General features: G+C 67.8%; 112 protein-coding genes and 3 tRNA genes (1 of these 115 running past the window's edge). 62 read left to right on the top strand and 53 right to left on the bottom strand.

Annotation, left to right across the window (positions count from 1 at the left end):
- Window positions 1-188 precede the first annotated feature (188 nt).
- Window positions 189-992: an isoprenyl transferase gene (locus NC7_RS16690; RefSeq protein WP_067984088.1), complete on the top strand. Its 804-nt coding sequence runs from the start codon at window positions 189-191 to the stop codon at window positions 990-992.
- Window positions 993-1,066: 74 nt separating this feature from the next.
- Window positions 1,067-1,420: a hypothetical protein gene (locus NC7_RS16685; protein WP_236573576.1), complete on the top strand. Its 354-nt coding sequence runs from the start codon at window positions 1,067-1,069 to the stop codon at window positions 1,418-1,420.
- 3 nt (window positions 1,421-1,423) lie between these two features.
- Here the strand turns inward: NC7_RS16685 and NC7_RS16680 are convergent, their stop codons facing one another.
- Window positions 1,424-2,167 carry an LGFP repeat-containing protein gene (locus tag NC7_RS16680; RefSeq protein ID WP_067984085.1) on the bottom strand — a complete coding sequence of 248 codons (744 nt, stop codon included), beginning with the start codon at window positions 2,165-2,167 and terminating at the stop codon, window positions 1,424-1,426.
- A gap of 117 nt (window positions 2,168-2,284) precedes the next feature.
- Window positions 2,285-2,887, bottom strand: coding sequence for a TetR/AcrR family transcriptional regulator (locus NC7_RS16675; protein WP_067984083.1), 603 nt, complete (start codon window positions 2,885-2,887; stop codon window positions 2,285-2,287).
- A 101-nt stretch (window positions 2,888-2,988) separates the two neighbouring features.
- On the opposite strand from NC7_RS16675, the gene NC7_RS16670 reads away from it, so the two are divergent.
- Window positions 2,989-3,954 (top strand): hypothetical protein, encoded by a 966-nt coding sequence (locus NC7_RS16670; protein ID WP_067984081.1) that lies wholly within the window; start codon window positions 2,989-2,991, stop codon window positions 3,952-3,954.
- A 74-nt stretch (window positions 3,955-4,028) separates the two neighbouring features.
- On the opposite strand, the gene NC7_RS16665 is transcribed toward NC7_RS16670, so the two are convergent.
- Window positions 4,029-5,135: a Fic family protein gene (locus tag NC7_RS16665; protein ID WP_067984079.1), complete on the bottom strand. Its 1,107-nt coding sequence runs from the start codon at window positions 5,133-5,135 to the stop codon at window positions 4,029-4,031.
- A gap of 452 nt (window positions 5,136-5,587) precedes the next feature.
- Between NC7_RS16665 and NC7_RS16660 the strand changes: the two genes are divergently transcribed.
- Window positions 5,588-5,881 (top strand): hypothetical protein, encoded by a 294-nt coding sequence (locus tag NC7_RS16660; RefSeq protein WP_067984077.1) that lies wholly within the window; start codon window positions 5,588-5,590, stop codon window positions 5,879-5,881.
- Window positions 5,882-5,885: 4 nt separating this feature from the next.
- On the opposite strand, the gene NC7_RS16655 is transcribed toward NC7_RS16660, so the two are convergent.
- The 9 genes from NC7_RS16655 to NC7_RS16615 all read right to left on the bottom strand — a co-directional run bounded on the left by NC7_RS16655 (window position 5,886) and on the right by NC7_RS16615 (window position 12,445).
- Window positions 5,886-6,638 carry an ESX secretion-associated protein EspG gene (locus NC7_RS16655; RefSeq protein WP_067984075.1) on the bottom strand — a complete coding sequence of 251 codons (753 nt, stop codon included), beginning with the start codon at window positions 6,636-6,638 and terminating at the stop codon, window positions 5,886-5,888.
- The gene (locus tag NC7_RS16650) at window positions 6,625-7,920 is read right to left on the bottom strand and encodes a hypothetical protein (protein WP_067984073.1); all 1,296 of its coding nucleotides are present in this window, start codon (window positions 7,918-7,920) and stop codon (window positions 6,625-6,627) included. Before NC7_RS16650 ends, NC7_RS16655 begins: the two co-directional genes overlap by 14 nt.
- Window positions 7,917-8,297: a hypothetical protein gene (locus NC7_RS16645; RefSeq protein WP_067984071.1), complete on the bottom strand. Its 381-nt coding sequence runs from the start codon at window positions 8,295-8,297 to the stop codon at window positions 7,917-7,919. Before NC7_RS16645 ends, NC7_RS16650 begins: the two co-directional genes overlap by 4 nt.
- Before the next feature lie 13 nt (window positions 8,298-8,310).
- Window positions 8,311-8,856 (bottom strand): DUF3558 domain-containing protein, encoded by a 546-nt coding sequence (locus NC7_RS16640; protein ID WP_067984069.1) that lies wholly within the window; start codon window positions 8,854-8,856, stop codon window positions 8,311-8,313.
- A gap of 111 nt (window positions 8,857-8,967) precedes the next feature.
- Complete coding sequence (locus NC7_RS16635) at window positions 8,968-9,468, bottom strand: hypothetical protein (protein ID WP_157102038.1); 501 nt, start codon at window positions 9,466-9,468, stop codon at window positions 8,968-8,970.
- The gene (locus NC7_RS16630; RefSeq protein WP_067984065.1) at window positions 9,465-11,267 is read right to left on the bottom strand and encodes an alpha/beta hydrolase; all 1,803 of its coding nucleotides are present in this window, start codon (window positions 11,265-11,267) and stop codon (window positions 9,465-9,467) included. The genes NC7_RS16635 and NC7_RS16630 overlap by 4 nt, the downstream gene beginning before the upstream one ends.
- Window positions 11,267-11,560, bottom strand: a complete 294-nt coding sequence (locus NC7_RS16625) for a hypothetical protein (protein ID WP_067984063.1) — start codon at window positions 11,558-11,560, stop codon at window positions 11,267-11,269. The genes NC7_RS16630 and NC7_RS16625 overlap by 1 nt, the downstream gene beginning before the upstream one ends.
- 86 nt (window positions 11,561-11,646) lie before the next feature.
- Window positions 11,647-12,090, bottom strand: a complete 444-nt coding sequence (locus NC7_RS16620; RefSeq protein WP_444979998.1) for a Fur family transcriptional regulator — start codon at window positions 12,088-12,090, stop codon at window positions 11,647-11,649.
- A gap of 4 nt (window positions 12,091-12,094) precedes the next feature.
- Window positions 12,095-12,445, bottom strand: a complete 351-nt coding sequence (locus NC7_RS16615) for an ArsR/SmtB family transcription factor (RefSeq protein WP_067486782.1) — start codon at window positions 12,443-12,445, stop codon at window positions 12,095-12,097.
- A 188-nt stretch (window positions 12,446-12,633) separates the two neighbouring features.
- Here NC7_RS16615 and NC7_RS16610 point away from each other — a divergent pair, with 188 nt between their 5' ends.
- Both NC7_RS16610 and NC7_RS16605 read left to right on the top strand, forming a co-directional pair.
- Entirely contained in the window at window positions 12,634-14,034 is a 1,401-nt protein-coding gene (locus tag NC7_RS16610; protein ID WP_174550233.1) for a glycine--tRNA ligase, read from the top strand.
- Window positions 14,035-14,147: 113 nt separating this feature from the next.
- On the top strand, window positions 14,148-15,404 hold the full coding sequence (locus NC7_RS16605; protein WP_084458539.1) for a phthiocerol/phthiodiolone dimycocerosyl transferase family protein: 1,257 nt from the start codon (window positions 14,148-14,150) through the stop codon (window positions 15,402-15,404).
- Between the two features lie 27 nt (window positions 15,405-15,431).
- Here NC7_RS16605 and NC7_RS16600 read toward each other — a convergent pair whose 3' ends face one another.
- Both NC7_RS16600 and NC7_RS16595 read right to left on the bottom strand, forming a co-directional pair.
- The gene (locus tag NC7_RS16600; protein WP_067984057.1) at window positions 15,432-16,250 is read right to left on the bottom strand and encodes a MerR family transcriptional regulator; all 819 of its coding nucleotides are present in this window, start codon (window positions 16,248-16,250) and stop codon (window positions 15,432-15,434) included.
- Window positions 16,251-16,294: 44 nt separating this feature from the next.
- On the bottom strand, window positions 16,295-18,292 hold the full coding sequence (locus NC7_RS16595) for a TPM domain-containing protein (protein ID WP_067984056.1): 1,998 nt from the start codon (window positions 18,290-18,292) through the stop codon (window positions 16,295-16,297).
- Window positions 18,293-18,417: 125 nt separating this feature from the next.
- Between NC7_RS16595 and NC7_RS16590 the strand changes: the two genes are divergently transcribed.
- A complete protein-coding gene (locus NC7_RS16590; protein WP_067984053.1) occupies window positions 18,418-19,095 on the top strand; it encodes an MBL fold metallo-hydrolase in 678 nt (225 codons plus the stop codon).
- On the opposite strand, the gene NC7_RS16585 is transcribed toward NC7_RS16590, so the two are convergent.
- Entirely contained in the window at window positions 19,096-19,377 is a 282-nt protein-coding gene (locus tag NC7_RS16585; protein ID WP_067984051.1) for an MGMT family protein, read from the bottom strand.
- On the bottom strand, window positions 19,374-19,586 hold the full coding sequence (locus tag NC7_RS16580; protein ID WP_067984049.1) for a hypervirulence associated TUDOR domain-containing protein: 213 nt from the start codon (window positions 19,584-19,586) through the stop codon (window positions 19,374-19,376). The genes NC7_RS16585 and NC7_RS16580 overlap by 4 nt, the downstream gene beginning before the upstream one ends.
- A gap of 211 nt (window positions 19,587-19,797) precedes the next feature.
- Between NC7_RS16580 and NC7_RS16575 the strand changes: the two genes are divergently transcribed.
- Genes NC7_RS16575 through dnaG form a run of 3 tightly spaced genes read left to right on the top strand, consistent with a single transcriptional unit; the run spans window position 19,798 to window position 23,592 of the window.
- On the top strand, window positions 19,798-20,412 hold the full coding sequence (locus tag NC7_RS16575; protein ID WP_084458538.1) for a YdcF family protein: 615 nt from the start codon (window positions 19,798-19,800) through the stop codon (window positions 20,410-20,412).
- A gap of 1 nt (window position 20,413) precedes the next feature.
- Window positions 20,414-21,667 carry a deoxyguanosinetriphosphate triphosphohydrolase gene (locus NC7_RS16570; RefSeq protein WP_067984047.1) on the top strand — a complete coding sequence of 418 codons (1,254 nt, stop codon included), beginning with the start codon at window positions 20,414-20,416 and terminating at the stop codon, window positions 21,665-21,667.
- Window positions 21,668-21,690: 23 nt separating this feature from the next.
- Complete coding sequence (gene dnaG, locus NC7_RS16565; RefSeq protein ID WP_067984045.1) at window positions 21,691-23,592, top strand: DNA primase; 1,902 nt, start codon at window positions 21,691-21,693, stop codon at window positions 23,590-23,592.
- Between the two features lies 1 nt (window position 23,593).
- Here the strand turns inward: dnaG and NC7_RS16560 are convergent, their stop codons facing one another.
- On the bottom strand, window positions 23,594-23,839 hold the full coding sequence (locus NC7_RS16560; RefSeq protein WP_067984114.1) for a hypothetical protein: 246 nt from the start codon (window positions 23,837-23,839) through the stop codon (window positions 23,594-23,596).
- Window positions 23,840-24,036: 197 nt separating this feature from the next.
- Here NC7_RS16560 and NC7_RS16555 point away from each other — a divergent pair.
- A tRNA-Asn gene (locus NC7_RS16555) sits at window positions 24,037-24,109 on the top strand.
- Between the two features lie 349 nt (window positions 24,110-24,458).
- On the opposite strand, the gene NC7_RS16550 is transcribed toward NC7_RS16555, so the two are convergent.
- The 3 genes from NC7_RS16550 to NC7_RS16540 form a co-directional block, all read right to left on the bottom strand.
- Window positions 24,459-25,478, bottom strand: a complete 1,020-nt coding sequence (locus NC7_RS16550; protein ID WP_157102037.1) for an AF_0692 family protein — start codon at window positions 25,476-25,478, stop codon at window positions 24,459-24,461.
- A complete protein-coding gene (locus NC7_RS16545; RefSeq protein ID WP_159372887.1) occupies window positions 25,465-26,085 on the bottom strand; it encodes a TetR/AcrR family transcriptional regulator in 621 nt (206 codons plus the stop codon). Before NC7_RS16545 ends, NC7_RS16550 begins: the two co-directional genes overlap by 14 nt.
- Before the next feature lie 208 nt (window positions 26,086-26,293).
- Window positions 26,294-27,022 (bottom strand): PaaX family transcriptional regulator C-terminal domain-containing protein, encoded by a 729-nt coding sequence (locus NC7_RS16540; protein WP_067984039.1) that lies wholly within the window; start codon window positions 27,020-27,022, stop codon window positions 26,294-26,296.
- A 136-nt stretch (window positions 27,023-27,158) separates the two neighbouring features.
- Between NC7_RS16540 and NC7_RS16535 the strand changes: the two genes are divergently transcribed.
- The 10 genes from NC7_RS16535 (at window position 27,159) to NC7_RS16490 (ending at window position 34,519) form a co-directional block, all read left to right on the top strand.
- On the top strand, window positions 27,159-28,790 hold the full coding sequence (locus NC7_RS16535) for an acyl-CoA dehydrogenase family protein (protein ID WP_067984037.1): 1,632 nt from the start codon (window positions 27,159-27,161) through the stop codon (window positions 28,788-28,790).
- Between the two features lie 22 nt (window positions 28,791-28,812).
- A complete protein-coding gene (locus tag NC7_RS16530; protein ID WP_067984034.1) occupies window positions 28,813-29,043 on the top strand; it encodes a hypothetical protein in 231 nt (76 codons plus the stop codon).
- Between the two features lie 11 nt (window positions 29,044-29,054).
- Window positions 29,055-30,074, top strand: coding sequence for a crotonase/enoyl-CoA hydratase family protein (locus tag NC7_RS16525; RefSeq protein ID WP_067984033.1), 1,020 nt, complete (start codon window positions 29,055-29,057; stop codon window positions 30,072-30,074).
- A 158-nt stretch (window positions 30,075-30,232) separates the two neighbouring features.
- Complete coding sequence (locus NC7_RS16520) at window positions 30,233-31,054, top strand: crotonase/enoyl-CoA hydratase family protein (protein WP_067984031.1); 822 nt, start codon at window positions 30,233-30,235, stop codon at window positions 31,052-31,054.
- Window positions 31,051-31,284 (top strand): hypothetical protein, encoded by a 234-nt coding sequence (locus NC7_RS16515; RefSeq protein WP_067984029.1) that lies wholly within the window; start codon window positions 31,051-31,053, stop codon window positions 31,282-31,284. The genes NC7_RS16520 and NC7_RS16515 overlap by 4 nt, the downstream gene beginning before the upstream one ends.
- The gene (locus NC7_RS16510) at window positions 31,281-31,937 is read left to right on the top strand and encodes an RNA polymerase sigma factor (RefSeq protein WP_067984026.1); all 657 of its coding nucleotides are present in this window, start codon (window positions 31,281-31,283) and stop codon (window positions 31,935-31,937) included. The genes NC7_RS16515 and NC7_RS16510 overlap by 4 nt, the downstream gene beginning before the upstream one ends.
- Window positions 31,934-32,161, top strand: a complete 228-nt coding sequence (locus NC7_RS16505) for a hypothetical protein (protein WP_067984025.1) — start codon at window positions 31,934-31,936, stop codon at window positions 32,159-32,161. The genes NC7_RS16510 and NC7_RS16505 overlap by 4 nt, the downstream gene beginning before the upstream one ends.
- Window positions 32,162-32,447: 286 nt before the next feature.
- On the top strand, window positions 32,448-32,675 hold the full coding sequence (locus tag NC7_RS30420; protein WP_307613598.1) for a hypothetical protein: 228 nt from the start codon (window positions 32,448-32,450) through the stop codon (window positions 32,673-32,675).
- Window positions 32,676-32,745: 70 nt separating this feature from the next.
- The gene (locus NC7_RS16495; protein WP_067984022.1) at window positions 32,746-33,144 is read left to right on the top strand and encodes a DUF4870 domain-containing protein; all 399 of its coding nucleotides are present in this window, start codon (window positions 32,746-32,748) and stop codon (window positions 33,142-33,144) included.
- Window positions 33,145-33,241: 97 nt separating this feature from the next.
- Window positions 33,242-34,519 (top strand): hypothetical protein, encoded by a 1,278-nt coding sequence (locus NC7_RS16490; protein ID WP_067984020.1) that lies wholly within the window; start codon window positions 33,242-33,244, stop codon window positions 34,517-34,519.
- Window positions 34,520-34,584: 65 nt separating this feature from the next.
- Here NC7_RS16490 and NC7_RS16485 read toward each other — a convergent pair whose 3' ends face one another.
- On the bottom strand, window positions 34,585-35,247 hold the full coding sequence (locus NC7_RS16485) for a response regulator (protein ID WP_067984018.1): 663 nt from the start codon (window positions 35,245-35,247) through the stop codon (window positions 34,585-34,587).
- On the bottom strand, window positions 35,244-37,097 hold the full coding sequence (locus NC7_RS16480; protein WP_067984016.1) for a sensor histidine kinase: 1,854 nt from the start codon (window positions 37,095-37,097) through the stop codon (window positions 35,244-35,246). Before NC7_RS16480 ends, NC7_RS16485 begins: the two co-directional genes overlap by 4 nt.
- A gap of 321 nt (window positions 37,098-37,418) precedes the next feature.
- Between NC7_RS16480 and NC7_RS16475 the strand changes: the two genes are divergently transcribed.
- The 4 genes from NC7_RS16475 to NC7_RS16460 all read left to right on the top strand — a co-directional run bounded on the left by NC7_RS16475 (window position 37,419) and on the right by NC7_RS16460 (window position 40,396).
- Window positions 37,419-38,084: a sigma factor-like helix-turn-helix DNA-binding protein gene (locus NC7_RS16475; protein ID WP_067984014.1), complete on the top strand. Its 666-nt coding sequence runs from the start codon at window positions 37,419-37,421 to the stop codon at window positions 38,082-38,084.
- Window positions 38,085-38,173: 89 nt separating this feature from the next.
- Window positions 38,174-38,410: a hypothetical protein gene (locus NC7_RS16470; protein ID WP_067984011.1), complete on the top strand. Its 237-nt coding sequence runs from the start codon at window positions 38,174-38,176 to the stop codon at window positions 38,408-38,410.
- Window positions 38,411-38,792: 382 nt separating this feature from the next.
- A complete protein-coding gene (locus NC7_RS16465) occupies window positions 38,793-40,034 on the top strand; it encodes an oxygenase MpaB family protein (protein ID WP_067984010.1) in 1,242 nt (413 codons plus the stop codon).
- 26 nt (window positions 40,035-40,060) lie between these two features.
- On the top strand, window positions 40,061-40,396 hold the full coding sequence (locus NC7_RS16460; RefSeq protein ID WP_067984008.1) for a hypothetical protein: 336 nt from the start codon (window positions 40,061-40,063) through the stop codon (window positions 40,394-40,396).
- 57 nt (window positions 40,397-40,453) lie between these two features.
- Here the strand turns inward: NC7_RS16460 and NC7_RS30535 are convergent, their stop codons facing one another.
- Both NC7_RS30535 and NC7_RS16450 read right to left on the bottom strand, forming a co-directional pair.
- The gene (locus NC7_RS30535) at window positions 40,454-40,675 is read right to left on the bottom strand and encodes a response regulator transcription factor (protein WP_067984006.1); all 222 of its coding nucleotides are present in this window, start codon (window positions 40,673-40,675) and stop codon (window positions 40,454-40,456) included.
- 130 nt (window positions 40,676-40,805) lie between these two features.
- Entirely contained in the window at window positions 40,806-41,894 is a 1,089-nt protein-coding gene (locus tag NC7_RS16450; RefSeq protein ID WP_067984004.1) for a sensor histidine kinase, read from the bottom strand.
- 209 nt (window positions 41,895-42,103) lie between these two features.
- Between NC7_RS16450 and NC7_RS16445 the strand changes: the two genes are divergently transcribed.
- A complete protein-coding gene (locus NC7_RS16445; protein WP_067984111.1) occupies window positions 42,104-42,493 on the top strand; it encodes a DUF6223 family protein in 390 nt (129 codons plus the stop codon).
- Window positions 42,494-42,508: 15 nt separating this feature from the next.
- On the opposite strand, the gene NC7_RS16440 is transcribed toward NC7_RS16445, so the two are convergent.
- Genes NC7_RS16440 through NC7_RS16425 form a run of 4 tightly spaced genes read right to left on the bottom strand, consistent with a single transcriptional unit; the run spans window position 42,509 to window position 45,174 of the window.
- Entirely contained in the window at window positions 42,509-43,135 is a 627-nt protein-coding gene (locus tag NC7_RS16440; protein ID WP_067984110.1) for an MBL fold metallo-hydrolase, read from the bottom strand.
- Window positions 43,132-44,217 carry an S-(hydroxymethyl)mycothiol dehydrogenase gene (locus NC7_RS16435; RefSeq protein WP_067984002.1) on the bottom strand — a complete coding sequence of 362 codons (1,086 nt, stop codon included), beginning with the start codon at window positions 44,215-44,217 and terminating at the stop codon, window positions 43,132-43,134. The genes NC7_RS16440 and NC7_RS16435 overlap by 4 nt, the downstream gene beginning before the upstream one ends.
- Before the next feature lie 57 nt (window positions 44,218-44,274).
- Window positions 44,275-44,493 (bottom strand): three-helix bundle dimerization domain-containing protein, encoded by a 219-nt coding sequence (locus tag NC7_RS16430; RefSeq protein ID WP_067984000.1) that lies wholly within the window; start codon window positions 44,491-44,493, stop codon window positions 44,275-44,277.
- Window positions 44,494-44,529: 36 nt separating this feature from the next.
- On the bottom strand, window positions 44,530-45,174 hold the full coding sequence (locus tag NC7_RS16425) for a TetR/AcrR family transcriptional regulator (protein WP_067983999.1): 645 nt from the start codon (window positions 45,172-45,174) through the stop codon (window positions 44,530-44,532).
- 145 nt (window positions 45,175-45,319) lie between these two features.
- On the opposite strand from NC7_RS16425, the gene NC7_RS16420 reads away from it, so the two are divergent.
- Window positions 45,320-47,353 carry a CocE/NonD family hydrolase gene (locus NC7_RS16420; RefSeq protein ID WP_067983997.1) on the top strand — a complete coding sequence of 678 codons (2,034 nt, stop codon included), beginning with the start codon at window positions 45,320-45,322 and terminating at the stop codon, window positions 47,351-47,353.
- Here the strand turns inward: NC7_RS16420 and NC7_RS16415 are convergent, their stop codons facing one another.
- From NC7_RS16415 to NC7_RS16400, 4 genes are read right to left on the bottom strand one after another with little or no spacing between them, the layout of a single operon-like run.
- Complete coding sequence (locus NC7_RS16415) at window positions 47,354-47,971, bottom strand: UdgX family uracil-DNA binding protein (protein ID WP_067983995.1); 618 nt, start codon at window positions 47,969-47,971, stop codon at window positions 47,354-47,356. It lies immediately after the preceding gene.
- Complete coding sequence (locus NC7_RS16410; protein ID WP_067983993.1) at window positions 47,968-48,747, bottom strand: DUF72 domain-containing protein; 780 nt, start codon at window positions 48,745-48,747, stop codon at window positions 47,968-47,970. The genes NC7_RS16415 and NC7_RS16410 overlap by 4 nt, the downstream gene beginning before the upstream one ends.
- A 7-nt stretch (window positions 48,748-48,754) precedes the next feature.
- Complete coding sequence (locus NC7_RS16405) at window positions 48,755-49,714, bottom strand: TIGR03557 family F420-dependent LLM class oxidoreductase (protein ID WP_067983991.1); 960 nt, start codon at window positions 49,712-49,714, stop codon at window positions 48,755-48,757.
- Between the two features lie 17 nt (window positions 49,715-49,731).
- Window positions 49,732-50,055 carry a plasmid stabilization protein gene (locus tag NC7_RS16400; protein WP_067983989.1) on the bottom strand — a complete coding sequence of 108 codons (324 nt, stop codon included), beginning with the start codon at window positions 50,053-50,055 and terminating at the stop codon, window positions 49,732-49,734.
- Between the two features lie 477 nt (window positions 50,056-50,532).
- Here NC7_RS16400 and NC7_RS16395 point away from each other — a divergent pair, with 477 nt between their 5' ends.
- From NC7_RS16395 to NC7_RS16385, 3 genes are read left to right on the top strand one after another with little or no spacing between them, the layout of a single operon-like run.
- Complete coding sequence (locus tag NC7_RS16395) at window positions 50,533-51,432, top strand: metal-dependent hydrolase (protein WP_067983987.1); 900 nt, start codon at window positions 50,533-50,535, stop codon at window positions 51,430-51,432.
- On the top strand, window positions 51,429-52,523 hold the full coding sequence (locus tag NC7_RS16390; protein ID WP_067983984.1) for a PDR/VanB family oxidoreductase: 1,095 nt from the start codon (window positions 51,429-51,431) through the stop codon (window positions 52,521-52,523). Before NC7_RS16395 ends, NC7_RS16390 begins: the two co-directional genes overlap by 4 nt.
- Before the next feature lie 40 nt (window positions 52,524-52,563).
- On the top strand, window positions 52,564-54,330 hold the full coding sequence (locus NC7_RS16385; protein WP_067983982.1) for an SDR family oxidoreductase: 1,767 nt from the start codon (window positions 52,564-52,566) through the stop codon (window positions 54,328-54,330).
- A 3-nt stretch (window positions 54,331-54,333) separates the two neighbouring features.
- Here NC7_RS16385 and NC7_RS16380 read toward each other — a convergent pair whose 3' ends face one another.
- Window positions 54,334-54,840, bottom strand: a complete 507-nt coding sequence (locus NC7_RS16380; protein ID WP_067983980.1) for a UCP032817 domain-containing protein — start codon at window positions 54,838-54,840, stop codon at window positions 54,334-54,336.
- A 525-nt stretch (window positions 54,841-55,365) separates the two neighbouring features.
- Here NC7_RS16380 and NC7_RS16375 point away from each other — a divergent pair.
- Together NC7_RS16375 and NC7_RS16370 are read left to right on the top strand one after the other, a co-directional pair.
- Window positions 55,366-56,370, top strand: coding sequence for a zinc-binding dehydrogenase (locus tag NC7_RS16375; protein WP_067983978.1), 1,005 nt, complete (start codon window positions 55,366-55,368; stop codon window positions 56,368-56,370).
- A 281-nt stretch (window positions 56,371-56,651) separates the two neighbouring features.
- A tRNA-Ile gene (locus NC7_RS16370) sits at window positions 56,652-56,725 on the top strand.
- Window positions 56,726-56,760: 35 nt separating this feature from the next.
- Here NC7_RS16370 and NC7_RS16365 read toward each other — a convergent pair.
- Together NC7_RS16365 and NC7_RS16360 are read right to left on the bottom strand one after the other, a co-directional pair.
- Window positions 56,761-57,234 (bottom strand): hypothetical protein, encoded by a 474-nt coding sequence (locus NC7_RS16365; RefSeq protein WP_067983976.1) that lies wholly within the window; start codon window positions 57,232-57,234, stop codon window positions 56,761-56,763.
- Window positions 57,235-57,237: 3 nt separating this feature from the next.
- Complete coding sequence (locus tag NC7_RS16360; RefSeq protein ID WP_067983974.1) at window positions 57,238-57,993, bottom strand: ATP-grasp domain-containing protein; 756 nt, start codon at window positions 57,991-57,993, stop codon at window positions 57,238-57,240.
- A gap of 118 nt (window positions 57,994-58,111) precedes the next feature.
- Here NC7_RS16360 and NC7_RS16355 point away from each other — a divergent pair, with 118 nt between their 5' ends.
- Window positions 58,112-59,338, top strand: a complete 1,227-nt coding sequence (locus tag NC7_RS16355; protein ID WP_067983971.1) for a vWA domain-containing protein — start codon at window positions 58,112-58,114, stop codon at window positions 59,336-59,338.
- 5 nt (window positions 59,339-59,343) lie between these two features.
- Here the strand turns inward: NC7_RS16355 and NC7_RS16350 are convergent, their stop codons facing one another.
- Complete coding sequence (locus NC7_RS16350) at window positions 59,344-59,721, bottom strand: MerR family transcriptional regulator (RefSeq protein ID WP_067983969.1); 378 nt, start codon at window positions 59,719-59,721, stop codon at window positions 59,344-59,346.
- 65 nt (window positions 59,722-59,786) lie between these two features.
- Between NC7_RS16350 and NC7_RS16345 the strand changes: the two genes are divergently transcribed.
- Both NC7_RS16345 and NC7_RS16340 read left to right on the top strand, forming a co-directional pair.
- On the top strand, window positions 59,787-60,887 hold the full coding sequence (locus NC7_RS16345; protein WP_067983967.1) for an alkene reductase: 1,101 nt from the start codon (window positions 59,787-59,789) through the stop codon (window positions 60,885-60,887).
- 134 nt (window positions 60,888-61,021) lie between these two features.
- Window positions 61,022-61,510, top strand: a complete 489-nt coding sequence (locus tag NC7_RS16340; RefSeq protein ID WP_067983965.1) for an FBP domain-containing protein — start codon at window positions 61,022-61,024, stop codon at window positions 61,508-61,510.
- 163 nt (window positions 61,511-61,673) lie between these two features.
- On the opposite strand, the gene NC7_RS16335 is transcribed toward NC7_RS16340, so the two are convergent.
- Window positions 61,674-61,964 (bottom strand): hypothetical protein, encoded by a 291-nt coding sequence (locus NC7_RS16335; protein WP_067983963.1) that lies wholly within the window; start codon window positions 61,962-61,964, stop codon window positions 61,674-61,676.
- 204 nt (window positions 61,965-62,168) lie between these two features.
- On the opposite strand from NC7_RS16335, the gene NC7_RS16330 reads away from it, so the two are divergent.
- Window positions 62,169-62,462, top strand: coding sequence for a hypothetical protein (locus tag NC7_RS16330; protein ID WP_067983960.1), 294 nt, complete (start codon window positions 62,169-62,171; stop codon window positions 62,460-62,462).
- On the opposite strand, the gene NC7_RS16325 is transcribed toward NC7_RS16330, so the two are convergent.
- The gene (locus tag NC7_RS16325) at window positions 62,459-64,132 is read right to left on the bottom strand and encodes a TerD family protein (protein ID WP_067983958.1); all 1,674 of its coding nucleotides are present in this window, start codon (window positions 64,130-64,132) and stop codon (window positions 62,459-62,461) included. The genes NC7_RS16330 and NC7_RS16325 overlap by 4 nt on opposite strands.
- 242 nt (window positions 64,133-64,374) lie before the next feature.
- Between NC7_RS16325 and NC7_RS16320 the strand changes: the two genes are divergently transcribed.
- Both NC7_RS16320 and NC7_RS16315 read left to right on the top strand, forming a co-directional pair.
- Window positions 64,375-65,160, top strand: coding sequence for a carbonic anhydrase (locus NC7_RS16320; protein WP_067983956.1), 786 nt, complete (start codon window positions 64,375-64,377; stop codon window positions 65,158-65,160).
- A gap of 54 nt (window positions 65,161-65,214) precedes the next feature.
- Window positions 65,215-65,697 (top strand): hypothetical protein, encoded by a 483-nt coding sequence (locus NC7_RS16315; RefSeq protein ID WP_157102036.1) that lies wholly within the window; start codon window positions 65,215-65,217, stop codon window positions 65,695-65,697.
- Here NC7_RS16315 and pabB read toward each other — a convergent pair.
- Entirely contained in the window at window positions 65,694-67,745 is a 2,052-nt protein-coding gene (pabB, locus tag NC7_RS16310; RefSeq protein ID WP_067983953.1) for an aminodeoxychorismate synthase component I, read from the bottom strand. The genes NC7_RS16315 and pabB overlap by 4 nt on opposite strands.
- Before the next feature lie 39 nt (window positions 67,746-67,784).
- On the opposite strand from pabB, the gene NC7_RS16305 reads away from it, so the two are divergent.
- The 3 genes from NC7_RS16305 to NC7_RS16295 all read left to right on the top strand — a co-directional run bounded on the left by NC7_RS16305 (window position 67,785) and on the right by NC7_RS16295 (window position 70,655).
- Window positions 67,785-68,825, top strand: a complete 1,041-nt coding sequence (locus tag NC7_RS16305) for a phosphotransferase family protein (protein ID WP_067983951.1) — start codon at window positions 67,785-67,787, stop codon at window positions 68,823-68,825.
- A gap of 71 nt (window positions 68,826-68,896) precedes the next feature.
- On the top strand, window positions 68,897-69,421 hold the full coding sequence (locus tag NC7_RS16300; protein ID WP_067983950.1) for a DinB family protein: 525 nt from the start codon (window positions 68,897-68,899) through the stop codon (window positions 69,419-69,421).
- Window positions 69,422-69,524: 103 nt separating this feature from the next.
- Complete coding sequence (locus NC7_RS16295) at window positions 69,525-70,655, top strand: NDMA-dependent alcohol dehydrogenase (RefSeq protein WP_067983948.1); 1,131 nt, start codon at window positions 69,525-69,527, stop codon at window positions 70,653-70,655.
- Here NC7_RS16295 and aztA read toward each other — a convergent pair.
- The gene (gene aztA / locus NC7_RS16290) at window positions 70,634-71,332 is read right to left on the bottom strand and encodes a zinc ABC transporter ATP-binding protein AztA (protein WP_067983946.1); all 699 of its coding nucleotides are present in this window, start codon (window positions 71,330-71,332) and stop codon (window positions 70,634-70,636) included. The genes NC7_RS16295 and aztA overlap by 22 nt on opposite strands.
- A 48-nt stretch (window positions 71,333-71,380) precedes the next feature.
- Here aztA and aztB point away from each other — a divergent pair, with 48 nt between their 5' ends.
- The 3 genes from aztB to aztD are packed head-to-tail and all read left to right on the top strand — an operon-like array spanning window position 71,381 to window position 75,560.
- Entirely contained in the window at window positions 71,381-73,357 is a 1,977-nt protein-coding gene (aztB, locus tag NC7_RS16285; RefSeq protein WP_067983944.1) for a zinc ABC transporter permease AztB, read from the top strand.
- Window positions 73,354-74,373 carry a zinc ABC transporter substrate-binding protein AztC gene (gene aztC, locus NC7_RS16280; protein ID WP_373861255.1) on the top strand — a complete coding sequence of 340 codons (1,020 nt, stop codon included), beginning with the start codon at window positions 73,354-73,356 and terminating at the stop codon, window positions 74,371-74,373. The genes aztB and aztC overlap by 4 nt, the downstream gene beginning before the upstream one ends.
- A 26-nt stretch (window positions 74,374-74,399) precedes the next feature.
- Complete coding sequence (gene aztD / locus NC7_RS16275; RefSeq protein ID WP_067984109.1) at window positions 74,400-75,560, top strand: zinc metallochaperone AztD; 1,161 nt, start codon at window positions 74,400-74,402, stop codon at window positions 75,558-75,560.
- 80 nt (window positions 75,561-75,640) lie between these two features.
- On the opposite strand, the gene NC7_RS16270 is transcribed toward aztD, so the two are convergent.
- Window positions 75,641-76,843, bottom strand: a complete 1,203-nt coding sequence (locus tag NC7_RS16270) for a serine hydrolase domain-containing protein (protein WP_067983941.1) — start codon at window positions 76,841-76,843, stop codon at window positions 75,641-75,643.
- 31 nt (window positions 76,844-76,874) lie between these two features.
- On the opposite strand from NC7_RS16270, the gene NC7_RS16265 reads away from it, so the two are divergent.
- Together NC7_RS16265 and NC7_RS16260 are read left to right on the top strand one after the other, a co-directional pair.
- The gene (locus NC7_RS16265) at window positions 76,875-77,690 is read left to right on the top strand and encodes a serine hydrolase domain-containing protein (RefSeq protein WP_067983939.1); all 816 of its coding nucleotides are present in this window, start codon (window positions 76,875-76,877) and stop codon (window positions 77,688-77,690) included.
- A gap of 101 nt (window positions 77,691-77,791) precedes the next feature.
- Complete coding sequence (locus tag NC7_RS16260; RefSeq protein WP_067983937.1) at window positions 77,792-78,319, top strand: DUF3145 domain-containing protein; 528 nt, start codon at window positions 77,792-77,794, stop codon at window positions 78,317-78,319.
- 373 nt (window positions 78,320-78,692) lie between these two features.
- Here the strand turns inward: NC7_RS16260 and NC7_RS16255 are convergent, their stop codons facing one another.
- On the bottom strand, window positions 78,693-79,334 hold the full coding sequence (locus NC7_RS16255) for a TetR/AcrR family transcriptional regulator (protein ID WP_067983935.1): 642 nt from the start codon (window positions 79,332-79,334) through the stop codon (window positions 78,693-78,695).
- 70 nt (window positions 79,335-79,404) lie between these two features.
- Here NC7_RS16255 and NC7_RS16250 point away from each other — a divergent pair, with 70 nt between their 5' ends.
- Together NC7_RS16250 and NC7_RS16245 are read left to right on the top strand one after the other, a co-directional pair.
- Window positions 79,405-80,064, top strand: coding sequence for a hypothetical protein (locus NC7_RS16250; protein WP_067983933.1), 660 nt, complete (start codon window positions 79,405-79,407; stop codon window positions 80,062-80,064).
- Window positions 80,065-80,162: 98 nt separating this feature from the next.
- Complete coding sequence (locus tag NC7_RS16245) at window positions 80,163-80,567, top strand: hypothetical protein (protein ID WP_157102035.1); 405 nt, start codon at window positions 80,163-80,165, stop codon at window positions 80,565-80,567.
- Window positions 80,568-80,592: 25 nt separating this feature from the next.
- Here the strand turns inward: NC7_RS16245 and NC7_RS16240 are convergent, their stop codons facing one another.
- Window positions 80,593-81,480 carry a ribonuclease Z gene (locus NC7_RS16240; RefSeq protein WP_067984103.1) on the bottom strand — a complete coding sequence of 296 codons (888 nt, stop codon included), beginning with the start codon at window positions 81,478-81,480 and terminating at the stop codon, window positions 80,593-80,595.
- 138 nt (window positions 81,481-81,618) lie between these two features.
- On the opposite strand from NC7_RS16240, the gene NC7_RS16235 reads away from it, so the two are divergent.
- From NC7_RS16235 to NC7_RS16225, 3 genes are all read left to right on the top strand, one after another.
- Complete coding sequence (locus NC7_RS16235; protein ID WP_067983929.1) at window positions 81,619-82,386, top strand: class I SAM-dependent methyltransferase; 768 nt, start codon at window positions 81,619-81,621, stop codon at window positions 82,384-82,386.
- A 150-nt stretch (window positions 82,387-82,536) separates the two neighbouring features.
- On the top strand, window positions 82,537-83,091 hold the full coding sequence (locus NC7_RS16230; RefSeq protein WP_067983926.1) for an RNA polymerase sigma factor: 555 nt from the start codon (window positions 82,537-82,539) through the stop codon (window positions 83,089-83,091).
- Complete coding sequence (locus NC7_RS16225) at window positions 83,084-83,353, top strand: hypothetical protein (protein ID WP_157102034.1); 270 nt, start codon at window positions 83,084-83,086, stop codon at window positions 83,351-83,353. Before NC7_RS16230 ends, NC7_RS16225 begins: the two co-directional genes overlap by 8 nt.
- Window positions 83,354-83,368: 15 nt before the next feature.
- Here NC7_RS16225 and NC7_RS16220 read toward each other — a convergent pair whose 3' ends face one another.
- Window positions 83,369-84,271, bottom strand: a complete 903-nt coding sequence (locus tag NC7_RS16220) for an aminoglycoside phosphotransferase family protein (protein ID WP_067983923.1) — start codon at window positions 84,269-84,271, stop codon at window positions 83,369-83,371.
- Between the two features lie 61 nt (window positions 84,272-84,332).
- On the opposite strand from NC7_RS16220, the gene NC7_RS16215 reads away from it, so the two are divergent.
- Together NC7_RS16215 and NC7_RS16210 are read left to right on the top strand one after the other, a co-directional pair.
- Entirely contained in the window at window positions 84,333-84,875 is a 543-nt protein-coding gene (locus NC7_RS16215) for a hypothetical protein (protein ID WP_157102033.1), read from the top strand.
- Window positions 84,876-84,981: 106 nt separating this feature from the next.
- Window positions 84,982-85,971 carry an IS481 family transposase gene (locus NC7_RS16210; protein WP_067983918.1) on the top strand — a complete coding sequence of 330 codons (990 nt, stop codon included), beginning with the start codon at window positions 84,982-84,984 and terminating at the stop codon, window positions 85,969-85,971.
- Here NC7_RS16210 and NC7_RS16205 read toward each other — a convergent pair.
- The 5 genes from NC7_RS16205 to NC7_RS16185 form a co-directional block, all read right to left on the bottom strand.
- On the bottom strand, window positions 85,968-86,573 hold the full coding sequence (locus NC7_RS16205) for a hypothetical protein (RefSeq protein WP_067983916.1): 606 nt from the start codon (window positions 86,571-86,573) through the stop codon (window positions 85,968-85,970). The genes NC7_RS16210 and NC7_RS16205 overlap by 4 nt on opposite strands.
- 166 nt (window positions 86,574-86,739) lie before the next feature.
- Window positions 86,740-86,811, bottom strand: a tRNA-Val gene (locus NC7_RS16200).
- Between the two features lie 31 nt (window positions 86,812-86,842).
- Window positions 86,843-87,307 (bottom strand): peroxiredoxin, encoded by a 465-nt coding sequence (locus NC7_RS16195; RefSeq protein WP_067983914.1) that lies wholly within the window; start codon window positions 87,305-87,307, stop codon window positions 86,843-86,845.
- A 73-nt stretch (window positions 87,308-87,380) separates the two neighbouring features.
- Complete coding sequence (locus tag NC7_RS16190; RefSeq protein ID WP_067487242.1) at window positions 87,381-87,803, bottom strand: DUF3052 domain-containing protein; 423 nt, start codon at window positions 87,801-87,803, stop codon at window positions 87,381-87,383.
- A 118-nt stretch (window positions 87,804-87,921) separates the two neighbouring features.
- On the bottom strand, window positions 87,922-88,479 hold the full coding sequence (locus NC7_RS16185) for an Rv2240c family protein (RefSeq protein WP_067983912.1): 558 nt from the start codon (window positions 88,477-88,479) through the stop codon (window positions 87,922-87,924).
- Between the two features lie 207 nt (window positions 88,480-88,686).
- On the opposite strand from NC7_RS16185, the gene aceE reads away from it, so the two are divergent.
- The 7 genes from aceE to NC7_RS16150 all read left to right on the top strand — a co-directional run bounded on the left by aceE (window position 88,687) and on the right by NC7_RS16150 (window position 97,692).
- Complete coding sequence (gene aceE / locus NC7_RS16180) at window positions 88,687-91,560, top strand: pyruvate dehydrogenase (acetyl-transferring), homodimeric type (RefSeq protein WP_067983911.1); 2,874 nt, start codon at window positions 88,687-88,689, stop codon at window positions 91,558-91,560.
- A 44-nt stretch (window positions 91,561-91,604) separates the two neighbouring features.
- Window positions 91,605-92,906: a PucR family transcriptional regulator gene (locus NC7_RS16175; RefSeq protein WP_174550234.1), complete on the top strand. Its 1,302-nt coding sequence runs from the start codon at window positions 91,605-91,607 to the stop codon at window positions 92,904-92,906.
- Window positions 92,907-93,033: 127 nt separating this feature from the next.
- Window positions 93,034-93,948, top strand: coding sequence for an ACP S-malonyltransferase (locus NC7_RS16170; protein ID WP_067983906.1), 915 nt, complete (start codon window positions 93,034-93,036; stop codon window positions 93,946-93,948).
- Between the two features lie 82 nt (window positions 93,949-94,030).
- Window positions 94,031-94,330, top strand: a complete 300-nt coding sequence (acpM, locus tag NC7_RS16165) for a meromycolate extension acyl carrier protein AcpM (protein ID WP_019046010.1) — start codon at window positions 94,031-94,033, stop codon at window positions 94,328-94,330.
- 11 nt (window positions 94,331-94,341) lie between these two features.
- Window positions 94,342-95,592, top strand: a complete 1,251-nt coding sequence (locus tag NC7_RS16160) for a KasA/KasB family beta-ketoacyl-ACP synthase (protein ID WP_067983904.1) — start codon at window positions 94,342-94,344, stop codon at window positions 95,590-95,592.
- 107 nt (window positions 95,593-95,699) lie between these two features.
- Entirely contained in the window at window positions 95,700-97,145 is a 1,446-nt protein-coding gene (locus NC7_RS16155) for an acyl-CoA carboxylase subunit beta (RefSeq protein ID WP_067984102.1), read from the top strand.
- 91 nt (window positions 97,146-97,236) lie between these two features.
- On the top strand, window positions 97,237-97,692 hold the full coding sequence (locus NC7_RS16150) for a winged helix-turn-helix transcriptional regulator (RefSeq protein WP_067983901.1): 456 nt from the start codon (window positions 97,237-97,239) through the stop codon (window positions 97,690-97,692).
- Window positions 97,693-97,705: 13 nt separating this feature from the next.
- Here the strand turns inward: NC7_RS16150 and NC7_RS16145 are convergent, their stop codons facing one another.
- Complete coding sequence (locus NC7_RS16145; RefSeq protein ID WP_067983899.1) at window positions 97,706-98,395, bottom strand: nitroreductase; 690 nt, start codon at window positions 98,393-98,395, stop codon at window positions 97,706-97,708.
- Window positions 98,396-98,555: 160 nt separating this feature from the next.
- Between NC7_RS16145 and NC7_RS16140 the strand changes: the two genes are divergently transcribed.
- On the top strand, window positions 98,556-100,286 hold the full coding sequence (locus tag NC7_RS16140) for an Eco57I restriction-modification methylase domain-containing protein (RefSeq protein WP_067983897.1): 1,731 nt from the start codon (window positions 98,556-98,558) through the stop codon (window positions 100,284-100,286).
- Here the strand turns inward: NC7_RS16140 and NC7_RS16135 are convergent.
- Both NC7_RS16135 and NC7_RS16125 read right to left on the bottom strand, forming a co-directional pair.
- Window positions 100,280-100,897: a TetR/AcrR family transcriptional regulator gene (locus NC7_RS16135; protein ID WP_067983895.1), complete on the bottom strand. Its 618-nt coding sequence runs from the start codon at window positions 100,895-100,897 to the stop codon at window positions 100,280-100,282. The two genes, NC7_RS16140 and NC7_RS16135, sit on opposite strands and share 7 nt — an antisense overlap.
- 312 nt (window positions 100,898-101,209) lie before the next feature.
- Complete coding sequence (locus NC7_RS16125) at window positions 101,210-101,725, bottom strand: gamma carbonic anhydrase family protein (RefSeq protein ID WP_067983891.1); 516 nt, start codon at window positions 101,723-101,725, stop codon at window positions 101,210-101,212.
- 112 nt (window positions 101,726-101,837) lie between these two features.
- Here NC7_RS16125 and ald point away from each other — a divergent pair, with 112 nt between their 5' ends.
- Window positions 101,838-102,950 carry an alanine dehydrogenase gene (gene ald, locus NC7_RS16120; RefSeq protein ID WP_067983889.1) on the top strand — a complete coding sequence of 371 codons (1,113 nt, stop codon included), beginning with the start codon at window positions 101,838-101,840 and terminating at the stop codon, window positions 102,948-102,950.
- Here the strand turns inward: ald and sigJ are convergent.
- Window positions 102,947-103,170, bottom strand: the 3' portion of a protein-coding gene (gene sigJ / locus NC7_RS16115) for an RNA polymerase sigma factor SigJ (protein WP_067983887.1). It continues 715 nt past the right edge of the window; 224 of the gene's 939 nt are visible here — the last part of the coding sequence; the start codon falls outside the window, past its right edge; the stop codon is at window positions 102,947-102,949. The genes ald and sigJ overlap by 4 nt on opposite strands.

Below are 103,170 nucleotides of genomic sequence, written 5' to 3'. Positions count from 1 at the left end.
GGCTCGGTGGGGGATCAGGCAGCGACAGTGGAGCCCGTGTTGCGATGCGGTCGGACCGCGCCGCCGGATCCCGTGTGAGGCTCGGTGGGGGATCAGGCAGCGACAGTGGAGCCCGTGTTGCGATGCGGTCGGACCGCGCCGCCGGAGCCCGTGTGAGGCTCGGTCGGGGATCAGGCAGGATAGAGGCCGTGATCCTCCGTCGTGACCCCGCCGCTGGGAACAGCTCGACCCGCACCGTCCGTCCGCCGTCGCAGCACCCCTCCGGTGCGCGTCCGCCCGCGATTCCGCCGGAGCTGGTGCCCAACCACGTCGCGCTGGTGATGGACGGCAACGGACGCTGGGCCCAGGAGCGTGGTCTGCCGCGCACCGCCGGCCACGAACGCGGCGAGGCCGTGCTCATGGACGCCGTCGAGGGTTCCATCGAGATCGGCGTGAAGTGGCTGTCGGCGTATGCCTTCTCCACCGAGAACTGGCGTCGCAGTCCCGACGAGGTGCGTTTCCTGATGGGCTTCAACCGCGACGTGATCCGCCGTCGCCGCGACGAGATGCACGAGATGGGTGTGCGGGTGCGCTGGGCCGGGCGCCGACCGCGCCTGTGGCGCAGCGTCATCAAGGAACTCGAGGTGGCCGAGGAGCTCACCAAGGACAACGACGTGATGACGCTGACCATGTGCGTCAACTACGGCGGTCGCGCCGAAATCGCCGATGCCGCACGCGAAATCGCGCGCCGGGTAGCGGCGGGGGAGATCGACCCGGAGAAGGTCGACGAGTCGACCGTCGCCCGCTACCTCGACGAGCCGGACATGCCCGACGTGGACCTGTTCCTGCGTCCGTCGGGTGAGTTTCGCAGCTCCAACTTCCTCATCTGGCAGGCCGCCTACGCCGAATTCGTCTACCAGGACACGCTTTTCCCCGACTTCGACCGGCGTAATCTGTGGGCCGCGTGCCTGGAATACGCCAAGCGCGACCGCCGTTTCGGTGGAACCAAATGAGCGACGGAGCCGACATGGACGCCACGGTCACCCCCGAACTGGACCTGCAGGCGCGCACCGGCGCCTGTCTGCAGATGCAGGAGGTCGACGTGCGGGTCGACCCCGACGGTTCGCTCGGTTTCGAGTACGACGGCGCGCTGTCCTCGATTCGCGCCGTCACCCTGGCACCCGGCCTCACCGTACTGTCGATGACCTGCGTGCTGGCCTGGGACCGGCCGCTGAAACCGCAGCTGCACAAGCGGGTCGCCGAGCGCAACGCCGAGATCCAGTTCGGTTCGGTCACGCTGATATCGCGCGGCAAACTCGCCGACATCATCCTGCGTTACACGTTCCCCGCCGAAGGTCTCGACGACCAGGCCCTCACCACCATGCTCCTGCTGACGCTGTCCGGCGCGAGCAAAGCCCGCCAGGGCCTGCTCGCGCCGTAGCGGCTAGCTGCTCGGCTTCCAGGTGATCTTGCCGCCCTGGAAGTCCTGGGCCTTGCCACCCTGGTAGTCGTATTCGTCGCTGGTCGGGTAGCCGTAGCGGCCGTTCTCGGCGCCCGCGCGGATCCAGTCGGCCTGGATGCTGCCCCACACCGCGTGCGCGCCGGTGGTCGAGGACCAGTAGATGGCGCCGGTGGGGAACATGGTGAACTGGCCGTCGGCCTTGCCCGCCTTCGCCACGTCGGTCAGTGGGAAACCGAGCGGGCTCGACTCCCAGCCAAGGGCCGCCCACTTGTCCTTGATCGGACCGCTGATCTGGTGCGCGCCGGTGCCGACGGACCAGTAGATCGAGCCGCGCTGGAAGTGGTTGAACCGGCCGTTGCCACCCGGAGTGGACAGTTCGCGGGTGACCGGGTAGCCCAGCGTCCCCGACTCGTTGCCGAGGCCCGCGTATTTGTCGCGGATCTGCCCGGCGACGGTGTTGGCATCGGTGTCAGGGTGCCAGTAGATGGCCGCGTTGTTGGCGAAGGTCTGGTACTTGCCGCCCGCCGCCGCGTCGGCCTCCGGTCCGGTGGGGTCGCCGAGCGCGGCCCCACCCACCTGGTCGTATTCGGTTTCGATCGCACCGCCGACCTCGAATGCGCCGATCATCCTCGCCTGTGCCGTCCCGGCGGCGGCAGCGGCCGCCACGGTGACGGCGGCCAGGACGGTCAGGCCGCGTGTGTGAAGCGTTCGTCGGTGTAGTGCCACAGGAAACTCCCTGGTCGGATCGATATCGGCGATGTCCGGCGCACGGGACCCCCTCCGGTGCCGCCCCCGAACCTACCCCGAATGCGCCGGTCCCAACAGTGAGGTTCCCGACAACAGCTACGGCCGTCTCCCGGGAAGCATCACGTCGACACCGCGCGCGAAATCCTCCGGCGTCACGTCGTCGAGCAGGAGATGCTGGAGGATGAAACCCGGTAGGAGACCGATCAAGGTCTTGGCGAGGGCATCGACATCGGTATCGGCCGGGACCCAGCCGAGTTCACGCATCCTGGTCGCGTACTCGACCCACAATTCCCGCATCCCCGCGATCGACTCGCGCACCGGGATCGCGGCGGCATCAGGCTGAACCATCGCCAGCGCCCACACCTGCGGTGCGAGCCGCAACGGTCCGTCCGGGCCGCTGCGCGCGATGATCTCGCCGGTGAGCAGGCGGACCACCTCGGCCGGTGTCGGCGGCTGTTCCGTCCTGATCTTGTCGGCGAGTAGCTCGCGCAGGGGTCCGAGGGTGCGGGCGACGAGCGCCCAGATGATCTGGTCCTTGCTCGCGAAATACCGGTAGACGGCGCCCGCCGACATCCCCGATTCCGTGAAGACGTCCTGCATGGATGTCTCGTGGAAGCCCTTGCGGGCGAAGCACAGTTGCGCGGCGTCGAGGATCTGCTGCCTGCGGCGTTCCAGGTGTTCTTCGCTGACTCGAGGCATGCCTAAAAGTAAAACGAATACTCGTTCTTGACAAGCGAGAAGGCCGGTGCGATGGTTGAGCCATCAAAAAGAACGAACATTCGCTTTAAGGGAGAAACGCCATGACGATCACCCGCCGAGCGGTCGGACTCGGGCTCGCGGCCACCCTGCTGCAGGCCCTGATGCTGATCGCGTTCGCCTGGCCTGCCGTCAATCTCGCCCCCCGCGACCTGCCGATCGCCGTCGCCGGTCCGCAGGCCGCGCAGGTCGGTCAGCAACTACAGCAGCGCAGTCCCGACGCCTTCGCGATCACGACCCTCGCCGATGCGGACGCCGCCCGCACCGCGCTCGCCGACCGCGAGGTCTACGGGGCGATCGTCACCGGCGGCGGCGCTCCCCAGGTCCTCGTCGCCTCCGCGGCGTCACCGGCTGTCGCTCAGCAGCTCACCGCGCTGGCCCAGCAGCTCGGCGGCGTAGCCACGGTCCCCGTGCAAGACGTCATCGCCGCCGACCCCGACGACCCGCGCGGCGCGGGCTTCGGTGCCATGGTGCTCCCGCTGGTCATGTCCGGCATCGCCGCGGGCATCCTGCTCACCCTGGTGATCCCCACCCTCGGCGCTCGCCTGGCGGGCCTGGTCACCTTCGGTGTCGTCGGCGGCCTGCTCAGCACCCTGGTCTTCCACACCTGGCTCTCGATCGTCCCCGGCTCCTACTTCACCCTCGCCGCCATCGCCGCCCTGGCCTCCTTCGCCGTAGCCGCGACCATCGTCGGCCTCGCCGCCACCATCGGCCGCGCGGGCATCGGCCTCGGCGCCCTCCTCATGCTCCTCATCGGCAACCCCTTCTCCGCCGCCACCTCCGCCCCCGAACTCCTCCCGCAGCCGTGGGGCACCCTCGGCCAACTCCTGCCACCCGGCGCCGCCGCCACCCTCCTCCGCTCGATCGCCTACTTCGACGGCGCGGGCGCGGCCCTACCCCTCACCATCCTCCTCACCTGGTCCGTCGCCGGACTCGCCCTCCTCGGCCTCGGCGCCCTGCGCACCCCCCGACCCGACCCGATCGAAGCCCCCGAACCCGTCCCCGCCTGACCACCCACCAAAACGCTCCACGCGACCCCACTCGCGTGGAGCGTCTTGCTGTGCGTGGGCAGAGTCGATTCCGACTATGCGAGTTCATATGCGGTACTTCGGCCGCTCGACGCCGAGCGGCGCAGGATTCCGTGGTCGATCAGTTCGTTGATGTCGCGGAGGGCGGAAGCCTGGGAGGTTTTGGTGATGATCGCCCATTTGCGAGAGGTGAGTTTCCCGTCGAAGCCGTCGAGAATGCGATTGAGCATGGTGATCTGGCGTGCGTTGAGCGCGGTGTCGTGCCACCTGCGCCAGAACGTGGCCTTCGCGAGAGCGTCGTCGACGGTGTTGTCTGCCTGAGCGATCGACTGGTGCAGGGCGTCCAGGAACCACAGGAGCCATGCCGTGACGTCGAGGCCGCCACGCTGGGTGTTTTCGAGGACGGAGTAATAGTTCTTGCGGTCGCGCTGGATCTGGGCCGACAGGCTGTAGAAACGACGAGGACTGGATTCGGAGCGGGCCAGCGCCAAGTCGCCCAGGGCGCGGGCGATTCGACCGTTTCCATCGTCGAACGGGTGGATCGTCACGAACCACAGGTGTGCGAGGCCGGCCTTCAGGATCGCGGGTTCAGCGGTGTCCGCGTCGAGCCACGCCAAGAATCGGCGCATGTCGGCGTCGACGCGGGCCGCGGGTGGTGCTTCGAAGTGGACGCGTTGTTTGCCGTACGGGCCGGAGATCACCTCCATCGGGCCGGTTTCGTCGGTGCGCCAGCCGCCGACGCGGATCCGTGAGATGCCTGACCAGCCGGTGGGGAAGAGCCCCGCGTGCCACCCGAACAATCGCTGCGCGGTCACGGGTCGTTCGTAGTGTCGGGTGGCGTCGAGAACCATGTCGACGACGCCGTCGACCCTGCGATCCGCCGCAGCCGCGGCGCCGATGTCCACACCGAGCCTGCGCGCGATGGACGACCGAACCGACACCGCATCGAGCAACTCGCCCTCGATGGCACTCGACTTCACCACATCGGCGGTCAGGGCCTCCAACCCGGCGCGCTCCTGTGTGACCTCATCGGTCTCCGCGAGACGACCGTGCAGGCGCCCCTGAGCAAGTGCGACCGCTGCGGTGGGCTTGGCCAGCAACGCCGCGTCGTACGTGAGGTGAGGCCAATCCGTCGCCTCCCAGATGTACCTGCTGCCCGTCATGCAGCGATAGTACCGCTCATTCGCTGCAAGAAATGCAGTGAATAGGCGGTGCTATCGCTGCACGGCCCATCCGGACCTGCGGGTAGATGGCTCGCAGCGGCCGGACCGTTTGCTGTGTGGCAATGGATCAATGTCCGCAGAGGAGGGTGAGGTAGCGCGGTCGGTATCTTCGCAGGCTAGCCTCAGGGCCGCGCGGTTGCGGCGATCGAAGGGCTGAGCGGTGCAGGCTCTCGCGGTCGAGACTCGATCGTCAGGACGGATTTCGCCTCACATATCAATTGCTGGAGTCAGGTCCGCGATATGTCGGTCGACGGTCACAAATCGTGAAGAGAAAACGCTCTGCGGTACCCGATCTGATGGCTTCGCATGCGGCGCGTTGAAATCCGAATCTGGCTTGTGTGAAAGATTTTCGTGCGTTGGAGCATCACATTCGAGTGTGAGAGGATGCGGGCATGTTCGAAGCTCTTGGTAGTTTGTTCGCGTTCGTGCTGGTTTTCGGGGGCATAATTCTGGTGATCGTGAAAGCGGCGTCGGGGTCTCGGCGGCCGCCGGTAGGTCGGCCGGGGATGGGGGCGCCGCCGTACTACCCCGGACAGGTTCCGCCGGTGGGACAGCAGTTCCCCCAGCAGGGGATGTATCCGCCTCAGCCCGGGTACCAGCAGTACCCGGGGAATCCGCATCCCGCGCAGCAGGGATACCCGCAGCAGCCCGGATACGCGCCGCAGGGGATGCCGCCTCAGCGGTGACCTGCTAGGGGCCGAATTCCTGGTGGTAGCGCTGGGCTCGGGTGAGCATGCGGTGAATGCCCGCGATCATGCGGGAAGTGGGGAGAGGTTCGGCGACGATGGGGTCGCCGGTTTTCACGTAGTAGCGGCCGTCGGGGTAGTCCATCCACCAGAAGCTGCGGGCGGGGGCGGGGCGGGAGTCGAGGGCGGGCCCGGAGAGGGCGGAGATCTCACCGACAGCACGGCGGGGGCGGCGGAAGATGCGGTTGAGTTGTTCGACGGAACTCAGGCGGCCCGCGCGGTATTCGAAATGTTCTTCTTCCTCGGCGAGGCGGTCGCGGGGGATCTCGATCGGTGGTTTGGTGCCGGGTTTGGTGCGCGGCAGGGCCGCGACGGTCAGGGCGGCGACCTGGTCGGCGGTGCACCAGGTGAGTACGACATCGCTGCCGGTGTCCTCCGCCGTGCCCGGAGCCTGGGCGAGGGTGGCGCCCGACCGGCCGCGGATGGCGCCGTGGAAACGGATGATGTTCGAGGTGTCGCGGCCGACGAAACCCTTCGACTCGACCCGGGCATCGGGTGCAAGCAGCACATCGATGGCCTGTTCGATCACCGGATCGTACTTGGCGAGCAGCTTCTCCACGGCCGCTTCCCGGTGACTTTTCAGTTCGTCGAAATCGGCGATGTCGGTGCGGTATTGGAGGGGGTAGGGGAGGCGGTCGCGACCGTAGCCGGACCACAGGATCTCGAATTCGATGCCGGTGAACTCAACTCGGTGCACTGTCGTGGTCTCCGCCGATCACTGGGGGCACGGTTTTGATTCCGTCGGTTCCGATCAGCAGGTCGCCGTTGTCCTGGGTGATCAGGTAATCGGGAACGCCATTGGTCCGCTCCTCCTCCGAACCGCCCCTGGCGCCGGGCGCCCCCATGGCGCCCATCCCCGCTCCGCCGCGACCACCACTCCCCGCCGCACCGCTCCTCGGACCGGTGCCAGCGGCCGCGGCGGGCGACGGGCTACCCGGGCTGGACTTGCCCGGTGACGCGGAACCGCCGGATGCCGCTCCGCCGCGACTCGCGCTGTCGGCGCCACCTCGGGCACCGTTGCTCCCGCTCCCTCCGGGAGCGGTCACACCGGGGCCGGTCGTCGACGGAGAACCGGTGGGCGGCGCCGAGGTCGAGGGTGTGGATGTCTGCGGTGAGGATGTCGGACTGTGCGTGGTGGTCGAGCTGGGATCGGTGGATTGCGTTGTGGTGGAGGAGGGTTCGGATTCGGGGCTCTCGGAGGCCGCCGGATCGTCATCGGCGCTCAGGTTTTCGGGGGAGCCGTCGGAGGCTGAATCACCTGGTGTATCACCGGAATTCGAACCGGCATCGGCGGGGCCACCGGGACTGCCGGAGTCGCCCGCGATGACCGGCGCCGTCGGCAGGAACGGCACGCCGACGTCGGCCTGCCCGGCCACCTGGCTGTAGACGGTGCGCAGAATCCGACGCGCCTCCTGCGTCGCTTCTTCCCGATTGTGATCGTCGACCTTCATCACCCCCTCGGCGGGCAGCGTCTTACCGGTGACATTCTCGCGCTCGGTGAGCCCCGGCATCAATGCCTGCGTCTGCTCGATCCCGGTGCGCATCTCGGTGAGCTTCCAACTGATCGCCGTCGCCGCCTGCGACAGGGGAATCGACCGTTGCGAGTAGTTGTTCACCGCCGCGACCGCCGCCGAGGCCGCCGCGCCCGTCCACCCGCCGTGCCCGTTGCCGCCGGTGACAGTGCGGGAGAACTCCTGATTGAACTTCAGGAAGGTGCCCATCAGGTTCATCCCGATGTTCGCCCAGGCGGTGACGGCGTCGTCGACCAGGCGCGGTTTCATCGCGGCGACCGCGGCCTGCATCTGATCGAGCGACATGTTGTCGTAATTGTCGGGGGTGGTGATGTGCGGCGGTTGGAAGTCACCGTCGAAAATGGTGGCGTAGTTGCCGTCCGCGTAGTGGGCGTAGATCTTGGACCGCTCCACGTTCCACTGTTCCTGCGCCGCGATCACTCTGCTCTTGTACTCCTCGTACGTCACAGGTGTTCTCCTGTCGCGGAGATCTGATCGCCCGCCGCCTGATCCTGTGCGACGAAGTTCGCGATCGCCTTGGCGACAACCTCTTTCGCTGTTTGTACGACTTCGATGTGCTTCTTGAGCACTTCGTCGAGTGGGCGGTCGCCGCCGGAAGCGGTCATCGAGAACTTCCGCTCCAACGTCTGGCTCGAGTTGAACGAACCGAAACCCGTGATGTTGCGAATCTGGTCGACCTGCGCATAGATCTCCTCGAGTCGATCCAGGTGGTAGTCGCAGGCCTGATCGAGGCCTTTGCCGATTTCGGGATCGAGTGACAGCTGACCGGATTCGGCCTGAGCCAGTAGTTGATTCCATTCGTTGGGGTCGATACTCAGCAGCATGGCGCGCTCCCGGTCAGCTCGGCGGAAGGTACTGAACCAGCGAATCCGCCAGCCGACCCACCTCCGGGCACGGGGACGGCGGGGCGGACGCGCTGACTCGGTTGAGCACCCTGAACATCACGGAGCCGTCGGGGACTTCCACGACGATGCTGCAGCCACTGTCCTGAGTGGAGCCGGTGGTTCGAAGCTGTAGAGCGTTGCGAGAGCCGACGGTCAGCGGACTGAAGTCGGTGAAGTCGGTTCTCGCCCGCGAATCCGCGAGAGTGTGCGCAGACGACATCACGGAAAACGTGTACTGCTTGGCGGAATCATTCCAACTGCACACCTTCCACCCCGAAAAATCCACCCCCGCAACATCTTTCTTCTTACTCCCCACATTCAACCCCACCCCACCGACCGCCGAATCCGACAGCGAACACGGATCCCACACCTTCGCCTCGGCATCCACCGAGGTAGGACTCGCCGCCACACTCACCTGGCTCGGCTGCGGACCGGCTGCCCCCTGCTCACCCCCGCACCCCACGAGGGCGAACCCCACCGCCACCACTACGCCGACCATGCCCGTACCCCGTCGAACTGCCATGTCTCCATCCCTCCCGCAGAACCGGTACCGTGCACGACGTTCCCGCGATCGTAGTCACTGTTGTCCGCACCGCGACACCCCGAAACCTCACTCCGCCGCGCACGGCGAGGTGGAGGCCATGGTGAAGCGCACCTGCTGTTTGTCGGGCCCGACCCGGCTCCGCGACGACGACACCGAGAACCCGCGCGCGTCCCGGTAGTACCTGCTCACCGGGTCCTGGCCGGGATTCTGACTGGGCACGAGGGTGAATCCGCGCGCGGTCATCGCCTCGAGATTGGCCATCGCCCGGTCGAGGAACTCCTGGGTCGGGTTGATCTGCTCGCGTTGATAGCTCGGTCGCCAGGGCGGGCCGTCCATGGTGATCGAGTCCATCCTGCTGCGGCATCCGGTGCTCGTGTCCACCATCGCCGGGTCGACCGACAACCCCTCCGGCCAGATCAGTTCGAAGTTGTCGGCGACGATCGGCGTGCTCTTGGCGACGGTCAGGCCCGAGCGCCGCATGATGTCCTCGTTGGTCGGGCCGTGTTCGTCGACCAGGGCACAGCCTGTCAGGACCAGCGAGAACGCCAGCACGGCAATGCTCCTCATCGGATGTCGATCCGGGCGCCGAGCTGCGGATTGTCGGTGACTCGCGGGTCGGCGTACGGGTTCTCGACATCGAGGAGTGCCTGTGCGGCGGCGGCCCGCCCGGCGTCGAACGCCTCTTTGCCGCCGTTGCCGTTGTCGCCGAGACCCACATCCACCCAGGGGGTTTCGATCCCACGCTCCACATAGGCGGTCGCCTCGGTGCCCGCGATCACGCCGACGATGTTGTCGAAGGCGGTGGATCCCGGGTCGTCCCAGTACTTTCCGTGCCCGTCGGTACCGAATACGACCTCACCCGCACGCGAGGAGCTGTCGCCGTAGTAGCCGGTGTCGAGGCGGATCACCCCGGGAACCTCGTCGGGGTCGCCGCCGAGGACATCGGAGGCGTGCGGGTTGCCGGGCAGCCGCACACCGGGCAAGCTCAGACCGGCATCCGGATAGGACTGGACCACGCCGATCAGATCACCGGGCGCGGTCATCGAATAACGCTGGACATCGGGATTCGGATTGTTCCAACCGCCTTCGAACACACCGGTTCCCGCCGACGAGGCGTGCAGGATCCGGTCGGCCCGCAGCCCGAGCTGCTCGGCCGAACCGACCACCGAACCGCCATAGGAATGACCGACATACGTCACAGGGGTGCCCGGTGCGTGGCTGCTCACCTCCCGGTCGACTTCCCGGCCGAACTCGACCAGTTTCGGTGCCATCTCCGAGGCGAACGACGGGCTCGGCGCACCGTCGGACAGGCTGGTGAGGCTCTGCGGAAAGTCGCCCTCCATGTAGAGGAAGAGGGGGCCGCCGGTCCGGTCCGCCAGGTTCCACGCGGCCACGTGGTTGGAACCGGAGGAATTGAGGTTGGTGCTGGTGCCCGGCACGTAGACACCGACACCGGGCACCCCGGAACGCACACTGCCGAGTATCTCGATCATCCGCCCGTTGCCCTCGGTGCTGAACATGACGAACCGGCGGTCGACCATGCCGAGCGCCGCGGCCGACACGCTCGCCTCGGGATCGGGGATCGGCGCCAGCATCGCCTCGAGCTGTGCGACTCGGGAAGCATCCGGTGTCGGCGCGGCTTTCGCCCTGGTCAGTGCGTTGCGAATGCTGATCTCGTTCGCCTCGATCCGCATCGCGAACGGCACCCCGTTGAGGTTGCCCAATACCTCCGGTGCGGCGATCACCAGCTGACGCTGTGCCTCGGAGCTCAACCCGGCCAGCAACGCGGCCCGCTCGTCGGGCGACAACGCCGCCAACCGCGTGACGACCGCGTCGGGGTCGTGCATCGATCCGTCGGCGAGGGCAACGTCGGGTTGACCGTCGCGTATCGCGGTCAGATCACCGACCGCTTCGCGCAGTCGACTCCCGAACAGTGTGTCGAGCCGCTCGATCTCGTCCAGCCCGCCGCGCAGGTTGAGCTGGAAAACCCCGGCGGCGCCGTCCTTCTCGGGATCACCGTGGCTCACGGCGCCGTCGGGCGAGACGCTGAACCCCTGTGACACCGCGAGGGTGCGCTGGTCCAGCACATACCTTCTCGCGTGCTGTAGGCCGAGGAACACCTCGGCGGCGTCGTCGGCGATACGCAGCAGTGCCGCGCGCACCTCGTACCCGTGATCGACTTCCGCGTCGATGCGTTGTGTCGCGGCCTCTTTCGTCCGTCCGTGCCAGCTCTGCGCCGCCGACAGCGCGCGCGAGCAGTCCTCCACCGAGGTGGACAGTGTGTCGGCGTTCGCGCGGGCGACCTCGGCCGCGCGCCGTACGGCGTCCAGCTTCCACGTGTCGAGCTGGGGGATCGTCGGCCGCATCAGCGCGGCTCCAGCTTCGTGATCTCGGCGGCGGTCGCGCCGTCGGCGGCGGCGACGTCGAGGGAGAACTTGTCGAGCAGCTCGGCCAGTGCCGAATACCGGGTGGCGATCGAGGCCATCGCCTGGCGCGCCGGATCGGGTACGCCGCGCAGCACCGCGAGCACGTCACTGCCGTCGCCGGTCGCCTCGTCCAGCACCGTCCAACTCAATGCTTCGACGGCCTCGGCCTCCTGTCGCCAGGTGGTCGCCACCGTCGCCAGTTGACCGGGCTCCACCCCCAAGGATCCGCTCACGAAATCCCCCTCCTCCGATACCGCGCCTCGTCGTTGTGATGGTTGGACGGGGCGCGCGGAGCATGGGTTCCGTTATGTGAGGTGAGTCACACCGAGGCGGACTCGCTGTTCTCGGCCGCGGCGTGCACGCAGTCGCGGCAGGTGCCGAAGATCTCCAGCGTGTGGCTCACCTGGGTGAAGCCGTGCTCGCCTGCGATCGCCTCGGCCCACGCCTCGACGGTCGGGCCCTCCACCTCGACGGTGCTGCCGCACTGCCTGCACACCAGGTGGTGGTGATGACCGCTCGAGCACTGGCGGTACACCGACTCCCCGGAATCGGTGCGCAACACGTCGACCATGCCCGCGTCGGCCAGGGACTGCAGCGTGCGATACACCGTGGTCAGGCCGATGCCTTCGCCGCGTTTGCGCAGTTCGTCGTGCAATTCCTGCGCCGAACGGAACTCGTCGATATCGCCGAGCAGCGCCGAGATGGCGCTGCGCTGACGGGTGCTGCGGACGCCGACCTGCTTGCCGGAATGAGTGTCTGCCAACGGATTACCCTTCCTCGGCATGGGCGACGGCATCGACGACGATGTGTGCCAGATGATCGTCGACGAGTTCGTAGAGCACCTCGCGACCCGAGCGTTCCCCGTGCACGACGCCCGCCGATTTGAGAATGCGCAGATGCTGGCTGACCAGAGGCTGGGTGACCCCGAGCGCGTCGACCAGCTCGTGCACGCAGCGCGGCGACTCGCGCAACTGCAGCACGATCGCGATCCGCACCGGGGCGGCCAGGGCGCGCAGCAGCTCACCCGCGTCCTCCAGCACGGTGCGCGCGGGGACCGGCGCGGGCGGCAGGGACTGATACGGGCTGTGCTGGTGCGCTGGCGCGGCATCGGTGGTCATCAACCAACTCCTTAATGGAAACCGATACCATTTTGGCATGCAGAAGTGCGCATGTCGAATGTGGCACGCGTGGGCATGGGTCGGCTGCTGCAATCTCGCTGGACTCGGCCGGATACGCTGGACCAAATGTGTTCAGTAAGCCATACATGACGCAAAGTAAGGTTTACCGAACAACCGACTCGCAGTGGATGGAGAAATCTCGCGTGGCACCCAAGTCGAAGGTGGACACCGTTGCCAACCTCGCCAAGCGCCGGGGTCTGGTCTACCCGTGCGGTGAGATCTACGGAGGCACCAAGTCGGCATGGGACTACGGTCCGCTCGGCGTGGAGCTGAAGGAGAACATCAAGCGGCAGTGGTGGCGGACCATGGTCACCAGCCGCGAAGACGTTGTCGGCCTGGACTCCTCGGTGATCCTGCCCCGCCAGGTCTGGGAGGCCTCGGGCCACGTCGAGACCTTCTCCGACCCGCTGGTCGAGTCCCTGCACACGCACAAGCGCTACCGCGCCGATCACCTCCTGGAAGCCTACGAGGAGAAGCACGGCCGCCCGCCCGCCAACGGCCTGGCCGATATCAACGACCCCGAGACCGGTCAGCCGGGCAAGTGGACCGAGCCCAAGAACTTCTCCGGTCTGCTCAAGACCTTCCTCGGCCCGGTCGACGACGAAGAGGGCCTGCACTACCTGCGTCCCGAGACCGCGCAGGGCATCTTCGTCAACTACAAGAACGTCGAGACCACCGCGCGCAAGAAGCCGCCGTTCGGCATCGCCCAGATCGGCAAGAGCTTCCGCAACGAGATCACCCCCGGCAACTTCATCTTCCGGACCCGCGAGTTCGAGCAGATGGAGATGGAGTTCTTCGTCAAGCCCGGTGAAGACGCCGAGTGGCACAAGTACTGGATCGACACCCGCCTGGCCTGGTACACCGACCTCGGCATCGACCCCGACAACCTGCGCCTCTACGACCACCCCAAGGAAAAGCTGTCGCACTACTCGGCGGGCACCACCGACATCGAGTACCGCTTCCGCTTCCAGGGCAGCGAGTGGGGCGAGCTCGAGGGCATCGCCAACCGCACCGACTACGACCTCAAGACGCACTCGGAGCACTCCGGCACCGATCTGAGCTTCTTCGATCAGGCCTCCGGTGAGCGCTACATCCCGTACGTCATCGAGCCCGCGGCCGGTCTGACCCGCTCGCTGATGGCGTTCCTGGTCGACGCCTACACGGTGGATCAGGTACCCACCGCCAAGGGCACCACCGAGGAGCGGATCAGTCTGCGTCTCGACCCGCGCCTGTCGCCGGTGAAGGCCGCTGTGCTGCCGCTCTCGCGCAACGCCGACCTCACCCCCAAAGCCAAGGACCTCGCCGCCCAGTTGCGTCGGCATTGGAACGTCGACTTCGACGACGCGGGCGCCATCGGCCGCCGCTACCGCCGTCAGGACGAGATCGGCACCCCGTTCTGCATCACCGTCGACTTCGACACCCTCGACGACCAGGCGGTCACGGTGCGCGAGCGCGACTCGATGGCCCAGGAACGCATCGCCCTGGACCAGGTCGAGTCCTACCTCGCCACCCGCCTCATCGGCGCCTGACCCAGGCGAAAGCCCGCGCCCGCCGCGGGCTTTCGCCTCTGCGTCTAGCCGCGTTGATCACACTGCGTAGCTGACGGTTTGCGTCGGATGGGTGGGTAGTTCACGATTTCGGTGTGCTGTGGGAACCGGAAGACGTGGTGCGGGTGCTCGACCCGTCGGAACAACGATTCGTCAGGCACGGCACGTTCACGGGGCGCTCGGTGACAGTGCGGGGTGAGCTCGATTCCGCCGCGCTCGGGGCGGCGTTCGCGGCCTTGCAGCGCGCGTTCCCGATTCTGGTCTGCCGGATCGTCGAGGACGACGACGGGCGCGGAATCCTCCTGCGGCCCGGCGATATCGATGCCGTCGGCGCGTGGGTGAGCTTCGGCGATCCCGACGAGGTGCGGGTGCCCGCCGAGACCGTCGACCCGGCCGATCAGCTCGGATACCTCGATGTCGTTCTCGCCGAGGAGGATCGGGCCCGGGTCACGTTGTTCGTGCATCATGCCGTGGCCGACGCCGGGTACTGCGTCGAACTGTTCGCCCGGTTGTGGGGGTACTACACCGATCACGTGGAGACCGGCAGGATCACGGTGGGGACGCGGGAGCTGCCGGTTTCGCTGGAGACGATGTTGGGGCGGCGGGGGATCGGACGCGGTGCCAGGTCGGGCCTGGAAGCGGTGACGCGCCCGCTCGTCGTGGCCGAGGCCGGTGGGTCGCAGCGCGCCGAGCCCGCCGCTCTCGCCAGACCCGCTCGCGTCCAACTGGATCCGGCCGAGACCGCGCGGGTGCTCGAGCTGGCTCGCGCGCACGCGGTGAGCGTCAACGGGTTGGTCACCGCCGCCGTGCTGCGGGCATACCGGCGGGTGTACGGCGGTGAGCGGGTCGGCTGCGTCTACCCGGTGGATCTGCGCAGGCGTCTCGATCCGCCGGTGGCGGCGGAAGCGGGGACGAACGTGTCCGGGCTCGCGGCGTTCGCGACCGACGACACCGACGACGTCGTCGATCTGGCCCGCCGCATCGGCACCAGCCTGCACAACGACCTGGCCGAAGGCGTCGTCGAACAATCGGTGCTGCATTTCCCGGACTACTACGGCTCGAACCGGATCCATTCGACAGCGGGCCACATCGCCGTCACCAACACCGGCACGGTTCCGCTGTTCCGCGCACCCAACGGGCTGATCCTCGACGACTACGAGATCGTCTACCTCTCCGCCCACCCCCGCCCGTCCACCGGTGCGGCCGCGGCGGTCACCTTCCTCGTCTACACCTACCTCGGCAGGCTGACGATCGGGCGCCTCGGCGGCGGTGTGCGCGCCGCCGAACTGCTGACGGCCGTTGTCGCGGAACTGGCGTGGGCCTGCTCCCGCGAAACCGCCGCGTCCGCCTGACACCGCTCGGGCAGCGCGGACTCGCCACTACCGCCCGGCCAGGGGTTCCTGCAGTTCGGTGACCCACCCGTTCGGATCGGGTGTCCACTCGAGGGTGACCTCACGGACCGGGGCGGCCGTGCGGTATCCGTTGTCCTCCACCCAGCGACCCAGTTCCTGCCATGCGGCCCCGATCCCGCCGATGTCGCCGTGGTGGACCGTCGTCGCCACCCGGTCGTGGGCGGGCAGGTCGACGATCGAGATATCCGGTACCGCACCGGGTTCGGCGTTCACCGGCACACAGGCGTGTACGCGCACGGTGCCGTCGTCGGCGGGCTCGTAGTAGGCGATGGCCGGTCCGGCGATCGCGATGACCGCCTGCGCGAGCCGGTCGCTGAGCCCCTCGAACAGCGGCTGGATCACCGGGCTGATGCGAGCGGGTTCGAAACCAGCCGCCACCCCGCTCGACCTGGCCACCCGCACCGCGGGCACCGACTTGATCACCACATCCTGCTCGGGCATGACGCCCTCCTTCTCGATGATGCGGAGTCTCGCTTCGACCTCGGTCAGCCGCGCGCGGTCGGCCGCCAGCCGCTGTTCCAGCTCCGCCCGGCGCAACGCGAGCATGCCGCGCAGTTCCCCGGGTCGCGGACCCGGTTCGAGCATCCGGCCCACCTGCTCGAGACTGAACCCGAGCTCTTTGAGCGCGACGATCCGGTTGAGCCTGGCCAGCTGCCCGGCCGAATAGAACCGATAGCCGGTGGCCGGGTCGACCCGGGCGGGCGGCAGCAGTCCGACGGCGTCGTAGTGGCGCAACATACGCACCGACACCTGACCGTGTCTGGCGAAATCTCCGATACTGAACATGACGCCCTCCGGTGTACGGCCTCACACAGTGTGAGAGTCAACGCTCAGAATCTGCCGCCTCGGCTCACCCTTCGAGATCCCGACGACCCACCGAACGATCCCGGTCGGTACCCGCCTCCGCGCGAGCCGTACCCGCCACCCCGCGAGCCGCTGATCGCCCCGCGCAGCAGGCCGTCGAGCAGGATCCCGCCGAGTACCGCGCCTGTCTGCCCGCCGCCCGACACGGGTTGCCTCGTCTCCCACGCCCGCACGCTCGCCTCCGCCTGTCGCAGCGCCCGCCCGCCCAGCTCGGCGGCGGTCTGCGCGCTCGGCAGTGCCCGTTCCGGATCGGTGCCCGCCCGCTCCCGTGCCTGCCCGAGATGACGTTGGGCCTCCGCCAGCCGGGTACGGGCCTCGGCGTCGACACCGCCGCGTCGGGTGGTGATGAACGCGGACGCGGCGTCGATACGGCTGGTCGCGTCGAGCAGTGTGCGGTCGAGCCTGCGCCGCACGTCTTCGACCGCGAGCTTGCGGTCAGAGGCCGCGGCGACGGCGCGATCCAGGTCGGCATCGGCGGTGACCGCCTCGTGGAAGGCGCCGAGCGGATCCGATTCGTCGACCGTGTTCAGTGTGGTGGTCGCGGTGGCCATCGCGGCACTGAGCTGGGTGCCGCCGAACTCGGTCAGCGCGGACGCGGCGGCGAGGTCGGCGCGCAATTCCGCCAGCGCGGCGGGCAGTCCGTCGCGAGCCTGTTGGATGTCGGCGGCGGCGTGCTCCACGGTGTCGAGCAGCGTGCGGGCCTGACCGAGGGCCGCTTCGGCTGCCCGGATCGCCCCGACCGCACCTCCCTGCTGCCCGGCCGGTTTCGTCAGTGTGTCGCGGGCGGTGTCGATATTGGTCTGGGCGAAGGTGATTCGCTCCCGTGCCAGGCGCGCGTTGTCGCGCACGGAGGTGAGCATCGCCGGGGGATGGGTGGCGTCGAGCCGGGCCAACTCGGCGTCGGCGGCGGGCAGGCGGGCGGTGAGTTCGACGACGCCTCGGGTGAGGGCGTCGAGGCGCGCGGGCGCGTCGATGAGCAGGTCGCGCATGGCGTCGAAGTCGGCGACCTGGGCGTCGAGTTCGTGATCGGCCTTGCCGGTGGTCGTCAGCAGATCGAGTAGGAGAGCGCGCTGTTGATCGGGGGTTTCGGGGATCGCGTCGTCGAGTTGCTGACGCAGGGTGAACGCCTTCGCGGTCGCCGCGCGGGCCGCGTCGAGGGCGTTGCGGAAGGGGGTCACCGCGGTGTCGCCGAATTCGCCTGTCGCCAACGCCAATTCCTCTTCGCTGGTCCGCAGCGCGTCATCGATCTCGACCAGACGTTCCTTCGACAGCGCATGCAGCGTCGGTAGCGAGAGACGGGACAGCGCGGCCGAATCGGTGGGATCCATGGTGCGTGCCGTCGCCAGCTCGGCCCGGTTCGCGGCGTGGCGGCGCCTGCGCATGACGAGAACGAGCAGCCCCGCCGCTACCACCACGGCGACCGCGATCAACACCAGCACACCCCACGACGCGCCGCCACCGCGTGCCGCCGCCCCGAGGCCGTCGGCGGTGTCGATGCCCGCCCGCGCCCACTGCTGGTCGCGCAGATCGGGTTCCACCGTGTCGGCCAGCAGCGATTCCACCTCGGCATCGGTGATGCTCGCGGGCGGTGCGCCGTCGAACCAGTAGCCGCGATCGTCGACTGCCACCGCGAGCAGCAGATCCCGATCGCCGAAATCGGAGAGTTGGGCCGTACGCGTCGCCCAGTCGCGGGCCGTCATCGACCCGAAATCGCGCACGTAGACGATCCAGAGTTTCACCTGGTGATCGCGGTAGAGGGTGTCGATAGCGCCGAGTACCCGCTGTTCGTCGGCCGGGCTGAGTACGTCAGCGGAGTCGACCAGTTGCGGACCCATTCGCATCGGCGGCTCCGCGCCCGCGACCGGGGCGCACACGAGAAGAAGCCCGGCCAACGCGCCGAGGAGAGGTGCGGCGAACCGGCCACCGAGCGGTGCGGGTCGACGGTGCGGCTTCGCTCGCTCCATCTCTCCCGTGCTCGCCGGTCGAATGCGCGGACTCTTCCTCGGCAACGACATGTGTCGAATCTAACGGCCCGACCGGGGTGACGCGGGTACGAGCGCCCGGCGCGTGCCTTCTACCATCGGGACGCATGGTCACAGTCGATCGTCGCTACACCGGTCAGGTCACCCCCGGCGGCGACGCCCAGCAGCGCGACGTGCCCGGCGCCCACCTCGTGAAGATGGCCGTCGGCGCGATGAACAACAACACCTACCTGGTGCAATGCGCGGCCACCGACGCCACCCTCCTGATCGACGCCGCCAACGAGGCGGACCGCATCCTCGAACTGGTGAACCAGGAGGCCGAGGGCCGGGTCGAGCTCATCGTCACCACCCACCAGCACCCTGACCACTGGTGGGCGCTGGCGGACGTGGCGGGCGCCCTCGCCGTCCCGTCGGCCGCGCACCCCCTCGACGCCGAACCGCTGCCCGTCACCCCCGACCGCCTCCTCGCCGACGGCGAAACCATCGACCTGGGTGAACTCACCCTCACCATCATCCACCTGCGCGGCCACACCCCCGGCTCGGTCGCCTTGGCTCTGGTCGACGGCGCGGGCCGCACCCACCTGTTCACCGGCGACTCCCTGTTCCCCGGCGGCGTGGGCAAAACCCACAGCGCCGAGGATTTCGACTCCCTGTTCACCGATGTGAGCACCAAACTGTTCGACCGCTACCCCGACGACACCGTCGTCTACCCCGGCCACGGCGACGACACCACCCTCGGCGCCGAGCGACCCCAATTGCCCGAGTGGCGGGCTCGCGGCTGGTAGTCAGTCCAGTTCCGCCCTGGCCCGCGCCAGGTCGACCTTGCCGCCGCGCAGCGGGGTGCCTTCGGCGGCGAGCCGCGCGCCCGCCCCACCGTCGTGGCAGGTGGCGAGGCGGCCGTCGGCGTAGGTGACGCGCCACCACGGGATGTCGTCGCCGAGCAGGCTCATCGCCCGCCCCACCTGACGTGGGCCGACCCCGAGTTGCCGACCGATATCGCCGTAGGTGGCGACCTGCCCGGCCGGAATGGTGACGACCACCGCCCGCACCTGGTCGACGAGGCTCACGGAGCCTTGGTCAGCGCGCCGCCCTTGTGCAGGGCGATGTGGTCGGTCTTGTCGCTCTTGATCGCGTATTGCGGGTCGTCGGGCGAACAGTGGTGGGTGTAGCCGTGATAGTCGACGTCTTCGGTGTACTTCTCGATGATCACCCCGCTCACGTGCCCGACCTCGGAATTCCAGCGCACGTGATCGCCGACCTCGAATTGCTCTGCCATGTCGCCCTCTTCGACGTACGGACTCGCAAGGGCCAACCAGTGTAGTCCCGGCGACGAGCCGTTCACCGGACCGGAATCCGGCGGTGACCGCTGACCACGCGATCTGTCGGTCGCACCTGGCAGACTGAGCAAGGTGAAATCGGGTTCTTCGCGCACGACGCTGCCCGCTCCGGATGCCCGGCACCGGCGCGGCTTGCTCTCGACGGTCTCGATGTGGATCACCAGGTTGGTCGCCGGGGCGATCGTGATGGGCTTGGTACTCGTCGGTGGGATGGCGTTCCGGGTGTGGCAGGTCGCGCGGATCGACGACTACACCCGGGCCGACGCGATCGTGGTGCTCGGCGCGGCCCAGTATTCGGGTACGCCGTCGTCGGTGTTCGAGGCCAGGCTGTATCAGGCCTGGCGGCTCTACGAGAACGGCGTCGCACCGCGCGTGATCACCGTCGGTGGCAAACAAGAAGGCGACCTGTACACCGAGGCCGCCTCCGGCAAGCTCTATCTCGAGGAGAAAGGCGTGCCGAGCGCCGACATCCTCGCCGTCGAAACCGGCTCCGACACCCTGCGCAGTATCGAAGCCGTCGCCGCGACCATGCACGAGAGCGGGTTGTCATCGGCCGTACTCGTGAGCGACCCGTGGCATTCACTGCGAACCAGGACGATGGCCCGAGACGCCGGTCTGCACGCCTGGACCGCACCGACTCGCACCGGCCCGGCCGTCTACACGAGGGAGTCGCAATTCCACGGCATCGCCCGCGAGACCGGTGCGCTGCTGTGGTACCAGCTCACTCATTTCTCGGCAGATTTCCCTTACGAGGCGGGACAGTGAGATGACCGATACCTACACCCCGCACGACCGCGAACGCATGGTCACCGAACCGGGCAAAACCGCCTGGCCTGGTGCGGCAGGCAAGGGCCACCGCAGCGAATTCTCCCGGGACCGGGCGCGTGTGCTGCACTCGGCCGCGCTGCGCCGCCTCGCCGACAAAACCCAGGTCATGGGCCCGCGCGAAGGTGACACCCCGCGTACCCGGCTCACCCATTCGCTCGAGGTCGCCCAGATCGGGCGCAGCATCGCCGACGGCATCGGCGCCGACCCCGACCTAGCCGACCTGGCCGGACTCGCCCACGACATCGGTCACCCGCCCTACGGTCACAACGGCGAACGCGCCCTCGACGAATTCGCCGACGCCTACGGCGGTTTCGAGGGCAACGCCCAGAATCTGCGTATCCTCACGCGCCTCGAACCCAAGGTCCTCGACGCCGTCGGCGTGAGCGCAGGACTCGACCTCACCCGTGCCGCGCTCGACGCCACCCTCAAATACCCGTGGGGCAGAAGCGGTTCCGGCACCAAGTTCGGCGCCTACGTCGACGACCTGGAGCGCCTGGCATGGGTGCGCAAGGACGCCCCCGAGCGCAAGCAGAGCCTGGAATGCCAGATCATGGACTGGTCCGACGACGTGGCCTACTCGGTGCACGATGTGGAAGACGGCGTGATCGTCGGCCGCATCGATCTGCGTGCCCTCGCCGACCCCGCCGAACAGGCCGCGCTGGCGCAGCAGGGCCACGGCGAACACCCCGACCAGTCGATCGACGCCCTGGCCGCCGCCGCGCAGCGGCTCTCCGAACTCGACGTGGTCGCCGAGGCCGCGGGCTACGACGGCACCTTCGCCGCCTCGGTCGCGCTGAAACGGCTCACCAGCGAACTGGTCGGGCGCTTCGCCACCGCCGCCATCGTCGCCACCCAGGAGCAGGCCGGGCCGGGCCCGCTGAAGCGCTACGAGGCCGACCTGATCGTGCCGCCCGTGGTGGCCGCCGAGGTCGCCGTGCTCAAGACCGTCGCGCTGCGGTACGTGCGTTCCGATCGCGGCCACCTGGCCCGCCAGCAGACCCAGCGCGACCGGGTGCAAGCCGTCGCCGACCGCCTGCTCACCACCGCCCCCGCCCACCTCGACGACCAGATGCTGCCCTGGTGGAACGCCGCCACCGACGACAATGCCCGGGTGCGCGTGGTCATCGACCAGATCGCCTCCTACACCGAAAGCCGGTTCGAGCGGGTCGCCACCGCGCTGGACTGCCGCTGACCCGGACCAACTAGACTTGCCGCGTGGCCGGACGAATCCCAGATCGCGATATCGCGGCGATCCGTGAACGAGTCCGGATCGAAGACGTAGTCGGTGAGTACGTGGCGCTCAAACGCGCCGGTGCCGACTCGATCAAAGGCCTGTGCCCGTTCCACGACGAGAAGTCCCCGTCGTTCCACGTGCGGCCCAATCACGGCCTGTTCCACTGCTTCGGCTGCGGCGAGGGCGGCGACGTCTACAAGTTCCTGCAGCAGATCGAGCACATCGGGTTCGTCGAGGCCGTCGAGCAGATGGCCGACCGCGTCGGCTACCAGATCAACTACGAGGGCGGCGGCACCTCGGTGCAGCGCGACCGGGGCACCCGCTCCCGGCTGGTCGCCGCCAACGCCGCCGCGCAGGAGTTCTACGCGGCGCGGCTGCTCGAGCCCGACGCCGAGACGGCCCGCGGATACCTGACCGACCGCAATTTCGACCAGGCCGCCTGGCAGCAGTTCGGCTGCGGTTACGCCCCCGCGGGCTGGGACACCCTCACCAAACACCTGCAGCGACTCGGCTTCGAGTTCAAGGAACTGGAAGCTGCCGGGTTGTCCAAACAGGGCAAACGCGGCCCGATCGACCGTTTCCATCGCCGGTTGCTGTGGCCCATCCGCAACCTCGGCGGTGAAGTGATCGGTTTCGGCGCCCGCAAACTCTTCGACGACGACACCATGCCCGGCAAATACGTCAATACGCCGGAAACGTTGCTGTACAAGAAATCCCAGGTGCTGTTCGGTCTCGACCACGCCAAGCGGGAGATCGCCAAGGGCCACCAGGCCGTCGTCGTCGAGGGGTACACCGACGTGATGGCGATGCACCTGGCCGGAGTGAAAACCGCCGTCGCCTCCTGCGGAACGGCCTTCGGCGAGGAACACCTGCAGGTGCTGCGCAGGCTGCTGATGGACGACAACTTCTGGCGCGGCGAGATCATCTACACCTTCGACGGCGACGCGGCAGGCCAAGCGGCCGCGCTGAAGGCGTTCAGCGGAGACCAGCGGCTGGCCGGGCAGACCTATATCGCGGTGGCGCCCGACGGGCAGGACCCGTGCGAGCTGCGTCAGCGCTCCGGCGACGCCGCCGTGCGCGACCTCGTCGCCCGCCGAACCCCGCTCTACGAGTTCGTGATTCGCGGTCTGCTCGCCGAACACAACCTCGACGACGTGGAAGGCCGCGTGGAGGCGTTGCGCCGCACCGTGCCCGTCGTCGCCCAGATCAAGGACAACGCCACCCGCAAAGGGTACGCCACCAAACTGGCCGGGTGGGTCGGCTGGGACGACATCCAGCTCGTCGTGCGCCGGGTCGGTGAGGAAGCCAAGAAGAACCGGATGGGCGGCCCCAAACCCGCCGAGATCAGTGCCCCACGGACCGAGGAGAGCTCCTCGGTACGACCCGCCCCCAACGACCCCGTGCTCTACGCACAGCGTCAAAGCCTCAGTGCCGCACTGCAATACCCCGGCATCGCAGGCATGGCGTTCGACGCCATCGACGCCGCCGCCTTCACCCACCCCGCCTACGTCGCGGTGCGCATCATGATCGCCAAGGCAGGTGGCACCGCGGCCGGGCTCAGCGGTGCCGAATGGGTCGCCGCCGTCGCCGACCACACCGACGACCTGATGATCCGGGCGCTGGTCTCCGAACTGGCCAACGAACAACTACCCGTGCGCTCGCAGAACGACATCCCGCGCTTCATCACCGGCATCCTGGCACGCACCCAGGAAGCATGGGTCGGCCGCCAGATCGCCGAACTCAAATCCAAGCTGCAGCGCCTGTCGGCCAGCGAGGAACCCGACGCCTACATGACCCTGTTCGGCGACCTCGTCGCACTCGAGCAGTACCGCAAGAGCCTCGCCGCCCAGGCAATGGGCAGCGAGGGTTACGCGGGCGTCTGACTCAGCGGCGCAGCTGGTTGTGCGGCACCATCACCGTGGTCCGCTCGTCCAGCGGCTCCATCGGCTCCAGCTTCGGCTGAGTACTCAGCTTGTCCGACAGCTTCTGCCTGCCCACCGACACCAGCTTCCTCGTCACGGGACTCCCCGTCACCGCCCGTGTCGCCGCACTGATCTGCTCATAGCGCGCCCGCCCGGCCTTCGTACCGAGCACATACCCGGCCGCCACGCCGATGATCAACCGCAGCATCTCCTGGAGCTCCTCCCACGTCTGTGTGCGCGCCCCATCCTGCCCGACCCACCCCACCCCTGTCGATCCGGCACCCCACCCCGACGTCGCCGCATGTCCGCAGGTAGCGGCCCGATTTGGGAACCCACGACCCCATACGCTAAAGTTTCATCTCGTTCAGCCAGCCAAGCTGACACCTGAGCAACAGCCCAGGATAATCCCCTATAGCTCAATTGGCAGAGCAGCCGACTGTTAATCGGCAGGTTTCTGGTTCGAGTCCAGATGGGGGAGCGCAATATCCAGGTCAGGCCTTATTATCAGGCCTGGCCTGACTTCGTATTCGGGTATCGACAAAATCCGACAAGCAGTTCGGGTCGAGCGCGACAGCGTCGGCTGGGCCGACGTGTATGTCATCACGAACCCGCTCAGAACTATGCGGCCGCAGGGTGGAAGTTCGCGCAGGGCGGTCTCGCGCTCATGCCGCGCATGTGGCGGTTCGTCGTGATCGCCTCGGCAGGCTTCGACGAGGACGTCCGGGACTCGGCGGGTTCTTGCAGCTCGACGGCAGTATCTGGGGCAGTGCCGATGCCTCGGTGATGGGCACCTGATTGCCCGGACCGCCGGACAGGGCCGAGGCGGCCTACGACGCCACCACGGGCCGGGTCCGCCCGCGCAGCCACAGATAGCCGACGATTACGGCGGCGAGAACGACGAAGTGGAAGACGACGTCGTCGATCCGTCCACCATTGGCGACGAGGAACAGGCCGAACAGCCACAGGGCCAGCACCGCGCCGAAGCAGCCGTCGAGTTGATGCCGTCCATTCCAGCCTGGTCGCGCCACCCATCGGCGCACCATCGCGGCGAGGGCCGCGGCGAATACCAGTGCGGCCAGCGTCCACACCGCGAACGGGGCCGGGGTGCCGATGAAGGCGACCAGATACAGCATCAGCCACGCCAGTCCCGCACCGAATCCGACCCAGCCGACGGTCGCGGGTCGGGGGCATCGCTTCGTCGGCGTGGTGGTCCACGGTCGGCGGCACCTGCCTGCCAGCCACACCGGGAGGATCACCGCTGCGGTACCGCCGATGATCTGCGCGGCGGACAGGCGGAAATCGGACCGAATGAGCGAGACGAACACGAACACCGCGAACCCGAGGGCGAACACACCCGCGAAGACGTTCAGCGTCGACCGTGACAGCCAGGCGGTGTGTCGTTGGGCGGGAAAGATCAGATGCGTCAACACGATCGGTATGACGATGCTCCACACCGCGTGGTATCCGGTGACCACGACCGCCCACAGCCAGTTCACCTCGAAGGCGCGCCCGTAGACGGTTTCACCGTCCATGCCTTGCGGATTGAAGATCGTCTGTAGTCCGAGCCCTTCCTCGAGGACGGCGAAGGCGACGGCGAGCAACAACAGACCCCACCCGTTCAAGCCAAGGCGTTGCACTACTTCCCGGATCAGCAGCACGCCCGCACCGTAGAAGCAGAGGATCGCAACGGCCCGCAACGGTTGAGCGAGATAGCTGAATCGAAAAGCCGCCCCGACGATTTCGCCGATCAGGGGTGACAGCACGAACAGTACCGCGACCGGCAGCGCGCTCCTGGAACGCTGGGGGCGCACGCGCGGGCCTGCGAAGCGGCGACTACCTGGCATCATGATCGGTTCCCCTCACTGTCACGGCGATGGCGTCGACGAACAGCAACGGCCAATCGCGTTCGAACACCGCGCGGTCGACCTCGCCGCGCTCACGGATCTCCCGTGGCAGGTCCGTCATCGCGTTCATCAGTACCGAGGCGACGAGTTGGGCGTCTGTCGGCCGGAACTGGCCGCAGTCCTGTCCCTCGGTGATGAATGAGCGCAATTCGGTCAAGCCCTTGACCCGCTCCGCGTCCTCGGTCATCCCACCCGCCTGGTCGTGGCGTGTGAACTGGGTCAACACGAGCATGGCAGGCAAGTTGTCGAGGCAGTACGTGGCGAACCGCCGAAGCATCCCCTCCAGTGCCGAGACGTAGCTGTCGTCCACCTCGCCGGGCTGCATCGCGTCATCTACTCGCTGCTGGATCGTCGCGCGCATCTGATCGATCAGGCCCTGTCGGGACCCGAAGTGGTAGTTGATCAGCCCCGGGCTCACCTGCGCGCGCGCCGCTATCGCGGCGTTCGACGCCTTCGCCAGTCCTACCTCCGCGATCGTCTCGATCGCGGCATCCACGAGTTGCCGCCGCCGTGCCAGCTCGATGAAGCTCGCCACCTCTTTTGATGCCACAGTCAGAATTTTAATCGATGAGTCAAATTATCGGCGATGAACGGTCGGATGGCACCCGTCGACAGCTGCGCGGTCGTCGGTTCCACGATCAACCAGCGGGTGGAATCAGGACTTTCGCGAGCAAGTCAGAAGCTGGATCGGCAATGTGCTCTCACGCGGTCGACGCCGGTTCCTCCGTTTCGGGGCGGTCGCCGACAGCGGGTCTGCTTCATGGCACGTGCGCGGTGGCGAAAGCGGTGAATTCGGTGCGGAAGGTGCGGTAGGCCTGGCGTAGGTCGGCGCCGGGCCACGGGGTGGGTAGGAACTCCGGGGGGAGGATCGGGTCGTGGAGGATGTGGCGGACGACGGCTGCCGCTACTTCGAGGCGGTCGCGCATGGTGGCGGCGGTGGCGAGGGCGGCCAGTAGCTTCGTCGCGGTGTCGGCCCAGTCGGTGGGGTGGAAGAGGCGGGTGGCCAACTCGGTGGCGTCGTCGGGGCGGGCGGTCATGTACGTCAGGCGGTGGCTGTCCGTGATCTCGGCCGAGCCCAGGTTGGCCGGGCGGCCCCAGACGCCTTCGCGGATCTCGCCGAACTTGTTGGCCTGCAACGATTCACGGAGCAGGGTGCGGTCGGCCGCGGCCTCGGCGCCGGTGGTGACGATCGCCAGGCGCCAGTCGCCGTCGTAGGGGCGCAGGATGGGGTCGAGGGCGAGGTCCTGCAGTTTCTGGCGGTTCAGCAGTCGGGGGGTGAGTCGGTAGGTCGCGTCGTCACGTTCGAGGTCGCCCGCCGACACCATGCGGGTCAGGGCCGCGCGCACCGTCGACTCCTGCAGGCCGAGTTCGGTTGCCATGTGCACGATCGTCGCTGCCGACGCCTGTGCCGGGTGTGCGCCGAGCAGGACGCTCAGGATCGCCGATCGCGCCGTGAGCCTGCGCAGCGGCAGCGAGTTCCGCACCATCGGTCGATGGTAGCCAGTGGGCGGTGCGCGTCCGAGCAAGGATCGTCGAGCAGGCATTGCAAAATTTCGTCATGCGATGCAAACTTGCAATATCGGTCGAGAGTGAGCCACGACACGGACTGCCGGAAGGATCAGCATGGCAACCCACGAGGTGACGAATCAGGTACCGCCGCTGGTCGACTACGACCCGGCCGAGTACCCGGTGGTGCTGGAAGCGCTGCACCGCGCCGATGCCGGTCACGCGCTCGACGAGTTGCACGAGGTCGGCAGGCTGGCGGGCAGTGCGCAGGCGCAGGAGTGGGGTGACCTCGCCGAGGCGCATCCGCCGGTGCTGAAGACCCATGATCGCTACGGTCATCGGGTCGACGAGGTCGTCTACGACCCCAGCTACCACCAGCTGATGACCAAGGCCATCGGCTTCGGCCTGCACGCCGCGCCGTGGGCCGACGACCGCCCGGCGCCGCACCTCGTTCGGGCCGCCAAGATGAGCATCTGGGCGCAGGTGGACGCGGGCCACGGGTGCCCGATGTCGATGACCTACGCGGTGGTGCCCGCGCTGCGGGCGAATCCCGAACTCGCCGCGCGGTACGAGCCGCTGCTCACCAGTGCGGTCTACGCCCCCGAATTGCGGGTGCCCGCGACCAAGCTCGGCCTCACGGCAGGAATGTCGATGACCGAGAAGCAGGGTGGCTCCGACGTCCGCGCCAACACCACCACGGCCGCGCCCCAACCCGACGGCTCGTACCGGATCACCGGCCACAAGTGGTTCACCTCGGCGCCGATGTCGGACTTCTTCCTGGTGCTCGCGCAGGCGGCAGGCGGACTGTCCTGCTTCTTCGTGCCCCGGGTGCTGCCCGACGGCACCCGCAACCCGTTCCGGCTGCAGCGGCTGAAGGACAAGCTGGGCAACCACTCCAACGCCAGCAGCGAGGTCGAATACGACGACACCGTCGGCTGGCTGGTCGGCGCCGAGGGCCGGGGCGTGCCGACCATCGTCGAGATGGTGAACCTCACCCGCCTCGACTGCATTCTCGGCAGTGCCGCGGGCATGCGCGTCGGGGTCACCAACGCGGCCCATCACGCCGCGCACCGCAGCGCCTTCGGCGCGACCCTCATCGACCAGCCGTTGATGCGCAACGTGCTCACCGATCTGGCCGTGGAGGCCGAGGCCGCGACACTGGCGGGACTGTGGCTGGCCGAGCTCACCGACCGCGCGGTGGCTGGGGACGAGCAGGCCTCGACGCTGCGCCGGATCTCGCTGGCGGTGACCAAGTACCACGTCTGCAAGCGGGGCCCGATCCACGCCGCGGAGGCGCTGGAATGCCTGGGCGGCAACGGATATGTCGAGGAGTCGCGAATGCCGCGGCTGTACCGGGAGGCGCCGCTGATGTCGGTGTGGGAGGGGTCGGGCAATGTCGCGGCTCTGGACACCCTGCGCGCCATGGCCAAGCAGCCCGAGACCCTCGGCGTCTTCTTGGACGAGGTCAAGTCGACGGTAGGCTCCTCGGCCGAGCTCGACGCCGCGATCGCTCGGCTGGAGGGGGAATTCGGCGACTTCGAGACCATGCAGTACCGAGCTCGCCGGGTCGTCGGGCAGATGGCGCAGGTGCTGCAGGGGGCGCTGCTGGTCCGCTACGGACACCCGGCCGTCGCCGACGGGTACCTGCGGACCCGGCTCGCGGGTGACCGCGGCGACGTCTTCGGCACTCTCCCGCTCGGCATCGACACCGCGGCGATTCTCGAACGATCCACACCGAAGCTCGCCTGAGCCCGGACAAGGAGCGCGATCAATGACGATCACACCCGAACGCGATGCCGCCGGTGAAGCCGTCGACTACGCCGAGATGCTGCACGCGCTGGCCGAAGCCTCGGTCGAACGCGGCTTCAGCCCATATCACGACATCGACTGGGACGCAACGGAATTCCAGGTTGCACCGACGGGCCGCCCACGCGGTTTCGCGGTGAACAGGTCCATGAACCTGCGCCCGACCTGCCAGCTGATCTCTATCCGTCGATCCTGAAGGAGCACACTGTGTCCCACCCCGAGCCCGAATCCGGCGGACGAGCAGCGGCCTGGTACGAGAGCTGGACGGAAGGTCCGGACTCGCCGTGGCGGCACCGCCCCGATCCGGACTTCGAGCGCGAGTACTCCACGCTCACCTATGAACGCGACGGCCGGATCGCCAGGATCACGTTCAACCGCCCGGACAAGGGCAACGCGATCACCCCGCACACCCCGCGAGATCTGGCGCACGCGGTGGAGCGGGCCGACCTGGACCCGCGCGTGCACGTGATCGTGGTGTCCGGGCGCGGCAAGGGATTCTGCGGTGGCTACGACCTGGACATGTTCGCCGAGCAGAGCTTCGCGGGCGAGGACGGGCCCGATGAGGTCACCGGGACGGTGCTGGATCCGGTGGTCAACGCGATCAACCACAACCCCCAGGGCGTGTGGGACCCGATGATCGATTACGCCATGATGAGCAGGTTCACCAAGGGTTTCGCCAGCCTGATGCACGCCAACAAGCCGACGGTGGCGAAGCTGCACGGCTTCGCGATCGCGGGCGGCACCGACATCGCGCTGCACGCCGACCAGATCATCTGCGCCGACGACACCAAGATCGGCTATCCGCCCACCCGGGTCTGGGGCATTCCGGCCGCGGGCCTGTGGGCGCACCGGCTCGGCGATCAGCGGGCCAAGCGGCTGCTGTTCACCGGCGACTGCATCAGCGGCAAGCAGGCCGCCGACTGGGGTCTGGCGGTGGAATCGTGCCCCGCCGAGGAACTCGACGAGCGCACCGAGGCGCTGGTGGAGCGCATCGCGCGGATGCCGGTCAACCAGCTGATAATGGCCAAGCTCGCGCTCAATTCCGCGCTCAACACCCAGGGCGTCGCCAACTCGGCCATGATCAGTACCGTCTTCGACGGCATCTCCCGGCACACCAGGGAGGGCTACGCATTCCAGACTCGTTCGGCCACTGTCGGTTTCCGGGAGGCGGTCCGCGAGCGCGACGAGCCCTACGGCGACCACAAGCGCGCCCAGTTCGAGTGGTGATGCCTACCTTGGGTGGCCCCGTTCGCACTCTTGTGGGCTGCCGATCCCGAATAGCTCGCCTCGCGCGAAACCGCCCGAAAATTCGAATATGCGGCGGCACCAACGAAATCATGGAAGAACTCATCGCCTGGTCCCTGTGACCGAGGAGGGCCTCACCTGTGACCGAGCATCTCGTGACCGTCGAACACGACGGTCCAGTGACCACCATCAGCATCAACCGGCCGCACGCCCGCAACGCCGTGGATCGCGCGACGGCCGAAGCGCTGGCCGACGCCTTTCGCGCCTTCGACGCCGATCCCGACACAGCGGTGGCCGTCTTCCGCGGTGCAGGCGGAACCTTCTGCGCCGGAGCCGATCTCAAGGCCGTGGCGGCGGGCGACCCGAATCGTTTCCAGCCGGACGGTGACGCCCCGATGGGCGTCTCGCGGTTGCGGCTGTCCAAGCCGGTGATCGCCGCCGTCAGCGGTTACGCCGTGGCCGGTGGTCTCGAACTGGCCATCTGGGCCGACCTGCGGGTTGCCGACGAGGACGCGGTATTCGGCGTCTTCTGCCGCCGCTGGGGCGTGCCGCTGATCGACGGTGGCACCGTGCGCCTGCCCCGGTTGATCGGGACCAGTCATGCCATGGACCTGATCCTTACCGGGAGACCGGTTGGGGCCGACGAGGCCTTGCGGATGGGGCTGGTCAACCGCGTCGTGCCGAGCGGGCAGGCGACCGCCGCCGCACAAGCACTCGCCCGCGAACTGGCTTCCTTCCCGCAGACCTGCTTGCGCCAGGACCGGCTGTCCTTGCTGGAACAGGACGGCCTGACCGAAACCGCGGCGCTGGCCAATGAATTCGAGCACGGCGCCATCTCGATATCCCAGGGTACCCTCGCCGGTGCGATCCGCTTCGCCGACGGCGCGGGCAGGCATGGCGCGTTCGGCGACCATGGAGAAAGAGGTAAGAATTCGGCCGGGCGCGACACCAAGAGGACATGACTGTTCAACTGACGTGGGCCGCGGTGTCCGCGCTCGACTCCGTGCCCGGGGAGGTTCGGAAATGGCGCAGCCGGTGGTTGGTGGCATCGGGATTTCCGCCGTGGTTGGCTGAGACGGTGACGTCCGATCCCGAGGTCGATGTGCATGCGTTGTCGCAGCTCGTCGATCAGGGCTGCGCGCCGGAGCTGGCGGTGCGGATCCTGGCTCCGCTGCCGGAGCAACCGCGATGAGCACGCTCCCACCAACCACCTCGGGGGTCGCGCGACCGGCCGCCGATCAGGAGTGGCTCACCGACCTGGTCGACGACGGCCCCGCCGGTCGGCAGGCGGTGCGGCGCCTGCGCGAGGTGCTGCTGCGCGCCACCCGCCATCAGATCTGGCGGCTGCGTGACCTGCTGCCCGGCGCGGGCACCGCCGAACTCGAAGACCTGGCCCAGCAATGCGCCGACGACGCCGTGGTCGCTGTGCTGCACCGACTTTCGACGTTCGAAGGGCGCAGCCGGTTCACCACCTGGGCGTACAAATTCGGGGTGAACATCGCGGGCGTCGCCGTGCGCAGGCAGGCGTGGCGGCACCGCGAGATCCTGCTGCCGGATGCCCTCACCTGGCACATCGACCCCGCGCAGACCCCGGACGCCCTCGCGGGTGCCGCCGACCTCGCCCGCGCGCTCGAAGCGGCCATCTCCCGCGAACTCACCCCGCATCAACGCCGCATCCTGCTGTCGCTGGTGGTGGAACAGGTGCCCATCGACGTGCTGGCCGAACGGCTCGGCAGCACCCGCAACGCCCTCTACAAGACACTCCACGACGCCCGCCGCAAGCTGCGCGCCGCCCTGGTCGCGAGCGGGCATCTCGACAACCGTCCCGATCGGAGCGCCCCATGACCGATCCGACCCCCACGATGCTCGACGCCCTGCTGGCCGACACCAGCCCGTACCTGTCGTGTGACGAGTGCTTCGACCGCATCGACATCTACGTCGAGCGTCGTCTGGCCGACCCCGGCTACGACGACCCCGCCATGCGCATCCATCTGGCCGGTTGCGGCGCGTGCGCCGAGGAGGAGCGCACCCTGCGCGAACTGCTCGCCCAGGATCTGAACGGGTCCTGAGCGGTAAGACACGACGCGCCCGCCGCCACAAACACTGCGAACCACATTCCGCGCGGCCGTCGCGCGACCGCGCCCACTGCGAGGAGAACACCATGACCGCCCCGACCGCTCACGCTGTTTCCGTCAAAGATCCCGGCTACCAGGCTTTCTGGGCCCTGCGGCTCGGTTTCGGAATCCTGCCGATCCTGTTCGGTCCGACAAGTTCACCACCCTGCTCACCGCCGACTGGACCCGCTACCTCGCCGAAGCCTTCGACACCCTCGCCCCCGGCGACGCGAACACCGCCATGCAGATCGTCGGCGTGATCGAAATCGTCGCGGGCATAGCGGTTCTGGTGCTGCCCCGATTCGGTGCCCCGTTGGTCGCGATCTGGCTCGCCGCGATCATCGTCGACCTGCTGATGGTCGGCGGCTACGGCGACATCGCCCTGCGTGACTTCGGTCTGCTGGCGGCGGCCCTGGTCCCCACCCGCCTCGCCTGGGCCTACCCGAACGGTCTGCCCGCCCGCTCCTGAACCGCCGCGACCTGGGATTATTTCGGAAAGTTGGGATCGGTAGGCGGCACGGTCCACGTCTACTGAACGCATGACATCTTCTCACTTGCCCCCGAACCGCCCCCAGTCCACCGGCGTCGACAAGAAGACCGGTGCGATCCTGTCCTACGCGCTGGGCTGGGTGACCGGCATCGTCTTCCTCTTCGTGGGAAAGCACGACCCCGACGTGAAATTCCATGCCGCGCAATCGGTGATCTTCTTCGGAGCGGTCTCGGTGCTCAACATCGTACTGAGCATCCTCGGCTCGCTCCTGGGAGCCCTGGGGATCATCGTCAGTCTCGCCGGGCTCGCGCTCGGACTCTTCACGATCGTCGTCTGGATCATGGCGATGGTCCAGGCGAACAACAAGGCCGGTGCCCGCGCCGAACTCCCCATCGTCGGAAAGCTCATCGCCCCCTATGCCGACCAGTTGGCCGCTTCGATCAAGTAACCACACACCCGACCCCGGAAGGCAACGACCCGAATCCCCTCGGGCCGTTGCCTTCCGCGAGCGAACCGGGACCGCACTCGACGGCATCTGTACGGCTATGAGCCACCATCGGACCATCGCGCTGTCGGTGTGCGCGCTGACCATCGTCTCGACCGCGATCCTCACCGGCTGTCGAATCGGCGCGGACGATCGGAAGACGCCCGCCGAAGCGGAACCGCCGACACTGCGCGAGGTGAATCCCGCGGACTACCGTTTGTCGAACGGTGGCTATGCGTTCGCCACCGATTTCGGCGCGAGGTGCATGCTGGTCACCGAAGGTACCCACCCGAACATTCACTGCTACCTGAGCTTCCGGGACTCCGAACCACTCGTCGAGGACCCGGAATCGGGCAAGCCGGTGGCGCCTGACTCCATTCTCATCGACGAACAGGGTGCTCGGATCGTCGCCAGTACATCAGGGGGACAGGACTTCTTCGACCTGCCACTACTGCCCGCCGACTCGCGGCTGAGCATCGGGAAGTTCAGCTGCACCCTCGGCGTGACGCTCGTGTGCACCACCGATCGCGGATCCTTCGCCTTCGACCCCACCACGGCGACCGCGTCCCTACCGGCTCCGCCCACATCCACCAGCCGACCGTCGTCGCCGAGCGAAACCACCCCGGGCCAGGGGACGTTGTGCGGACAACTCGGCGAGGACAACGTCCTCGTGAACCGCGGACAGGTCGACTGCGCAACCGCGATGTCGGTGATGACCAGATACCGTGACCCCGCGACCGTCACCGACGGCAATGCCCAGCACGCCACCGTGGACGACTGGTATTGCGCCACACCGACTCTCGGCAAATCCACAATCAACGGCTACCGGTCCGCCTGTGAGCGAGCGAGTGGTACCGACGAGATCATGCTGAAAGGCTCGACCGAGCCGATCCTGAGCAATGTCGTCAACGCCGAGGACTACGAGTACTCCGGACAGAGCTACGCGCCCCGCACCTTCTTCTTCCGCACCCCGGCGGCGAACTTCTACTGCGCGATGAGGGCGGCTCCGTCCGGCACCACGCTCGATGTCACCGCGGGCTGCAACGGTGCCACTGCCGACGGGATGCCCGCCGATGCCCCGGACCTCCCCAGTGGTTCCTCCGGTGCCCCACGCAAAGCGACCGCCATCGAGCTCACCGCCTCGGGCTCGCACTTCGCCGCGCAAGGATCCCCCGGCTTCACCAACCTCGACGACACAGCTGGAACGAAACCCCTCGCCGTGGGCGACACGATCTTCGTTTACAGCAACTGGTGCACAGTCACCACTACCGACAGCATCACCTGCACCGACGGCACCCACCGATTCCGCATCACTCCGAGCACATCGACACTCGAATAGCTCCGAGCAGCCGGGGCGGTCGCGGCGTCGATCGTGCCGATGACGCCTTCCGGCGCGGAGCCGGTTCATCTCGTCTGTTCTTTGAGGTAGACGAGGACCGCGCGTACGCGGCGGTCGTCTTCGGTGTGGATTTCCAGGCCGAGTTTGTCGAAGATGCGCATGATGTGGCTTTCCACAGTGCGTTTCGTGCAACCGAGGGCGCGGGCGATCGCCGGGTTCGATTTGCCCTCGGCCATCGCGGCCAGCACTTCGCGTTCGCGGTGGGTCAGTTCATCGATGGCTCGATGTCCGCGATGCGGACGTTGCAGCAGGAGAGTGACCAGCGTCGGTTCGATGGCGGTCCCGCCCGCGGCGATCTGATGCAGGGCGCCGATGAAGGCGGCGACGTCGCCGCACCGGTCCTTGAGCATATAGCCGATGCCCCGCGCGCCGCCCGCCAGCAGTTGCACCGCTTCCTCGGTCTCCACATGCGCCGACAACAGCATCACCGCGGTTCCGGGATAGCGGGCCCTGATCGCGGCCGTGGCTGCCAACCCTTCGGTCCGGTGCAGCGGCGGCATCCTGATATCGACGATCGCCAGGTCGGGGCCGTGCTCCTCGATCAGCGCGAGCAGCGCGTCGGCGTCGCCCGCCTCGCCGACGACCGACATCCCCTCGTGCTCGAGCAGGTGGCGCAGCCCGGTTCGGAACAGCACCTCGTCATCGGCGAGAACGACACGCAATGTCATGGAGACACCTCGGTGAAGGGCAGGGTCGCGGTGACCGTCGTCCCGGCACCCGCCGGACTCAGGACGGTGAGGCAGCCGCCGATCGCCCCCGCCCGATCGACCAGGCCGTCGAGTCCGCCACCCCTGGTCAGGGCGGCGCCCCCTCGGCCGTCGTCGCGCACGACCAGCACCAGGTCCGCCGCGTCCCGGTCGATGGTGATCTGGACGTATTCGGCATCGGCATGTTTGCCTGCGTTGGTGATGGCCTCCGCCGCGATGTAGTACGCGGCCAATTCGGTTGTCGGGCCGGGACGTTCGGTCAGCGAGCTGGTGAGTTCGATGGGTAGCGGATTGCGCTCGGCGAGTGAATTCAGCGCGGCGACCAGCCCGTAGTCGGTGAGCGTCGCCGGATACACACCTCTGGCGAGCTCACGCAGACCGGCCAGAGCTGTTCGGGCGGATTCGGTTCCGGCGTCGAGATGCCCGCGCAGCTCGGCGACGGTGTGCGATTGCTGCGCACGACCGAGATGCAGGATCGCGGTGACGAGGAGTTGCTGGGCACCGTCGTGCAGGTCGCGACCGATGCGCTGACGGTGGACATCGCCCGCGTGCACGATGCGGGCGCGGGACTCACGCACCTCGAGCAACTGCTCGTGCAGCTCGCGTTGCAACCGCTTGTGCTCGAGTGCCAGGCCGACGGTCAAGCGCAACGCACCACGCAACTCCCGCTGCACGAACAGCGCACGGTCGTGCAACACGGCACCCACCCGAGCGCCGGACCGGTCGACGAGGGTCACCGCCCGACCCGGTGGCGTGGGATCAACCACCCGAGGCGCACCCTGACCGTCGACATAGGTTCCGGCACGCTCGTCGTAGGTCAGGATCTCCAGGTCCGGGTCGTGCACGATTCGCCGCAGCGACTCGACGAATCCATCGGTGAGCGGGGCGGATCCGAGTTCGGTCAGCGCGGTGTGGATCGCCGCGTGCGTGAACCGGTACCGGCTCACGATCACGACCGCGGTGAGCGGCAGCAGCACGACACAGGGATTGCGGAACGACAGCACCCATTCGCCCTGTAGCCAGGAGCGTTTCGTGGTCGCGATCAACACCACCGCGAGCACGACGAAGCCGATCAGACTGATGACGAGCACCGGTGCGAATTCGGAACGATAGCTGCGCGTGCCCCGGATCCAGCGCGTGATCAGAGCGCCGGTGAGCACGATGGCGAAGGCGGCCATCGTGTATCCGACCCCGAGTTGCAACGCGCTCGCCAGCTCGGGCCGATGGTCGATCAACAGCAGATTCCGTGACGTGGACTCGTGTCGCGCGTCGGCGAGGCGGGGATCGAAGAACAACCATTCGATCGCCACGCCCACCGTCGCCAGCGCCCAGCACAGCCCGACGAACACCTTCTCCCAGCGTTTGCGCAGATGCCCGGACGGGTAGCCGAGCACGAGGTGGATGACGATGGGCAGAGCGGTGTTGGTGAGGATGACGCCCGCCGTGAACAGCGCGGGCGTGTCCGACCTGCGAACCAGGCACGCCAGCGAGAGCAGACCTGCGGCGATCATGAACTTGCCGGTCGCGTAGCGGGGTCGTAGATGCCAGATGGCCAGGCCCGCGGCGACCGTCGCGACCGAGGTCAGCACGGAGACCACGAGTTCGGTCACGGTGAACGCGGGAAGGTAGCCGCCACGGTCAGCCACGAAGGCCTCCATGGGCCCGAGCGACAGCGCCCGCGCCGGATCGCGCACCGCGGTCGGCGACCAATCCGTCGATGCCACACCGACAGCGGTGATCACGGCGGTGAGAGCCGACACGATCGCGACTCGCCCCATCACCCGCCCCCCGATCTCCTGCTGGTTCAGCATAACGCGACGGCGCGGCAGTGAAATGCGTTGAGGAGAAAGAAGATCGGTCGACGCTCACCCTGTGTCTCCGATCCGACCGGTCGGTCCCGGGTGTGGCATTGCCGCCGCGCCGGTGTTGTTGTGGTTGTTTCCCCTTCAGAATATTCGCCGGTGGGGCCGGACGAATCGGGGCGTATACGGACATCGCTCTCCGTGTGTGCACGGAGAAATGGAAATGCGTGCACACACGCAGATTGTCGTCGGTGTATTCAGCAATAGTGCGCGCCCGGCTGAGGTGGATACCGTAATCGATATCGAACTACCGAATTGCGGGGAATTATCGTGAACGCAGCCATCCGTGAAATCCGTCCGGACAATGAACGATCGGACGACGACTGGTTCGGGCAGTGGCACGGGCGCACGCTGTCCGACGTGCCCGTCCGCCGCCAAGCGGAGGTGTTCGAGTGGATGTACGGCACCACACTCCCTCGGATCACTCAGCACGCGGAGCGTGTCGCATGGCGGGCGCTCGCCGGTCATCTGCGGCACCACAGCGACGACATCGCCTCCCGGGTGGCCGAGGACCTGGTCCTGAAACCGCTGCCTGCCCGGCAGGTCGTCAACTGGCGGGCATACGTGGAAACCAATGTGCTGCAATGGAAGGTGAAGGAGCTGCTGCGCCGGGAGAGTGCGCGGAAGCGGGACGCGGGCCACCGGGTCGACGACCTCGACCTCGCGGGCAGGCTGGCCGCGCGACCGATCCTCGATGAGATGTCGATGCTGGAACTGCGTGAGTTCTGTGCCGCCCTCGTCGCTGGACTTCCCGACTGCTACCACCCGGTCTTCCGGGCGATCTTCACGGTCACCGAGGACGGTTTCGATCGACGCACGATCGTCGAGGTGGCGGCACTGCTGGGCATTCCCGACGGCACCGTGCGGCGAATCAGCTCCCGGGGGATGCCCCTGCTCCGCGACCTCACCCGGTCGGCATTGCGTGCGGCGGCCTAGGCCGAACTCGACATCTCGAATTCCGAACCGATGTCGTTGTTGCGCGCATCAATTTCTGTGAATCGATGCTCCAGCCCGAGGAAATTCCCATGTATTCAATTGTCGCCGCGATCATCGCGACCGCCGTTCTCTGCTCGCCTGGTCCCCGAAATATCGGTGGATTCGAGCCCGTCTATATCGGCCCGTTCGAATCCGAAGCCGCGTGCGAGGAGAAGTCGCTGGAGACCGGAATCCGGATTCCGTACGACGAGAACGGGAAGCCGGGTCTCGCGCTGATCCCCGAGTGCGTTCTCCGGCCCGACTCGAAGTGGTACCTGAAGACCTGACCGTGACGCGCCGTCGGGGTTGATGGTCGCAGAGACGGGTCTGCGGTTCCGACCACGACCGGGTACCGCCTCCGCTCAGAAGTTACTAGCTGTTTTGAACATCGACGGACCCGATGGCGCAGGGTCACGGGCGGCCTCCGTAGCGCCGCCGATCGGGGGCATGGTGATGAAATATCGGATTGAAACACGTTCTAGGTGGATAATCTTCCGTGTTGATGCTCCGATTCCGGCCGTATCGCGCGCCTCGTCACGGCTTCCGAAAACGCGCGTCCGACTCCGTCTTCCGCTGTTAAGTTAATACTCATTCCGCGACGCGCCGACGACTCGAAGCTGTCGTTGCCTGCGGATCGCGGTGTGCTCGTACTCGACGAGGAGTGAGGCAATGGATGGACTCAACAGGCGCGATGCGCTGAAAGCCGGTGGCGTCCTCGGGGCGCTGGGAGCGTTCGGATTGGCGACGAGCGCGCGGGCGGAGCCGTGGTCGTGGTCGCCCGAGGAATCGGTCGCCGGGTCGGGGTCGGGGGTCGACCCCTTGACGGTGTGGGATCCCGAGGCCGACCCGGTGGTGGCGCGGTTGATCGACAGCGGGCAGGTGCCTCGGGTCAACGAACTGTTGCGCACCTGGACACGCAACGGTCAGCCGTTGCCCGACGGGTTGCCCACGGAGCTCCGGGATTTCATGGAGTACGCGCGGCGGATGCCGCAGTGGACCGACTACGGCAAGCTGAACACCGCGATCGAGTTCAACAAGAAGCGCGGGCTGTATCTCGGGGTGCTGTACGGGTTCGCCAGCGGGATGATGAGCACCGTCATCCCCAAGGAGGCGCGCTCGGTCTACTACTCCAAGGGTGGGCACGACCTCGAGGACCGTATCTCCAAGACCGCCAAGCTCGGCTACGACATCGGCAGCAACAACGCCTATGCCGCCGACGGCGAAATGATCATCACCTGTGTGAAGACCCGTCTGGTCCACGCGGCGGTTCGGCATCTGCTGCCCCAGTCGCCGCACTGGGTGCAGTCGGCTGAGGAAGACGTGCCGATCAGCCAGAACGACATCATGGTCACCTGGCACAGCCTGCCGACCACGGTGATGAAGCACCTCACCAACTGGAAGGTGCCGATCCCGCACCACGAATCCGAAGCGTTCCTGCATTCCTGGCAGGTGGCCGCGCACATGCTCGGCGTGCGCGACGAGTACATCCCGAAGTCGTGGCCGGCCGCGAATTCCCAAGCGGCGCAAGTACTCGACCCGATCCTGCAGGCCACGCCGGAGGGCGCCAAGCTCGCCGACCGGTTGCTCAGTCTCGGCGCCAATATCGACCTGGCCGTTCTCACCAAGCCGGTGCTCGGCTCGTTCACCCGGTTCCTGCTCGGTGACAAGATCGCCGACGGTCTCGCCATTCCGCGTGAGCCCGTCTGGGATCCGTTGCTGCGCTTCAGTTGGGGCCCGTTCATCGCGGTGCGTGAGGGCGTGCTCGGTGCCGTCCCGCCGGTGGGCGACGCCTACTGGTTGCTCGACGAGTTCCTCCGCAAGGCGGCCCTCACCTACCTCGCCGAACTGCGCCTGCCCATCAGCATCGAGATCCCCACGATGAACCGCGACATGAGCGTCCCCCCGCGCTGATCCACCCGAATCGACCGAGGAGCATTATGCGTACCACCCTCCGCCTCACCGCCGCCGCGATCGTCGCGACCGGCGTACTCTCCGCGACGGCCACCGCTGTCGCCCAACCGGCACCGATCGCCGCCGAGTCCGACACCGGTTCCGCCGCGGCCGATGCCGGTTCGGCGGCCGGACAGTCGGCCGTCTACCTCGCCCAGAACGGTGATCTGATCGGTCTCATCGTTCTACTCGGCATCACCCCGTTCCAGATGCTGACCAGCGGGATCTGCGACCTGGCCACCATGTCCTCGCTCTACAGCCCCTGCTCGCCCGGCCGCACCCACTACACGGTCGCGGATGCGGAACTGTTGCCGAACAACTGAATTCGACCGCTGCCGCCGGATCGATGCGTCTCGAACCGGCGGCGGCCCCGCCGCTGTTCACCGGTTGCCGGGTGTGACCAGGCCGGATTCGTAGGCGAAGACGACGAGTTGGGCCCGGTCGCGGGCCCGGAGTTTGGTCATGGCCCGGTTGAGGTGGGTCTTGGCGGTGTGCGGGCTGATGAACATGCGGGTGGCGATGTCGTCGTTGGACAGGCCACGCGCCGCCAGCGCGACGGCTTCGCGTTCGCGGGCGGTGAGGTCGTCCAGGCCGGAACCCACAGGGGGAGTGGGTGGTTCGGTGACGTGCCGTCAGCGGCCTCGGCGACCACCTCGATATCGTCCTCGATGTCGAGCAGGGCGCGGAATCCGCTGCGGATCAGGGGCTGGTCATCGACCAGCAGGACGCGGATCACGATCGCTCCAGCGGTAGTTCGGCGTGTACGGCGAAACCTCCGTTCGGCCGTGGCCCGGTGCGCAGCCGTCCACCGAGTGCGGTGACCCGCTCACGCATCCCGAGAAGCCCGACCCCGGCCGGGGCGGCCGCAGTGGCGCGGCCGTTGTCCTCGACGTCGATGACGAGACCGTCCGCGCGGTAGTCGACGCGGACCGACGCGGTCGTCGCATCGGCGTGGCGCGCGGCATTGGTGAGTGCTTCCTGCACGATGCGGTACACGGTACGGCCGACTGCCGCGGGCACGTCCGTGCGGTCGCCCTCGACGGACAGCGCGGTGTCAACTCCGGCCGCGCGGGCACGTTCCAGCAGGTCGTCGAGGTGGGCCAGGCCGGGGCGTGGTGCCTCGTCGTCGCGCAGGGCGGCCAGGGTCGCGCGCAGGTCGCGGGCGGCTTCGCGGCCCGCGTCGCGGATGGCGATGAGGGCGGCGGGCACGTCCTCGCCGCGTTTGCGCGCCACGTGTACGGCGGCTTCGGACTGCACCTTGATCACCGAGATCTGGTGGGTGAGCGAGTCGTGCAGTTCCCGGGCGATGTGCAGGCGTTCCTCGTCGGCCCGGCGGCGCGCGGTCTCCTCGCGTGTGCGTTCGGCTTCGTCGGCGCGGCGCTCGGCCTGTCGCAAGGCCTCACCGGCCGCACCCGCCGCGATCAACCAGGCGAGTTCGAGTGCGTCGCGACCGCGAGCGAGGGCCGCGGTGGTGTCGTGCAGTGTGATCACGGCGGCCAGTGACAACGCGAGGATCAGCGCGATCGCCGCGATCACCGTCACGAGATGGTGCCCGGCACGGACCGCGAAATACACCGCGAACAGGAACGCCACCACGGGTACGTCGAAGCCGAGTGCCTGGTACCCCACGGCGCACAACCCGGTCACCACCAGCACCGCCACCGGTGCGCGCCGCCGCCCGGCCAAGGCGAGACCGCCGATGACGAGCAGGGTGTAGCCGAGCCATTCGGGGCCGCCGTGCGCCCGGCCCACCCCGGTGACCAGCAGTGCCACCGCCACGCCGATGGCGACCACCCAGTCGACCACCCGTGCCCTGCCCATCCGTGCACCCTAGCCCGGACCAGCTGTCGACCGCATCGTCGCGCGGGGTGACCCGGCGACTACCACGAACGCGGTACTCCGAGCGAAGAACGGTCCCGCCCCGCCGCGCCGGTACCGCATCCGAGGCAGCACGAATTGTCCACCGCCGCACGATGACCGGACGCCGCTCTCCGGCCATTCTCGAACACGTCCACACGAAGGAGAACATCATGTCCACCTCGATTCGCACCCTGACCGCACTCGCTGTCACCGCCCCGATCGCCGTCGGCACGGCCGCTCCCGCGTCGGCGGCGACTGCCCTCGCCGCGACCTACGGCATGACATCCGGGCGACTCATCTCGTTCTCGGCCGCCGTCCTCGGCCTGCTCGGTGTACTCGCGGGTGGCTGGGCGCTGGCCCGACCGGCCGCGACCAGAGCGGTATTCGCTCTGGTCGCGGGCCCGATCGCCGTCGTCGGTGGCGCCTGGGTGGTCGTCACGGCCGAAGGGGGACTCGGCACCGGCAACGGTCTGGGCGGCGGTGTCGTGGCGATCGCGTTCGGGCTGGCGAGCGCGGTCGTCGGTGGGCTTTCGCTCGCCCGCGCTCGCCGGGTCGGCTGAGCGGGCACGCCGAACTCAGTGACCGCGCGCGATCCACTCCGCGAGCGACGGTTTCTCCGCACCGATCGTCGTGCTGTCACCGTGGCCGGTGTTGACCGCCGTGTCGTCGGGGAGGGTGAGCAAACGGTCCCGGATCGAATCGATGATGGTGTCGAAATCGGAGAAGGATCGCCCGGTCGCTCCCGGCCCACCGGAGAACAGGGTGTCCCCGGTGAAGAGGGCCGCGAGGTCGGGGGCGTACAGGGACACCGAGCCGGGGGAGTGACCCGGCGTGTGCAGGATGTCGATGTCGGTGCCCGCCACCGTGATCCGGTCCGTGCCGTCGAGGGAGCGGTACCCGGTGGTCGGGTGGGTCATGCGCCACAGCGGGTCGTCGCCGGGATGGAGCAGGATCGGCGCGTCCAGGCGGGCAGCCAGCTCGGGAGCGACCGTGACGTGGTCGTTGTGACCGTGCGTGCACAGGACGGCGGTGACATGGCGATTGCCGACGGCGGCGGCGATGGCATCGGCATCGTGGGCGGCATCGATCACCAGCACCTCGTCGTCGTCACCGAGGAGCCACACATTGTTGTCGACGTCCCAGGTACCGCCGTCGAGGCTGAAAGTGCCTGAGGTGACGACCTTTTCGATGTGCGCGCTCACCACACCACCACCGAACGCAACACCTTGCCTTCGCCCATCGCCGCGAACGACGCCTCGACGTCGTCGATCCCGATACGTTCGGTGACGAACCGGTCCAGCGGCAACCGCCCCTGCCGGTACAGATCGATGAGCATCGGGAAGTCCCGTTCGGGCAGGCAGTCGCCGTACCACGACGACTTCAGCGAACCGCCGTGCGAGAACAGATCGATCAGCGGCATATCGAGGGTCATGTCCGGTGTCGGCACGCCGACGAGCACCACGGTGCCCGCGAGGTCGCGGCCGTAGAACGCCTGTTTCCAGGTCTCCGGCCTGCCGACCGCGTCGATCACCACGTCGGCGCCGAAACCGTCGGTCAGATCCTTGATCTGTTCGACCACATCGCCGCTGGTGGCGTCGATGGTGTGGGTGGCACCGAACTCCTGTGCCCACGCCAGCTTTCGCGCGTCGCGATCGATGGCGATGATGGTGCCCGCGCCCGCGAGACGCGCACCGGCGATGGCTGCGTCACCGACTCCGCCGCAACCGATCACGGCGACACTGTCGCCGCGCGACACCGAACCGGTGTTCACGGCGGCGCCGATGCCTGCCATCACGCCGCAGCCGAGCAGACCCGCGACAGCCGGATCGGTGTCGGGATCGACACGGGTGCACTGCTTTTCGTGCACCAGAGTCTTGTCGGCGAAGGCGCCGACACCCAGTGCCGGGGTGAGCGGGGTGCCGTCGGTGAGTGTCATGGGGGCGCTCGCGTTGTGGGTGTCGAAGCAGTACCAGGGGCGGCCACGCCGACACGCACGGCACTCCCCACAGACCGCGCGCCAGTTCAGGACGACGAAATCGCCCTCGGCCACATGCGTGACCGCCTCGCCGACCGACTCGACGACACCGGCCGCCTCGTGCCCGAGCAGGAACGGGAACTCGTCGTTGATCCCGCCCTCGCGGTAGTGCAGGTCGGTGTGGCACACCCCGCACGCCTGAACCCGGACCACCACATCGTGCGGTCCCGGGTCGGGGATCACGATGTCGACGGTTTCCACGGGTGCGTTCTTCGCGAGTGCGACGACACCGCGCACAGTTGCGGGCATGCGGACCTCCTCATGGTTGGCATGGTGGCCTCCACGCTAGCCGGGCCCGCGACGGAGTCACTCGGGGATCGGCGGAATGTCCCCGGTCGGCGTACCGAGCTCGTCCTTCACCTGGTGCTCGACGAGCAGGGGCACGAAGTCGCGCACCTGCGCCGAGTTGAAATGCCGGTACGTCTCGCGGACGATGTCGGTGATCTCTTCGGGGGAAATGGTCGGGTACCTGATGGTCAACCGTTCGATGACCTCGTCGAGTTGCTGTCGCTCGTGAGTTGTCATGTCCGTGGGGTACCCCGAACCAAGCGGATCAACAGGCTAGGGGCGCAGGCGTTCCAGCACGGCGCCGACCACCAGGCACGCGCTGTCGACCACGTCGTCGATCGGCTGACGGTAGTCCGACAGCACCCACTGCTGGGCGATGATGACGATGGCGCCGACCAGTCCGAGCAGCACCGTGCGCACGCTCACCGCCGGGTGGGCCTCGTGATCGACGTGCGGGGTCAACAGGGCGAGACAGATGTCGACCAGCGCGTCGAGCACATCGCGGTAAGCCCGGTCGACGGCGGGGCTCACCCCGAGGATCTCGAAGAACGCGATACGCGGCACGCGCGGATCGTCGTGGATCAGCGCGAAGTACGCGGCCAGTGCCACCCGGACCTGTGTGGTCACCTCGTCGCCCGCCGTGCTGATACCCGCATGGATCGACTCGATCATCCGCGCCGCGATCTCGCGGTACACCTCGAGCAGCAAATCCTCACTGTCGGTGAAGGATTCGTAGAAATACCGCTTGCCCACACCGGCGGCCGCGCAGATCGTCGTCACGGTGGTGTTGCGGTAGCCCTCGGTGCCGAACGCCTCGGTGGCCGCCTCGATGAGCCGAGTCCGGCGTTCCCGCTGGCGCTGCCCGGGCGCGGCGCCTCGGTACCGGCGACCGTCGGCGTCGAATCCGGGCGCAGTCACAGCAGTGATTGTGTCAGGTGCAGGTGATGACGCCGGGCGGCGGGCGGCGGAGAGCACATCGTTGCGATCGCGTGTGACACAGGCTACGTTACTTCCCGGTATGGGAACGACACGGTTCCCGATAGCGGGAGGGCTCCGTCGAGGCATGGGCAGATATCGTGGGCGACTGGCGGCGCTGATGGCGTCGGTCGTCGTACTGGCAGGCGCGGTGGCATCGGCGCCGATGGGTTCGGCCGCACCGGCCGCCGAGGGGCTCGATGCCGGTTTCGTGGCAACCCATACCGGGCCTCAGCAATACCCGAACGTCTTCATCGAATGGGACGTCCCCATCACGATGAGTGACGGGACGGTATTGAAAGCCAACGTCTATCACCCCGCCGGGGCGGACGGGCAGCCGATCGCCGAACCGACGCCGACGATCGTCAACATGACGCCCTACACCAAGCTGGTGTCGAACATCGCCGACTCGGCGCTCGCGGTGCCCGGCCTGTCGGACCTGCTGATGCCGGTGCTGCAGAACCTGGACTTCTCGCCGTTCGGCTTCAGCAGCCTCAGCGACATGATGAAGGCGCTGCCCGGCGGCGCCGCCCGCACCTTCGGTGTCGACCGCAACCTGATCCGTGGCGGTTACACCCAGGTGGTCGTCGACGTGCGCGGTACCGGGTTCTCGCAGGGCACCTGGCAGGTGTTCGGTGAACGCGAGCAGCTCGACGGCGTCGAAGTGGTCGACTGGGCGGCGAAACAGTCCTGGTCCGACGGCAAGATCGGGATGAGCGGCATCTCCTATTCGGGGATCAACCAGCTGCACACCGCCCAGCGGCAGCCCGAGGCACTGAAGGCGATCTTCCCGGTGGTGCCAGGGAGCGACCTGATCCGCGATGTCGCCGCCCCCGGCGGCGCGCTCGGTGTCGGCTTCATCCCGGCCTGGCTGCTCGCGGTCGACGGTGCCAAACTGCTGCCCGACATGGTGTCGATCCTCGCGGGCAAGTTCGACTGGGTGTGGCTGGCCGACCGGGTGCGTGACCCGTTCACCTTCTTCAATGTGCTCATCGCCGCCCTGACCACCCCGACCGTCGAGCAGATCCCGCCGGAGATGTCGGCGATCCTGGACGACAACTCGGCGCTGCGCACGGCGTGGGTCGGGCAGCCGGAGAAGGTGCGGGTGCCCGCGTTCCTCTACGGCGGCTGGCACGACATCTTCACCTACTCCACCCCGCGCATCTACAACGCGCTCGATGTGCCCGCCGAGCAGAAGAAGCTCATCATGGGCAACGTGTACCACGTGACCGTGAGCTCGGGCCTCGGTCAGCCGGGCGCGCCCGCGCCGCTCGAGGCACTGCAGCGCGCGTGGTTCGACAAGTGGCTCAAGGGCATCGACAACGGCATCGACCGGTACGACCCGGTGACGCTGTGGCAACAGGGCAGCGACCAGTGGACCACCGACGTGGCGTTCCCGCGTCCGGGCATGCAGTACCGGCGGATGTATCTCGACCCCGCGTCGTCGGGGACCGCGCCCGGCGCCCGACACGACGGCAGTCTCGTCACCGCTCCCGGTGCGGCGCAGCGTCTTTCGGTCGACCCGAGCCTGTCGACGATCTGCTCGCGCGACGCCGCGCAGGGCACGGCGGGCCTGATCCCGCTGCCCGATGTGTGTGCGAAGGACGCCCGCATCAGTGAAGGTGCCGCGCTCACCTTCACCACCGCGCCGGTCGACAAACCGACGCGCATCTCCGGGGCGATCGCGGCGCACCTGAACACTGTCCTCGACACCACCGACGGGTACTGGACCGTCACCGTCAACGATGTCGCGCCGGACGGGCGGTCGACGGTCTGGTCGCAGGGTCAGCTGATGGCGTCGCTGCGCGCGATCGATGAGGCGAAGTCCACCCGTTCGCCCAACGGCGACTACACCGACCCGTATCCGATCCTCACCCTGGACACCCGCCAGCCGACCGTGCCGGGTGAGCCGACGGCCATCGAGATCGGCATCCGCGCCACCGACGGTGTGCTGCTGCCCGGCCACCGCCTGCGCGTCGACGTGTTCGCGGGCAACTTCCCCAGCGCGATCCCGCTGCGGCCGTTGCTGAACGAGAGCGGTCTGCGCACCCAGCACCTCGAGCTGGACCCGTCGCGGCCGAGCTGGATCAACGTCCCGATGGACGTCGATCCCGGCTGGTGATCAGGCCCGCTCGAACAGGTTGGTCAGGTCGTCGACGAACTCGGCGTAGGCCTTGGTGCGGTCGGTCGCCCGGAGCACCGAGGACGGGTGGACCGTCGCGCCGACCCGGAAATGCTCGAGTTCGACCGTGCGGCCACGCAATTCGGTGACCTTGGCTTTCGGGCCGAGCACCGAGTGCGTGGCGATCGCGCCGAGGCAGATCACGAGTTCCGGTGCGATCAGGTCCAGTTCGCGGGTGAGCCACGGTGCGCAGGCGACGATCTCGGTGCGCCGGGGCTGCTGGTGGATGCGGCGTTTGCCGCGTCGCTCGAAGCGGAAGTGCTTCACCGCGTTCGTGAGGTAGAGCGACTCGCGGTCGACGCCGATGTCGTCGAGCGCCCGGTCGAGCAGCCGTCCGGCCGGTCCGACGAACGGGTGCCCGTCCAGGTCTTCCTCGTTGCCGGGTTGTTCGCCGATCAACACGGTGCTCGCGTGCGGTGCGCCCGCGCCGAACACGGTCTGGGTCGCGTCGCGGTAGAGGTCGCAACCGTGACAGGCCTCGGCGGCGGCCGCGACCGCGGTCAGGTCGCCGGTGCTCGGCACGTACTCCTCGGCGCCGGGGTACTTGGTCGTGGTCACGAGGCGGCTCGCTGGGCGGACAGGTCCGGCACGCGGGTCACCTCGGCGCCCGCGCTGTCGGCCAGGTGGGCGAAGGTGACGGCGTCGCGCACGGCGGCCCCACCGGGGTCGTTGTTGAAGTAGACGTAGGCGTCGGCGTCGGCCGGGAAGGTGTCGAGCAGCCGGTGCACCCAGCCGTTCAGTGCCTGCCTGCCATAGTGCGGCGGGGGTGTGGCGCGACCGGCGTGCAGGCGCAGATACGCCCAATCGGTGGTGCGCCACAGTGGGGTCACCGGCCGGGAATCGCGATCCGCCCAGGAGAGGGCGGCGCCGCGGGCGCGCAGGACGTCCCGGATCTCGTCGGTCCACCACGACTCGTGTCGCGGTTCCACCGCCACCCGCACCGAAGACGGGAAGCAGCGGAGACAGTCGTCGAGCAGGCCCGCGTCGGCGCGCAGGGTCGGGGGCAGTTGCAACAGGATCGGCCCGAGCCGGTCGCCGAGGCCTTCGGCCCGGTCGAGCAGGCGCTGTACCGGCTCCTGCGGCTCGCGCAGCCGTTTGATGTGGGTGAGGAACCGGCTGGCCTTCACCGCGACGACGAAATCCGGGGGCGTGCGTTCGCGCCAGGCGGCGAAGGTCTCGCGGCTCGGCAAACGGTAGAAGGCGTTGTTGGATTCGACCGTGCCGAAGGCCTCGCCGTAGTGCTCGAGCCAGCGGCGCATCGGCAGACCGGCCGGATACAGCACGCCGCGCCAATCGCGGTACTGCCAGCCGGACGTGCCGATGCGCAGCGTCATCGCCGGGTCATTCCTGCGCGCGCAACAGCGGTCGCAGCTCGCTGCTGTAGAAATCGAGGAACGCGTCGGGATCGGGGCCCGCGTTCATCAACACCACCCGGTCGAAACCGGCGTCGGTCGCCGTGCGCACCGCCTCGACATAGCGTTTGGGGTCGTTGCCACAGACCATCGCCTCGAGCATGTCCTCGACTCGCACGGTGGTCGAGGCGGCGGCGAAGTTCACCGGATTGGGCAGCTCGCTCATGACCTTCCACCCGCCGGTCATCCACCGATTCGTCGACAAGGCGGCCTCGGCGGCCGTGCGCTCGTCGGGATCGAAGGCGACACCGACCTCCACGTAACGGGATCCCATGCCGCCCGCGTCGCGGTAGGAACGCACCAGATCGGGGTCGGGTTCGGTGGCGAACAGGCCGTCACCGAGCTCGGCGGCGATCTCGGCCGCGCGCGGACCACCCGCCGCGACCGCGATCTTCGGCGGAGTTTCCGGCAGATCGAAGACGCGGGCGTCCGACAGCGACAGATATCGCCCGTCGTAGTTGCGGTAGCCGCCGCGCCACAGCAGCCGGATGATCTCGAGCGCCTCGCGCAACATCCGCTGACGCACCAGCACCGGCGGGAATTCCTTGCCGACCACGTGTTCGTTGAGCCGTTCACCCGAACCGATCCCGAGGGTGAAGCGACCGTCGGAAAGCAGCGCCGTGGTGGCGGCGGCCTGGGCGATGATCGCGGGGTGGTAGCGAATGATCGGGCAGGTCACCCCGGTCGCGAGGTGGAGGCGGTCGGTGCGGGCCGCGATCGCGGCGAGCACCGACCAGGCGAACGGTGAATGGCCCTGGTTGTCCAGCCACGGATGGAAATGGTCGCTGATCTCGACGAAATCGAAGCCGACGGACTCGGCCCGAACGGCCTGGCGGACCAGTTCGTTCGGGTCGAAGGCCTCGGCCGCCAATTTGAATCCGATCTGCATGGCGAACCTCTCCGGGGTCAGTGGCGTCCGAGGGCGTTGGCCAACTCCTGCTTGTTCATCTTGGAGCGGCCGTCGATATTGCGGCGGCGGGCCTCTTCGTACAGTTCGTCGCGGGTCTTGCCACTGCCCTTGGCCTGCTGGCCGCCGCGGCGGGACGTGCCGCTGGACTTGCCGCCGGAGGACTTACCGGACTTGGTCTCACCGTGTTGGGCGCGGGTCTTGTTCACGGTGCGGGCGGCGATCTCCTCCGCGCGTTCCTCGCTGCGGCCCCGCTGACGCTCGGATTTCTTGATGTCCTTGTACTGACGTTCGCGCTTGTCGCTCCACGCTTGCTGCGGCATGAGTCTGCACCTCCTGGGTGGTGGGCGTTCTGCCTGCGGCCTACCCGGTGCTGGGCGGGGGAAACACGTGGTGAAGCAGATAGACGGGTGACGGCACCGCGAGGGCACCGTCACCCGTCTGGGCCTGCGATCAGAAGAAAATTGCGAAGATCGCCTTGGCGAGATTCTCGAAGAAGTCCCACAGCATGACGTCCACCTCCTTCCCTCCGCATCCGGATAGCTACCGGTGGTTGACGCGGCATTTGTGCAGCTCATCTACCAAAATCCCCTGGTAGCTGGGCTTCTAACCGCGTATATCGAGGATACCCATATAGCTGTTAGCAATAACTCAGCGATCATCTTTCGATCGTGTACCGATACAAACGAACGGGTTTTGGTGTTACGCGGAGTACGACATAGTTGTACGATCAGAACCACCCTCGGGCGCGACGCTGCGCCCGAGGCGCACAACGATCGTGCGGTGATCGAGGAGTACCGATGAAGTTACTTCGCTGGAGTGCCACCCGACCGGACGTCGATCCGGGCGCGGTCGCGCTGCACGCGCGCAATGTCAGCTTCGACTGGTCGGGCGTTCCCCTGCAGTGGATGCCCGCCGAACCCCTCGCGGGACATCTGATCTGCGCATTGAACATGCTGCTGCCCGAGGGCGAGCGGATGTTCATCGCCACCTACCGCGAGGCGCTGGCCTACGTCGAGGACGAGAAGCTGCGCGAGGACATGCTCGGCTTCATCGGCCAGGAATCCATGCACGCGGAGACCCATGCCAAGGTGCTCGTCGACATGCTCGCCGCCAACGGCGTCGACACCGCGCCGTACGAACGGCAGATGGAATACCTGTTCCGGGTGTCGCTCGGTAAGCGCGGTGCGGGACGCGCGGGCAAGCAGATGCTGGTCGAGCGGCTGGCGTTCATCGCCTGCCTCGAGCATTTCTTCGCCTGGCTCGGCGACTGGGTGCTCAATGCCGACCTGGAGAAGTTCGGGGCCGACCCCCGGATGGCGGATCTGTTCCGCTGGCACGGCGCCGAGGAGGTCGAGCACCGCAACGTCGCCCATGACGTCGCCGAGTACTTCGGCGTCGGCTACGTGCGCCGCAGCGCGACGATGACGCTGGTCTTCCCGATCTTCCTCGTCCTGCTTCTGCGCGGCACGCGTTTCCTGGTGCACCAGGATCCGAAACTGCCCGACCACGGGTATCCGAGGCTGCTCGCCGGTGTGTTCGCCGCCATGTGGCGCGGCGCGATTCCCGGCGTGCCGTCGCTGCTGGTGAGCGCGCTGTCGACGTTCCAGCCGGGCTACAACCCGGACAAGGTCGGCTCGACCGCCCAGGCGCTGGCCTACCTCGCCGCCTCGCCCGCCGCCCGCGCGGCCGCGTCATGACCGTCCGGGACCTCCCCGGCGATCTGTACGGCAAGCATCGGCACGATCCCGGGATGCGGGTCATCGACACCATCGCGACCTTCCGGCTGCGATGGAGCGCGCTGGTGAACCGCCGCGACCCGCGTTCGCGCGCCGACGATCATCGGCTGCCGGTGGTCGTCACCGAACGCCGGATCGAGGCACACGACCAGGACGTGGTGAGCCTGCGGCTCGAGTCGCCCGACGGCCGGGTGTTGCCGCGCTGGCGTCCCGGCGCCCACCTGGATCTCGAGCTGCCCTCGGGCAGGCTGCGGCAATACTCGCTGTGCGGTGATCCAGCCGACGCGCACGCCTACCGGGTCGCGGTGCGCCGGATCCCCGACGGCGGGGGCGGCTCGCTGGAGGTACACGACGAACTACCGGTCGGCAGCACGCTGACGGTGCGCGGACCACGCAACGCGTTCCCGTTCGTGGTGCCCGGGCACGGTTCACCCGCGCGTCGATTGCACTTCGTCGCCGGTGGCATCGGCATCACCCCGATCCTGCCGATGGCTCGGCTCGCGCACCACCTCGGTGTGGACTGGACGCTGGTCTACAGCGGACGCAGCCGGGCGACGATCCCGTTCCTCGCCGAACTGGAAGCCTTCGGCGCGCACGTCATCGTGCGGACTGACGACGAACACGGGCTGCCGAGCGCCACCGACCTGCTGCCCGGCGTCGGCCCGGGCACCGCGATCTACGCCTGTGGCCCGACCCCGATGACCTCGGCCGTCGTCGGCGCGGTGCGCGCGATGCCGGAGGTGGAACTGCACTACGAACGGTTCTCGCCGCCGCCGATCGTCGACGGCGTACCGTTCGAGATCGAGCTCGCCGCCACCGGCGAAGTCCTCACCGTCCCCGCCGATCGCACGGTGCTCGACACCATCCTGGCCGTGCGCCCCGATCAGCCCTACTCGTGCAGGCAGGGATTCTGCCGCACCTGTGTGGTCCGGGTGCGCGAGGGCGATCCCGAGCATCGCGAGAGTGTGCTCTCCGAATCCGACCACGCGGCGGGCGCCATGCTCGCCTGCGTATCCCGTTCCCGCGGTGAGCGTTTGGTGCTCGACCTGTGAGCCCGGTGGCGCGACCTTCCCAGACGAGGAGTCCGAAAGTATGACGATCGAACCGGCCAACGAGCGCGTCGTGCGCAGTGGCGCCTTCGATATCGCGGTGTTCGAATACGGTGACCCCGCCGCCGACACCCTGGTGCTGGTCCACGGCTGGCCCGACACCCATCACCTGTGGGACAAGGTGATCCCGCTGCTCGCCGACCGCTTCCACGTGGTTGCCTACGACACGCGAGGGCACGGCGCCTCCACCCGAACCCAGCGCACCGCCGACTTCCGCCTCGACGAACTCGCGCGCGACTTCTACGCCGTGCTCGACGCGGTGAGCCCCGACCGTCCCGTGCACGTGCTGGCCCACGACTGGGGTTCGGTGCAGGTCTGGGAGGCGGTGTGCGAACCGCAGGCCACCGAGCGAGTCGCCTCGTTCACCTCCGTGTCGGGCCCCAACCTCGACCATCTGGCCGCCTGGGTGCGCGACCGACTCTCGCGCCCCACCCCGCGCAATGTGTGGCAGCCGCTGACCCAACTGGCGTCCTCGGCGTACACGTTCTTCTTCATGACGCCGGGCCTGCCTCGGGTCACGTTCAACGCGATCGGTACCGAAAAGCTCTGGCAGCGTGTGGTTTCGCTGATGAACGACACACCTGCCGCGAATGTGCGGCTCGCGCCGACCTTCCGCCGCGACATGGTCGACGGGCTGCTCATCTACCGCGCCAACATCGTGCAGCGCATGCTCGAACCCCGTGAGCGCCGCACCCGGGTCCCGGTGCAGCTCATCGTCGCGGGCCGCGACATCGCCGTGCGCCCCGCCGGTTACGACGACTCGCGCAAGTGGACCGACCGGCTGTGGCGGCGCGACGTGCCCGCCGGGCACTGGATGCCGTTCTCCCATCCCGAATTGCTGGCCACCGCCACCACCGAACTGATCGACGCGCTCTCCGGCGCCGGTATCTCGCGTGGGTTGGCGCGGGCCGAAGTTGGCCGTACCCGGCGGGAATTCGACGACCATCTCGTGGTCGTCACCGGTGCGGGCAGTGGCATCGGTCGCGAGACCGCGCTCGCCTTCGCCCGCCTCGGCGCCGAAGTGGTGCTCTCCGACATCGACGAACTCGCCGCCAAACGCACCGCCGAGCTGATGGTCGCCGAAGGCGCGGTGGCACACGCCTATTCGCTCGATGTCTCCGATGAGGACGCGGTTCGGGAGCATGCCGACACGGTGATCGCCGCCCACGGCGTGCCCGACATCCTCGTCAACAACGCGGGTGTCGGCCAGGCGGGCGGCTTCCTCGACACCCCGACCGAGGAATTCGACCGGGTCCTGCGCATCAACCTCGGTGGCGTTGTGAACGGTTGCCGCGCCTTCGGTTCGGCGATGGCCGAACGCGGACTCGGTGGCCACATCGTGAACCTGTCGAGCATGGCCGCCTACAGTCCGCAACGCGATATGAGCGCGTACGCGACGAGCAAGTCGGCGGTGTTCATGTTCTCCGACTGCCTGCGCGCGGAACTGGCCGACCGCGGGATCTCCGTGTCCACCGTGTGCCCTGGCATCGTGCACACCAATATCGTTGCCACCACGCGCATTTCCGGTGTATCGGCCGAGGTGGAGGCCGCCACTCAGCGCAAGTTCGACAAGCTCTACGAACGGCGCGGCTACACCCCGGACAAGGTGGCCGATCAGATCGTGCGTGCCGTGCGCGAGCGCCGCGACATCGTGCCGGTGACCCCGGAGTCGTGGTTGCAGTACCGGGCGAACCGGATCGCGCCCGGCGCGGTGCGTTTCGCGGCGCGCCGGATGAAACTGGTGAAGTAGGGCTCACGCCCGGTGCAGCTGCCGCTCCACGGCGGCGACGTGCCGGGCGTCCACGCCCCACGGGTTCTCTACCCCCACCCGCCGATCCAGATCCCACAACACGCACGGTTCGCCGGGCGCCGCGACCATCGACCACGCCACCACCGTTCGCCCGAGCTGTTCGAGCATCGGGCCCGCGTCGTCGGTGGTGTCCGCGGCGACGCCGTCGGGGAAGTGGTGCAGGAACCGGCCGTAAGCGCGATCGCAGAACCGGGCGTACAGCTGGGTGCACAGGATGAAACCGTGCCAGGCCTCGTCCACCGCGTGCGAGGGCATCCCGATCACCTGATCGTCGCGAAGGGCGGCGCCGCAACACCGCAACCATTGGCGCAGACCGGTTTCCACCAGTTCCCGTGGTTGCCACGGGCAGGTCTTGAAGATCGCGTCGGGGAATTCGAGGTCGGCGACGATGCGATCGACCGTCGCCGGATCGACCACGCGCCGACGAAGTCCGGGGATCGTGAATGCCATGCTTCACTGTAAGGCCCCTGGGTACGGGGCTGCCGGGAACCACTCGGCGGGTTAGCCTGCATCCTATGACCGTCCTGATCGTGTTGTTCTTCGCCGCCGTCGGCATCGGCCTGGTGGTTGCGGCCGTGATCGCCCTCGTGCGCGCGCTGACTCCGCCACGGATCGATCCACACGATCCGCGCTGGATCGCCGGTGCGGCGGGGTTCGTCAACGGCGTGCCGGGCACGCACCCGCCGCACAGCAGTTCGGGATGCTCTGCGGGCTGGCCCGGAGACTTCGGCGACAGCGGGTCCGGCGGGAGTGACGGGTGTGGCGGGGGGAGTGGCAGCAGCTGCGGTGGGGGAAGCAGTAGCAGCTGTAGTGGCGGAAGCAGTAGCAGCTGTGGTGGCGGGAGCAGCAGCAGTTGCGGCGGTGGCAGTTAGGCGCCGCACAAGCGATCTGTGACTGCCGTCTCATGGCCTTGACCTGAACTCGACTTCAGGTTCGATGCTTGTGGTGTTCCGGTGAACACCACAAGGAGTCGCGATGCGTGCAGTGCAGGTCAAGGAATTCGGTGGGGTCGATGTGCTGGAGGTGCGCGAACTCCCCACGCCCCAACCCGGTCCGGGCGAGGTGCTCATCGATGTCGACGTGGCCGACGTGATGTTCCTCGACACCCGGCTGCGGGCCGGATGGGGGCAGGACTTCTTCGCGCTGAGCCTGCCGTATGTCCCCGGCGGTGCGATCGGCGGTGTGGTGCGTGCGGTCGGCACCGAGGTCGATCCCGGCTGGGTCGGCAAGCGCGTTGTCACCCAGACGGCGGCCAGCGGCATCGGCGGCGGGCTCCCCATCGGTGGATACGCCGAACAGGCACTCGCCCGGGCCGCGACGCTGGTGGAGATCATCGACGGCCTCAGTACCGTGCAAGCCGTAGCCCTCGCCCACGACGGGCGTACCGCACTGGCGGTCTTCGATCACGCTGAGGTGCGACCGGATTCGTGGGTCCTCGTCACGGCGGCGGCCGGCGGCCTTGGCACGCTGCTCACCCAATTGGCCGTCGCTGCCGGTGCGAAGGTCGTCGCAGCCGCCCGTGGTCCCGAAAAGCTGGCCTTGGCCCAGCGATTGGGCGCCACCGCCGTTGTCGACTATTCCGTCGAGGGCTGGGTTGAGCGGGTTCGCGAGATCACCGGTGGGGGAGCGGCGGTAGTCTTCGACGGCGCGGGCGGCGACATCGGCGGCAGCGCGTTGACAGCCACCGCCGACGGCGGACGGTTCCTCGGATACGGCTCGGCGGCAGGCGAATTCGCCAACGGCGACAGCGAGGCGGCGAGTGTGCGTCACGTCACTGTGCGGACGCTGTTCGACATCGTCGGTGGTGACATCGACTGGCAGGACATCGCCCGTCGCGCGCAGACGGCCGTTGCCGCCGGTGAGCTGGAAGTTGTTGTCGGCCAGGCATTTCCGCTCGAGGAGGTGCGGCGGGCGCACGCGGTGATCGCGGACCGCTCCGCACTCGGGCGTACCGTCTTGACGATCGGCGCGACAGTGTAACTTACCCTGCGTCGCAACGGAATACACGTTAAGTTCAATATGTGCAGGGAATCATTGTCGCCGCGGTGACAGTCGCGGTCTTGTTGTTGGTAGTCGCAGTCATCAAATTCGCCAGCAGCCCGGGGGGAAGCGTCAGGGAACGGGACCGTGCGGACCGTGCCCGCCTGGAACGGGAGAAGGTGGACCGGTCCTGACCGGACGGGTCCACCGAACCTTTCACGAGTGGTCAACCTCGCAATCCACCGGGTAGCATGCGACTCGCCCGCGTACACCCGCGGTCAGGGGCGGTAGCTCAGTCGGTTAGAGCCGCGGACTCATAATCCGCTGGTCGTGGGTTCGAGCCCCACCCGCCCCACATTCCGCCCTCGACCAGGGCAGATGCCCTCGCGGTCAATAGCTGGTCGCGGTGCCACTCGTCCCAGGATCGACGTCGTCGACGGCGCGCGTCAGGCGCGGTGTCGCCTCGCTCGGATCGTGGGCCGCCAAAGCCTGATCGACGATCAGCCACTCCGCGATGTCATCACCGCAGACGTATCTGCGGAAGCAGTTGTAGATCGCGTAATAGGCGAACTCGACGTGGTCGGGGAGACACAGATCGTCGTCGTGCAGTGCGGCGATCGGCTCGAGATAGCGGCCGCTCACATCCGCGCGATCCGCTCCGGTCCGCACGGCCCGCAGGGCATCGGCGGGAAGGTCGACGTCGACACGATGCCGCATGCCGACGACGGAGTCGCGATAGCGCAGCGCCGCTGGCTTTCCCCGGACATACCCGGTCCATGTCGGCAGGGCCTGCGCGCACAACACCAGGTGCACCTGCCGTCGTCGATCGGCGTCGAGCCGCAGAAAGCGATCCCTCGGGGTCATGAGTCAGCTCGCCGTCGCCAGCAGCTCACGCCACCGTGTCGCCAGGAGTTCGGTGTAGTGATCCGCCGCGATCCGGTACGCACCCAGGGCGTAACCGTCGTTGACTTCGACCAGCGCGGTGTCACCGTTGGCCAGCACGCCGAAGTCGACGGCGTAGGCGCTGGGCGCGGTGGCATCGCGGTGGTAGGTGTCGATCGCCGCCCGGACAACAGTCGTATCCAGCTCGGCGGAGTCGTCGCCCGCGTAGTGATCCGTCGCGACCACGCGGCCGTCGATGACATAGACGCGGAATTCGCTGAGCCAGGTGACGACCTCCGAGCACCAGACGCGCTGACGCCTGCTTGCCCCGCCCCACGCACCGAAGTCGCGCTCGGAATAGCAGACCGAACCCGTGAAGCTCTTACGATGCTCGGCGGGCTTGACGAAAACCGGTGTCGCGGAAGAACTCTCCATCATGCGCTCGACCGCCCCCAGCGTGGTGGTCCACACCTTGCGCCCGAGGAAAGCTGCGAGGGTCTCGGGGTAGTCGTCGGGTGGTGGGATCGGAATGCCCAGCTGGCGCATCGCCGCGTGCACAGCGGGTAGGTCTCCGGCGAGGAAGGCGTCGGGGCCGAGCGGTAGTTGCCTGCGGTGGATGCGTTTGATGCTGTAGTGACGAACCGGGATGCCGAGTCTGCCCAGGCCCTCGGTGAGTAGCTGTTCTTCGAGGCGCATCGGCCCCGAACCCGCGTACTGCAGATACGCGACGGTGAAATCCACCCGGCGCCTCCCGATCTCGAGGTCGAGTACTCATCGTACGTGCGGTCGCGTACCCCGGCCGTCGCGACGGGGATTGGCCTAGGGTGTGGGGCATCGGGTGCGAGATGAGGGGCGTGCGATGGCTGCTGTGCTGGTGAAGGGGCAGAACCTGGGGCTGGTGGCGGGGGAGGTGGTGCTGTCGGTGCGCGGTGGTGTGGCGGCGGATCTGTCGGCGCTGCTGGTGACCGAGGCGGGCAAGGTCCGCTCGGATGCCGACTTCGTGTTCTTCAACCAGCCGCAGGCCGACGGCGTCCGGCTGCGCGGTGCGACGCTCCACGTCACCTCGGCCCGGGTGCCCGAGGGCATCGCGCAGATCCGGGCGGTGATCACCGCCGACGGGCAGACCTTCGGCGCCGGATCGGCACCGGTCGCGGTCGTCGCCGATTCCTCGGGAAATACGTTGTGTGAGTATGTGATCGAGGGCTTGGATCGCGAGACGGTGGTGATCGCGCTCGAACTGTACCGCCGGGGCGACCAGTGGAAGGTCCGTGCCGTGGGGCAGGGGTACGCGGGTGGGTTCGCCGATCTGGTCACCGATCACGGGGTGAGTGTCGACGACGAACCGGCAGCCGTCGCGGTGCCGAGGACGGTGCCCGGCGAGCACACCCTCTCGTTCGAGAAACGGCAGAAACTCGACCTGCGAAAGCAGGAAGTCGCCAAGGTGCTCATCGACAAGAGCGCGTTCGGCACCCGTGCGCGGGTCGTGCTGGTGATCGACAAGACCGGCAGCATGCAGAAGATGTATCGCGCCGGAACCGTGCACCGGGTGGTGGAGCGGATGATCCCGGTGGCCACCCAACTCGACGACGACGGCACCCTCGAGGCCTACCTCTACGCCCTGAGCTACGCGAAACTGCCCGACATCACCGTGGCCGACGCCGAGCGCTGGACCCGGACCTACCTGCACCTGAACGGCACCCACGACGGCATCGACTACGGCAGCCTCGGCGGCCGCAACGACGAACTACCGATCATGCGGGCGGTGATCGACACCCTGCACGGCAGCACCCGGCCCACGCTTGTCCTGTTCTTCACCGACGGCGGCTTCGCCAAGAAACGCGAAATCGCCGCTCTGATGCGCGAGGCCGCGCACCTGCCCGCGTTCTGGCAGTTCATCGGACTCGGACCCGCCAACTTCGGCGTGCTGCGCACCCTGGACGAACTCGACGGCCGGGTGGTCGACAACGCGGGCTTCTTCGCCGTCCCCGACATCGACCAACTCGACGACGCCGAACTCTACCGACGCCTGCTCGGCGAGTTCCCCGACTGGCTGCGCGCAGCCCGAGCGGCCGGAATCGTCCGGTGACGGTCCTATCCCGCGGCTGCGGGAATGTCCTCCGAGGCTCGCGCGATGACGTCGTCGAGGACATCCCTGGAGCGGATCAGGTCGGCGATCGTGCGGTCGATCCGCTCCCGTTCGGTGCGCAGTTCGTCCACCAGTTCGGGCGTGGCGTTCTCGTTGGCCCGGCCGTCGGCGTCGCGCATACAGGGCAGGATCTGGCCGATCTTCTTGCTGGTCAAGCCGGCCGCGTAGAGCTCCTGGATGTGGATCACGCGGTCGACGGCGATGTGGGAGTAGTCGCGGTGGCCGCCCGGGGTCCGGGCAGAGGACAGCAAACCTTGCTCCTCGTAGTAGCGAAGCGACCGTTCGCTGACGCCGGTCCGCGCCGCGAGTTCCCCGATCCGCATGCGCCACCAGGCCTTTCACACGTCGACTTGAATCTCACACCAATGTCACGTTTTACCGTATCGGCATGACGAAGAACGCGACACCCAACCTGCTCGATCCGGCCGTTCTCGGTGGCCTCGAGCTTCCCAACCGACTCGTGATGGCACCGATGTCGCGCAACCGCGCGGCCGCCGACGGGAGCCCGACCGAACTCATGGCGACCTACTACGCCCAGCGCGCCGACGCCGGGCTGATCGTCGCCGAGGCGGCCAGTCCCAACCCGGTCGGCACCACGTTCGCGGGTATTCCCGGTATCTACACCGACGCCCACATCGCAGGCTGGCGTGGGATCACCGACGCGATCCATGCCGCGGGTGGACGCACCTTCCTGCAGGTGCAGCACGGCGGGCGCGTCGGACATCCGGACAACGGGGGCGCGGTGCCGGTCGCGCCGTCACCGATCCGGCTGTCGACACCGATCCACACCTCGGCAGGCCCGCAGGACGCGGTGGTGCCACGGGCCATGACCGTCGACGACATCCACGCCACCGCTCAGGATTTCGCACAGGCGGCCCGCAACGCGATCACGGCCGGGTTCGACGGTGTGGAGGTGCACAGCGCCAACGGCATGCTGTTGCACCAGTTCCTGTCCGACAACACCAACCAGCGCACCGACGAATACGGCGGCACCGTCGACAACCGGATCCGGTTCACCGTCGAGGTGGTCGAGGCCGTGGCCGCAGCGATCGGGCCGGAGCGAGTCGGGGTTCGCGTCGCGCCCGGCGTCGGCGCCAACGACATCGTCGAATCCGACACCGAGGAGCTGTACACCGCGCTGGTCGCCGCACTCGGCGGTCGCGGCCTGGCCTACTTGCACGTGGTGTTCGCCGACCCGGGGACCCCGGTGTTCGAGCGGATCCGCACCGGCTGGGACGGTGTGCTGATCGCCAACCCGGTGCTCGGCTGGGGTTCGCCGTTGCCCGTCGACGGTGGTAGGTCCGCAGCCGAGGAACTACTCGCCGCCGGCGCCGACCTGGTCTCGCTCGGACGGCCCTTCCTGGCCAATCCCGACCTCGTCGCCAGGTTGCGCGACGGCGCGCCGATCAACCAGTTCCGTGAGGCCTACTTCTACGGTGGCGATGCGACCGGCTACACCGACTACCCGGTCCTCGAATCCGTGGCGTGACCGGGCGGATGCCCCGGCGGCCGGATCCCGCCGGGGCACGGAGGCCGTGTGAGCTGGAGAAACTCGGTTGTCAGCGGGTCGGCAACTCGTTAGCGTGGCTACGTTTTGTGTTCGACGACCCGAGAGGAAATGCGATGGAACCCATCACCGAACGCGAGATCAGAGCGTCGTTCGTCAACTGTTCGAAGGGCGACGCCAAACGTCTCAATGTTCCCCGTGACCTGGCCGAACGGCCGTGGGAAGATCTCGACTTCCTGGGCTGGACCGATCCCTCGTACGCGGGGCGCTGCTACATCGCCGTCCCGCGTGACGGCGAGCTGGTGAGTATCGCGCTGCGCCACGAGACGGGCGGTTCGGGCAAGACCCAGATGTGTGCGCTGTGCCTCACCAGCCACACCGGCGGCGGGGTCTGTCTGATGACGGCGAACAAGGCGGGCGAATCGGGGCGGCGCGGGAACACCATCGGCAGCTACATGTGCACCGATCTGGCGTGTTCGCTGTACGCCAGGAACAAGAGGAAGCCCGCGATGGGCAGCCGGTATCGCGAGGACCTGACGGCGGAGCAGAAGGCTGAGCGCGTGGTGCAGAACCTCTACGCGTTCGTCGACAAGCTCTACACCTAGCCGATCCGCCCTGCGGGAGAAAGGAGGTTGCTGCCGTGTGCCGACACAGTAGAACTCAGCTGAAGAGACCCGGGTTCTGTTGCCTCACAACAGAACCCGGGTCGGGTAATCCTCGCCGGTCGAGTCGGCCCGGTTCATCCGGACCGGCCCGAGCGGACAGGAATCAGATCATGGCGTTCATGATGGTGCCACCACTGGTGGCGACCACACCGCCGATCATCGCGCCCGCGACCATCCTCGGCGACTGCATCGCGCCGCCGGTCCACTTCTCCCACGCGAACTTGCCGCCCGCGTAGGTGATGGCGATGATGCCCGACAGCAGGATGAACCAGGTGAAGTAGCGCACCATCTGCAGGATCTTCTCCGACAGCGGCGGCGCCTCGGGTGTGGGATTGCCGATCTGGGCCAAGGTATCGGTGAAGACCAAGGTATCGGCGACAGCGGCCAGAATCATGTTTGCTCACTCGGTAACTCGGGGGAACGGCGATGAACTGCTGTGGCCGATGGTAGCCCGTCCGGCGCGGCATCGCAGCCACCCCCTCGACAGAACCGATCGGTTTTGTTGGTGCGCTGGGGGTTCGCGGCCGTATCCTGGACCTCGTTCGAATACGGCAGCGCTGGAACGTAGTTCGCTATACGCGGAAAAGGGGAGCAGGCTATGAGCATCATTCTGACGTCGATGGCCGACACCGTCACGACGTTCGCGCAGGTCGGCAACCCGACGCCGGAGGCGCCGCCGCTCTCGGACAAGATCATGCAGATGGTCCAGTACCTCACCTGGTTCATGATTCTGTCGGGCATCCTCGCCATCACCGTCGCGGGCGGCAAGTTCGCCTGGGAGAAGTGGAACGGCAGCGCCATGGAGTCGCCCAAGATGATCGCGGGCGCGATGATCGGCGGCGTGGTCGCCACCAGCGGCGGCACCATCATGAACGCGGTTCTCGGCAGCTAGATCCGCGCGCCCTTCACCCGGTTGCAGGCCCGGCACAGGATCTGCAGGTTCGACGCGCTCGTCGCGCCGCCACGGCTGAGCGGGATGATGTGGTCGAACTCCAGGTAGTGCCGGTCGCCGCACTCCACGCACGCGCCACCGTCGCGCTGCCACACCAGGGCCTTCACGTCCTGGGGGATACTGCGGCTGTCCCGCTGACCCGGGGTGAGGACCAGGCGTTTGGCCACCCGGAGGGCGCCTTCGAGCGCGGCCGCCACATAGTCGGGATCGGCCACGCCGAAGGTCGCGCCGCCGCGCGCGGAAGTCGCCGCCAGCACGACGGTGCCGTGCTCGGGATGCACCGAAACCACCCGGGACCAGGGCAGTTCCACGCCGGTGCCGTCGCCGACGAAACGCAGCTTCTTGGAACTGCCGATCAGCCTGCCCTCGGAATGGCGTGGACCGCGCGCGAGCACCCGGATATGCACGGCGGGCAGGTCGAGATGGACGCGTTCGTCGGGGTCCAGGTGCAGGCCGGGTGTGTCGACGGCGGGCAGTTCACCCCCGCGCAACCGTGACAGCGTGCGGCCCCGGTGCATTCGCCGACGCAGATCCTCGACGACGGCGCCACCGAGGCCTAGCTCACCGACGACATGCTCGAACGCGTCGAGCTCGTCGGCGAACACCTCACCGTCGGCGAACGCGAACGCGACCATTCGCTCCACCTGGGTGAGTCCGTCCTCACGCAGCACCGCCCGGCCCCGCTCCTCGTCGATGCGCTGGAACCGCAGTGACGCCCACACCTGGATCCACTCCGGTGAGCGGGTGCCGGGGCCGGTGAGGACCCGGACGGCCCGGTTGCGCCAGTGGACGAGGAACTCGTCGATCTCCACGGCGCACGTCTTGCACGGTGCGTGACCACCGAAGAATTTGCGCCGCAGCGCATGCCCGCAGCGCTCGCAGTGGCCGCGTGTGGGGGAGACGTGTCCACGTACGCTCGACGTCCACTCGTCGCCGTCCCACCAGCGCAGCCGGTCCGGTGCGTCCGGGTCGGGATGCCAGTCGGCCAGGTCGGGATCCGTCGGCGGCGGTGGCGGGGTGTCGATGACGCGGCGGGTCAGGGCGGGCGCGCCCGACATCTCGGCGCTCGCCCTGGCGGCCGGTTCGTCGGTTCGGCCGACCGAGGCCGGTTCGTCGACGGTGACACCGAATTCGACGGCAAGCCCGCGCAACCCACCGGCCCAGCCCTGGCCGATCGCCCGGAAGCGCCACCCACCGTCGCGGCGGTAGAACTCCCCGAACATCATCGCCTGGACGTCCTCGATGCTGTCGATGGCGAAGCGGGCGATCGGACCGTCGGCGGAGTGCACGGTGAGGGCGAGATCGTCGAGCCGATCGAAGGTGGTGTCGTCCAGGGACGCCGTGACGACGATGCGCGCGATGTCGGGTTCGGTGCGGGGCAGGGAAATGCTCAGGCGAGCGGTGCCCGGCTCGGGTTCCTGGTCGAGGGTCACCGCCTGCGAGGCGTGGCGTGGGGCGTTGAAGAAGACGAAATCGCGGTCGGTGCGGACCAGTCCGGATTCGGTGACCAGCAGGGCGTGGGCGTCGACGGGCTGTGCGCCTCGCCATGAAACAACTACGGCGAGAAGCGATGTCGGTACCGGCGAATTCGCGCCCTTGCGTAGTTCCATGGTCCTCGCATGATGCCACGAGGGTCCGACAAGGTTCGTCGGAGCGCCACCGGAGGCGACCTCGGCCGGTGTGAGCCATCTCGCAGGGCCGGGTCTGGTTTTCGCGGTCGCGACGGGTTTAGCGTTGTGGTCCGCTTGGCCGCGAAATTCCTTGCAATGGAGGCACTTTCGCGACAAATCGGACATTTTTCGGGCCGCCGCGTTCGGTTGCCGACGGCCGAGCTGACGAGGAGCTGGTCCGTATGTCGAATGGTCACCTACTCACCCGGCGAGGTGTGCTCGCCGCGCTCGCACTGCTCGCGGTCGCCGGATGCGGTGGGTCGGAGCAGGGGGCGCACGGCGACGTGCACTGGGACTACGACGCGGAGGGGCCCGACCACTGGGCCGATCTGGACAGCCGGTTCGTGACCTGTCGCAGCGGGCACGCGCAGTCACCGATCGATCTGCCCGCGCAGACGGAACTGCACCCGGACGACCACATCGAGATCGAGTATCGGCCCCTGTCGACGGTGGACGTGGTGAACAACGGCCACACCGTGCAGGCGAACGTCGGTGCCGGGTCCGGTAACCGCATCGTCGTCGACGGTGCCGCGTTCGAGCTGACCCAGTTCCACTTCCACCTGCCGAGCGAGCACACGGTCGACGGAGCGGAGGCGGCGATGGAACTGCACTTCGTGCACGCGGACCCGGCGGGCAGGCTGGCCGTTCTCGCGGTGCTGCTGCGTGCGTGGTCGGATCCGTCGCCACTGGGTCAGGTGCTCGCGGTCGCACCGGATCGCGTGGGTGTCACGCGCACGGTGTCGGGTATCGATCCGCGCGCCTATCTGCCGACCGGGTTCGCCCAGTTCCGGTACGAGGGCTCGCTCACCACGCCACCGTGCACGGAAGGGGTGCGCTGGATCGTGCTGCGCGAATCCGCACCGGTGGCCGTCGCCGACGTGGAGCGTTATCGCGCCCTGTTTCCGCACACCAACCGCCCGGTGCAACCGCGCTTCGGCCGACCGGTGGTGCTGGCCGGACCGAACTGACGGACACGGCGGCTCCTCCCTGCGCACGAGGCCGTCGTGGGGCACAGTGGAGGCATGACGAACCCGAAGAAGCGGGGGCGCACGCCGCAGCCACCACCGGTGCCGCAGTCGCGCAGGGTGCCGGGTGCCGACCTGCTCTCGGCCGCCCAGGCGGCGGTCGGCGCGGCGCAGTCGGCGGCGGGACAGGCCATCGATGCGGCACAGCAGACGGCGGGTTACGCCTTCGACGCGGCGGTGCGGCTGCCTCCGGCATCGGCCCAACTCGCGGCGCAGTTGCCGGATCTGGTGGAGAACCTGTCGATCGCGGTCGACCGGCTCAACAGCACCATCGACCGTCTCGACCGCACACTCGCCCTCGCCGACCCGGTGTTCGCGACCTACGACCGGCTGCTGCCCCGCCTCGAGGCGATGATCTCGCTCGGTGAGGACCTGTTCGGTGCCCTGGCCAAACTGCCGGGAGTGGGGTTGATCGGCCGGTTCACCGGGCGCGGCGGCGAGGAACCACCACCGGAGCCGGACAAGCGCCGCCGCCGTTAGAGCGCCCGGAAGGTCGCCGCGGCCTTGAGTACCATTTCGGCGTACTCGTCCTCGGCGTCGGAATCGAGCACGATCGCCCCACCGGCGCCGATGGTCCACTCGTCGTCGTGGCGCACGGCCGTGCGGATGACGATATTGAGGTCGGCCGTTCCGCCGAGCCCGAGGAAACCGATGGTGCCCGAATAGATGCCTCGGGCCCGGGTTTCCAGCTCGTCGAGGATTTCCATGGTCCGCAGCTTCGGCGCTCCGGTCATCGAACCGCCCGGGAAGCAGGCGCGCACACAGTCGACCACACCGGCCCCGGGACGCAGGACGCCACGCACGGTCGACACCAATTGGTGCAGGGTGGAATAGGTTTCGGTGACCATGAGCGCGGGCACGTGCACCGAGCCGACCTCGCACACGCGCCCGAGATCATTGCGCAACAGATCGACGATCATCAGGTTCTCGGCACGCGTCTTCGGGTCGGCCGCCAGCGCGTCACGCGCTCGCGCGTCCTCGGCCGGGGTGCGGCCACGCGGCGCGGTGCCCTTGATCGGTTTGCTCTCCACCACCCGATCTCGATCGACCTTGAGGAACCGTTCCGGCGACGAACACGCCACCTCGAGACCGTCGAACCGCAGGTAGGCGGCGTACGGGGCGGGATTGCAGCGGCGCAGGCGGCGGTAGAGGGCCAGGCCGTCGTCCGCGCCCGCGGCGACCGCGACCGTGTCGGTCAGGCAGATCTCGTACGACTCACCCGCGTGCAACCGGTCCTGGCAGACGGCGATATCGGCCAGATAGCGATCGCGGCCACGCACGAGATGGGCCTGGACCGCGTCGGGGTCGGCGCGCACGTGCAGGTCGGCGGGATTTTCCCAGGTCGGCAGGTCGGCGAGGGCGGACTCGGTGTCGCGCAGCCATTCCGCGCCCGCTGTCTCGCTGCCCGGGTCGGTGAGGGCGAGCAGATGCGTGCGGCCTGCCACGTGGTCGACCACGATCAACCGATCGGCGAAGATCCACTGCGCGTCGGGGCTGGGGGAGCGGCGCGCGGCGCGCGCCCCGCAGTCGGCCTTCACCTCGTAGCCGAGGTAGCCGACATAGCCACCGGCGAAGTCGAAAGGTAGCGAGGGTGTTTCGCAGTGTCTGGTGCGTAGTTCGCGGTCCAGGTAGTCGAGCACGGTGCCGTTCACGGTTCGGGTTCCCGCGTGATCCGTCACCGTGACGGCGCCGTCGCCGACGCGGTAGCCGACGATCTCGGCGTGCGGTCCGGCCGCGTCGCCGAGGAAGGAGAACCGATCCAGGCCCGGTTCGACGTGTTCGCTGTCGAGCCAGAACGCGGTCGTCGAGTCGCCGTAGCGGCGCAGGAAGATCGCCTCGGTGTCGATGGCGCGTTCGATCACCCTGTGCCGCAGCGTGAATCGACGCGTCGGTGGATCGGCCGGGATCTCGGGTCCGCGGACGACGACGGGCGCGGACGCGGGCGTGCGCGCCTTGGTGAGATCGGCGAAATTGCGCACCAGGGCGGCCCCGAATTCGCTCGACACCGACTCCGGATGGAACTGCACACCCCACTGCGGCCGCTCGCGATGTCGCACACCCATCACCACGCCGTCGCTCGTCCTCGCCGTCACCTCCAGCACCTCGGGCAGTGGCTCCCGCGCGGCCAGCGAGTGGTAGCGGACCACGGTGAAGTCCTGCGGCAACCCGGCGAACAGGTCCCGGTCGTCGTGGGCGACCCGGTCGAGGTAACCGTGCCGCGCCTCGGGTGCGCGACCGACCTGCCCGCCCGCCCCGAGCACGATGCCCTGGTGGCCGAGGCACACCCCGAGCAGCGGAAGTTCGGTCGCCTCGATCACCGCCGTGGAGATTCCCATGTCCCTGGCCTGATCGGGGCGGCCGGGACCGGGGGAGACCACCACATTGTCGAATCGGTCGAGCTCGAGTGCGGCGACGCTGCCGACCTCGTCGTTGCGCACGACGACGGGCTCGCTCCCGTAGACCTCGCTGATGAGCTGGTAGAGGTTGTAGGTGAACGAGTCGTAATTGTCGATCAACAGCGTGCGCATCGTGGACAAAACCCTACGCCGGGCGTCGTTCGGGGCAGAATGTGCGCCATGGCTGTTTCGCAACCGGATCTCGCGGCGCTCGGACGATGGATGGACGAGCAGGGTTTGCCCGGCGACCCGATCGGGGAGGTCAGCCCGATCGGCGGCGGCACCCAGAACATCATGATCCGCTTCACCCGAGGTGGCCGCGAGTTCGTGCTGCGCCGTGGCCCCGAGCATCTGCGGGCCAAGAGCAACGAGGTGATCGCGCGCGAGTCCTGGCTGCTCACCGCCCTGGACGGCACCGAGATCCGTGCCCCACGGGTGATCGCCGCCTGCACCGATCCCTCGGTACTCGGGGCGGTCTTCTACCTGATGGAACCCATCCGAGGTTTCAATCCGCAGACCGAACTGCCCGCACTCCATGCCAGCGACCCGGAGATCCGCAGGCAGATGGGGCTGTCGGCGGTCGAGGCCATCGCCCGCCTCGGCACCGTCGACTACGTGTCGCTCGGCCTGGCCGACTACGGCCGCCCCGACGGTTTCCTCGAACGCCAGGTGCCGCGCTGGCTGCGTGAGCTCGACACCTACGCCGCCAACGAGGGCTATCCCGGCCCTCGGATCCCCGATGTCGAGCGGATCGGTGACTGGCTCGACCGCAACCGTCCGGCCGACCCGGCGCCGGGCATCATGCACGGCGACTGTCACCTGGCGAACATGATGTTCGACTACGACGGGCCCGAGGTCGCGGCCATGGTCGACTGGGAGATGTCGACCATCGGTGACCCATTGCTCGACCTCGGCTGGCAACTGGCCACCCGACCCGAACCCGGCACCGTCGGCGCCGGACTGATGGGCACCCTCGGCACCGTCGGCGGGCTGCCCACTCCCGAGGAGATGATCCGGCACTACGGCGAATTCTCCGATCGCGATCTGCGCGCGGTCACCTGGTACGAGGTGCTGGCCTGCTTCAAGCTCGGGATCGTGCTCGAAGGCACTCACGCCAGGGCCTTCGCGGGCAAGGCGCCGGTACAGGTCGGCGACTTCCTGCACGCGGTGACGCTCGAACTGTTCGAGAAGGCCCGCAAGCTCATCGACTGATGCCCGGATCTCGACGATCGTTGGCCGAATATCGATGGATGACAAGATAATGACGTCCTAGCCTTGGTGTCATGATCGTGCCTGATACCAAGGACTGGACCTGGGTCCTCGAAAAGCCCTGCGCGGAGTGCGGATACGACGCCGCATCGATCGCCTTCGAGCAGGTGCCCGACCGGGCGCGTGCCGCGGCCGCTCGCATCGCCTCGGCGCTGGATCGCGACGACGTGCGCGTACGACCCGACGCGCGGACCTGGTCGGTCCTCGAATACGCCGCCCACGTGCGCGATGTCTGCCGGATCTTCGTCACCCGGCTCGCGCTGATGCAGGACGGCGGCGGCACGGCGACACCACGATTCGAGAACTGGGACCAGGACGCCACGGCTGTCGCCGACCGCTACGGCGAGCAGGACCCGGCGGTGGTCGCGCGGGAACTGTCCCTCGCCGCCGATCAGGTGGCCGCCGACTTCGCGGCGGTGCCGACCGACCGGCTCGACTGGCGTGGCGCCCGCAGCGACGGATCACTGTTCACCGTCTCCTCGCTGGCCCGATACTTCCTGCACGACCTCGAGCATCACGTCCACGACGTGCGTGGATAGAGAAAACTTCAGCAGATTTCTAGAACGTGTTCCAGAATCGGCCGAAACTTCGTAGGGTGGGAGCAGTCACAACGAGGCACTGCTTGGCGAGAGGTCGATCGTAATGAAGACGAAGGGCGCGATCCTGTGGGGCGTCGACCAGGAATGGTCGGTCGAGGAGATCGAGGTCGGCGACCCCGTGTCGGGGGAGGTGCAGATCCGCATGGAGACGGCGGGCATGTGCCACTCCGATCACCACATCGTCACCGGTGCCACCCCGATGCCCGGCTACCCGGTGATGGGTGGCCACGAGGGCGCGGGTGTGATCACCAAGCTCGGGCCGAACTGCCCGAGTGATCTGGCCGTGGGCGACCACGTCATCCTTTCGTTCATCCCGGCCTGCGGACGTTGTCCGTCGTGTGTGTCCGGGAATATGGCGCTGTGTGACCTGGGTGCGGGATTGCTGATGGGACAGGCGATTTCGGACGGCACTTACCGCATCCAGGCACGCGGCGAGAACGTCATCCCGATGTGTCTGCTTGGCACCTTCGCTCCCTACATGACGGTGCACCACACCTCGGTGGTCAAGATCGACCCGACCATTCCGTTCGAGGTGGCCTGCCTGGTCGGGTGCGGCGTGCCGACCGGCTTCGGCTCGTCCACGCACGTGGCGCAGGTGCAGCCGGGCGAGACCGTGGTGATCGCGGGCATCGGTGGCGTCGGTATGAGTGCCCTGCAGGGCGCGGTGCTCGCCGGTGCGTCGAAAGTCGTCGCGATCGACCCGAACCCGTGGAAGCGCGAACAGGCCCAGAAGTTCGGCGCCACCCACACCTACGAGAGCATGGCCGCCGCGATCATGCCGCTGATGGAGGCCACCGAGGGCCGGATGGCCGAGAAGGTCATCCTCACCATGGGTGAGATGCACGGCGACTACGTCGAGGAAGGTCTGATCCTCACCGGTAAGGCGGGCACGCTCGTCGTCACCTCCATGGGCCGCATGGACGCGGGCGAGGTGAAGATGAACAGCTTCCTGCTCTCGATGCTGCAGAAGACCGTGAAGGGCTGCATCTTCGGCGGCGGCAACGCCCGCCAGGACGCGCCGCGACTGCTGTCGCTGTACAAGGCCGGTCAGCTCAACCTCGACGACATGGTCACCCGCAGCTACTCCCTCGAGGAGATCAACCAGGGCTACCGGGACATGTTGGACGGCAAGAACATTCGCGGCATCATCCGCTACACCGAAGCCGACTGGTAGGCAACGGTTCCCAGCACCTCGCCGGGTGAGCCCCCGGCGAGGATGCTGCCGTCGCGCAGCCGTAGGCAGTGATCGGCGCGGGCCGCCTCGGCCGGATCGTGGGTCGCCTGCACGACGGTGACACCCCCCGCCGCGATCTCGGTGAGCGCGTCCGAGATCTCGGCGCGCGCGACGTCGTCGAGCCCGGTCGCGGGTTCGTCGAGCAGGATCAGATCGGACTCCTGCGCCAATGCCTGGGCCAGCAGCGTGCGCTGACGCTGACCGCCCGAGAGCGTGTCGAGGCGCCGCGTCGCCAGGGCCGTGAGGTCCATTCGCTCCAGGCAGACCTGCGCGATCGCGCGGTCTGCCTTCGTGAGTCGCCGCCACAATCCCCGATGTGCCCAGCGCCCCATCGCCACCGCCTCGCGCACCGTCATCGGTAGCGCCGTGGGAATCGCGGTGTGCTGCACCACGAATGCGGGCCTGCGTGTCGTCTCGACGCGCACCGTCCCGGAGCGGACCGGCACCGTGCCCGCCACGACGCCGAGCAGCGTCGACTTTCCCGAACCGTTAGGTCCGACGATCGCGGTCACTTGTCCGCGCGGGATCGCCGCCGTCACCCGTGCCAGCACGGGTGTGCGGCCGTAACCGGCGCTGACGTCCTCGAGCAGGATCGCCGGGTCTGCTGTGTGTTGCATCTCACCTCGTTTGAAACGATAATCGTTTTCAGTATATCGTCCGTTGCCATGGAGTGGCTGATCGCCCCGTTCGAGGTGGCATTCGTGCAACGGGCCTTGTGGGGCGGACTGCTGGTCTCCTGCGTGTGCGCCCTGGCCGGAACGTGGGTGGTGGTGCGCGGCATGGCTTTTCTCGGTGACGCGATGGCACACGGCATGCTGCCCGGTGTCGCGGTGGCGGCGCTGCTCGGCGGCAACCTGATCGTTGGCGCCGCGATCAGTTGCACCGCCATGGCCTTCGGGGTGTCGGTGCTCTCGCGGAGCAAGCGGTTCGCGGCCGATACTGCCATCGGGTTGCTGTTCGTCGGGATGCTCGCGGCCGGTGTGATCATCGTGTCGCGGTCGCAGTCGTTCGCCGTGGATCTCACCGGCTTCCTGTTCGGTGACGTGCTCGCGGTGCGCACCGTCGACCTGTGGTACCTCGGCGCGGCTGTCGGACTCGCGCTGGTCGTCGCGGTGCTGGGGCATCGCGCGTTCGTCGCGCTGACCTTCGATCCGCGCAAGGCGCACACCCTCGGACTGCACCCGAAAGCCGCGCACGTGGCGCTCGTCGGTTTGGTGACCCTGGCCATCGTCGCGTCCTTCCATGTGGTCGGCACGCTGCTGGTGTTCGGGTTGCTCATCGCACCGCCCGCCGCCGCTGTGTACTGGTCGGACCGGATTCCGGTGGTGATGGCGCTCGCCGCGCTGGTCGGCGGGTTCTCCACGGCCGCAGGGCTTGTCGTGTCCTGGCACGCGGGCACGGCGGCCGGGGCGACGATTGCCGCCGTCGCGGTCGGGTCGTTCTTCGTCTCGGCGATCGTGTCGGCGCTGCGGGAACGATTCGGGAAGGTGGGTGTGGCCGCGCTGGCGGCGGTGACGGTGGCCGGATGCGGCACGGGCACCGAACCGGCGACCGTCGAGGAGACACCGCACGGGTACGTCGCCGGGGCCGAGGAGATGAGCGAGGCACAGACTCGCCTGGTCGTGACTGATCCGGCCACCGGTGCCGTGCGGGTGATCGATCTGCTGAGCGAGCAGGTCACCTCGCTCGCGGGCCGCCAAAACTCCGCCGCACCTCAGAACTCGGGGCTGGTCGGCGACGGGCGGTTTGGATTCCTGAGCGACGGTGGGTCGGTGCGCGTCGTCGACAGCGGGGGATGGACCGTCGACCACAGCGATCACCGGCACTACTACAGCGCCCCGGTGCGCGAAGTCGGCAACATCGCGGCGCCGGGCGGAGTCGTCGCGGCCTACGGCGATCCGGCGGTGTCGTCGGTCGTCCTCGATACCGGTGCCAGCCTGGTGTTCGATCGGGTGGCGCTCGGTGACGGGCAGGTCCGCGAACCGCATCGGATCGAGGGCATCGCGCTGCCGTACGGCGAGAAGTTGGTCGTCGCCGACGGCGCGGGGCGAGTGGACGTGCGTGGGCGTGACGGCGCGGTCGGTGCGTCACTGGGGGAGACGTGCGCGCAGCCGCGCGGCCAGGCTGTCACCCGGCGCGGGGTCGTATTCGGTTGCGCGGACGGTGCTGTGGTCGTCGCTCTGCGTGACGGCGCGTTCGTCGCGGAGAAGATCGCCGACCCCGCACCGGCCGCCGACCGGGCGACCGCGTTCACCCACCGGCCTGGCAGCACGACGCTGACCGCGCTCGCCGGACGCACCGGTGTGTGGACTCTCGACATCCGCAAGAAGACTTGGAAGCACACCCCGATCGCCGACGCGGTCGCGGTGAACACGGCCGGTGAGGGCTCTTCGCTGCTCGTCCTCACCCGCGACGGTGTCCTGCACGGCCTCGACCCCGAAACCGGTACGGAGACCGCGCGTCTCGCGCTGACCGGGCCGGTCGAGGGCGCACCCGTGATCCAGGTCGACCCGAATCGCGCCTACATCAACGACATTCGTGGCCGAACCGTTCACGAGATCGCCTACAACGACAACCTGCGAATCGCGCGTACCTTTCCGTTGGACGTCGCGCCCGCGCTGCTGGTGGAGACAGGGCTGTGATCGAAAAAGCAAGGGCTCGTGCCCATACCGTCGGTCGCGTCCGACGAGGCGCGTCGCGCCGGTCGCAGGTCCGCGCGGGTGCTGGATTCCGGGGCGCTCCTCGCGTCGCGGGTCTGGCCCTCGTCGTTGTCGCGCTGCTCGCGTCTGTCACCGCGTGCGGCACCGAGGGTGATCGCAGCGGCATCATGGTGACGACCAATATCCTCGGTGATCTCACCAAGGCCGTCGTGGGCGACACCGCCGAGGTGACGGTACTGATGCAGGCGGGCACCGATCCGCATTCGTTCGGGATCTCCGCACGTCAAGCTGCCGATATCGAACAGTCCGCGTTGATCGTGCACAACGGGCTGGGGCTCGAGGAAGGGGTGGTTCGGCACGTGCGGGCGGCCGCGTCGGCCGGTGTTCCGACGCTGGCGGTGGCCGAGCGGGTCGACCCGATCACCTACACCTCCGACGAATCCGCCGGTGAGCCCGATCCGCATTTCTGGACCGACCCGGCCCGGGTGCGCAAGGCGGTCGAGGCGATCAGTGCCGAGGTCGTCGCCGAGGTCGATGGCATCGATGCCGAGACGGTGCGCGCCAACACCGCCCGGTACGTGAGCGAACTCGAGCAGCTGGACCGATGGATGACCGACCGGTTCGCGGCGATCCCGCCCGAACGCAGGCAGCTGGTCACCGACCATCACGTCTTCGGTTATCTCGCACAGCGATTCGGGTTCACCGTGATCGGCGCCGTCATCCCCAGCGGCACCACCCTCGCCTCACCGAGCGCTTCGGACCTCGACGACCTCGCCACCGCGATCCGCACCGCGGGCGTACACACGATCTTCGCCGATTCGTCCGCGCCCGACCGTCTGTCGCGAGTGCTGGCCGAGCACGCGGGCTTGCAGGTGCGGGTGGCCGCCCTGCACACCGAATCGCTCACCGAACCCGGCGGCGGCGCCGCGACCTACCTGGAGATGGCACGCGCCAACACCGAGGCCATCGCTCGCGGACTGTCCGGGCCGACAACGTAATTCACGCACAACAGATGGAGCACGACATGCACAGTCGGTCACGGGCCACCACGATGGTCGCCATGTCCGGGGCGCTCGCCTCGGTGGTAGCGCTGAGCGGTTGCGGCAGCGACGACGCCGCGACCCACGACCACGCCCCGGGCGCCGAACCGATCGCCCTCACCTACGACGGCGGCATCTACGTCCTCGACGGACTCACGCTCGCCCAGGAAGGCGAGGTGAAGATCGACGGATTCAACCGGCTCAACCCGGCGGGCGACGGCGACCACCTGATGGTGACCGTCAAGGACAGTTTCCGTGTGTTCGACGCGAATACAGCGACCTTCACCGGCACCGAGTACGCCGCGAGCAAGCCCGGTCACGTCGTGCGGCACGCGGGCAAGACCGTGCTGTTCGCCGACGGGACCGGCGAGATCACCATTGTCGACACCGACGAGATCGACAGCGGCAAGCCCACCGAGGTGTACAAGTCGGCCGCCGCCCATCACGGTGTCGCCGTCGAGCTGAGCAACGGGAACCTGCTGGTCACCCTCGGGACCGAGGATGCGCGCGTCGGGCTCGTCGCCCTCGACAAGGACCGCAAGGAGATCGCCCGCAACGAGGACTGCCCCGGCGTCCACGGCGAGGCCACCGCCCAGAACGAAACCGTGGTGGTCGGCTGCCAGACCGGTGCCGTGATCTACCGCGACGGCAAGATCACCAAGGTGACCAGCCCGACCCCCTACGGCCGCATCGGCAACATGTCGGGCAGCGAGAGCTCCCCGATCGTGCTCGGTGACTACAAGCAGGACAAGGAGGCCGAACTCGAACGACCGACCAAGATCTCGCTGGTGAACACCGCCGACGGCAGCCTGCGCCTGGTCGACATCGGCACCAGCTACTCCTTCCGCTCCCTCGGCCGCGGCCCGCAGGGTGAGGCCCTCGTGCTCGGCACCGACGGCAAGCTCTACGTCATCGACCCGGTCGCGGGTGCGGTCACCCGCACCATCGCGGTGACCGGTGCGTGGCAGGAACCGCTCGAATGGCAGGACCCGCGCCCGACCCTGTTCGTCCGCGACGGCGTCGCCTTCGTGACCGAACCGGCCACCAAGCAGGTCCACCGCGTCGACCTCGCCGAGGGCAAGATCACCCAGTCGGTCACCCTCCCCGCCGCTCCCAACGAGATCAACGGGGTCGGCGCGCACTAGGCGCCCCGTTCACGATCACCACGCGCTGGTGGCGTTCGGCTCTCGACCGATACCGCCACCGGGGCGTGGTGATCGTGCGTTCAGGCGCGGCGGCGGGCGCAGTCGAGGACGGCGGTGCGCAGGTTGCGGCTGCGGACGTCGTCGAGGATGGCCATGCCGAGCCGGTTCATGGTGTAGCCGAAGCCGAGACCTGTTGTCGGATCGGCGAATCCGAAGGAACCGCCGAGACCGGTCGTGCCGTAGGCGCGTTTGTCGGAACCGAACCGGAAACTGCCGCGCGACTTGCGGAAACCCAGGTGGTAGCGGCTCTTGGTGTGCAATACCAGGTCGTCGGCGGGAACGGAGTCGACGGTCGGGGCGGCGAGCAGGTCGAGGACGTCGTCGCCGAGGGGGAGCGCGCCGGTGCGGCCCGCGGCCGCGCCGTAGACGCGGGCCAGAGCGCGGGCGTTGCCCACCCCGTTCATGCCGGGCCATTCGATACCGAGGAACTCGCGACGAGCGGCGCGGGCGGGCGCGCCGGGGCGCGGATTGGTCAGTGCCGCATAGGAATACCCGCGCTTGGCGTACACCTCCGCGCCGATGCGCAGTGGGACGTCGGCGAGCTCGTAGCGCAGGATGTCGAGGCCCTTGGTCGCCGACAGCTGGGCGACACGATCCAACGACTCGCTCTCGGGCAGGCCGATGAACAGGTCGGCGTCCACCGGCGCCGCGATCTCCTCGGCGAAGAAGCGACCGAGACTGCGCCCCGCCGGATCCACGCGGCGCAGCAATTCGCTCTGGTACAGGCCGAGGGTGAGCGCGTGATATCCGTGCCGGGTGCCCGGTTCCCACCTCGGTTTCTGCGCGGCGAGCAGGTCGGCCAGGCTCTCGCGGTCGCCGAGTTCGCTCAGCTTCACGGTGCGGTCCAGGCCCGACAGACCGGCCTGGTGATCGATCAGTTGGCGCACGGTGATCCGGTCCTTGCCGTGCGCGGCAAACTCCGGCCAGTACGTCGCGACCGGGGCGTCGTAGTCGAGCAGGCCGCGCGAGACGGCGGTGGCGATGGTGAACGCCGACATGCCCTTCGACGACGAGAACACCGGGACGATCGTGTCGCGCTCCCAGGCGGCCACCCGGGCGCGGTCGCGATGACCGGCCCACAGGTCGACCAGCGGTTCGCTGCCCGCGTAGACGGCCACGGCGGCGCCGATCTCGCCATGGGCGGTGAAATTGCGGCGGAAAGCGTCGGCGACCGGGCCGAAACCGGCCGCTACGTCGCCGTGAACTGATGGTGCGGGACTCATGGTGTCGTCGATCGTAGCTACGCTGCCGGATATGCGTTCGTTGGAGCAGGTTCAGCAGTGGCCGGTGGCGCACGCCGCGGCCGCCGTGGTCACCGTCGACGGGGTCGACACCACCGGTGAACTCGACCGGGTGTTCCGGCTGGCTTCGGTCACCAAGCCCCTCGTCGCCTACGCGGCCCTGGTCGCCGTCGAGGAGGGCGCGATCGAGCTCGACCAACCCGCGGGCCCGCCCGGCTCGACCGTGCGGCATCTGCTGGCGCACACCTCCGGTGTGGCCTTCGCCACGCCAGAGGTCCTCGCGAAACCGGGCGCCCGACGCATCTACTCGAGTGCCGGATTCGAACTGCTCGCCGATTTCCTCACCGAAAGCACGGGCATCCACTTTCCGGACTATCTGCACGAGGCGGTATTCGAACCACTCGGCATGCGCGGGGCGGTTCTGGACGGGTCGGCGGGTCATGCCGGACGCGCGAGCCTCCGTGACCTCACGCTATTCGCCACCGAGTTGCTGACACCCGAATTGATATCTCGGCAAACGCTCGACGAGGCCACCTCCGTGCAATTCCCCGACCGGGACGGAGTGCTGCCGGGATACGGCTCCCAGCGGCCCAACGACTGGGGTCTCGGCTTCGAAATCCGTGGTGGGAAAACCCCGCATTGGACCGGTCATTCCAATTCGCCGCGCACCTATGGCCACTTCGGGCAGTCCGGGACGTTCCTGTGGGTCGACCCGGAAATAGGGGTAGCCACGATCGGTTTGAGCGACGAGAATTTTGGCGACTGGGCAAGAACCGCGTGGCCGAAATTTAGTGATTCCGTGATCGCAGAGACACATAACACGCAGTGAGGTAACACCCGCAACATCACTCACTTCGCCTACACTCGCACCACACCAGTCCGACGGACCGTTGGGGAAGACGCTCCTTGTCGAGGCTGGAGGTGTTGGTAGTGCGCGCATCGAGTCAGTTCGCTGACGCGACGGCAGGTGTGGTCTACATCCACTCCTCGCCCGCCGCGTTGTGCCCGCACATCGAATGGGCACTGTCCACCGCGCTTTCCACGCCGGCGAAACTGCGCTGGACCGCGCAGCCCGCCGACGGGCAGCTGCGTGCCAGCGGTGACTGGATCGGCCCCGTCGGTACCGCCGCCCGGATTGCCCAGTCGTTGCGCGCCTGGCCGGTGCTGCGGTTCGAAGTCACCGAGGACCCCAGCGAAGGCGTGGACGGCGAACGCTACAGTTTCGTCCCCGCCCTCGGCCTCTGGCACGGCTCCACCGGCGCCAACGGCGACGTGATGCTCGGCGAGATGCGATTACGCGCCCTCCTCCAAGCCGCCACCGAACTGAGCACCGTCGACCTCGGCGCCGAAATCGAGCGCGCCCTCGGCACCGCCTGGGATGAAGACCTCGAGGCCTTCCGCCAGGGCACCGACTGCACCGGCGCCGAAGTCACCTGGCTGCGTCGCCACGTCGGCTGAACACCATTCCTTCCCGCATTCCGGCCTCTGTGCCGAGACCGCCGCACACCCTGTCCCGCAGCGTCTTCGATCAGAACCCGCTGGGACAGTAGACGCGACAGCGTGCGCCGGGACCGTGGGTGAGGCTGGGACAGGTGCTCACTCGGTGCCATGCGCCTTCGCTCGCTGTCGCGGCGGGGACAGCACGCCGACGATCTATCCCGCCGACGAGCAACTCACCCGCACCCAGCCCTTGGGGTGCGCGAAACCCGATGAGCTGCGGCATGTTCCGTGCCGCACCGCACAACTCGGACCCGATCGGAAAGATCGTGAACGCGGCGATGAAGACGTTCTTGCGGTCCGCTGAGATGTCGTCGCGAGGCTCGGACGCCCACTACTGCCCGTCCGTCGATCCGAAGAACAGCTCACCCAATGTGGTGGCCCACCAGCTTTCGATCTGATCGGGTGTCCACCCGCGTTCGCCGCGCAACACATCGAAGGTATCGATCGAGCAGAGGGCCGCGGCGATGTCGAGGGCATGGGTCGCGGTCACGCCCGGTCGCCAGACGCTCTGCGGCCAGGACTCGTACACTTCACGGCGCACCTGGTCGCCGCGGTCGCGGCCCATGCGGTACGCGTCGGCCAGCGCGGCGTGCTGGCGCGATCCCTCGATCATGATGCGCAACACGTCACCAGCGGACTCGAAGAGGCGGCGGTCGAAACCGACCAACGCGCGTAATTGCGCACGCGGATCGTCTTTCCCGGCGATCAGTTCGGCCGTCGCACGCTCGACATCGGCGCCCTCGTCGGCGCTGTCGATCAGCGATGTCGCCAGGCCGGCCTTGCTGCCGTAGACGGCATAGATCGTGGCCTCGGAGACGCCCGCCGCCCCCGCGACCGCCCGCACGCTCGTTCCCGACCAGCCGTGCCGCACGAACAGTTCGCGCGCTGCTCGCGCGATGAGCATGCGGGTGAGTTCGGCCTGTCGGGCTCGCAGGCTCGACCGATAGCCGCGCCCCGGTCGTTCGGTGTCCACGGCCCTACTTTACAGCCCTATCAAGCGGGTCTATATTCACTGAGTACTTCTCTAGTGAATCGAGTAACTCATGAGTCAACGTGTCGTTCCGCTGGGCTTCGTCGTTGCCGCCGTCCTTTTCGGGGTGGGTGGTCAGCTGCATCCGATCGGTTCCGGCGGCAATATCGACGATCACCTGGTCTCGATGTTCACCAGTGACCTCTGGAACGCGTCCCACTTGTTGCAGATGGTCGGGCTGCTACTCGCCGCGTCGATGTACGTCCTCGCCCGGCGACAAGGCGTGTTCGGCCCGGCAGTCGCGACATGGCTCACCGTCGCGGCGGTCGGCACGGCGTTCGCCGGACTCGAACTGATCCCGCACGTGGCAGCGGCCTCCGAGGCCGACGCCCTGCGCGACCACGCCCACACCCCGATCCTCGACTTCCACATGACCATGCAGGTGCTCGCCTCACCGGCCCTGGGTCTCACCACCGCCGCCCTCGCGATCGCCGTAGCCCGTGAGGCGCGAACCACCGCCGCCTGGATCCTCGGCGCGATCGGACTGGTCTCCGGCGTCGCCAGTTCGTTCGCGGGTCCGCTGGTGGTCCTCACTCGCGACATCGACTACTCCATCCTGTTCCCGTTCCAGATGGGTGTGGCGATCTGGTTGTCGGGCACGGGAATACGTCTGGCTCGGACTGGTCGCGCCGGGGCGCCGAGTCCACGGAAAGTGGCGACTGTCCGCGCGTAGGACGTGGGCCGACGAGTTCTTCACCACGCCAGCCCCCAGTTGTGGTGGCACCGGTTTTCTTGTTTCGAAATGCGTTGTGCGGCAACATCAAACATGTGATGAACAGACGAATTTCCGCAGCTTTCGTAGTGGCCGCGTCGGCCACGATTGCCTTCGGGCCCCTCGCGCCTGCCGGTGCGGCGACGCCGTTCGTGGCACCGCAGGTCACCTTCGCCGGGACCGCGGCGGGCACCGTCACCGCGACCCTGCACAACCCCAACGACCGGGGCCAGTGCTGGGCCGAGGCCGGGATCGGGCCCGAGAACAATCACGCGTTCTTCGGCAACGGTTCGCCCGAGTCGCTGGCCGATGCCGGAGAAACGGTCACCACCTCGCTCGAGGGGCTCGAGCCCGGTTCCACGATCACCGCGCGCGGCGGGTGTGTCAACGGCGCCGAGTTCGTGTTCTCCGAACTGGTCACCGTGAACGTGCCCAGCTCGCTGCCCTCGACCGGCAGCTTCTAGCGACGCCTGCTTCCCGGGCCGTCGTTCAGCGGGTGCGGCGGCCCGGGAGCGGGACGCGATCGAGGTCGTGAGCGAGGACTGCACCGGGGAAGTCGGCCTGCTCGAGGAACGCTTGATCGTCGGCCGGGGTGTAGCGCTCCGAAAAATGGGTGAGCACCAGTGTTCTCACTCCACACGCGCGGGCCACCTCACCAGCCTGACGGGCGGTGAGATGCCCGCGTTCGTGCGCCTGCTCGACTTCCGAATCCAGAAACGTGGACTCGATGATGAGCATGTCGACATCGGCGGCCAGCGCGAAGACGTTGTCGCACAGGCGGGTATCCATCACGAAGGCGACCTTCTGGCCCGGCTTCGGCGCCGAACACTCCGCGAGCAAGGGGCCCGACAGTTCCCGTACGGCGGCGCCGGAGATGCCGTGTTCCCGCAATTTCTCGGGCAGGAACGTGCGGCCGTCCGGTTCGGCCAGGCGGTATCCATAGGTGGGAATGCTGTGCGACAACGGTAAGGCGGTGAGGCTGAACGCCTTGTCCCGCACTGTTTCTCCCGCGCCGCTCACGGGGTGTTCGACCAGATTGGCCGAGCCGTAATAGCTCGTCGCGAACTTCAGCCGTTCCCAGTACTCGATGCCCTCGGCCGGGAAGACGGCGTGCACGTCGTGCGGAACACCGTCGCGGCCCAGTCGCTGCACGATTCCCGGCACCCCGAGCGAATGGTCCCCATGAAAATGGGTCACACACAACCAGTGCACCTCGGTAGCCGAAGCCCCGGCATGCGCCATCTGCCGCTGCGTCCCCTCACCCGGGTCGAACAGTACCCCCCGACCGTCCCACCGCAACAGGTACCCGTTGTGATTGCGGCGACGAGTCGGCACCGCCCCCGCCGTCCCGAGGACGATCAACTCCCGCGTAGACATCACCCCATCCTTCTCGCTACCGTCCGCGCTGTCACATCGATGTGCCTGGACGAACGTCGGGAATATCTGCGGGCGTCGGAAGCTGACAGGTGGTGTGATCCGTTAGGTCTGCGGGCCCGGTACTCGAGGGAGGTCGAGATGGAGCTGTTCGATTACGACGCCGAGTTGCGATCGCACCAGGTGCATCTGCGAGCGGCCGCGCGGGTGGGGATGCGGGACCGGGTGCTCGATATCGGATGTGGTGCCGGGGGGACCACGCGGGAGGCGGCGCGGGACGCCGGTGAGGGCGAGGCGCTCGGGGTGGACGTGTCGGCGGTGATGGTCGAACGCGCTCGGTTGGTCAGCGCGCAGGAGAAGGTGGGCAATGTCGGGTTCGAGGTGGGGGACGCGCAGGCGCACCCGTTCGCCGCCGGGTTCTTCGATCTGTGTATCAGCAGGTTCGGGGTGATGTTCTTCGCCGATCCCGTCGCCGCGTTCCGCAATATCGGGCGGGCGTTGCGGCCGGGTGGGCGGCTGGTGATGATGGTGTGGCAAGGGGCGGAGCGCAACGAGTGGGTGACGGTGTTCCCTCGGAAGGTCGTCGCGTCGATGACCGAGGCGGGACCGGGACCGTTCTCGCTGGCCGACCCCGAGGTCACCGAATTCGTCCTGACCGCAGCGGGTTTCGCCGATATCGAGTTCGACGAAGTGCGCGAGTCGGTGTTTCTGGGTGCCGACAGCGCCGCCGCCTACCATAATCTGCTGTTGCTCAACGGATTCCGCGCTTCACTCGATCACCTCGAGCCCGCCGAAGGCGAGCGAGCCCGCACCCGATTGCGGGAGGTGCTCGCCGCGCACCAGACCGACGGTGGTGTGCTGTTCGACTCGCACGCGTGGATCGTCACCGCGAAACGTCCACGACCCTGAATCCTTTTCCGCGACCGGCGCCTCTTACAGGTGTCCACGCACCGTGCGGGGACGAAAGGGAGGTTGTTGTGATCGTCGGAACCGGAATCGTCGTCGGCCTGGTGTTGATGTGTACGTGCGTGTACGTCCTGCGGCGCAAACGGGCCGGGCGTGACTGACCCGCGCTGGCCCGCCGATGACCTGATCGCCGCCGCCCGCAACGGGGACGTGGATTCGATCGCCGCGCTGGTGTCGGGGTCCTACCCGAACATTCAGCGGTTCGCTCGTACGCTCTGTGCCACACCCGAAGACGCCGAGGACGCCGCCCAGGAAGCGCTCATCATCCTGTATCGCAAGATCGGGATGTTGCGGGCATCGGGTGCGCTGGCGTCGTGGATGTTCCGCATCGTGCGCAACGAGTGCCTGCGGCGGGCCAGGATCAGACCGCAGCACCAACCGGCGGAAACCGCCGTGACGGCCTCGGCCGAGGACGAAGTGCTGCGACGACTGGAAGCGGCACGGGTGGCGGCGGCCGTCGCCACCCTTCCCGACGACCAGCGGAGCGTCCTCATCATGCGCGATATCCAGGGCCTGCGCGGCCGCCTCGTCGCCGACGCGCTCGGCCTCAGCACACCCGCGATGAAGTCGCGCCTGCATCGTGCCCGCGCGTCGGTGCGGCAAGCACTGCGGGCGCCGGATCCGGAACATGGAGGGAAGAATGTCTGACAAAACCGATTTCGCCAGCGCGTCACTGCCGCGGCATCTGACGCGGGGGGCGGTGGGCTTCGGCGCGCTCGTCGGCTCGATCGCCCTGCTGCCCTTCGCCGGGGTGATCGCCCTGCTGCTCCTGCCCGTCGGGCTGATCGCCTTGCGCGGCTGTCCGATGTGCTGGGCGATCGGACTGGTGCAGACCGTGTCGATGGGGCGACTGCGCCGCTCCTGCGAAGACGGGTACTGCACGCTCACCACCGAGAAGGTGGCCGGATAGAGGGCCGCGCCGCGATCAGACGAGGATCTCGGCGAGTTGGTCGGTGATCCGCACGACCCAGTCCGGTTCGCCGTGCTGACGTCCCCAGAGCGCGGCTCGCACCGCTCGCAGCTGTGCCCAGCGGCGGGCCCGGTCACGATCGATGCGGGCTGCCTCGCAATACATGTCGAGGCCACGACGCAGGCCGCGCGCCGGGTCGGCACTGAACAGCAGGGGCGCGAAACGGTAGCTGCGGATGACGGTGATCGTGTCGTAGGCGCGGTCGCCGACGTAGCCCTTGGGGTCGATCGCGAGCCAGGGCTCTCGATCACCGCGCAGGACGTTGGAGTCGTGGAGGTCGCCGTGGACGAGCGTTTCGGGTTGGTCCGGGCCGAGCTCGCGCAGGGTGGCGAGGGCGGCATCGATCACGCGACCAGGGAGAGGGTCGCCCATTTGCGTTGCGGTGGTGGCTATTTCATCCGGCCACTCGGCGACCAAGCGGCTCAGGCGTGGTAGCTCCGGTGGGGCCTCGACGGCCAGACGTAGCGACAGTTCGCCCAGGGCGGTCACGGCGTCATCGAAGTCGGCTACCTCCGACAACGATCCGCCGGAACCGCGCTCCAGCAGCATCGCGTAGTCGGCGTCGTCGCGTGCGAACAGACGCACCGCGCCCGCCCCGTCCCAGGCGTCGAAGGCGGCCGCCTCGAAGTCGTTGCCGGGATGGGGGAACGACACCTTGATGACCGCCGGTGGATGGTCCGCGGCCAAGACGGGCATCACGACCCCGACGTTCCCGTGCATCAGCGGCCCGTCCGGTCGGCAGGACCAGCGCCGCAGCACATCATCGAGCAGCTGGGGGAGTGCGGCGATCCAAACCCGACCCGCCTCTCCTTCACGTCCGATCGTCTCGTGCGCGAAAGCCTCAGGGATCTCGATCATCTCGGCACCTCCACGGGTCCACCGTAAAGGAGCGGAACCGGTGTCGGCCGGTACGGTTGCGATGGGCACGTTAGCGCGGGCCCTCCTTGTTGATGTGTTGCCGTGGGGGTTGCGGATGGGTCATGCCGAGGACGTCCGGCCGAGAATCTCCCCGCCGGACGTCACCGCCGCCGAAGCGCGTCGCGCGATGCGAGCCGCGGGTGCGGCCGGTCTCGCGCTCGGCGCCGCGTTGCTGGCCTGTTCGCTGCGGGTTGTCGTGTCCGGCCTCGACTCGCCTTATCTGCTACTGATCTGCGTGGTGGGCGCGGTGCCCGGCGTGGCAGGACTCGGCCTGATCTTCGCCGCCCAGCAGTTGGTGCGTGGGAAGTCCATCGGCGTGGTCCGGACGGCTGTGATCCTGTTCGCCATCGGCGTCCTCGTGGCACTGGGCTGTGCGGCGGCGATCAGCCAGGGGCCGTGGATCGCGAGAATCGTCATGGGCGGCTTGGCATGCGGGACCGTCGCCACCGGCTTTCTCCTCTACGGTGCGCATCGCGCCTTGCGTCCCTCACACGAGTCGAGGAGCAGGAACCGAGCCGGTGGGTTCGGCGGTCTGTATGGCTAGTTGTACTGACCATGGACGTTGGTAACGGCGTGGCGAGCTGACATGGCGAAGACCTCCGAGTGAAGTGCGAGCTGTCTAGGAACGCATTCACGCCTCGGAGGTCTTCGTGTCACACCGTAATGCCCCTCTCTCGGAGTTGGGTCGGTTACGACTTGCTCGATGTGTCGTCGAGGACGGTTGGCCACTACGCCGAGCCGCCGAACGATTCCAGGTCTCGCCCACCACAGCGTCTCGGTGGGCGAGCCGATACCGCCTCCACGGCGCAACCGGCATGACCGATCGATCCTCACGCCCGCATCACAGTCCTGCCCGGACACCGACACGCACCGAACGTCGCATCATCAAAGTCCGGGTCCTGCGCAGGTGGGGCCCTGCCCGCATCGCCTACCTGCTGGGCATGAACCCCTCCACCGTGCATCGAGTCCTGACTCGCTACCGACTCGCGCGCCTACGCTGGCTCGACCGCGCCACCAGCATTGCGGTACGCCGCTACGAGCACGACACCCCCGGGCACCTGGTCCACATCGACGTCAAAAAGCTCGGCAAGATCCCCGATGGCGGCGGTTGGCGCAAACTCGGCCGCGCCACCGGCAACCGGAATTCACAGGCGCACAAGCCCACTCGGGACCGCAACGCTTATGGCAATCCGGTCCGCGGCTACCACTATCTCCACACCGCCCTCGATGATCACTCGCGTCTGGCTTACACCGAACTACTCGGCGACGAACGCAAAGACACCGCCGCCGAGTTCTGGAAACGGGCTCGAGCCTGGTTCGCCGAACACGGCATCACCGTCACGAAAGTGTTGACCGACAACGGTTCCTGCTATCGATCCCGAACCTTTGCCGAGGCCCTGGGACCGGTCATCCACAAACGAACACGGCCCTACAGGCCACAAACCAACGGCAAGGTCGAACGGTTCCACCACACGCTGGCCGACGAGTGGGCCTACGCCCGGCTCTATCGCAGCGACGGTGAACGATGCGCGGCCTTCACGCCCTGGCTCCACACCTACAATCACCACCGCGGCCACACCGCACTCGCAGGCCACCCACCAGCCAGCCGCGTTCCTAACCTCTCAGGTCAGTACAGCTAGTCCAGGCCGATATATCCCGGAATCACTCGTGCTTGGTAGATCGCTATCACGGCGTAGAGGGTCGCGAAGCCCAGGAGAACCGCAACCGCGTTGATCCGCACCCGACGCCGCGCGACCGAGTGGTCGGCGGGCCCGCGCCGGTGTTCGACGGTCAACGGCAAGAACACCACGAACGTCGCGACCACCACCGTCTGTGCGGCCGACCACGTGACCGTGGCGGGGTCGAACATCTGCCACAGGTAGTGCTCGGCGTACCACAACGGGACCCCGCCCGCCCAAGCCGCGGCCCGCAGGGAGAGGAACAACGTGACGGCGGCGGCCACGGCCCACAGCATCATCGTCACGAGCACCGTGAGCAGAGCGCACGCGATCCATGCCGACGCGACCCTGCTCGACGGCATCCGACGGCGAAGCAGCGCGGCGAACGGCAGGAGGACGCCGAAGACGACGGCGACGCTCACTGCCACCGGCGTGACCAGCAGAAAGGTGTAGAAGGATGCCGTCGCCGCACCGACCGGCGCCCCCAACGCGTTCCACCACCATCCCGATACCGCACCGACGATCAGAGCGCCGCCGACGGCGACGATTCCGAACGCACCCACCGCCGAAGCGATGGACCGCCTTACGGGCTCGCCCCGATCCGGCACGACATCTTCACGGACGGGCGCTGAATTACTCACCGGCACAATCTAATAGGAGCCAATGCTGGGTGGCCGTGGATGCCGGATCCCGATCGGTCGACAGTGTCGCGGCTCCGTGATGTGGTTGTGGGCGCAGAGGGGATCGAACCCCCGACCGCTGGTGTGTAAAACCAGTGCTCTACCGCTGAGCTATACGCCCCTGCATCGCCGGTGGGACCGGCGGTGTCGGGTTATGAATCTAGCGCGGTCAGCGCTTTCTCCCAAGCCGCCTGGTCACGGGCCTCTCCGGGGCCGTTCATCTCCGCGAAAGTGATGTATCCGGACTTGTCGATCACGAAGGTGCCGCGGTTCGGGTAGCCGGATTTCTCGTTGAAAACGTCGTAGGCCTGGGCGACGGCGCCGTGCGGCCAGAAGTCCGACAGCAGGGGGAACAGGTAGCCCTGTTCGGCCGCCCAGATCTTGTGGGTGGGTGGTGGGCCGACGGAGATCGCGAGGATCTCGGCGTCGTCGTTCTGGAATTTGGGCAGCTCGTCGCGCACCTTGCACAGCTCACCCTGGCAGATGCCGGTGAAGGCGAGCGGATAGAACACCAGCAGGACGTTCTTCTCGCCCCGGTAGTCCGACAGGGTGACGGGCTGGTTGTTCTGGTCCTTGAGCGTGAAATCCGGCGCGAGAGTGCCAACCTCTAGCGGCATAGGGGAATCCTGTCGTCGTGTCGGGTCTCAGCCGAGCGTTCTCGTCCGGCTGAGACCTTAGCGAACGGCGATTTCAGCGCTGTTTGGACGGTGCCTTCGGCTGGACCAGGCGCGAGCCCGTCCAGCTGCCGAGGCTGATGGTCGATGTCTGGGTCAGGCCGGCCGTGGGTGCGGCTTCGGCGATCTCGCTCGGATCGACATGGCCCGGTTGACCGGTTTTGGGGGTGAGGACCCAGATGAATCCTTCGTCGGCCAGCGGGCTGATGGCATCCATCAGCTCGTCGGCCAGATCGCCGTCACCTTCTCGCCACCACAGCAGGACGGCGTCGACGACCTCGTCGGAGTCTTCGTCGACCATCTCGCCGCCCGTGATCTCCTCGATCTCGGCGCGCAATGCGTCGTCGGTGTCCTCGTCCCAGCCCAATTCCTGAACAACCAAGCCGTGAGAAATGCCAAGCTTCTGAGCGTAGTTCTGCGCGTCCGCCGCGGCGACCACGGTGGTGTCCTCCCTAAACTGCCGACAGTAAGATACGTGCAAGCGAACATGGTTATCGGCCGCAGCGCAAGCCGATCGGATGAATCGGTACCGTACGCCGCGTGTCGGCGACGTGAATTCAGCGCCGTGGGCAGGCCTGTTGCACCTCGGTACGCGCCTGATTGATTTTGCGGCTCGCGTCGTTGAGACCGCCGACCGGCGAGCTGTAGGTCATCTTCCGGGTCTCGGCCGACAGCTCACGCGCGGCCACGACGTAGGCGGTGAACTTGTCGGCCAACTCGGTCGGCAGGGCGCCCGCGGTCCCCGCGACACCGGACTCGACCGCCGTGGCCGCGGCGTCGAGTGCGCCTGCCGCGGCCTCGCGTTTGGCGGCGTAGTCGGCAGCGTTCTCGTCGTGGGCCTTCACGAAGTCGTTGTAGGCGGTGACGCCCGCGCCGGTGGTGGTGGGGAACTGCCCGCAGTTGTCCTCGATGGCCTTGGTGCGGGCGGCCGCCGCGCGCGAGGACGCGGCTGCCGAGGACGACGCGGCCGCGGCGGTCTTGTAGGCCGCCACTTCGGCGGGATCGGTGGTCGGGGTACCCGTCACCTGCTGGGCGCACCCGGCCATCACCGAACCAGCGGTCACCGCGACCGATGCGCAGATCAGCCCGAGTCTGCGCGCGTGCGGCACCCTCATCGTCGAACCCGTTCCCTCTCACTTCACTGACCGGTAGGCCCATCGCGAATCTAGTGGATTTCCTGCTGAGATGATGACCCGGGCGACCCTTTCGGCAAGGATGGGGTTCGCCCGAACCTTTCGAGACGGGTGCTCCGCACACCAAGCGGGCAAGCCCGGGGACCGCGACGCCGACAAGCAGTTCAGCCCCCAGTACGAGGAGCAGATTTGACCGACCTGATCCACTCTGCAGCTTCTTCCGATTCGCCGAACGACCCCGCGGCGCCCGGTACGAAACCCACCGGGGAACGCGTGCGGGTGATCCGCGAAGGCGTGGCATCGTATCTACCCGATATCGACCCCGAGGAAACCAGCGAATGGCTGGAATCCTTCGACGAGATGCTCGACCGGGAAGGCCCGGGCCGCGCGCGCTACCTGATGTTGCGCCTGCTCGAGCGGGCCGGTGAGCGTCGCGTGTCGATTCCCGCGCTCACCTCCACCGATTACGTGAACACGATCCCCACCGAGAACGAACCGTGGTTTCCCGGCGACGAGGAAGTGGAGCGCCGCTACCGCGCCTGGATCCGGTGGAACGCCGCGATCATGGTGCATCGCGCGCAGCGTCCCGGAATCGGTGTGGGCGGGCACATCTCGACGTACGCCTCCTCGGCCGCGCTGTACGAGGTGGGCTTCAACCACTTCTTCCGTGGCAAGGACCATCCCGGCGGCGGCGACCACATCTACATCCAGGGCCACGCCTCGCCCGGCATCTACGCGCGCGCGTTCCTCGAGGGTCGACTGAGCACCGACCGGCTCGACGGGTTCCGGCAGGAATACAGCCACGGCGGCCTCGGCAAGGGCCTGCCGTCCTACCCGCATCCGCGCCTGATGACCGACTTCTGGGAGTTCCCGACGGTCTCGATGGGCCTGGGCCCGATGAACGCCATCTATCAGGCCAGGTTCAACCACTACCTGCACGATCGCGGCATCAAGGACACCTCCGATCAGCACGTCTGGGCGTTCCTCGGCGACGGCGAGATGGACGAGCCCGAGTCGCGCGGTCTGATCCAGGTGGCCGCCAACGAGGCGCTCGACAACCTGACCTTCGTCATCAACTGCAACCTGCAGCGCCTCGACGGACCGGTGCGCGGCAACGGCAAGATCATCCAGGAACTCGAGTCGTTCTTCCGAGGCGCGGGCTGGAACGTCATCAAGGTGGTCTGGGGCCGAGAATGGGACGCGCTGCTCGGCGCCGACCGCGACGGCGCCCTGGTGAACCTGATGAACACCACCCCCGACGGCGATTTCCAGACCTACAAGGCCAACGACGGCGCCTACGTGCGCGATCACTTCTTCGGCCGCGACCCGCGCACCAAGGCGCTGGTGCAGAACATGTCCGACAACGAGATCTGGAACCTCAAGCGCGGCGGCCACGACTACCGCAAGGTCTACGCGGCGTACGCGGCGGCGATGACGCACAAGGGCCAGCCGACGGTGATCCTGGCCAAGACCATCAAGGGCTACACCCTCGGCAAGCACTTCGAGGGCCGCAACGCCACCCACCAGATGAAGAAGCTGACGCTGCAGGACCTCAAGGACTTCCGCGATCTGCAGCGCATCCCGATCTCCGACGCCGAACTGGAGAAGGACCCGTACCTGCCCCCGTACTACCACCCCGGCCAGGACGCGCCGGAGATCCAGTACATGCAGGCCAGGCGCACGGCGCTCGGTGGGTACCTGCCCGAACGGCGCAGTGCGGCAAAGCCGTTGACGCTGCCGGGTGACGAGGCCTACCGCTCGGTGCGCAAGGGCTCGGGCAAGCAGAACGTGGCGACCACGATGGCGCTGGTGCGGTTGATGAAGGAACTGTTGCGCGACAAGGAGATCGGCAAGCGCATCGTGCCGATCATCCCGGACGAGGCACGCACCTTCGGCATGGACTCCTGGTTCCCGTCGCTGAAGATCTACAACCGCAACGGCCAGCTCTACACCTCCGTCGACGCCGAACTGATGCTCGCCTACAAGGAGAGCAACGTCGGCCAGATCCTGCACGAGGGGATCAACGAGGCCGGGTCGACGGCGTCGTTCACGGCGGCGGGCACCGCGTACGCCACGCACGGCGAGCCGATGATCCCGCTCTACATCTTCTATTCGATGTTCGGTTTCCAGCGCACGGGCGACGGTCTGTGGGCCGCGGCCGACCAGCTGGCACGGGGCTTCGTTCTGGGCGCGACGGCCGGGCGGACCACCCTCACCGGTGAGGGCCTGCAGCACAACGACGGGCATTCGCTGCTGCTCGCCTCGACCAACCCGGCCGTGGTCACCTACGATCCGGCGTTCTCGTTCGAGATCGCCCACATCGTGCGTGACGGTCTGCGCCGCATGTACGGCGGCGGTACCCCCGAACCAGGCACGCTGCCGGGCACCCATCCGAAGGAGAGCGGGACCTTCGGCGGGGAGAACATCTTCTACTACATCACCCTCTACAACGAGCCCTACCAACAGCCCGCCGAGCCCGACGACCTCGACGTGGCCGGGTTGCTCAAGGGTCTCTACCTGTACCGGCGCGGCGGTGAGGGTGAGGTGCGCGCACAGATCCTGGTCTCGGGCGTGACCGTGCCCGACGGACTGCGCGCCCAAGAACTGCTCGCCGAGGAGTGGGGTGTGGCGGCCGATGTGTGGTCGGTGACCTCGTTCGGCGAGTTGCGCAAAGAAGCCGTCGAGAAGGAGATCCACGCGCTCAAGCACCCGGATGCCGATCCCGGCGTCGCCTACGTCACCGAGGCGCTCGCGTCGGCCCGTGGGCCGGTCGTCGCGGCCACGGACTGGATGCGGGCGGTGCCCGACCAGATCCGGCAGTGGGTGCCCGGCGACTACATCACCCTCGGCACCGACGGGTTCGGTTTCTCCGACACCCGTCCGGCCGCCCGCCGGGTGTTCAATGTCGACGCGCAGTCGATCGTGGTAGCGGTGCTCGAAGGCCTGGTGAAGGACGGTACGTTCGACAAGTCCAAGGCCGTGGACGCGGCCGCGAAATACCGCATCGACGATGTGTCCGCCGCGCCGAAGCCGAGTGCGGACGCACCGGAGGAACTGGCGTAGCGGACTATTGGACTGTGGAGCGCAAACCGCCGCGGCCCCGTCGGATCACCGAGGGCACAAGCACGCACGAGGTCTACCTGCCGACCGGGGCACTGTCCCCGAACCGGCAGACCCGTGACCCGCTGCCCGACACGCTGCTACGACGGGTCAAGCAGTTCTCGGGTCGGCTGTCGACCGAGGCGGTCGGCGCGATGCAGGACCGGCTGCCGTTCTTCGCCGATCTGGACGCCGCCCAGCGGGCAGGCGTCCAGATGCTGGTGCAGACCGCGGTGGTGAACTTCCTGGAGTGGTTGCAGGATCCCGAATCCGACATCCGCTTCAGCCTGGACGCCTTCCAGGTGATTCCGCAGGATCTGGCGCGGCGGCTCACGCTGCGCCAGACCGTGGACATGGTCCGGGTGGCCATGGACTTCTTCGAACAGTGGCTGCCCGCCCTCGCCCGCAACGACCGGCAGCTGGTCGCGCTCACCGAGGCGGTGCTGCGATACGGGCGCGAGCTCGGTTTCGCGGCCGCCTCGGTGTACGCCAGCGCGGCGGAGTCGCGCGGCGCCTGGGACACCCGCCTGGAGGCGCTGGTGGTCGACGCGGTGGTGCGCGGGGACACGGGCCCGGACATGCTCTCGCGGGCGGCCACGTTGAACTGGGACGCCACCGCACCGGCCACCGTCCTCGTCGGCACCCCACCGCAGGATCAGGGCGTGTCGACGGTCGGGGCGGTGCACACCATCGCGACCAGGCACGGCCGCGCCGCGCTCGCGGTGGTGCAGGGCGCGCGGCTGGTGATGGTGGTCAGCGGGCACCTGGGCGATGCGGGGATCGGTTCGCCGTTCCTGTCGGATCTGCTCGCCGAGGTGTTCTCCGACGGTCCGGTGGTGATCGGCCCGACCATGCGCACCCTAGGCGCCGCGCACGCCTCCGCCATCGAGGCTTTGGCCGGAATGGAGGCCGTCGTCGGCTGGCGGGGCGCGCCAAGGCCCGTTCACGCGGCGGAGTTGTTGCCGGAACGGGCCCTGCTGGGCGATAGAGCTGCGATAGAAGCGTTGAACGAGTATGTTGTCCTCCCGTTGGCGTCGGCCGGATCTTCGTTGTCCGACACATTGGACGCCTACCTGGATTGTGGTGGAGCAGTAGAAACGTGCGCGCGTCAGCTGTACGTCCATCCAAATACTGTCCGGTATCGCCTCAAGCGAATCGGGGAGGTGACCGGACGTGATCCGCTCAACCCGCGCGACGCGTATGTGCTCCGGATCGCGGCCACAGTGGGCCGTTTGACACGAACGCATAACGAATCGTCACCTTCTGTCACGGAAACCCCGCCAACCTCACTGGCTCAGGACCCCCTGTAACGCGATTCGGGAATCGGTCGATCCGGACGCCCCACCTCGGATTTTGTGGGACCCCTACAAAACCCGTTCCAAACCTTCATTCGCGCCGACATCTCGTGCGGCGGGGGTCACAGTGTTTTCTTAGGGGGTGATCGCGTTGTTCACCCCTGGACAGGGGTCCCAGACACCCGGCATGCTCACGCCCTGGCTCGCACTCCCCGGTGCGGCTGATCGCCTCGAGCTGTGGTCGAAGGCCGCAGGCCTCGACCTGGTCCGTCTCGGCACCACCGCGACGGCGGAGGAGATCGTCGACACCTCGGTGACCCAGCCGCTGGTCGTCGCGGCCGCACTGCTGGCGTTCGCCGAAATCGCCCCCGAAACCCTTCCCGCGGATACGATCGTCGCCGGACATTCGGTCGGCGAATTCGCCGCGGCCGCCGTCGCGGGCGTCATCACCTCCGACGAGGCCGTCAGCCTGGCCGCCATTCGCGGTCGGGAGATGGCCAAGGCGTGTGCGCAGGAACCGACCGGCATGTCCGCGGTGCTCGGTGGCGACGAAGCCACCGTGCTCGCACGGCTCGCCGAACTCGATCTCGTCCCGGCCAACCGCAACGCGGTCGGCCAGATCGTCGCGGCGGGCCGCCTGGAAGCTCTGGCGGAGCTCGCCGCGAACCCGCCGGAGAAGGCACGGGTCCGCGCATTGCCCGTCGCCGGTGCGTTCCACACCGCTTTCATGGCCCCGGCACAGGCAGCTGTCGCCGATGCCATCGCCCAGATCTCGCCGAGCGACCCGATCCGGACCCTGCTGTCGAACTTCGACGGACAACCGGTCACCTCGGGCGCCGACGCGATCGACAAGCTCGCCGCGCAGGTCACCCGTCCCGTGCGCTGGGACCTGTGCACCGAGACCGTCCGCGCCGCGGGCGTCTCGGCGGTGGCCGAACTGCCACCGGCGGGCACCCTGGTCGGCATCGCCAAGCGGGAACTCAAGGGCACCCCCAACCTCGCCCTCAAGACTCCCGAAGACCTCCCCGCGTTGGCCGGACTCACCTCCGCGGGCTAGCTTTCCCCCGGCGGTCGCGCACGACGAAGTGCGTCGGCTGTTCAAGACCCTACAAATGAGAAACAAGAAGGGAGCCACCAAAGTGGCCGCTCTGACCCAGGAACAGATCGTCGAAGAACTCGGCAAGATCATCGAAGAGGTTACGGGTATCGAACCCTCCGAGGTGACCATCGAGAAGTCCTTCGTCGACGACCTGGACATCGACTCGCTGTCCATGGTCGAGATCGCTGTGCAGACCGAGGACAAGTACGGCGTCAAGATCCCCGACGAGGATCTGGCCAGCCTGAAGACCGTGGGTGACGCTGTCTCCTACATCCAGAAGCTCGAGGCGGAGAACTCCGACGCCGCCGCGGAGCTCAAGGCCAAGTTCGACGCCGAATAGAGGCTGAACCAGTGACCACTCCTTCCACCTTGAACGGGAATTTCCCCAACGTCGTCGTCACCTCCATGGCTGCGACCACGTCGATCGCGGGTGATGTCGATGCGACGTGGAAGGGACTCCTCAACGGTGAGAGCGGAATCGACGTTCTCGAGGATTCCTTCATCGAGGAATACGACCTGCCGGTGCGTATCGGCGGTCACCTGAAAGTCAGCCCCGACACCCTCCTGAGCCGGGTCGAGATCCGCCGCATGGCGTATGTCGAGCGCCTGGCGACCGTGCTCGGTCGCGAGGTGTGGAAGAACGCGGGCAGCCCGGAGGTCGACCACGACCGCCTGGGCGTCGCGATCGGAACCGGCCTCGGTGGCGGCGACGCGCTGATCGACTCGGTCGACAAGCTGAAGAACGGCGGCTATCGCAAGATCTCGCCGCTGGCTGTTCAGATGGTCATGCCGAACGGTCCGTCCGCTGTCGTCGGTCTCGAGCTGAAGGCCAGGGCGGGAGTGGTCACTCCGGTCTCGGCGTGCTCGTCGGGTTCGGAGGCCATCGCCAACGCGTGGCGGATGATCGTGATGGGTGACGCCGACATGGTCGTCACCGGCGGCGTCGAGGGTTTCATCGACTCCGTGCCGATCGCGGCGTTCTCCATGATGCGGGCGATGAGCACGCGCAACGACGATCCCAAGGGTGCTTCGCGTCCGTTCGACAAGGATCGCGACGGCTTCGTCTTCGGTGAAGCGGGCGCGCTCATGACGATCGAGACCGAGGAGCACGCGAAGGCTCGCGGTGCCACCATCCACGCGCGTCTGCTCGGTGCGGGCATCACGTCCGACGGTTTCCACCTGGTCGCTCCCGACCCCGAGGGCACCGGTGCGGCCAGGGCGATGACCCGCGCGATCCAGTCCGCTGGTCTGACCAAGCAGGACATCACCCACATCAACGCCCACGCGACCGCGACCCCCATCGGCGACACCGCCGAGGCGAACGCGATCAACTTGGCGGTGGGTAACCACGCTTCGGTGTACGCGCCGAAGTCGGCACTCGGTCACTCGATCGGTGCCGTCGGCGCCCTCGAGTCGGTGCTCACCGTGCTCGCGATTCGGGACGGCATCGTTCCGCCGACGCTGAATCTGGACAACCAGGATCCGGAGATCGATCTCGATGTGGTGCACGGGGAAGCCCGTCGCCAGGAAATCGAGTACGCGATCAACAACTCCTTCGGCTTCGGTGGGCACAACGTCGCGCTCGCCTTCGGTCGGGCCTGATCGCACGGATTTCCCGGTGGGGGGTCGACCAACTGAATGGTTCGACCCTCCGCCGTGATCCGGCGGAGGCCGAGAGAATTTCGACAACGAAGGTAGGAGTGGACGCGATGACGATCATTGCTCCCGCGTTTCAGGACTCGGTGACCGACCCGCGTGACCCGCTCGGCCGGCTCCAGCGCTTCTTCGACCCCGGCACGATCCTGCCGCTGCACCCCCGCGACCGCTCCGGCGTGCTCGCCGCGATCGGCGAGGTCGACGGTGTGCGCACCGTCGCCTACTGCTCCGACGCCACCGTCATGGGTGGTGCGATGGGTGTCGAGGGCTGCAAACACATCGTCGACGCGATCGACACCGCCATCGAATCCGGCATCCCCGTCGTCGGCCTGTGGCACTCCGGTGGCGCACGCCTGGCCGAGGGTGTCGAGGCGTTGCACGCGGTCGGACTGGTCTTCGAGGCCATGGTCCGCGCGTCCGGGCTCGTTCCCCAGATCTCGGTGGTGCTCGGCTTCGCCGCCGGTGGCGCCGCCTACGGCCCCGCGCTGACCGACGTGGTCATCATGGCGCCGGAGGGTCGCGTGTTCGTCACTGGCCCCGACGTGGTCCGCTCGGTGACCGGCGAGAACGTCGATATGGCGACCCTCGGTGGTCCCATCACACACTTCAAGAAGTCCGGCGTCTGCCACATCGCCGCCGACGACGAGGCCGACGCGCTGCACCGGGCCCGCAGACTGGTGTCGATGTTCGCCGAGCAGGGCGAATTCGACCTGGTCGCGGCCGCGCACGGCGATGTCGACCTCAAGGCGATGATGCCGGAGTCGGCCAAGCGCGCTTACGACGTGAAGCCGATCATCCACGAGCTGCTCGACAACGTGGAGTCGCCCGACGGCACGACCGAGTCGTCGTTCGAGGAGCTGCAGGGTGGTTACGCGCGCAGTATGGTGACCGGTCTCGGCCGTCTCGGTGGACGCACCGTCGGTGTGCTCGCCAACAACCCGCTGCGTCTGGGTGGTTGCCTGAACTCCGAAAGTGCCGAGAAGGCATCACGTTTCGTGCGGTTGTGCGACGCGTTCGGCATTCCGCTGATCGTGGTCACCGACGTCCCCGGGTACCTGCCCGGTGTCGGCCAGGAACTCGAGGGCGTGGTGCGTCGCGGTGCCAAGCTGCTGCACGCCTTCGCCGAGGCCCGCGTTCCGCGCGTCACCCTGGTGACCCGCAAGATCTACGGCGGCGCCTACATCGCGATGAACGCGCGTGCCCTCGGTGCCACGGCCGTGTTCGCCTGGCCCGGTTCGGAGGTCGCCGTGATGGGCGCCAAGGCCGCGGTCGGCATTCTGCACAAGAAGGCTCTGGCCGCCGCACCGGAGGACGAGCGTGAGGCGCTGCACGAGCGGCTCACCGCCGAGCACGAGCAGATCGCGGGCGGGGTGGAACGCGCCGTCGCGATCGGCGTGGTCGACGAGGTGATCGACCCGGCCAAGACCCGCAGCACCCTGGCCGCGGCGCTGGCCTCGGCACCGGCCCGCAAGAGCCACCACAAGAACATCCCGCTGTGAGGTGAATCGATCCGGCCGCCGCCCCGTTCGACGAGGCGGGGGCCGTTCGTTGTGCGCGTGCGGTCGTGGTGGCGCGGCGCATAATGGCAGGGTGCGTTATGAGGAGCTTGCCGATGTCCCGTGTTCCATCACGCGGCCCCTGGTGATCCTCGGCGACCGGTGGACCCTGCTGATCCTGAAATACTGCTTCGCCGGTGTCCGCCGGTTCAACGCCTTCCAGAGCGCGCTCGGCATCTCCCGCAGCCGCCTGCGCGACCGGCTCGATCGTCTCGTCGAACACGAGATCCTCGTCAAACGTCCCGTCGACGATGGCGCTTACGAGGAGTACCGTCTCACCGCCAAAGGCCACGCCATCTACCCGGTCCTGATGGCCATCCGCGACTGGGGCGACACCTACATGGCACCCGAGGGCCCTCCGGTCGAATACCGCCACCGCGCCTGCACCGGCGAAGCCCACGTCCACCTCACCTGCGACACGTGTCAGGCCGAGGTCACCGCCCGCGATATCGAACCGCAGGCGGGCCCCGGCCTCACCGGCATCGTCTGATCGGATACCTGGATCAGGAGGTGTGCCAGGTGACCTGGTCGTCGAGGGGAGCTCGGGCGGTGCGGAAGCCGTTGACGGGGTGGTCGGCGTCGGGGTAACCGAAGGAGACGCCGAAGACGACCTTGCGGGTGTCGGGAATGCCGAAGTACTCGTGGATGAAGGGCGAGTAGGAGGCGAGGGCGGCCTGCGGTGCCGCGCCGAGACCGAGGGCCTGGGCGCCGAGCAGGAAGTTCTCCAGCCACAGCCCGCAATCGATGGCGCCGTATACGCCGAGGTCGGCCTCGGAGGTGACGATCGCGACGTGCGGAGCGTCGAAGAGCTCGAAATTGCGCACCATCTGGCGCATGGTCTTCTCGTGGTCGCCTTTGACGATGCCGAGGCTGTCGTAGAGCTGGAACCCGCAGGCGCGCCGCCGTTCCCGGTAGATGCCCTCGTAGGCGGCGGGGAACTCGAAGTCCGGCGCGGTGGCCGAGGTCTGGATGTGGGCCAGCAGCTCCTTGCGGAACCGGTCGGTGCCTTCGCCCGCGGTGACGACGACCTGCCAGGGCTGGGTGTTGCACCACGACGGTGTGCGCTGGCCGAGGGCGAGGAGTTGTTCGATCGTGGTGCGGTCGACCTGATCCGGCTTGAATTGGCGGCAGGTCCAGCGTTCGTCGGCCAGGCGTCGCAGGGCGGCGAAATCGGGATTCTCGGTCGGCGCCATCGCGCGGCTCCCTCAGTAGGTCGTGAGAACTGGTCTCATTTTGAGACCAACTTAGCAGTTGGGGCACGGCCGCGGAACCCACGCGCGACACGAAGATCGTGCCACCAGCGGGTGCCGTGCCTGCCGCCGATCCGGCGCGGTGCGGGGCAGAATCGGACGCATGGCTTCGCAGGCCCCTGACGCTCGGGAGCGCAAACGGCACGGCAGGCACTACACCCCGCCGGAACTCGCCCGGTTTCTGGCGCGCCGGGCACTGCTGCACGCCCCGCGCGGTGCCGAACTGCGGGTGCTCGACCCGGCCTGTGGGGACGGGGAGTTGCTGCTCGCGGTGCATCGCGAGGTGACGTCCAGCGCGCCGGAGGTCGCGGTCCGGCTCGCCGGATACGACCTCGATCGTGCCGCTGTTGCCGAGGCGGCGGCACGGGCCGACCGCGAGGGCGTCGAGATCGACTACCGGGCAGGCGACTTCCTGATGAAGGCGCCGCGCCTGGCGCGGGGCTGCTTCGACTTGATCATCAGCAATCCGCCGTATGTGCGCACACAGCAGCTCGGTGGGGCCGCCGCGCAACAGCTCAGTCGACGGTTCGGGTTGCGCGGACGCATCGACCTCACCCACCCGTTCGTCGCGCTCGCCCCACGTCTGCTCGCCCCTGGTGGCGTGCTCGGATTGCTCTGTGCCAACAGATTTCTCACCACCCGAGCGGGTGCGAACCTGCGTCGAATCCTGACCGCCGATCTGACCCCCGTCGAACTCTACGACCTCGGTGACACCAAACTCTTCTCCGCCGCCGTCCTCCCCGCGATCACGATCGCCACCCGACCGGCCGACAGCGTCGCGCATGATCGTGCGATCCCCGGCGACGACACCATCTCGGTCGGCTGCCGGTACGTCTCGGTCTACGAGCATCCACTACCCGAAACAGGCTGCGGCACAGACCTGTTCGAAGCGCTTGCGGGAGCGACGGACTGCTCGGTCGGTGTCGGCGGGCGGACGTTCGCGGTGGAGATCGGTGAGCTCGCGGGCAACGGTTTCGTGCGGCAACCGTCAGCGGTCGGCGAGAGCGCGCACGGTGAAACGGCCTGGCGGATGTCGCGCCCGTGCGTCGACCGCTGGCTCGACGAGATCGCGGACCGCACCTGGCGCACATTCGGGGACACGGCGCGGATCCGGGTGGGTATCAAGACCACCGCCGATCGCGTGTTCATCTCCGATCGCTGGGACGACGTGGACCCCACGCCCGAGCGGGAACTGTTGCAGCCCTTGATCACTCATCATGACCTCGAACCGTGGCAGATCGACCGGCGCCGGGGGACCAGGGTTCTCTATCCCTACGACCTGCGGCGGACCCGTCGAACGCCGATCGACCTCGACGAGTTCCCCTGTGCCGCCCAGTATCTGCGCACCCATGAGAAGGTGCTGTCCGGTCGCCGTTACGTGCTCGACGGCGGTCGGAAGTGGTTCGAGATCTGGGTGCCGCAGCGTCCACACCTGTGGGGCGCGCCGAAACTCGTCTTCCCCGACATCAGCGAACGCCCCCGCTTCGCCCTCGACCGCTCCGGCGCCGTCGTCAACGGCGACTGCTACTGGATCTCGCTGACCGACCTCGACACGGGGGAGTCGGCGACCGACCTGGCGTATCTGCTGATGGGCGTGGCGAATTCGACGCTCGGCCTGCGCTTCTACGACGCGGTCTGCGGAAATCGACTGTATTCGGGCAGGCGACGCTGGATCACCCAGTATGTCGCCCGGCTGCCCCTGCCCGACCCGAGGAGCCCGGCGGCCGTCGAGGTCGTGCGTCGCGTGCGTGGTGTTCTGGAAGACGGCGTGGCCGCGGCCGACGCCGCCGTCGACGAAGCGGTCGCCGCGGCCTTCGGGGTGCCTGCTCAGTAGGTGGAGCGGACACCCACCATCGGCAGCAGGGTGCGGCGCGCGAATTCCCGCCCGGCCTCGGCATCGTCGAGTGGGATCAATCCGTCGGGCGTGAGCGCCAGCGACAAGGCGAGCCGCGCCATGATCTCGGCGACCAGGTCCGGGTCGAAATCGGGGGAGCCGCCCTGCACCTCGCGCAGCTTCTCGGCGAGGTATTCACGCCCGACCGCCAGGATGGGTCCGGCGTCGGTGGTGAGTTTGGGCAGGATCATCTCCGGCTCGGTGCCGAGCAGTCTTCGCAGCAGTTCGTTGCCCGCGATGGTCGTGACGAAGGCGACGAAGATCTCGACCAGGCGGTCCTCGGGCTCGGTGACCGCCCGCACCCGCTCGTCGATCTCGCCGACATAGCGCTGCGCCTCCCGCACGCCGACCGCTTCCACCAGGTCGTTCTTGGATTCGAAGCGGCGGTACAGCGTGGCCGGGCTGATCCCGGCGCGGCGCGCGATCTCGCCCATGCTTGTCCGTTTGATCCCGAAATCCAGAAACGCCGACAGCGCGCTGTCGAGCAGCTTCTCCCCGTCGGTGACGGGCTTTTCCAGGATTCGCGCGAGGATGGTCGAGACAGTGGGCATCAGCCCATTATCCCCGTGCTGGGAGATCCAGCGCGACCATCTCCTGCTCGATCGCGTTCGCCGCGAAATGCACACCCCGGGAACGGAGTTCGTGAACACGGCACCGGAGTGCCTCGATACCGCCTGGTTGTGCCGCGATATCGGCCACGCTGAGTCTGCCCCCGGATCGGTGCACACCTACTTGCGCGTATGCCACCGTGATACCTCCTGCCCCGCGTACCGGTGCCGACCCTCAGACTCGGTGGACCGGTCGCGATACGCAGGTCAAATGCTATCAGGTTTCCCTAATGGTCATTTGCTCAGTGTGATGCGTCACAAGATCTCGGCGTCTCGATGGGTGGCCAGATTGTGGAGGTACACAGCGGCATTGAGTTTGATGCCGTCCTGTTGGGCCTCGGTGAGCTCTCGACGCACCTTCCCCGGCACACCCGCGACCAGCGAGCCGGGCGGAATCCGGGCGCCCTCGGGGATGAGCGCGTTGGCCGCGATCAGCGTGCCCGCGCCGATCACCGCACCGTTGAGCACCGTGGCGCCCATGCCGACGAGCACGTCGTCGCCGATGGTGCAGCCGTGCAGAATCGCGTTGTGTCCCACCGACACACCGGAGCCGACGGTGAGTGGGAAACCCGGGTCGGCGTGCAGCACGCACCCGTCCTGGATGTTGGTGCGCGCGCCGACCGTGATCTGTTCGAGGTCCCCGCGCAGAACCGCCGAGTACCAGACGCCGACCTCGGCGTCCAGACGCACCCGTCCGATCACGGTCGCGTTCGGCGCGATCCATGCTGACTCGTCGATCTCGGGAGCGAACCCGGTCACCTTGATGATCATGCGGTGATTATCGCTCTACGCGTCGAGGCCGGGCAGGGCGGGCGCGCGTAGCCCGTATCGACACGCGCCGGATTCGACCACGGCCCGTCGAAACAGGATCTAGTCTGGGTTGATGACGGCAACGGGCGTAATTTCCGGTGTTCCGACGGAGGTCAAACCGCAAGAATTCCGGGTGGCGCTTACGCCCGCGGGGGCCGCGGAACTCGCCGCCCACGGGCACGAGGTGCTCGTGCAGGCGGGCGCGGGCGTCGGCTCGGGCTTCGCCGACGACGATTACCGGGCCGCCGGTGCGCGGATCGCGGTAGACGCCGAACAGGTGTGGGCCGAAGCCGATCTGGTGCTGAAGGTGAAAGAGCCCATCGCGCAGGAGTATCCGCTGATGCGGCGCGAGCAGGTGCTGTTCACGTATCTGCATCTCGCCGCGTCGAAGGAGTGCACCGACGCGATCCTGTCCTCGGGGACCACCGCCATCGCCTACGAGACGGTCCGGGCCGCCGACGGTTCGCTGCCGCTGCTGGCGCCGATGAGCGAAGTGGCGGGCAAACTCGGCGCTCAGGTCGGTGCGTATCACCTGATGGCGCCGATGGGCGGGGGCGGTGTGCTGCTCGGCGGCGTGCCAGGTGTCCGGCCCGCCGACGTGGTGGTGCTCGGTGGCGGCGTGGCGGGCACGAACGCGGCGAGCGTCGCGATGGGGATGGGCGCGCGGGTGAGTGTGCTCGATACGAATCTGGCGCGGCTGCGCGCACTCGACGCCCGGTTCGCCGGTCGGGTCGGTACCCTCGCCTCCCACGCGCTCGAGATCGAGAAGGCGGTGCTCGCCGCCGATCTGGTGATCGGATCGGTGCTGGTACCAGGGGCGAAGGCGCCGAAGCTGGTGTCCGACGAGCTCGTGGCGCGGATGCGGCCGGGGTCGGTGCTCGTCGACATCGCCGTCGACCAGGGCGGTTGCTTCGAGTCCACCCGGCCGACGACGCACGCCGATCCCACCTTCCCCGTGGGCAATTCGCTGTTCTACTGTGTCGCGAACATGCCCGGCGCGGTCCCACACACCTCCACCGTCGCGCTCACCAACGCGACACTGCCCTACGCCCTGGCCATCGCCGACAACGGCTGGCGCGGAGCGTGCACTGCCGACCCGGGGTTGTCGGCGGGGCTCACGGCGGTCGACGGCAAGCTGCTGTCGGCGGAAGTCGCTGCCGCGCACGGGTATTCGCTCGGGGTCTAGTCCTCGGTGCGACCCATGTACCAGTCGGGCGCGCCCGCCGTCGGCAGGTCGCGCAGCTTGTCGGGATTGCGGACGACGTTGATGGCGACGATGCGGCCGTCGTCGACGACGAACGAGAACACCCCGATATGGGTGCCGTCGAACACCACGAGTCCCGGCGCGCCGTTGACCAGCACCGCGCGGCCCCAGGCAGCGGTCGCCGACGGCGCGTGATACCAGC

This window comes from Nocardia caishijiensis NBRC 108228 (assembly GCF_001612825.1).
Lineage (GTDB): Bacteria > Actinomycetota > Actinomycetes > Mycobacteriales > Mycobacteriaceae > Nocardia > Nocardia caishijiensis.
Note: the sequence above shows the minus strand (reverse complement) of the source record. Positions and strands in the feature narration are given on the sequence as shown.

Bases quoted from the DNA above. Each gene is read 5' to 3' on its own strand.
- NC7_RS16685 (WP_236573576.1), top strand. From the start codon at position 1,067: ATGCAGGAGGTCGACGTGCGGGTCGACCCCGACGGTTCGCTCGGTTTC.
- NC7_RS16675 (WP_067984083.1), bottom strand. From the start codon at position 2,887: ATGCCTCGAGTCAGCGAAGAACACCTGGAACGCCGCAGGCAGCAGATC.
- NC7_RS16670 (WP_067984081.1), top strand. From the start codon at position 2,989: ATGACGATCACCCGCCGAGCGGTCGGACTCGGGCTCGCGGCCACCCTG.
- NC7_RS16665 (WP_067984079.1), bottom strand. From the start codon at position 5,135: ATGACGGGCAGCAGGTACATCTGGGAGGCGACGGATTGGCCTCACCTC.
- NC7_RS16660 (WP_067984077.1), top strand. From the start codon at position 5,588: ATGTTCGAAGCTCTTGGTAGTTTGTTCGCGTTCGTGCTGGTTTTCGGG.
- NC7_RS16645 (WP_067984071.1), bottom strand. From the start codon at position 8,297: ATGCTGCTGAGTATCGACCCCAACGAATGGAATCAACTACTGGCTCAG.
- NC7_RS16640 (WP_067984069.1), bottom strand. From the start codon at position 8,856: ATGGTCGGCGTAGTGGTGGCGGTGGGGTTCGCCCTCGTGGGGTGCGGG.
- NC7_RS16635 (WP_157102038.1), bottom strand. From the start codon at position 9,468: ATGAGGAGCATTGCCGTGCTGGCGTTCTCGCTGGTCCTGACAGGCTGT.
- NC7_RS16630 (WP_067984065.1), bottom strand. From the start codon at position 11,267: ATGCGGCCGACGATCCCCCAGCTCGACACGTGGAAGCTGGACGCCGTA.
- NC7_RS16615 (WP_067486782.1), bottom strand. From the start codon at position 12,445: ATGACCACCGATGCCGCGCCAGCGCACCAGCACAGCCCGTATCAGTCC.
- NC7_RS16610 (WP_174550233.1), top strand. From the start codon at position 12,634: ATGGAGAAATCTCGCGTGGCACCCAAGTCGAAGGTGGACACCGTTGCC.
- NC7_RS16600 (WP_067984057.1), bottom strand. From the start codon at position 16,250: ATGTTCAGTATCGGAGATTTCGCCAGACACGGTCAGGTGTCGGTGCGT.
- NC7_RS16595 (WP_067984056.1), bottom strand. From the start codon at position 18,292: ATGGAGCGAGCGAAGCCGCACCGTCGACCCGCACCGCTCGGTGGCCGG.
- NC7_RS16590 (WP_067984053.1), top strand. From the start codon at position 18,418: ATGGTCACAGTCGATCGTCGCTACACCGGTCAGGTCACCCCCGGCGGC.
- NC7_RS16580 (WP_067984049.1), bottom strand. From the start codon at position 19,586: ATGGCAGAGCAATTCGAGGTCGGCGATCACGTGCGCTGGAATTCCGAG.
- NC7_RS16575 (WP_084458538.1), top strand. From the start codon at position 19,798: ATGTGGATCACCAGGTTGGTCGCCGGGGCGATCGTGATGGGCTTGGTA.
- NC7_RS16570 (WP_067984047.1), top strand. From the start codon at position 20,414: ATGACCGATACCTACACCCCGCACGACCGCGAACGCATGGTCACCGAA.
- NC7_RS16560 (WP_067984114.1), bottom strand. From the start codon at position 23,839: ATGCTGCGGTTGATCATCGGCGTGGCGGCCGGGTATGTGCTCGGTACG.
- NC7_RS16550 (WP_157102037.1), bottom strand. From the start codon at position 25,478: ATGATGCCAGGTAGTCGCCGCTTCGCAGGCCCGCGCGTGCGCCCCCAG.
- NC7_RS16540 (WP_067984039.1), bottom strand. From the start codon at position 27,022: ATGGTGCGGAACTCGCTGCCGCTGCGCAGGCTCACGGCGCGATCGGCG.
- NC7_RS16535 (WP_067984037.1), top strand. From the start codon at position 27,159: ATGGCAACCCACGAGGTGACGAATCAGGTACCGCCGCTGGTCGACTAC.
- NC7_RS16530 (WP_067984034.1), top strand. From the start codon at position 28,813: ATGACGATCACACCCGAACGCGATGCCGCCGGTGAAGCCGTCGACTAC.
- NC7_RS16515 (WP_067984029.1), top strand. From the start codon at position 31,051: ATGACTGTTCAACTGACGTGGGCCGCGGTGTCCGCGCTCGACTCCGTG.
- NC7_RS16510 (WP_067984026.1), top strand. From the start codon at position 31,281: ATGAGCACGCTCCCACCAACCACCTCGGGGGTCGCGCGACCGGCCGCC.
- NC7_RS16505 (WP_067984025.1), top strand. From the start codon at position 31,934: ATGACCGATCCGACCCCCACGATGCTCGACGCCCTGCTGGCCGACACC.
- NC7_RS30420 (WP_307613598.1), top strand. From the start codon at position 32,448: ATGCAGATCGTCGGCGTGATCGAAATCGTCGCGGGCATAGCGGTTCTG.
- NC7_RS16495 (WP_067984022.1), top strand. From the start codon at position 32,746: ATGACATCTTCTCACTTGCCCCCGAACCGCCCCCAGTCCACCGGCGTC.
- NC7_RS16490 (WP_067984020.1), top strand. From the start codon at position 33,242: ATGAGCCACCATCGGACCATCGCGCTGTCGGTGTGCGCGCTGACCATC.
- NC7_RS16485 (WP_067984018.1), bottom strand. From the start codon at position 35,247: ATGACATTGCGTGTCGTTCTCGCCGATGACGAGGTGCTGTTCCGAACC.
- NC7_RS16480 (WP_067984016.1), bottom strand. From the start codon at position 37,097: ATGCTGAACCAGCAGGAGATCGGGGGGCGGGTGATGGGGCGAGTCGCG.
- NC7_RS16470 (WP_067984011.1), top strand. From the start codon at position 38,174: ATGTATTCAATTGTCGCCGCGATCATCGCGACCGCCGTTCTCTGCTCG.
- NC7_RS16465 (WP_067984010.1), top strand. From the start codon at position 38,793: ATGGATGGACTCAACAGGCGCGATGCGCTGAAAGCCGGTGGCGTCCTC.
- NC7_RS16460 (WP_067984008.1), top strand. From the start codon at position 40,061: ATGCGTACCACCCTCCGCCTCACCGCCGCCGCGATCGTCGCGACCGGC.
- NC7_RS16450 (WP_067984004.1), bottom strand. From the start codon at position 41,894: ATGGGCAGGGCACGGGTGGTCGACTGGGTGGTCGCCATCGGCGTGGCG.
- NC7_RS16445 (WP_067984111.1), top strand. From the start codon at position 42,104: ATGTCCACCTCGATTCGCACCCTGACCGCACTCGCTGTCACCGCCCCG.
- NC7_RS16435 (WP_067984002.1), bottom strand. From the start codon at position 44,217: ATGCCCGCAACTGTGCGCGGTGTCGTCGCACTCGCGAAGAACGCACCC.
- NC7_RS16430 (WP_067984000.1), bottom strand. From the start codon at position 44,493: ATGACAACTCACGAGCGACAGCAACTCGACGAGGTCATCGAACGGTTG.
- NC7_RS16420 (WP_067983997.1), top strand. From the start codon at position 45,320: ATGGGCAGATATCGTGGGCGACTGGCGGCGCTGATGGCGTCGGTCGTC.
- NC7_RS16410 (WP_067983993.1), bottom strand. From the start codon at position 48,747: ATGACGCTGCGCATCGGCACGTCCGGCTGGCAGTACCGCGATTGGCGC.
- NC7_RS16405 (WP_067983991.1), bottom strand. From the start codon at position 49,714: ATGCAGATCGGATTCAAATTGGCGGCCGAGGCCTTCGACCCGAACGAA.
- NC7_RS16400 (WP_067983989.1), bottom strand. From the start codon at position 50,055: ATGCCGCAGCAAGCGTGGAGCGACAAGCGCGAACGTCAGTACAAGGAC.
- NC7_RS16395 (WP_067983987.1), top strand. From the start codon at position 50,533: ATGAAGTTACTTCGCTGGAGTGCCACCCGACCGGACGTCGATCCGGGC.
- NC7_RS16390 (WP_067983984.1), top strand. From the start codon at position 51,429: ATGACCGTCCGGGACCTCCCCGGCGATCTGTACGGCAAGCATCGGCAC.
- NC7_RS16385 (WP_067983982.1), top strand. From the start codon at position 52,564: ATGACGATCGAACCGGCCAACGAGCGCGTCGTGCGCAGTGGCGCCTTC.
- NC7_RS16380 (WP_067983980.1), bottom strand. From the start codon at position 54,840: ATGGCATTCACGATCCCCGGACTTCGTCGGCGCGTGGTCGATCCGGCG.
- NC7_RS16375 (WP_067983978.1), top strand. From the start codon at position 55,366: ATGCGTGCAGTGCAGGTCAAGGAATTCGGTGGGGTCGATGTGCTGGAG.
- NC7_RS16365 (WP_067983976.1), bottom strand. From the start codon at position 57,234: ATGACCCCGAGGGATCGCTTTCTGCGGCTCGACGCCGATCGACGACGG.
- NC7_RS16355 (WP_067983971.1), top strand. From the start codon at position 58,112: ATGGCTGCTGTGCTGGTGAAGGGGCAGAACCTGGGGCTGGTGGCGGGG.
- NC7_RS16350 (WP_067983969.1), bottom strand. From the start codon at position 59,721: ATGCGGATCGGGGAACTCGCGGCGCGGACCGGCGTCAGCGAACGGTCG.
- NC7_RS16345 (WP_067983967.1), top strand. From the start codon at position 59,787: ATGACGAAGAACGCGACACCCAACCTGCTCGATCCGGCCGTTCTCGGT.
- NC7_RS16340 (WP_067983965.1), top strand. From the start codon at position 61,022: ATGGAACCCATCACCGAACGCGAGATCAGAGCGTCGTTCGTCAACTGT.
- NC7_RS16335 (WP_067983963.1), bottom strand. From the start codon at position 61,964: ATGATTCTGGCCGCTGTCGCCGATACCTTGGTCTTCACCGATACCTTG.
- NC7_RS16330 (WP_067983960.1), top strand. From the start codon at position 62,169: ATGAGCATCATTCTGACGTCGATGGCCGACACCGTCACGACGTTCGCG.
- NC7_RS16325 (WP_067983958.1), bottom strand. From the start codon at position 64,132: ATGGAACTACGCAAGGGCGCGAATTCGCCGGTACCGACATCGCTTCTC.
- NC7_RS16320 (WP_067983956.1), top strand. From the start codon at position 64,375: ATGTCGAATGGTCACCTACTCACCCGGCGAGGTGTGCTCGCCGCGCTC.
- NC7_RS16315 (WP_157102036.1), top strand. From the start codon at position 65,215: ATGACGAACCCGAAGAAGCGGGGGCGCACGCCGCAGCCACCACCGGTG.
- pabB (WP_067983953.1), bottom strand. From the start codon at position 67,745: ATGCGCACGCTGTTGATCGACAATTACGACTCGTTCACCTACAACCTC.
- NC7_RS16305 (WP_067983951.1), top strand. From the start codon at position 67,785: ATGTGCGCCATGGCTGTTTCGCAACCGGATCTCGCGGCGCTCGGACGA.
- NC7_RS16300 (WP_067983950.1), top strand. From the start codon at position 68,897: ATGATCGTGCCTGATACCAAGGACTGGACCTGGGTCCTCGAAAAGCCC.
- NC7_RS16295 (WP_067983948.1), top strand. From the start codon at position 69,525: ATGAAGACGAAGGGCGCGATCCTGTGGGGCGTCGACCAGGAATGGTCG.
- aztA (WP_067983946.1), bottom strand. From the start codon at position 71,332: ATGCAACACACAGCAGACCCGGCGATCCTGCTCGAGGACGTCAGCGCC.
- aztB (WP_067983944.1), top strand. From the start codon at position 71,381: ATGGAGTGGCTGATCGCCCCGTTCGAGGTGGCATTCGTGCAACGGGCC.
- aztD (WP_067984109.1), top strand. From the start codon at position 74,400: ATGCACAGTCGGTCACGGGCCACCACGATGGTCGCCATGTCCGGGGCG.
- NC7_RS16270 (WP_067983941.1), bottom strand. From the start codon at position 76,843: ATGAGTCCCGCACCATCAGTTCACGGCGACGTAGCGGCCGGTTTCGGC.
- NC7_RS16265 (WP_067983939.1), top strand. From the start codon at position 76,875: ATGCGTTCGTTGGAGCAGGTTCAGCAGTGGCCGGTGGCGCACGCCGCG.
- NC7_RS16250 (WP_067983933.1), top strand. From the start codon at position 79,405: ATGAGTCAACGTGTCGTTCCGCTGGGCTTCGTCGTTGCCGCCGTCCTT.
- NC7_RS16245 (WP_157102035.1), top strand. From the start codon at position 80,163: ATGAACAGACGAATTTCCGCAGCTTTCGTAGTGGCCGCGTCGGCCACG.
- NC7_RS16240 (WP_067984103.1), bottom strand. From the start codon at position 81,480: ATGTCTACGCGGGAGTTGATCGTCCTCGGGACGGCGGGGGCGGTGCCG.
- NC7_RS16235 (WP_067983929.1), top strand. From the start codon at position 81,619: ATGGAGCTGTTCGATTACGACGCCGAGTTGCGATCGCACCAGGTGCAT.
- NC7_RS16225 (WP_157102034.1), top strand. From the start codon at position 83,084: ATGTCTGACAAAACCGATTTCGCCAGCGCGTCACTGCCGCGGCATCTG.
- NC7_RS16220 (WP_067983923.1), bottom strand. From the start codon at position 84,271: ATGATCGAGATCCCTGAGGCTTTCGCGCACGAGACGATCGGACGTGAA.
- NC7_RS16215 (WP_157102033.1), top strand. From the start codon at position 84,333: ATGGGCACGTTAGCGCGGGCCCTCCTTGTTGATGTGTTGCCGTGGGGG.
- NC7_RS16195 (WP_067983914.1), bottom strand. From the start codon at position 87,307: ATGCCGCTAGAGGTTGGCACTCTCGCGCCGGATTTCACGCTCAAGGAC.
- NC7_RS16185 (WP_067983912.1), bottom strand. From the start codon at position 88,479: ATGAGGGTGCCGCACGCGCGCAGACTCGGGCTGATCTGCGCATCGGTC.
- NC7_RS16155 (WP_067984102.1), top strand. From the start codon at position 95,700: ATGACGATCATTGCTCCCGCGTTTCAGGACTCGGTGACCGACCCGCGT.
- NC7_RS16145 (WP_067983899.1), bottom strand. From the start codon at position 98,395: ATGGCGCCGACCGAGAATCCCGATTTCGCCGCCCTGCGACGCCTGGCC.
- NC7_RS16140 (WP_067983897.1), top strand. From the start codon at position 98,556: ATGGCTTCGCAGGCCCCTGACGCTCGGGAGCGCAAACGGCACGGCAGG.
- NC7_RS16135 (WP_067983895.1), bottom strand. From the start codon at position 100,897: ATGCCCACTGTCTCGACCATCCTCGCGCGAATCCTGGAAAAGCCCGTC.
- NC7_RS16125 (WP_067983891.1), bottom strand. From the start codon at position 101,725: ATGATCATCAAGGTGACCGGGTTCGCTCCCGAGATCGACGAGTCAGCA.
- ald (WP_067983889.1), top strand. From the start codon at position 101,838: ATGACGGCAACGGGCGTAATTTCCGGTGTTCCGACGGAGGTCAAACCG.